Here is a 106,697-nt window from a genome sequence, read left to right on the forward strand (position 1 = left end):
GCGCGTGGAAGTCGCCGGCGAGCCACCGCATGCCGTCTATTGCGGGAATGTCGCGGCGGGGTGGCCGCTCGCCGACGGGAGGCTCCGCCACGACGGGCCGCTCGGGCGCCGTGGACGCCGTGACGATCTCCAGCGTGTAGTCGAGCCCCTGCGCCGGCACCCGGTGCAGCCGCAGCCACACGTGCCAGGTGCCCGCCTCCGGCTCGCCGGCCAGGTAGCCGGGCGTGGCCCAGTCGGCGGTGATCGTGTACTCGTCGCGCGCGCCGCCGGACCAGCCGCGGAAGCCCCGTGGCGAGCCGCATCCGAGGTCGAGGACGCCGAGCGACCTGTCGAAGCGCAGCCGCACGGTCACCGCGGCCGTGCCCGGGGGCACCTCGAAGGGCACCTCGCGCAGCATCCGCTCCAGCCGGTCGTCCAGGCTCCAACGCCCCTTGATCACCGTCACGCCGTCACCAGCTCGCCGTCGCGGTAGACCAGCGCGCGGTCCCGGCGCGGCAGCGCGTATCCGGTCTGGCCCGGCGACGGCTCGCTGCCCTCGGGCACGACCGCCTGCACGGGCACGTCGCCGACCTCCAGCGTCACCAGATGGGACGCTCCCAGGTTCTCCACGATGGCCACCTTCCCGCCCAGCGCCCCGTCGACGGGCTCGACGGAGTAGGACATGTACTCCGGGCGTACCCCGAACACGATCGGCTCGCCATCGGTCAGAGTCCCGTCGGCGGACGTGGGCACCCGCACCTTGCACCCGGCCACTTCCAGTGTGTCGCCGCGAACGACGCCGTCGAGCAGGTTCATCGGGGTCGAGCCGATGAACCCGGCGACGAAGGTGTTGGCGGGACGCTGGAACACCTCGGCCGGAGTGCCGATCTGCCGGATGTGCCCCGCCTCCATGACGGCCATCCTGTCGGCCATGGCCAGGGCCTCGGCCTGGTCATGGGTGACGAAGACGGTGGTGACGCCCAGCTCGCGCTGGAGCTTCTTCAGGAACGTCCTGGCCTCCAGGCGGAGCCGGGCGTCCAGGTTGGACAGCGGCTCGTCGAACAGGAACGCCTGGGCCTGCGTCGCCATCACGCGGGCCAGCGCGACGCGCTGCTGCTGCCCGCCGGACAGCTGCCCGGGGCGGCGGTCCATCAGGTGGTCCAGGCCCAGCCTGGCGCCCACCTCCTGCGCCTTGTCGCGCCGCGCCGCCTTGGCGACCTTCTTGATGCGCAAGGGGTAGGCGATGTTGTCGGCGACGTCCATGTGCGGGAAGAGCGCGTAGTCCTGGAAGACCATGGCCACGTCCCTGGCGCCCGGCTGGACGCCGGTCACGTCGCGGTCGCCGATGACGACGGCGCCGCCGGTGGCGGTCTCCAGCCCCGCGATGGTGCGCAGCAGCGTGGTCTTGCCGCAGCCGGAGGGGCCGAGCAGGGCGAAGAACTCGCCGTCGGGGACGACCAGGTCGAGCGAGTCGAGCGCCGTCACGCCACCGGGGTAGACCTTGGTGAGGCCTCGCAGTTCGATTGCGGCCATATCAGCGCTTGATCCCTCCGTGGAAGCGGAAGCCGTACTTCTTGCTGACGAACAGGTACATGAGCACCACGGGCACCGAGTAGAGCAGGCCGAACGTGGACAGGAGCTGGAGGTTGGCCTGGCCGCCCTCGGTGTAGAGGGTGTACATGATCACCGCGGCGGGCTGCTTCTCCACGTCGCTGAGCAGCAGGTACGGCATCAGGAAGTTGCCCCAGACGTTCGCGACGGCCCACACCGCGATGGTCGCCAGACCGGGACGCACCAGAGGGACGACCACGTGGCGGACGATCTGCAGCGGCGAGGCGCCGAAGACGCGGGCGGACTCCTCGTAGGACTTCGGGGTGGAGTCCATGAAGTCCTTGAGCATGAAGATCGCCGCCGGGAGCAGGCCACCGGTCAGGATGAGGATCAGCCCGAACTGGGAGTCGATCAGGTTGAGCTCCACCGCGAGCTGGAAGATCGGCACCATCGCGGCCGTGCCGGTGATGATCGAGGAGAGCAGCAGCAGCGCGTACAGGAGCGCGTCGCGTCCCGGCAGGCGGACCCGGCTGAGCGCGTACGCGGCCAGCGCGGCGAGCAGCACCACGAGCAGGGCGGTGCCGACCGCCAGGATGATCGAGTTGTACAGCGACGGCAGCGCGTACGGGTGCTCCAGGATCGCCTGGAAGTTCTCCCAGGTGAAGTCCGGCACCTTGACCTCGTACGTCGGGTCGGAGGTGAACGGCGCCGAGGCGAGCCAGAGCAGCGGGATCGTGAAGAAGGCGAGCAGGACCGCGATCAGCGTGTAGAAGCCGATCCTGCCCAGCACGAACCGCGTCATTTCTTACTCCTGAGCAGGCGCAGGTAGAACACCGCCACGACCAGGTTGATCAGCAGGATGACCGTGGAGACCGCGGCGCCGTAGCCCAGCTGGCCGCCCTTCAACGCCACGTTGTACACGTAGACGGCCAGGACCTCCGACTTTCCGTCGGGTCCGCCCGCGGTGAGCATGAACGGGGTGAAGTCGTTGAACGTCCACAGGCTGATCAGCAGCAGGTTGGTCAGGACGTGCCCTCTGATGTGGGGGAAGACGACGTCCCTGAGCTGCTGCCAGCCGGAGGCGCCGGCCAGGCGGGCGCTCTCCAGGTGCGAGGGGGGCACGTTTCCGAGGGCCGCGCCGTAGAGCATCATCGAGAACGCGGTGCCGCGCCAGGTGTTGAAGACGATGATCGACAGCATCGGGTGGTCGAGCAGCCAGGCGAAGCCGGGGATGCCGAGCAGCGTGTTCAGCGTCCCGCCGTCGCGGTCGAGCAGCGCCACCCACAGGAACGAGACGACCGCGCTGGGCAGGATCCAGGCCAGGATGACCAGGCCCTCGACGACCCGCTTCAGCGGCCCGGGCCTGTCGCGTAGCAGCCAGGCGATCGTGAAGCCGAGGACGACCTGGCCGATCACGGCGGAGCCGAGCACGAACTGGACGGTCAGCCAGGTGGAGTTCCAGAACGTGGGGTCCGACAGCGCCTTGACGAAGTTGTCGAGGCCGACGACCCGCGGTTCCGCGGCCTCGACGCCGGTGAGCCGGTAGTTGGTGAGGCCGAGGTAGATGACCCAGAGCGCGGGGAACACCAGGAACACCGCGATGAGCACCATCGCGGGCGCCACGAACGCGCCCGCTCTCAGCCTGCCCAGGCCCGCCGCGTCCGAGCTGTAGCGGCGGGCCGTGGCGTCCCTGGCGACCTCAGGAGGCGATGTTGCCTGCGCCACCGACGAGTCCTTCGAGCTTCGTCTGGTACTCGGCGGCCGCCTGGTCGGGCGTCTTGCCGCCGACCACGGCCGCCGTCGCCTCCTGCAGCGCCGCCGACACCTGCGGGTAGACGGCGACCGGGGGCCGGTAGGCCGTCAGCGGGAGCACCTTCTCGGAGATGAAGGTGAGCAGCGGCTCGCCCGCGAGGATCTCCTTGTTGACGTCGGTGCGCGGGGTGATGCGCACGTTGCCGTTCTTGGTCTCCTCCTTCAGCGCGTCGGGCGAGAGCGTGAAGGTCAGCAGCTCGAAGGCCTCCTTCGGGTGCTTGCTGTTGGGGTTGACCGTGCGCAGCGCGCCGCCGGACATGCTGACGAAGTCCTGGCCGCGCAGCCCCTTGCCGGGCTCGATGGCGGGGATCAGGGCGTAGCCGACGTTCTGGTCGCGGTCGGCCATCTTGGCGATGCCGTCCTTGGGATTGACCACGCCGCGCCAGAAGTAGTCGCCCTCCATCAGGATGCCGATCTTGCCCTCGGCGAACTGCTGGAACGACTTGTCGCGGCCCTTGGCCTCCTGCTGGAGCTTGGGGTCGCCGAGGCCGCTGCCGCCGTAGATCTTCTGGTAGAGGCCGAGGGCGTCCTTGAGCGGCTGGGACGCGCCGGCCCACTTGCCGTCCTTCTGGATCTCGCCGCCCGCGCCCGCGAGCAGCGGCAGCACGCCCTGCATCGAGGTGGCCTCGCCCATCGCGGTGCCCGCGTTGATCTGGATCGGCACCGGGACACCCGACGACTTCAACTTCGTGCCGGCGTCCAGGATCTCCTGCCAGCTCTTCGGCTGCCAGTCGGCGGGCAGCCCGGCCTTCTGCAGGAGGCTCTTGTTGAAGTAGAGGACCCGGCCGTCGGTGCCGATCGGCAGGGCGTACTTCTTGCCGTTGTACGTGGCCAGGCCCTGGACCGACTCGGGGATCTGCTGCCAGCCGTCCCACTTGTCGGCGTCGGCTCCGACGACGTCCGACAGCGGCTTGATATAGCCCGCCTCGGCGAACTCGCCGGCCCAGATGCCGTCGATGTCGATCACGTCCGCGCCCTTGCCCGACTTCAGGTCGAGGGAGAGTTTGGTCTTGTACTGCTCGTCGTCGACACCGCTGGGGACGAACTTGACCTTGACGTCCTTCCCCTTGGCCTTCTCCGCCGCCTCGAACTGGGGGATGACCCACTTGGCGATGAAGTCGGCCGCGGCCGCGTTCTTGCCGCCCGCGATGGCGTTCTGGGCGATCGTCAGCTCGATCGTGTCACCGCTGCCGGACGACTGGCCGCACGCGGCGAGCCCCAGCGAGGACACGGCGAGGACCGCGACCATCGATCTCTTCCGCAATCCCATGCAAACCCTCCGACACGTCCTAAAAGGGGGAGGAAGTCAAGGCCAATATGTCATGACATCCATATGACGTAAAGACCTGACCATATTTCAGGAGAGTCGCCCGCACGCTGCGTCTTTGTGACGCAAGGGTTCCACCGACCGTCCGACACTACGGGAGGGGCTCCCTGTCGGGCTACCGGCCTGGAACATAGCGGACATCCGAATGTCATGACAATATGGCATAGTGAAGGCTCGTCCCAGGAGGTGCGTTGTTCGACCTGATCACGATCGGCCGCTCCGGCGTCGACATCTATCCGCTGCAGACCGGCGTGGGGCTGGCCCACGTCGAGACCTTCGGCAAGTTCCTCGGCGGCAGCCCGACGAACGTGGCTGTGGCCGCGGCGCGCCACGGCCTGCGTGCCGCGGTGGTGACCGCCGTCGGCGACGACCCCTTCGGGGGGTTCGTCCGGCAGGCGATCCGCGGGTTCGGCGTGGACGACGCCTTCGTGGCCACGGTCGAGGGGCCGCCCACCCCTGTCACGTTCTGCGAGATCTTCCCGCCTGACGACTTCCCGATCTACTTCTACCGCGGCGAACACCCGCCCGACCTGCGGGTCACCCCCGAGTCCCTCGACCTGACCGCGATCCGCGAGGCGCGGGTGTTCTGGTTCACCGGCACCGGCCTGAGCCAGGAGCCCAGCCGGGCCGCGCACGCCGCCGCGCTGGCCGCCCGCACGTCCGGCTGGACCGTGTTCGACCTCGACTACCGCCCCACGCTCTGGGACTCCCCCGACTCGGCCCGCGAGCTCGTCCGTCAGACGCTGCCGCTGGCCAACGTGGCGATCGGGAACCTGGAGGAGGTGGAGGTCGCCACCGGCACGCGCGATCCGGAGGCCGCCGCGCAGGCGCTGCTCGACGCGGGCATGCGGGTGGCGATCGTCAAGATGGGCCCGCACGGCGTGCTGGCCCGCACCGGCGACGAGCGGGTCGTGGTCGAGCCGGTGGAGGTGAAGGTGGTCAACGGGCTGGGCGCCGGAGACGCGTTCGGCGGGGCGGTCTGCCTGGGGCTGGTCCGCGGCTGGCCGCTGGAGCGCACCGTGCGCTTCGCCAACGCCGCGGGCGCGCACGTCGCCGCCCGGCTGGCCTGCGCCGACGCGATGCCGTCCACCGATGAAGTGCTCACCCTGCTGGAAGGCGAGGTCAAGCGTTGAGCGACATCACGCTGCCGAGGACCGTCCGATACGACGACCTCACCCGTATCCGCGCCACCCGGCCGGGCGAGATCGCGCGGGCCGCGGCCAACCGGCAACGGCGCGGCCTGCCCGGCGACGGCGAGCGCCTGCTGATCATCGCCGCCGATCACCCGGCGCGCGGCTCGCTGGCCGTGCGTGACCGGCCGATGGCCATGGCCAGCCGCCCCGACCTGCTCGACCGGCTCCAGGTGGCGCTGGCACGGCCGGGTGTCGACGGCATCCTGGCCTCGCCGGACGTCCTGGAGGACCTGCTGCTCCTCGGCGCGCTGGAGGGCAAGCTGGCCTTCGGCTCGATGAACAGGGGCGGCATACAAGGCTCGGTGTTCGAGCTGGACGACCGCTTCACCGGCTTCGACGCGGCCTCGATCGACGCGATGCGCCTCGACGGCGGCAAGATGCTCTGCCGCATCGACCCGGCCGACCACGCGACGGTCGCCACGCTGGAGTCGTGCGCGCGGGCGGTCACGGACCTGGCCCGCAGGCAGCTCATGGCGATGGTCGAGCCGTTCTGGTCACTGCGCTCGGAGACCGGCTCGGTCCGCAACGACCTGTCGCCCGACGCGGTCATCCGGGCGATCAGCGTCGGCCAGGCGCTCGGCGTGACCTCGGCCTACACGTGGCTGAAGATCCCCGCGGTGGCCGAGATGGAACGGGTCATGGCCGCCACCACGCTGCCCGCGCTGCTGCTCGGCGGCGACCCGCCCGACATCGACGCCGCCTACGCCGACTGGGCCCGCGCGATGCGGCTGCCCGGTGTGCGGGGGCTCGTGGTCGGCCGGGCCTTGCTCTACCCTCCGGATGACGACGTCGCCACGGCCGTCGACGCCGCGGCCACGCTGGTGAGAGGAGCCGGCTCATGACCTACGTCCCGTACGGCAAGGCCGCCAACGGCCCGTGGTCGGTGGAGATCACGCCGTCCGTCGCCGGCTGGACCTACTCGGGCCTGCGTGTCGTCGATCTGGGCCCGGCGCCGGTGGCGTTCGACACGGGCGAGGAGGAGATGCTGGTCCTCCCGCTGTCGGGGTCCTGCGTCGTCTCGTTCGGTTCCACCAGGTGGGAGCTCGCCGGTCGCGGGTCGGTGTTCGACGGGCCCACCGATTTCGCCTATATCCCGATTTCTACGCATGTGACGCTGGAGGGCTCCGGCCGCATCGCGCTGCCGTCCGCCCGCGCCACCCGCGCGCTGGAGCCGCGCCACGTCCCCGCCTCGGACGTGCCCGTCGAGATGCGGGGCGCCGGGCAGGCCAGCCGCCAGGTCAACAACTTCTGCGCCCCGGACGTCTTCGCGTGCGACAAGCTCATGGCCGTCGAGGTGCTGACCCCCGGCGGCAACTGGTCGTCCTACCCCCCGCACAAGCACGACACCCCGAACCCGGGCGAGGCCGTGCTGGAGGAGGTCTACTACTTCGAGGTCGCCGACCAGGGGCTGGGCTACCAGCGCGTCTACAGCTCCGAGCGAGGGCAGATCGACACGCTCGCCGAGGTCTCCTCCGGCGACGTGGTGCTCGTGCCGTACGGCTACCACGGCCCGTCGATGGCCGCCCCCGGCTACGACCTGTACTACCTGAACGTCCTGGCCGGGCCGGCCGGGGAACGGTCGATGGCCTTCTGCGACGACCCCCGCCACGCCTGGATCCGCTCCTCCTGGGACGGCCAGGAGCTCGACCCTCGACTGCCCTTCGGGAGGACCTCATGACCCGCTTGACCGTGGCGCAGGCGGTGGTGCGCTTCCTGGCCGCGCAGTGGAGCGAGCGCGACGGCGTCGAGCGGCGGTTCTTCGGCGGCTGCTTCGGCATCTTCGGCCACGGCAACGTCGCGGGGCTCGGTCAGGCGCTGACGACCTCGTCCGAGCTGCCGTACTACCTGAGCCGCAACGAGCAGGCGATGGTGCACGCGGCGGCGGCGTACGCGCGGGCCGGCAACCGGCTGTCCACGCTCGCCTGCACCACCTCCATCGGGCCCGGCGCGACCAACATGGTGACGGGCGCGGCGGGCGCGACGATCAACCGGCTGCCCGTGCTGCTCCTGCCCGGTGACGTCTTCTCCACCCGCGTCGCCAACCCGGTGCTGCAGGAGCTGGAGGACCCCCGCTCGTACGACATCTCGGTCAACGACAGCTTCAAGCCGGTCTCGCGGTACTGGGACCGGATCAACCGGCCCGAGCAGCTGCCGTCCGCGCTGCTGGCGGCCGTGCGGGTGCTGACGGACCCGGCCGAGACGGGCGCGGTGACGCTCGCGCTGCCGCAGGACGTCCAGGCCGAGGCGTACGACTGGCCGGCGGAGCTGTTCGAGCGCCGCGTGTGGCACGTGCCCCGGCCCCGCCCGGAACGGGCCGCGCTGGCGCGGGCCGCCGACGTGATCAGGTCGGCGGCGCGCCCGCTGATCGTCGCGGGCGGCGGCGTGATCTACAGCGAGGCGGCCGACCAGCTGCGGGCCTTCGCCGAGAGGCACGGCGTCCCGGTGGCGGAGACCCAGGCGGGCAAGGGCGCGCTGCCGTACGGGCATCCGCTCGCGATGGGCGCGGTCGGCGCGACCGGCACGACGGCCGCCAACGCCCTCGCCCGCGACGCCGACCTGATCATCGGGATCGGCACCCGCTACAGCGACTTCACCACGGCCTCCCGCTCCCTCTTCGCCCCGGACGCCCGGTTCGTCAACCTGAACATCACCGGCTTCGACGCGGCCAAGCTGTCGGGCCTCCAGCTCGTGGCCGACGCCCGCGAGGGCCTGGCCGACCTGACGGAGGCGTGCGCGGGCTGGTCCACGCCCGCCTCCTACCAGGCCAGGGCCGCCGAGCTGAACAGGGCGTGGAACGCCGCGGTCGACGCGGCCTTCGCCGAGGAGGGCTCGCCCCTGCCGCAGTCGGCGGTGATCGGCGCGGTCAACGCCGCCGCCGGCGACGACGGCGTGGTGGTGTGCGCCGCCGGGTCCATGCCCGGCGACCTGCACAAGCTCTGGCGGCCCAGCGGCCCGGGCAGCTACCACGTGGAGTACGGCTACTCCTGCATGGGCTACGAGATCGCCGGCGGCCTGGGCGTGAAACTGGCCGCGCCGGAGCGCGAGGTCTTCGTCCTGGTGGGCGACGGCTCGTACCTGATGATGGCGCAGGAGCTGGTCACGGCGATCTCCGAGGGCGTCAAGCTGACGGTGGTGCTGGTCGACAACTCCGGCTTCGCCTCCATCGGGCGGCTCTCGGAGAGCGTCGGCGCGCAACGGCTGGGCACGTCCTACGGATTCCGGGGGTCCGGCAGGTACGACGGCGGGCCGCTCCCGGTGGACCTGGCGGCCAACGCGGCCAGCCTCGGCGCCACCGTGCTGCGCCCCGACAGCATCGCCGACCTGCGCAAGGCCCTGGACACGGCGCGCTCGGCCGAGGGGACGACGGTCGTCTACGTCCGGGCCGACCCGCTGCGCGACTCCCCCTCCTCCGAGGCCTGGTGGGACGTCCCGGTCGCCGAGGTCTCCGCCGACCCCGCGCTGCGGGCGTCCTACGACGACGCCAAACGCTCGCAGCACCCACACCTCGCGCCGCCCGCCTGAGCCACCTCTCCCCGCCCCGATGGTTGCCCGCGATCAACCGTGGGAACGCCTCTGGCCAGGCACGACTTGGGGGGCGTGGGATGAGGCCGTGGCGGCTGCTGGGGTGGATCGCGCTCGTCGCGGTGACCCTTTACTGCCTGTACGTCGTCCGCACCGTCGTCATGTCGGTGATCATCGGACTCTTCATCACCGCGCTGCTGATGCCGCCCGCCCGGTGGCTCAGGGCGCGGGGGCTGAACAGGGCGCTGGCCACCGCGGTGGTGTGGGTCGGCGGGCTGCTGGTGACCGGGGCCCTCGTGGCGCTGCTGGTGCCGCCCACCGTCAGCGGGGTGTCGGCCATGAGCCACAGCGTCGGCACCGTGCTCGACGACCTGCACCGGACGGCCGCCCGGTTCGGCATCAACGACCAGCGGCTCCTCGCCCAGGCCAAGGAGTACCTGTCCAAGCAGGGCAAGCAGATCGCCACCGGGGCGCTCGCCGGGGCGCGGACCGTCGGCGAGATCATCGTCGGCGCGGTCCTGGCCGTCATCCTGTCGGTGTACTTCGTGCACGGCGGCGACCGGCTCTTCGCCTGGCTGACCGACCTGCTGCCGCTGGCGACCAGGCTGCGGGTGCGCGATTCCGGAGAGCTCGTCTTCTCCGTCCTCGGCAGGTACATCCGCGGGGTGGCCATGGTCGGGCTGTTCGACGGGGTCTTCATCGGGCTGGCGCTGTGGATCCTGCAGGTGCCGATCGCGCTGCCGCTGGCGGTGCTGACCTTCGTGGGCGCCTTCCTGCCGGTGGTGGGGGCGTTCATGGCCGGGCTGCTGGCCGCGGTGGTGGCGCTGGTCGCCAAGGGGTGGCTGGTGGCGCTGATCGTCGTGGCGGTGGTGGTGCTGATCCAGCAGATCGAGGGGCATGTGCTGGCGCCGCAGATCTACGGCAGGGCGCTCGACCTCCCGGGGGCGGTGATCCTGCTGTCGATCGCGGCGGGCAGCGTCGTCGCGGGGATCACCGGCGCCTTCCTCGCCGCGCCGTTGGTCTCGGTGATCGTCGCGGTGGTCAGGAGCCGGGAGCGGCTGTCAACCTAGGTCCAGTTCCAGCTCCAGCTCGTGTCTGATGGGGATGCCGTCGGACTCGCCGGGAATGCCCGGCTTCAGCTTGCGCGCCTCGTCCACCGCGTTCCTGTGCAGGGCCACGAGGTCGAACCCGTAGCGCTGGTAGAAGCGCAGCGCGCGGGTGTTGTCGTTGGTGGTGCACAGCCACAGCCGGTCGGCACCCGACACGACGGCCGCCGCCCTGACCGCGTCGAGCAGTGCCCTGCCGACGCCCCTGCCCGGGATCAGCGCGTCAACCGTGATCAATTCGACGGCGCCGTCGCGGCTCGCGTAGGTCACCAGGCCCGCCGCCTGCTCGCCGTCGAAGGCCAGGTAGCCGGGCAGCGTGGCGGCGTCGACGAGTTCGCCCCTGCCGAGCGCGATCAGGGTGGAACCGCCCCAGCTGCCGGTGAGGATGCGGGTGACCTGGTCGAGGTCGGCGGGCTCGACCGGACGGACAGTGATCGCCATGGCTGCATTCTCTAGGATGGTTCGTATGCGATGGGCGACCTTCGACTGTTACGGCACGCTTGTCGACTGGCGGCACGGCATCTCCACGAGCGCCGACCTGATCGCCCCCGGGCGCGGGGCCGCGCTCCTCGAACGCTACAACCGGCACGAGCCTCAGGTGCAGGCCGAGTCCCCGGCACTGCGCTACCGCGGCGTCATGGCCGAGGCACTGCGCCGGGCGTGCGCCGACGAGGGGCTGTCGCCGTCCGCGGACGACCTGTCGGTGCTGGCCGCCACGCTCCCGTACTGGCCGGTCTTCCCCGAGGTCGGCGCGGCGCTGTCGGCCCTGCTGGCGGCCGGCTGGCGGCTGGCGCTGCTCACCAACTGCGACCGCGACCTCGTCGCCGGCACGCTGCGGCGGCTGCCGGTGCGCTTCGACGCGGTGGTGACCGCCGAGGACGTGGGCGCGTACAAGCCGTCCGACGCCCACTTCACCCGCTTCCGCGGCTCGTACGAGCCGGAGACCTGGGTGCATGTGGCGCAGAGCTACGTCCACGACCTGGTGCCCGCGCACCGGCTGGGCATCCGCCGGGTGTGGATCAACCGGCTGGGCGAGCGGCCCGAGGATCCGTCCGTCCCGCAGGACGTGCTGCCCGACCTGTGGGGGCTGTCGGGCATCCTCGCGTCCTAGGGCCGCCTAACGCTGCTCCAGCACGTCGGCGATGCCCGCCAGGAAGCTGTCGACGTCGGCGATCAGGTACCCGGCGCGCAGCAGCACCGTGGAGAACCTGGCGTCGCGCACCTGCTGGGCCGTCACGGGGTCGTCGGTGGTGCCGCGGAGCGTGGCGACGATCCGGTCGAGGAAGGCGTCGATCTCGTCCTCGTTGTAGCCGGTGCCCATCCGCCCCGGACGGAACGCCACCCGCTCCACCCGCGCCGCCTGCGCCTCGAACCACTCCTCGCGCAGCATCTCGCCGGTCGGTTCGTGCCTGGCCAGCCGCAGCGGGCCCTTGGACATGGTCTCCAGCGCCACCACGAACGCCTCCAGCGCGAAGTCGACCGCCGTCTCGTGGTACCCGCCCCGCCGGGCACGGAACGTCGCCCTGCGCACGTCGTCGGCCGTGACCGGCTCGACGTCGTGGGTGCCCCTGCCCAGGGTCGCCTCGATCCGCCCGACGAGGGTGTCGACCTCGACGGGGTCGTAGCCCGAACGCATACCCATGACGCGTGGAAAGCGGTTCAACCCCACTCCTCCTGAGTCGTGATCTCCTCCATTGTGTGCTGCCCCTTTATGCCGACAAGGCAGGACGCCCTATACCGTTACAGGATCATGCGACTGTCCAAGGTCTCGTTCCGCTACCGAAGACGTGAACCCTCCGTGATCCGCGAGGTCGACGCCCACCTGGAACCCGGGGACGTGGTCGAGGTAACCGGCGTGAACGGGGCGGGCAAGTCGACGCTGCTGCGCCTGCTGGCCGGGCTCACCAGGCCCACCGAGGGCACGATCACCGGCCGTCCGGCGGTGGTCGGCTTCGCCCCCGACCGCTTCCCCGTCGAGCAGCCCTTCACGGTGTCCGGCTACCTGCGGCACATGTCGCGCGTCCGCGGCGGCGCCCGCTGGGAGCCGTGGGCGGAGCGGCTGAACATGTCGCACCTGCTCGGCCTGCGGCTGGGAGAGCTGTCGAAGGGCAGCGCCCACAAGGTCGGCCTGGCCCAGGCCCTGATGGCGTCGCCGCGGCTGCTGATCCTCGACGAGCCCTTCGCCGGCCTGGACGCGGACACCCGCGACGCGCTCCCCTCGCTCGTCACGGACCTGTCGGCCGACGGCGTCGTCGTGGTGGCCAGCGACCACCAGGGAGGCTTGCGCCGGCTGGCCGGCCTGCGCCACTGGACGATCCAGCACGGCCACCTCCTGGAGCGCGCGCCGGAGCCCCTCCTGCCGTCGCCACAGGTGACGGTCGAGATCACGCTCCCGGCCGGCGAGCTTCCCGCGTTCCTGTCGCGGATGCGGGCCGACGGCTACCAGGCCCGCGCCCTCACCGCCCAGGAGGCCGAATGATCGCCCTGGCCGTCTTCCGGGTGGCCGCCTACGTCCGCTCCCACCGCGTCTACCAGGCCCTTCTGCTCATGCTGGCGCTGCTCGCGATCGTCGAAGGCAGCCGCGCGCCCGTCGGGCAGGAGACGTCCGCCCTCGCGGACACCGCCGTGCTGCTGATCCCGGTGCTGGCGTGGTCCACCAGGAGCCTGCTCGACACCGAGCCGGACCAGCAGCGCACCCTGTCGGCGATCACCGTCGGCGGCCGGGCCCGCGAGCTGGGCGCGGGCCTGCTGGCCGCGCTGGCGACCTCGGTCGCGTTCGCCGCGCTGGCGCTGGGCTGGGGCCTGCTGCTCGGCGTGAGCGTGACGCCGCCGCCGGACGAGTTCGCCGCCGTGCTGGCCGTCCACGGCATCGCCGTGCTGGCGGGCCTGGCGCTGGGCACCCTCACCAGCCGCTCGGTGCTGCCCTCACCGGCTGTCTCGATCATGGCGCTGCTCTTCGGGTTCATGGCGATGCTGCTGCTCAGCGCCTCACCCCTGTACTGGCTGACCGTGCCGGTCATCGGCTGGATGAAGGCCGCGAGCGCGGGAGACCTGGCCGCCCGGTTCCCCGAGCTGGCCGCGATCTCCCTGCTGTGGTGTCTGGCCGGGCTGGCCGCGTACGGCTGGCTCCGCCGCAACCGCCCCTAGCCGGGGGTCACTCGGCGGCGGCGAGCTGGCCGCAGGCGCCGTCGATCTCGCGGCCTCTGGTGTCGCGGACCGTCACCGGGACGCCGTGGAACTCCAGGCGGCGGACGAACGCCCGCTCGTCCTCCGGCCGGGACGCGGTCCACTTCGAGCCGGGCGTCGGGTTCAGCGGGATCAGGTTGACGTGCACCAGCTTGTTCTTGACCAGCTTGCCGAGCAGGTCGGCCCGCCACTCCTGGTCGTTGACGTCCTTGATCAGGGCGTACTCGATGGAGACGCGGCGCTTGGTCTTCGCCGCGTACGCCCACGCCGCGTCGAGCACCTCGGCCACCTTCCACCGGGTGTTGATCGGCACCAGCGTGTCGCGCAGCTCGTCGTCGGGGGCGTGCAGGGACAGCGCCAGCGTGACGGGCAGGCCCTCGTCGGCCAGCTTGCCGATGGCGGGCACCAGGCCGACCGTGGAGACGGTGACGCCCCGGGCGGAGATGCCCAGCCCGTGCGGGGCGGGCTCGACCAGGCGGCGCACCGCGCCGATGACCTGCTTGTAGTTGGCCAGCGGCTCGCCCATGCCCATGAACACCACGTTGCTGACCCGGCCGGGCCCCCCTGGCACCTCACCGGCGGCCAGCGCCCGCGCCCCCGAGACCACCTGCTCGACGATCTCGGCGGTGGACATGTTGCGGGTCAGCCCCGCCTGGCCGGTGGCGCAGAACGGGCAGTTCATCCCGCACCCCGCCTGGGACGACACGCACATCGTGACCCGGTCGGGGTAGCGCATCAGCACCGACTCCACCAGCGCGCCGTCGAACAGCCGCCACAGCGTCTTGCGGGTGGTGCCGCCGTCGGTGGTCTGCTCGCGGACCGAGGTCAGCAGCGACGGCAGCAGCACCGACAGCTTCTCGCGGGCGGCAGCGGACAGGTCGGTCATCGCGTTCACGTCGGTGGTGAGCCGCTCGAAGTAGTGACGCGACAGCTGGTCGGCCCGGAACGCCTTCTCCCCCAGCTCGGCCACCGCGGCCCGGCGATCGGCCATTGACAGGTCGGCCAGATGCCGCGCGGGCTTGGCCCTGCGCGGTGCGACGAAGGTGAGCTGACCTGGCTGCTGGGACACGTTGCTGCCCTTTTCTCGACGGTTTCCGACCAGGGTAGTGAACGCACGCCCGGGACGCGTCATTCCGCCAATGCTCGCGTGAGAGACGCCCGCCGATCTACAGTCGGAGGCGTATGACGACTTTCCGGTCCGCGTCTGGCGAGGGGCACACCGAGATCGTCCTCACCTCCGGCAATCCGTACGGGAGCCGGACGCTCGTGGTGGAGCGGGACGAGGACGCCTCGGTCGCCTACCTGTGCTCGCCCGGCGGCGCCGTGCACGGCGCCGTGTGGCTGGCCAACCACCGCGCCGCCCCCTCCGGCGTGGACCAGGCCAGGGTCGCCGCCGGGCTGCCGCCGCTGATGCCCGCGGCCGGAACCCGGCACCCGGCCGGCCGCCCCCTGCTCGGACGGCTGTCCACGCTCTGGTTCGAGGAGGGCGACGGCGTCGCCCTGTACGAGGACGACGACCTGCTCGCGGTCATCCCGGGCTGGGCCGACATGAGCAGGGGCATGCCCGGGTACGCGCGCGACGCCGTCGGCGAGTCGCCGTTCGCCTGGGCGCTGTCGGAGGCCCTGGAGGGGCTGGAGCCGCGTATCGCGAACGCCGGGTCCTACTGGCGGTGGCGCGACGGCGAGGGATCGTGGCGGTCGTTCCAGCAGTTCGTCATGGGCCACCTGGACCGGGTCCTCGGCCCCGCGGGCAGGTACTGGGACGCCAGCGGGGAGCGGCTGCCCACCGTGGGGATCACCGAGCGGCCGCCCGTGCCGGGCCGCGACTTCACCGTCCTGTCGACGGTCGGGATGAGCTGCCAGCGCATGCCCACCGTCGAGCAGTGGCTGGACCGGCCCGGCGCGTACGCCAGGATCGAACTGGCCGTCACCACCCACGACGACCCGCGCGAGGCGGCGCTGCTGCTGGTCTGGCTGGCGCAGTACCCGTGGCACTCGGTGACCTGGCTCGGCCACGGGCACACCGCGAAGTGGTACCACGAGCCCGCCACGTTCCCGCTGGGCTCGCAGTACTCGGGGGTCCTCATGCTCGCCGACCCGCCCGGCATGCCCGGCATGTCGGGCTTCACGTTCGGCGGCGAGGCCGTGCGCTGGCTCTGGCTGACGCCCGTCACCAGCGAGACGCTAGAAGAACAGCGACATTAGCAACCAGATCGGCACCAGCGTGGTCACCAGCGAGTCGAGCCGGTCCATCAGCCCGCCGTGGCCGGGCAGGATCGTGCCGAGGTCCTTGATGCCGAGATCTCTTTTGATCATGGACTCGATCAGGTCGCCCACGGTGGCCAGCAGCGCGGCCACTGCGCCGATCAGCGCGCCCTGCCAGAGCTGCCCGCCCATGAGCCAGGACACCAGCCAGGCCCCGACCCCCACACAGACGACGACGGACCCGGCGAAACCCTCCCAGGTCTTCTTCGGGCTGATGGCGGTCATCGGATGCCGGCCCACCAGCACGCCCGCCGCGTACCCGCCGATGTCGCTGGCCACGGTCACCGCGATGAAGATCAGCACGCGGTTGTCACCGTCGACCGGCCTGAGCAGCAGCGCCGCGAAGCCCGCCAGCAGCGGCGGGTAGACCAGCAGGAACGTGGACGCCGTCGCGTCGCGGACGAACCCGTCGGTGCCCGAGCTGAACATCCGCCAGATCAGCAGCGCGAACACGGAGACCACGAACGTGCCGAGCAGCCACACAGGCCCGCCCCAGTAGGCTCCGGCCTGCATCGCCGCCATCGCGGCCACCACGGGGACGGCGGGCACCTTGATGCCGCGGCTGCCGAACGCCTGGACCAGCTCCATCACGCCCACGCCGACCGCGGCCACGAGCACGAGGAGGAACAGCTCCTTGATCGTGTAGAGCGAGCCGATGACAGCCGCGCCCAGCCCCACCCCGACCGCTATCGCGGCAGGCAGGTTCCTTCCGCTACGGCCGCCGCCGCTCGGGCTGGTGCCAGCCGTAGATTGTTCCACAGAGTCTCTCCATGAGCCACGGCCCCCGCCACCGGGCGAGGGCCGTGTGGCGTGCTGCTCAGACCTCGAGCAGCTCGGCTTCCTTGTGCTTGAGCAGCTCGTCGATCTTGGCGACGTGCTTCTGGGTGAGGTCGTCGAGCTCCTTCTCGGCCCGGCGCACCTCGTCCTCGCCCGCCTCGCCGTCCTTGATCATCTTGTCGAGGAGGTCCTTGGCCGTGCGGCGGATGTTCCGCACGGAGATCTTGGCGTGCTCGCCCTTGTTCCTGGCGACCTTGATGTACTCCTTGCGGCGCTCCTCCGACAGCTCGGGGAACGTCACGCGGATCACCTGGCCGTCGTTGCCGGGGTTGACACCGAGGTCCGAGTCGCGGATCGCCTTCTCGATCGCGGCCATCGAACCCTTGTCGTAGGGCTGGATGATGACCATGCGGGCCTCTGGCACGTGGAACGAGGCCAGCTGCTGGATCGGGGTCGGCGAGCCGTAGTACTCGGCATTGATCTTGTTGAACATCGAAGGGGTGACCCGGCCCGTACGGATGCTCGCGAAGTCCTCCTTCGCGACCGAGACGGCCTTGTCCATCTTGTCCTCGGCTTCGAGGAGGGTTTCGTCGATCACAGCGGCTCCCTGTCTTCTGGCTGGCGGTGTCGGGCTCGCTCGCTCATTTGCCTGCGGGACTCACCAGCGTGCCGATCTTCTCACCGCGGACCGCCCGCAGGATGTTGCCCTCGCCCATCAGGTCGAAGACCACGATCGGCAGGTCGTTGTCCTTGCACAGGCTGATCGCGGTGGCGTCCATGACCTGCAGGTCGCGGATCAGCACCTCGCCGTAGTCGAGGTGGTCGAAACGGACCGCGTCGGGGTTCTTCCGCGGGTCGGAGTCGTAGACCCCATCGACCTGGGTGCCCTTGAGCAGCGCCTCGGCCCCGATCTCCAGGGCGCGCTGCGACGCCGCCGTGTCGGTGGAGAAGAACGGCGAGCCGAGCCCGGCGCCGAAGATGACCACGCGCCCCTTCTCCAGGTGCCTGATCGCGCGGCGCGGCAGGAACGGCTCCGCCACCTGCTGCATGGTGATGGCGGTCTGGACGCGGGTCTCGACACCGCGTCTCTCCAGGAAGTCCTGGAGCGCCAGGCAGTTGATGACCGTGCCGAGCATGCCCATGTAGTCGGCTCTGGCCCGGTCGATGCCCTGCTCGGACAGGGCGGCGCCGCGGAACATGTTCCCGCCGCCGACCACGACCGAGACCTGCACCCCCTCGCGCACCGCCTCGGCGATCGAGTCGGCCAGGTGGTCGACCACCAGCGGGTCGATGCCGAGCGGCTCGCCGCCGGCGAACGCCTCACCCGACAGCTTCAGCATGACCCGCTTCCACCTGAGCGGGCTCTGGGACGAGGAAGCCGCCGTCCGTGTGGATTCGTGGGTTGGCTCCCGGTGGTCCTGCACGGCGGCGGCCTCCTTCGTTAGGCGGTTCTTAGGGCTGGTGGACGTTCGCTCAAGCCTAAGCCTGGCCGACCTTGTAACGGACAAAGGCGAGCACCTCGACGCCGTTCTCCTCGGCGTACTTGCCCACGCTCTTCTTGTTGTCCTTCACGAACGCCTGCTGGAGCAGGGTGAAGTCCTTGTACCAGCCGTTCACCCGGCCGTCGACGATCTTGCCGATCGCGGCCTCGGGCTTGCCCTCCTCGCGGGTCATCTCCTCGAAGAGCTTGCGCTCCTTCTCGATGACCTCGGCCGGGACGGCGGCGGCGTTCAGGTACTGCGGGGCCATCGCGGCGGCGTGCTGGGCGATGTCCTTGGCGACCTCGGCGTTCGGCTTGTCGAGCTGCACGAGCACGCCGACGGCCGGCGGCAGCGCCGGGTCGGTGCGGTGCATGTAGGCGCCGATGTAGCCGCCCTCCAGCACCGCGAAGCGGCGGATCTCGATCTTCTCGCCCAGCGCGGCGTTCGCCACGTCGAGGTGCTCCTTGACGGTCTTGCCGTCGAAGGACGAGTCGAGCAGGGTCTGCACGTCGGCCGGCTTGGTCTCCAGCACGTGCGCGACGACCTGGTTGGCCAGCTCCTGGAAGCGCTCGCCCTTGGCCACGAAGTCGGTCTCGCAGTTGATCTCGAGCAGCGCGGCGGTGGAGTCGCCGTCCTGCTTGAGCGCGACCAGGCCCTGGGACGCGGTACGCGCCTCGCGCTTGCCGACGTCCTTGGCACCCTTGAGGCGCAGCAGCTCGACGGCGCGGTCGAAGTCGCCCTCGGACTCCTCGAGCGCCTTCTTGCAGTCCATCATGCCGGCAGCGGTGATCTCGCGAAGCCGCTTGACGTCGGCCATGTTCACGGAAGCCATTGCTTTTTCCTTGTGGGATGTCGTCGTGGATCGGGTGGGCGCCGGACACCGGCGCCCACCCTGGGTTGGTACGGCAACCGCGTGCCGTACAGGAGCCTTACTCGGCTGCTGCTCCTGCTGCCCGAGGAGCGGGCGGTCAGGCCTGCTGCTCGGTCTCGCCCTCGGCGGCGGCCTGCTCCTCGGCGGGAGCGGCGGCCTCAGTCTCGGCGGCCTGCTCCTCGGCGGGAGCGGCGGCCTCAGTCTCGGCGGCCTGCTCCTCGGCAGGAGCGGCGGCCTCAGCCTCGGCAGGAGCGGCGGCCTCAGCCTCGGCGGCGGTGTCGGAGCTCTCGGCGGGGCGCTCGCCGCCGCCCTGCTCGATCAGCTCGCGCTCCCACTCGGCCAGCGGCTCGGCGGCGGCCGGCTTCTCGTCACCGCGGGCGGCGCCCGAGCGGGCCATCAGGCCGGCGGCGACACCGTCGGCGACGACCCTGGTCAGCAGGCCGACGGCGCGGATGGCGTCGTCGTTGCCCGGGATCGGGTAGTCGACCTCGTCGGGGTCGCAGTTGGTGTCGAGGATCGCGACGACAGGGATGCCGAGCTTCTTGGCCTCGCTGATCGCGATGTGCTCCTTCTTGGTGTCGACGACCCACACCGCGGAGGGCACGCGGCCCATGTCGCGGATGCCGCCGAGCGTGCGCTCCAGCTTGTCCTTCTCACGCCGGCGCATGAGGAGCTCCTTCTTGGTGAGCCCCGAGCCCGCGACGTTGTCGAAGTCGAGCTCCTCGAGCTCCTTCAGACGCTGCAGCCTCTTGTGCACCGTGGAGAAGTTGGTGAGCATGCCGCCCAGCCAGCGCTGGTTCACGTACGGCATGCCGACCCGGGCGGCCTGCTCGGAGATGGCCTCCTGGGCCTGCTTCTTGGTGCCGATGAACAGGATCGTGCCGCCGTGGGCGACGGTCTCCTTGACGAAGTCGTAGGCACGGTCGATGTACGACAGCGACTTCTGCAGGTCGATGATGTAGATGCCGTTGCGCTCGGTGAAGATGAAGCGCTTCATCTTCGGGTTCCAGCGGCGGGTCTGGTGACCGAAGTGAACGCCGCTCTCGAGCAGCTGTCGCATGGTGACGACGGGGGCCATGTGATGGTCCTCCAGGTCTGGGCGCCCTGCGCGCGGGCGCGGTTCTCGGTTGTGCCGCGGCAGCACGGCGGCTGCCGCCCTGATGCCCCGAAACCGCTCCAGCCGGGCCAGAGCCCGGACCGAAGGAGCGGTGCGCAGTGGGACATGCGAAGTCGGCCTGTGGTGTCAGGCCACCGAGAAGTCTACCTCCCACGCCGTCCCCGCCTGACCGTTCCAGGTCAATGGCGGCCTTCCGCCCGTCGTCAGACCGCACCGCGGGCGCGGCGACACGGCGGCTCACCCCTCCTTGCCCGCAGGCGAGAGGCTACCGTCCTTCTTGCTCTCCTGGATTTCGTTGACGATGCGGCGCAGCGCGGGCACCTGCAGCCGGAAGGAGAGCAGCACGGCCGCGAACAAGACGATGCCCGGGAGCTGCGACAGCAGGAACGACTCCGCGATCTCGGCGGCGGTGAACCGGTACACCACGATCACCCGCAGCACCGACTCCACCAGCAGGAACAGCGCGAAGGTGGCGGTCATCAGCCGCTGACGGAAGCGGAAGGGGGCCGAGGTCCGCCACGCCTTCTCGTAGGCGGCCTCGCGCTCGGGGTCGCCGCGCGTGGCCAGGGGCCGCGCGGTCAGGTAGATCACCGGCCTGCCGACGAAGCAGGTGGCGCCGAGGAACACGCCGGCGAGCGCCGTGTAGAACGACGGCTTGATCGCGACGATCCGGGGGTCGTCGGTGACGAACAGCAGCACGATCGACAGCACGATCTCCAGGACGACCAGCACGCCGATCAGGTCCATCTTCCGGCGGCGGACGGTGTTGACGGTGACGGCCACGCCGGTAGCCAGGCCCGCCACGGTGAGCGCCCAGAAGTCGTCCAGCCCGACCTGCTTGAGCAGCAGGTAGAGCACGACGGGCACCGCCACGTCGATGATCAGCGGCAGCAGCGGGCGGATCCTCGAACCTGGTCCGTTGGTCATGCGCTGACCCCTTCCGTGTTCTGGGTGCGGGCGCCGAACATGGTCTCCGCGCCCCGCAGGGAGCGGCTGATGGCTCGTCGGGCACCGGGAACCCGGCCCCAGCACGGCGGCCGTGCGGCCCAGCCCGATCTCGGACGACGCCACTCCGTAGTTCACGTCCAGCTCTCCTGTCGGCAAACGCCGGTCACAGCACCTCAACAGGTCGCACTCGAGCGTCACTCGAGAAGCGCTTGAGGCATCTACAGTTCGCTCCGGGAGGCGGTCGTGTGCTCGGCCGCCGACGACGATCACCGTCGCCTGGTCATCGGCGACCACGCCACAGTGGAGGTGGCATGAGAATCCTGGTAACCGGCGGAGCCGGCTTCATCGGCTCCCACTACGTCCGCACGCTGCTGTCCGGCGGCTATCCCGGTTTCGCCGACGCCGACGTCACCGTCGTCGACGCGCTCACCTACGCCGGCGACCGCGGCAGCCTGCCCGCGCAGCACCCGCGGCTGACGTTCGTCGAGGGCGACATCTGCGACCAGCAGCTGATGCTGGACGTGCTGCCCGGTCACGACGCGGTCGTGCACTTCGCCGCCGAGTCGCACGTGGACCGCTCGGTGGACGGCGCCGCCGAGTTCGTCCGCACCAACGTGGGCGGCACCCACAGCGTGCTGGAGGCCGCGCGGCTGTCCGGCGTGCCGAAGGTGGTGTGCGTCTCCACCGACGAGGTGTACGGGTCGATCGCCACCGGCTCGTGGACCGAGGACTTCCCGCTGCTGCCGAACTCGCCGTACGCCGCCAGCAAGGCCGGCGCGGACCTGATCGCCCGCTCGTTCTTCCGCACCTACGGCCTGGATGTGCGCATCACCCGCTGCTGCAACAACTACGGCCCCTACCAGCATGTGGAGAAGCTGATCCCGCGCTTCCTGACGAACCTGCTGTCGGGCGAGCAGGTGCCGCTGTACGGCCACGGGAGGAACGTCCGCGAGTGGCTGCACGTGGACGACCACTGCCGGGCCGTCCAGCTCGTGCTGACCGACGGCCGGGCGGGCGAGATCTACAACATCGGCGGCGGGCACGAGCTGACCAACCTGGAGCTGACCTCGTCCCTGCTGGAGCTGTGCGGCGCCGACTGGGACATGGTCCAGCACGTGGCCGACCGGCCGGGGCACGACCTGCGCTACAGCCTGGACGACGGCAAGATCCGGGCGCAGCTCGGCTGGGAGCCGCGGATCGGGTTCGAGCAGGGGCTGGCCGAGACCGCCGCCTGGTACCGCGACAACCGGGCCTGGTGGGAGAGGCTGCGCGAGCGCTCTCTGGCGACCTCCGGATGACCCCGTCCGGCCGCGGCCCGGCACCCCGGGAACCGCGACCTGCGCGCGGCCTTGCACCCCGGGAACCGCGACCTGCGCACGGCTCGGCGTGCCGGAACCGCGACCTGCGCGCGGCTCGGCGTGCCGGGGACCGCGGGCGTTCGTCGCGCGGCCCGGGATCGCAACCTGGGATCGCGGCCCGGGATCACAGCCAGCCGTTGCGCGCGGCCAGGATGCCCGCCTCGAAGCGGCTGCGCGCGTTCAGCCGCCTCATCAGCTCCGACACCAGCCGCCTGATGGTGCGCAGCGACAACCCCAGCTTGCGGCTGATCGACTCGTCGGTGTGACCGTCGGCGAGCAGCAGCAGGATCTCCCTGTCCCTGCTGGACAGCCCCCTGCTGTCGGCCGCCGGCCTCTCGTCCCACGGGGTGGCGACGCTCCAGAACTGCTGGAACAGCACCCGCATCGCCGCGACGGCGCCCTGGCTGCGCAGTTCGAGCGCGCCACGGCGGCCGTTGTCGGGGTCGAGCGGGACCAGCGCCACCTCCGCGTCCACGATGATCATCAGCATGGGCAGCGAGGGCACGGTCCGCGTCTCCGCGCCCATGGACGTGAGCCACCGCACGTACTGCAGGGTTCCCGGGTCGTTGCGGAAGCTCTCCTGGTAGATGGTGCGCAGGATGACACCGCGCTCCAGCGCCTGGTGGTTCAGCGGTTTGCCCGCCTCGATGCTGTCGGGCAGCTGCGCCCCTCCCGGCAGGAACGACAGGCACTCGTGCCGGGCGCACGCCGCCAGCTCCTCCAGCCGGTTGCGCACCGCGTCAAGCCCGACGAGCTGGTGGACGAGCTCGGGCGCGTACGCGCCCTTGCCGCTGTAGCGCGAGGCCAGGGCGGCGACCGCGGTGCGGGTCGCCTCGATCTGCCGCTGCCTCGCGGCCAGCTCCAGCTCGCTGCGCGCCAGCAGCGCCGACAGGCCCACCTCCGGGCTGACGGGACGCAGCCGCCCCTGCTCCAGCCGGTCGGGACGGAGCAGGTGCCTGTCGGCGAGATCGTCCAGTGCGGCGCGAATGTCGGCCTCGGACAGGCCCAGATGCGCGGCGAGCTGCTCCGGCCCCCACTCCGGGTGGTCCAGCATGAGCAGGTAGACGGTCTGTGTCTGCGACCTCAAGCCCAGCGCTTCCAGCATGTACGAGCTCCCTCACCCCGTGTGGCGCAGCCGTGCCAAGCCCCCGCAACAATAATCGGGCCAAAGCGACCGGGCAACGACAATCCTTTGTCGGCAACAGAACGCTCTGCCGTCAACTTCCCGCGCGGTCACCTCGCGTCGCAGTGAGCCAGCCGTGCGTATTCAGGACGGAAATCCTTCCAGCCCGGAAAGCGCTCGGAGATCGCTTTCCCAGATGGCCGGAAGGTGCCAGGACAGATGGTGACACGAGCAAATCTCCCCTGGCCAGCGGCGTCATATCCGTTTTCGGCGCATCACCATCGTGCCCGGCCGGTTGGTGCAACGCCAAAACAATGGCCACCCCTCGGACCAGGCTCCGATAATCAGCTCACCAAGGCGTCCGGTCCGGCGCCACAGGAAACCGCCAATTAGCCGGGAGCGGCACGATGAACACCTTCAGCCGCATCACCTTCAAGAGCATCAGCGCCCTCCTCGCGGCCGGCGTCCGCGCAGGGGGTCATCGCCGGCGCCCAGGCGCTGCGCGCCGCGGCCGACAGCGCCGCCCCCGACGGCGTCCCCGCGACGCTCGTGACGGACGGGCCCGACTGCGGCTTCAACTGGGGCCACCCGGCCTCGCACGAGATCCGCTGGACACCTCATGTACATGATCGCAGCCACGCTGGTCCCCTCGGGCCACTGCGAAGTGCCAGATCAGTCGGTTCTCACCGACATCTTCTGGACGCTGACCACCCCCGAGGACGGGCTCCAGCACGTACGCATCGTCGCCGACACGAGCGTCGAGCTGGTCGTCTTCCTCAAGGTGGCCAGCGGTGACGCCGCACTCGCCGCCGCCCGGCTGCTGTGCCACCGCGTCCTCGCCACCTCGTCCTACCTCGACGGCTGGCACGTCCACTCGGTGGGCCTCCTCGACTACGAGACCTGGCCGTGCCCGCCGGACGTCCCGCGCCTTCCCTGACACCCGCGCACTCGTTTCCTCCCAGACAGCAAGGAAAGCCAGCATGCGCATCGAAATCCTCGGCCCCCTGGAGGCATGGGACTCAGGTGTCTCCGTACTGCCGTCCGCCGGCAAGCCGCGGCAGCTCCTCGCCCTGCTCGCGCTCAACCACGGCCGGCTCGTGACCTCGGCGACCCTGGCCGAGGAGCTGTGGCATGACAAGGTCCCGCGCAGCGTCAACACCACCCTCCAGACGTACATCCTGCAGCTGCGCAGGAAGCTCGACACCGCGCGCGGCCGCACCGGCAAGCGCACCGGCAAGGACCTGCTCGTCACCCGGCACAGCGGCTACCAGCTCCAGCTCCGCGACGACGAACTCGACACGAGCGAGCACGAGCGGCTGATCAGGGCAGGCGCCCAGGCCGTCGAGGCACACGACGACGCCCGCGCCTCCACGCTGCTCGCCCAGGCGCTCAGCCTGTGGCGCGGCACACCCCTGGTCGACGTGCCCATCGGCCCCCAGCTCGAACTGGAGGTGATGCGGCTCGAACAGCTCCACCTGTCGGCCGTCGAGAGGTGGATCGAAGCCGAGCTGCGCCTCGGACGCCACCACGGCCTCCTCAGCGAGCTGGCCGTCCTGTGCGCGCGGCATCCGCTGAACGAGACCCTCCAGACCGGATACATGCTCGCCCTCTACCGCGCCGGACGGCAGTGGCAGGCGCTCGACGCCTACCGGCGGCTGCACACCGTCCTGCGGCGGGAGCTGCGGGTGGAACCGTCCGGCAGGACCCAGCAGCTGATGCGGGCCATCGCCGCCTCCGACCCGGCCCTCGACCACGCGCCCCACCAGATGATCGGAGTCGCCGGCTCCGGCGGCCCGGGCATCCCGACAAGCTCGCCGACCAGATCAGGGACGCCATCCTCGACGCGTTCCTCGCCAGCCGGTTTCGACGGTTCCACCTGCGGCGTCTCGACGTCCATCGACGCCCAGCCGGCCGACATCGCCCAGCGCGTGGCCGCCGCCGGCTCCTGACTTGCGCCGGGGGCCGTCAGCTCGCGTCGTGGTCCTCGGTGGGCAGGCCGGGCGCCGGGCGCTGCGCGTACAGGAACAGGCTCACCTGCGCCTCGGCGACCCTGGCGCCCTCGGGCGCGTCCTCCGGGCTCCGGTGACGGGCGACGTACGGCTGGAGCAGCTTGTCGATCTCCTCGCCGAGCCGCTTCATCTCGGCGGCGTCGAGCCTGAGCAGGGTGCGGCTGAGGCGGGTGGCGTCCTTCCACTCGTCGGGCTCCCGGTCACCGCCGGCGAGGGCGCGTTCCACCGCCTCGTTGGCGTCCCGGCGGAACGCCCGGATCAGCAGGTCCTTGGCCTCGCGCACGTCCTGCTGATCACCCGAGCGGGACGCGATCGACAGCGACTTGGCCACCGATCTCCACACCCGTTCCCGGCCGTCCCCGCGTGGCGGCGCGTCCTCCACGAATCCGTACTTGGCCAGCATCCGCAGGTGGTAGCTGGCCGCGCTGGGCGTGATGCCGGCGATCTCGGCGACCTCGGTGGCGGTGGCGCTGCCCACGACGCCGAGCTGGTTCAGGATCGTCAAACGCGCCGGATGGGCCAGAGCTCGCATCGCCTTGGGATCACTGAGCGACTCGATGTCCCGCGTCATGCGGTCAAAGGTACCCGGATCAGTCGTGAAGCATTGCCTTCACAACTCTGAAGGGATACTTTCACAGTCGTGAAGCAAATCCTTCACGATTTGGAGTGCCTTACATGACCGACCCGACGCCCGTCCGGACGTCCTCCCAAGACGGGACAGAGCCGCCGCCCCGTCGAACGTCCTCCCGTGACGAGACGGAGCCGCCGCCCCTCCGCAAGCAACGCGACTACCGGTTGCTGTGGACCGCCCGGACGATCTCGGTCACCGGCTCCGAGGTGTCGAAGCTGGCCGTCCCCCTGACGGCGGTCACCCTCCTGAGCGCCTCCCCGGCGCAGATGGGCCTGCTCACGGCGGCGACCTCGGTGCCCGCCCTGCTGTTCGGCCTGCAGTCGGGCGCGCTCGCCGACCGGCTGACCCGCCACCGCCCCCTGATGATCGCCTGCGAACTGGTCTCCTGCGCCGCCGCCGCGACGGTCCCCCTGGCGTTGCTCGCCGGGCTGCTCAGCGTCCCCTGGCTGATCGTCGTCGCGCTGGTGATCGGCTCGGCCGGAGTCCTGTTCCGGGCGGCGAACTTCCCGCACATCGCCGCGATCATCCCCGAGGAGCAGCGCACGCAGGCCATCGCCAGCTTCAACGCCTCCTACTCGGTGGCCTCGGTCAGCGGCCCCAGCCTGGCGGGACTCCTGGTGCAACTCCTGACAGCCCCCTTCGCCGTACTGGCGGAAGCCGTGTCGTTCCTGGGCTCGGCCCTGCTGCTGCGCGCCATCCGCGCCCCGGAGCGACACCAGCCGGCCCCGTCCCGAGGCATGTGGCGGGACGTCGTGGAGGGCCTGCGCGTCAGCGTCACCACCCCCGTCCTCCGCGCGCTGCTCGGAGCAGGCGTCACCATCAACTTCTTCGCCATGGCCTACACAGCCGTCTACATGCTCTACATGGTGAACACCCTCGGCATCCCCAAGGGCCTGATCGGCCTGCTCATCACGCTCAGCGGCGTCGGCGGCCTGCTCGGCGCCTGGATCACCGCCCGCCTGTCACGCCGTTACGGCGAGAGCCGCATCCTGCTCTGGTCGGTCCTGTGCTTCCCGCTGGAGATCCTGGCGGTCGGCCTGCTGGACGGCCCCCTCTGGTGGAAGCTCGGCCTCCTCGCCGTCACCGGCACGATCACGGGCGGCATCGTGGTCGCGTTCGCCACCTGCATGAGCGCGATCATCCTGCGCGACACCACCCCCGAACTCCGCGGCCGGGTCAACGCCACGACGACCTTCGCGGTGCAGGGCGTCCTGGCGCTGGGCGGCCTGACGGGCGGCGTGATGGCCGAGTTCCTCGGACTGCGTCCGGTCATCCTGATCTGCGCGGCAGGCATCGCGCTGAGCAGCATCTGGATCTGGACCTCCCCCCTGCGTTCCCACGACGGGCCGACCACCACCACATGACGGCCTTCTCCTGCGAGGATCGTTCTCCATGAAACGTCCTGGAGGAGGGCTTGGCGTGGTGGAGACAGCCGACGAGTTACCGCTGCTACGGAGGCGGCGCGTCGCCGCGTACGGGATGTGCGTGCGGGACGGTCAGGTGCTGCTGGCGCGGGTGACTTCACCCGACGGCGGTGAACGTCTGTGGACCATGCCCGGCGGCGGGCTGGAGCACGGCGAGGACCCCCTTGACGCGATGGCCCGGGAAGTGGAGGAGGAAACCGGCTACCAGGTCGAGGCCGAACGCCTGCTGGGCATCGACTCCCGACGACGCTCCCTCCGCGAACCGGGAGCCAGGATCGACTTCCACGCGCTGCGGGTGGTCTATGCCGTCCGGATAGTGGGCGGCGACCTCCGGCACGAGGTCGGCGGGACGACGGATCAGGCCGCCTGGTTCGACCTGGACGAGGTGACGAGCCTGAACCGGGTCGACCTGGTCGACGCCGCCCTCGAGCTACACCGCACCACACCCCCGACAGGGCGCATAGCCAGGGATTAGACCTCCGTCGCCGCTCAGCTTCCGATCCCTGTGCGAGGCCTTGGTCACCACCACGCCGGGCGACCGCGACAGTCGCAGTCGGCGTCGGCGTCGGCGTCGGCGCGTCTACAGGCGCTCCCGGTCAGGAGCTTGAGGGTGGGCCGTGGCCGCCTCGGCTGCGACCAGTGACTCCCAGTTCTCGTCTGGCACCCGGATGAAATCAGCTGTCGGTGCCGGCGGGCAGGCCAAGTTGCCGCAGCGACTGGTCGAGCGCCGCCTGGCACAGGGGCGCAGGCGCCGGCGATCAGACAGGTGAGGCGTCGCGGCGCGTGGACGGCCATCGCGGTATCGCAGTGGCCGGACGCGCCTACGACCACCCGTCACTGACGCCTTCCGGGAGAACCGGGACCGGCGCCTGGTCGCAGATCGACGACAGGTACGCGGTTCAGCCAGCGGCTTGGGCGTCTTGGACCTTGCTGTCACGGCCATGGTGATACTTCGACTTCGATGCCTTCCACCGTGGTCTGCCCGCCCGTAAGACGGAAAGCCCGTGAGACAGAACGCCCGGAAGACAGAACGCCCACAAGACGGAATGCTCCAAGACAGAACGCCCCGAAAACTGCTTGCCCGGATGACGGAACGCCCGTGGCAGCCCATAAATCAACCGCCCGATTGTGGATAGCCCGCCGTTGTCCACAGAATGACGTTCGCACGACACACCGCCCTCGCGGCGCTCACAAACTGTCCGCATGAATCACCACTGCCAACGCCACCCAGCGGTCCACGTCACTCCCCCACCTCTGGCGCGAAGGCCCGCACAGGCGCGCGGCACCCGCACACCTCAGCACGCCGTCCTGTCATCCTCCGACCCACCCAACTCACGCCATCCACCACGAGACTCCGTCCCGACCTCGCCGACACGTCCCCCACTCCCCCTGTCGCCGACGAAGCGCCATCCCGCTGTGCCGGCCACACTGCTGACCACCACCTACGGAGCCTTGGCCTCCCTCACCCTCGTCATCGTCCTGCTGGTCATCGCCGCCACCCCGGCCGCAGCGCGCCCGGCCTGGCGCTGGCCGCTCGACGGGCGTCCACGGATCCTGCGCCACTTCACGCCGCCACCCGAGCCGTGGCTCTCCGGGCACCGCGGCCTGGACCTCGCGGCCGCACCCGCCACCCCGGTCCTCTCGGCCGGGCCCGGCGTGGTCCGCTACGCGGGTCCCGTGGGAGGCCGGGGCGTGGTGACGGTCGATCACGCGGGCGGTCTGCGCACCACGTACCTGCCCGTCAACCCCTCGGTACGGCGTGGCCAACCGATCACACTAGGAGGCGTGCTGGGGGTCGTCGAGAACACGCCCGGCCACTGTCGGGAATCCTGCCTGCACTGGGGTCTCCTTCGCGGCCCGCGCTACCTCGACCCTCTGCTCCTGCTCGGCCAAGCCCACATCCGTCTGCTGCCGTACTGGGGCATGACGAGCGCTCCACCCCGTCCCGCGCAGCCGTCGCCATCCAGCATGCGGACCCTCACCACACAACCGTCCGCCCCCTCCTTCCCCGAGCCCCCATCAACCCGCGCCAACCAGCTGACCTCCGCCGCCCGGCCCCCGGCCCGAGCCACGCCCTCAGGCACACCGCCAACGGAACCATCACTTCAGTTCCTGATGCGCTCCGCATCGACATCCCTGGTGCCGGCCGCCAGCGTGGCCACCCTCCTGGGCGTCCTCTTCCTGATCGCTCTCCTGTCACGCAGGCGTACCCCGACGCGCAGGCACACCCGCACCCGCGGCCGCACCCCAACCATCCCAGCCCCTCGAACGAGTCCGGATGCCGAAGCTCGCACAAGCCCCAAGCAACCACCCGCGAACAGCGCCGCCTCAGAAACTCACCCCTACCGCGACACGGGAACCGCCTGGAAGACAGGACCCCCGAGGAACCCGAAACCCGCATCGAACAAGAGACTCAGCAACCTGCCAGCAGCCGAGGCGAACCTCCAGGCCACTCAGATCACCCGAGCCAACGAAGCCCCAGAAACCGGCGCAAACCCCCTGGCGGATGTGACCGCCACGCCACCCCACAGGCACCACCACCAACCTGACCCGCGCAACCGGGCAACACAAGACGGCACCCCGCCCCAGGACGACTCACCCCACACACGCACGAAAGCCAGGGGACGCCATCGCAGGGAACGGCGCTGACGCAAACCGTGCCGTGATCGCCGCCCGGCGTCACCCGGAGACATGACCACGCAGAGCACAACTCCGGTCGGCCAAGTGATCGGCGACAGGGGCGATGGACGCCACGTACCTGCGAGCCCAGCAGGGAGGACACAAGAACCCTCAATCCACACGCTCGGTTCGGCTTCCCACGTCGCCAAGTGACGGCAGCCTCCGATGGCATCCCCGTCACCCAGCGATCCTCCGCGCCGAGGTCCCGTAAAAGATGACAGCCCTTGTCGGGTATCGCTGTTAGCTTCGGCGCATGGATAACACATTGAAGGGCAAGATTGCGCTGGTCGCCGGGGGTACGCGAGGTGCCGGACGAGGTATCGCGGTGGAACTGGGCGCGGCGGGGGCCACGGTCTATGTCACGGGACGCAGCACAGGAGAACAGCGCTCGGAGATCGACCGGGCCGAAACCATCGAGCAGACCGCCGAACTCGTCACAGCGGCCGGCGGTCACGGCATCGCAGTCCAGGTGGACCATCTGGAGCCCGACCAGGTGCGCGCGCTCGTCGAGCGCATCGAACGGGAACAGGGACGCCTGGATGTCCTGGTCAACAACATCTGGGGCGGCGAACTGCTGTTCAGCTGGGATCAACCCCTGTGGGAGCACTCGCTGGACAAGGGCCTGCGGATCCTCCGCTTGGCCATCGACACCCACATCATCACCAGCCACCACGCCCTGCCGCTGCTGCTGAAGAACCCAGGCGGCCTGGTCGTCGAAATGACCGATGGCACCGCCGAGTACAACGCCGACAACTACCGCAACTCCTTCTTCTACGACTTGGCCAAGGCATCGGTTATTCGGATGGCTTTCGCCCAGGCCAAGGAACTCGGCCCGCGCGGGGCGACAGCCGTGTCGCTGACACCTGGCTGGATGCGTTCGGAAATCATGCTGGACGTGTTCGGCGTCACCGAGGCCAACTGGCGTGATGCGCTGGAGGAGCAGCCGCACTTCGCCATCTCCGAGACCCCTCACTTCGTCGGCCGTGCGGTCGCAGGGCTCGCGGGCGACCCCGAGGTCGCACGCTGGAACGGCCAGTCGCTGTCCAGCGGACAACTCGCCCAGGTCTACGGCTTCACCGACCTGGACGGCAGCCAACCCGACGCCTGGCGCTACATGATCGAGGTCCAAGACGCCGGCAGACCCGCCGACACGACTGGCTACCGCTAAGGCTCGGCCGGCTCATCGGCCCTGGAGCTTCTCCTGATCAGCTGCCGCAGCTACTTCCCACCGAATTTCCTGCCCGTGTGTCCATGGCCGCATTTCCTGTCCCCTTGACCACGGCCGTATTTCCTGTCCCCCTTGACCATGGCCGAATTTCCTGTCCGCACAAGCCATGGGCACATTTCCTGCCCGCACAGGCCATGGGTGCTGTCAAAACCGCCATTGAGGACACTACGCACCAGGAGTTGATCAGCGGGAAGGGGCGCTATGCGACCGTGTGACGGCCCCTGCCGAGCCGCGTCCGTGCGCCGGCAGCGCCATCGACACCGCCCGTCGTTGCGCGTAGATCATGTCGGCCAGGCAGATCGGAGCGCGATTGGACGTGCGGCAGAGTGAGACACCAATGACGCTCTCCGGTTGCGTCGGGTCGCGACCTGCCGCCGTCCAGCATCCCGGTGTCCGAGAGCTTCTCGTAAGGGAGCTTCAGGGGACCGTACGGCGCCATGAAATTGAGAGCGCCTTCTTACCGAGAGCTCCTTCTCCCGCGGCGAAAAGTGCCGGCGGACGCGCAGTTCGGCGCCTGGGAGAACATCCTTCCCGGCGAACTGGCCGTCCGTCAGCAGACAACTCCCAGTCACCGCCGAACGGCGCGGATGGTTGCCCTCCGATCAATGCCGAGGCCCGGTCAAGCCCTGGGGTGGGCTTGGCGGTATGCGGATCTCAGGCGCTCGATCGAGACGTGGGTGTAGATCTGTGTGGTGTTGAGGGAGGCGTGGCCGAGGAGTTCCTGGACGCTTCGCAGATCGGCTCCGCCCTCCAGGAGGTGGGTCGCCGCGGTGTGACGCAGCCCGTGTGGGCCCATGTCCGGGACGCCCTCCACCTGCGCCAACCGGGCGTGCACGACTCGGCGGACCGTACCCGCGTCGATTCGTCCGCCTCGTACGCCTAGAAAGAGAGCTGGGCCTGAGCCGTCGCGGATCCACAGGGGGCGGCCGTGGACACACCACCTGTCCAGCGCCTGCAACGCGGGGAGGCCGAACGGCACCGATCGTTCCTTGCGGCCCTTGCCCAGGACTCTGATGACGTGTCGATCCCGGTCAACGTCGTCGACGTCCAGCGCGCACAGCTCACTGACTCGGACGCCCGTCGCGTAGAGGAGCTCCAGGAGCGCTTGGTCCCGAAGATCCTTGGGCTCTGCCGTCAATGGCGCGTCGAGGACAGCCTGGGCCTGCCCCTGGTCCAGGACGGAAGGCAGCGGGCGCTGGGACTTGGCGCTGCTGAGAAGCAGGCCCGGATCGTCCGGCAGCCAGCCGCGGCGGTGGCAGTAGGCCGTGAACGTGCGCACGCAGGCAGTCCTGCGTGCCAACGTGGCCCTCGCCTTACCTTCCGCGTGCTGTTCTGCCAGCCACTCCCGCAGTGCCGCGATATCGATCGCCTCGAGTCGTGAATCCAGATGCTCCAGGAGGGCCGAGATGTCGGACAGATAGGCCCGCTGGGTGTGCGGAGAAAGGTCCCGCTCGAATTGCAGGTACTTCGCGAATTCCACTAACACTTCGGTGGCCGGGATACCGTCTCCGGGCGAATCAGAAAGCACACCATGGTCAGTGAATTCATCCGCTGAAAGTTCATCATCCGCCAGAGTTTTGCCTGCCCCGGGCGCCTGGCGTGGCATAGTTCCATCAGCCGCGAGCGCCAGGTCGTCGCCTACAGGCTTCTCCAAGAGCGTGCCATTGGTCGCGCCCAGTGCAAGGTTCGCTGGGATCGCAGATTGGTTGACTGAAGGTACCAGCGGTGGGTGCTCGCTTGCTGCTGTTGTCATCGCCGCCGATTCGGGCATCGACCGCTCGGCCCTCGCTCGTTCCCCTGTCGTCATCCCGTCCGACACCGCCCGTTCCGTCGTCGCCCGATGCGCTGTGACCTTGGCTCACTTGTTGACCATGACCTATCCGATGTCTTCGATCCAACACCACCAGCCCTGCCGTGCCTCGATCCGACGCCGATGAGATTGGGACTGTTGGACGCGACTGCGATCCTCTGGGGTGAGCCGGTGGCATCAGTGAGGCAGCATCCGCATGCCGAAGCAGCTGAGAGGCGGTCGGCAGATAGCAAGGGACCTGATGGTGGCCGCATCGTGCCCGGCGAACGTGGGAGCCATAGCTGACACAGCATCGGACAGTCGGTCATCTGCTGAGTATGCGTACACACGTGGCTCACTCACATGAGGACCCCGACCGCCGGCTCAGTGCGCCTGCGCGTGTGGCTCACATGAGCATCCCAACCGCTGGATGGCCGCGCATGCACGCCTGACTCGCATGAGGACCCGGACCGGTGGCTGAGCGTGCGTGCGTCTCGGTGGACGCGGTGTGGTCGAGAGGCTTCATCGGTAGATGGGGGGCTCGTCGGGGAGGTGGATCGGGTTGCTCGTGGGTGGATTCGCGTCGTTCGGGAGTGGGGCGTTCTGCAGGTGTGGGGCATGGAGGGGAAGTGCGTCTTCCGGTGGGGGTGGGTCGTCGGGTGGCGGGGATATGGGGTCCGGGAGTCCTTCGGCTTTTTGGTAGGTGGCCGTGACTGGTCTGCAGATGCGCCAGCCCTTGGGGGCTCGCTCGATGTAGCCGGCCGCCGCAAGGCCTCCCAGTGCGCTGAGGGCGCTGTCGAGGTCTACTCCGGCCGCCACCGCGATCGAGGCCGGGCCCGCGCCGCCTCTGCTGGGGACGGCGTCCAGTACCTTTCTGGTCGTCTCGTTGAGCCTGTCGCGGGGCACTGCGGGGGCTCGGGGGTGGGGGGCGAGATCGTCGCCCATCACGCCCACCAGCTCGATCATTTCCTCGGGCGAGGTGACGCAGATGGCCTTGCGTTCGCGCAGGAGACGGTGGCAGCCGGCCGACATGCTCGACGTGACAGGGCCCGGAACCGCGGCCAGGTGACGTTCGAGCGACAGGGCGTGCCCGGCCGTGTTGAGTGCGCCGCTGCGCAGCGCCGCCTCGACGACGACCGTGCCCCTGGACAGGGCGGCGATCAGGCGGTTTCTGATGAGGAAGCGAGCCCGGGTGGGGTGGACACCAGGCGGGCATTCGCTGATCACCACGCCCTGGTCATGGACTTCACCGAACAGTTTGTGGTGTCCGATCGGGTAGGAGATGTCGACGCCGCAGGCCAGGACGACAACCGTCGGGGAGTCTCCTACCAGGGCTCCCCTGTGGGCTGCGCCGTCGATGCCGTAGGCGCCGCCCGAGGGCGGTGTCTCAAATTGTGACATGACGATGTGGAGTCGTTATGAAGGTACGAACACCACCGTGTAGTGGTGTATGTACCAGAAGTTGGTTAGCGGTCATTAACAGAATCGGCGAGCACAAGGCGCAACTATCAGCGCACTCTACGTAAGCGCGTTCAGTCGCGTGGCGCGACATAGGTCCCTTTGCCTGGAATCGCCCTCAAAAGCCCATCTTCCTTCAACTTGCCCAAAACCTTGCGAACCGTTCCCCTTGCAACACCAAACTCCTGTTCAAGGTGAGTGATGCTCGGAATTGGCATGCGCGGCCTGTAGATGCCCGTTTCAATCCGCTCGCGAAGAATCGCATACATCTGCTCCCACACGGTCTCATCCGGCGCCCAATCGATCATGAAGCAGACCGTATGAGGGCATGCCCTCGCCTACTCAGGCGAGACAGGGCGTGACCGGGCATGCCCTGGCATGCCCTTGTGAGACTTCACGACCCCCAGACATGACTCAGCCCCGCTACCTGGTCGGCGGGAAGCACCTCTCCCCCGCGCTCAGGCGTCCGGCCAGTCCTTGGGGTTCGACACGTAGGTGCCGCGCATCGGCACGGTGAACACCCACCCCTGCTCGCGAAGGAGCGCGACGGCCTGGCGCACAGTTCCCTTCGCGACCTCGTACTGCTGCATCAGCGTCGTCTCGCTCGGGATCGGCAGATCCGGGCGCAGTTCTCCCCCGCGGATCCGCTCGACGATCTCGCCTGCGATGCGGTGATAGAGGGTGGACGCCTGCGAAGCGCGCGGCGCCCCCTCCGGGCCGACGAACGTACCCTGACCGCGGACGGTGTAGACGAGGCCCTCGTCGCGCAGGACCCTTATCGCCTTCGTCGCGGTGATGCGCGACACCGCGAACTCGGCCACCAGCTGGTGCTCGCTCGGGATGGCGTGGCCAGGCGGGATCGCGCCGCTGGCGATGCGTCGCCTGATTTCAGCGGCGACCTGCTGATAAATCGGCACAGGCCCCTCACGGTTGATCACGCTCGCACGCTAGGTGAGCTAAGTCGTGCTCTATTGAACCACTACGTTCTTTCTGTTGATCTCTATCGACTCTTGCCTGAGATATATCAACCACTAGACCAGACAAGGCAAGCGCGAGTACCTTCGAAGCATGTCCCTCCCTCAGATCCCCGAATGCGACGTGGAGCTCACCGCTGACGGCCGGCTGCGCATCACGCACCGGCCGACGGGTGACGCCGAGCTGGCCGAGACCGAAGAGCAGGCCGTCATCAAGGGCGTGATCCTCAGGGTCGCCGCCGCATTCCGGACGGGAGACCTGAGGTGAGCCAGGAAGGCCGCTTCAAGCTGGAGCGGCAGGACGACGGCGGCTACCACGTGGTCGAAGGAAGCCTGCGCCGCACCGCGTCGGCCTTCAAGCCGGACACCGATTGGGACTGGGCCTGCCTCGGGATGGCGCTCGCCATGTGGAACGGCACGGTGGACCACTACACGCTGCCGGGACCGCTCAAGGCGGAAGCGGTCAGGCTGGAGATCGACGACGCCCTCCTGCGCACGAAGCTGCGGATCCATGGGTTCAGCCTCTGGCTCCGCATGCTGCGAGGCGAAGGCACGTTCTCCCGCTGGCCAGCCCGCCCTGGCGTGACCGAGACGACGTCCCATGGGCCTCAATGATCGAGAGCGAGCGATCTTGATGAGCGAAACGTACGCCCTGCTCGGCAAGATCCTCGACGACCATCCCGACCTGCGGGCGGCACGCATCGAGTGGACGATCCAACCGGGATGCCTCACCTGCCACGTCGCCCCGCACCTGCGTGCCTGGGCGGAGATCGAGCGGACATTCGCGGACGTGGTTGACCAGCTCGCCCTGGAGCGCTTCGACGATGTCCTGCTCGGCCCCGGAAAGAAGTTGCTGCACGCCCGCGCGTTCCTGCTGGACGACGTCGAAGTCCTCGCGACCACGACGCTCCGCAAGGACCCCACCATGTAAGACCCACAGGCAGCCCGGCTTCCGCTTCCGAATCTGCTGAGGAGCTAATCGCGGTCGCGGAGGTCGGGCCCGCAAGACCCCCGGTGCTGTCAGCGCGGACATCGGGGACTGGTGGCCTCCGCTCTCCTCGCACTGGAGGGGACGGAGAGAGCTGGGCCACCAACGACGCAGGCCCCCGCCCATATCGGGCGGGGGCCTCATTCGCGTGTTCGGGCTATGACTCGGGAAGCCCCAAGGCGCGCGCCCGCTCTTGGAGCAACCGCGCCATCTCTCGCTGCGCTTCCGCCTTCTCCCTCAGCGACTCACGCCTCTTCGCGGACGCTTCCGCGTCAGCTGCCTTCTCGGTCTCGACCGCAGCGGCGTGCAATCCAGAGATCAGCACGGCCGGCGGCACGCGTTCGGGGAGTTGCGCGCCGGGCACCCACAGAAGGTAGTCGAGGACCTTGATGAGTTCTTTGGTGCGGTCGCCCGCGCTTTCGGCGCTGTGAATGCCGAAGCCCTCCCATCGGGGAGCGTCCATCCGCACGTGGCGGCCCGGGTACTTGGGCTGATTCGGCACGGGATCACGGTAACCGTACGTGTCGGTAGCTAGCAACGTGCACTCCTCCTCCTTGCGGGTGTAGACATACCGAGCCTAAGGTGTAGACATACCTCACGCAACGAGAGGAACCCCGATATGGAGACCACCGACACGGCTCCCCCGGCCGTGCCGAAGCGGCGGATCAACGAGTGGTACACGCGCATGAACGAGCGCCGCCGACGCCGGTCCGTCCCGCCTCCTACCGCACCGCGCACGACCGGTACGAGCACGCGCGGGGACCGGTTCATCCGCGGCTTCGCGGTGCTCGTTCTGCTCGGCGTTGCCGGAGCTGCGGCGTACGTGTCGTACCACCACTTCTTCAACCTCGCGCTGGAGTTAGGCGAGCGGCACGACATGGCCGTGCTCTACCCGGCCATGTCCGACGGCGTGATCGTCATGGCCTCGCTCGTGATGGTGTACTGCTCGCGCCGAAAGCTCCGCGTACCGGTCCTCGCGTGGGTCGCTCTGGCGCTCGGCGGGGTGGTCACGCTGGCCGCTAACGTCGCCCAGGGCTGGGACGGCGGGACGGGATCGCGCCTGCTCAGCGCCCTTGCGCCGGTCGCGTTCGTGGGCGCGTACGAGTTGCTCATGTGGCTGATCCGCTCGACCCAGGAGACGGCCGAAGCGGAGCCGGTGGAGCGGGTCGTGTACCGCGAGATCGAGGTGCCCGTCGAGGTGGTACGCGTCGAGCGGATGCTGCCGAAGGACCGGTACGAGGCAGCGGCGTGGGAGTACGAGGACAGCCTCCAAGACGGCAGGCGTCGGGCCGGTCGCCGGTCGCTGGCGTCCCACTGGGGAATCAGCGAGCGGGAAGCCGAAACGATCCAGAACGAGATCGACGATGTCCGCTCCCCCGCCGGGGAGAAAGATCCCCTTCCGAAGGAGACCCGGGAGCCGGATCCGTACCGCGACGGCGACGCCGACGACGTGATCGCGAGCCTGCGGGACGCGGAGGCGATCAAGCCCGTCAATGGGACTCCCCCGCCCGGCTCGACTCTGGTCCGCACCGACCTGGGCGGCGGCGTATGACTGCGCCGGCGGGCAAGCCTGCGGAACCCGAGCAGCTGCCGGAGGAGCCGGTCTCGGAGCTTCAGGAGGAGCCGGAGCGGGACGAGCCTGCGACTGAACCCGCCGAGCCGGACCCGGTCGCACCGTCCGCGCCGCTCGACCTCGGTACGCCTGTTGGGCAGTTGGCCGCGGGCGCCGTCCTGGTGGCCGCTCTCGGCGGCTGGCTGCTGTATCGGGCGGGCGGGTGGCTGTGGGTCGCGGTCGCGGTGGGCGCGCTCGTCGTACTGGCCGTGCTGGGCGCCGTGCTGCGGTTCGCGCGGCCGTGGAGCGGGCGAGCGGGGCGGGCGTTGAGATCGTCTGGGCACCGGCTCGGTTCGCTGCTCGGCCGTACCCGCTCCGCGGGCGGCCGTCCGGCGGGCGCAGCCTCGCGCAGCCTCGGCCAGTCGCGGCCTGCTCGCGCGCTGTCGCGGCTGGCCAGGGCGGTCGGGGGCGGTGTTGCCCGGCTGGCTGGCCGCGCCCCGGCCACGGGCAGGAAAACAGCCCCGGCAGGCCAGAGCACGGTCAAGAAGGCGGCCAAGAGCGGCGGCGACAGCGTCCTCAGCCGATCGCTGGCCGCCCTGCGCAGCAGGCATCGGCGGTTGCGTGACCACGACCAGTGGCTGACTGGTGCGCTCGCCTCGACCTTGCACGGCTGGTGGCAGCGCAAGGGAGACAACTCGCCCCAGGCGGAGACCGAGGCGAGCGAAGAACGCCCGAACCCCGCAGACGCTTCGCACCTCAACACGACGACACACGCGGGCCGTGCGGCCCGATCGGGAGGAACTGTCATGACCGACTTCGCGCTGGTCACTCACGCGACCGAGCTGCCCACCATCGCCTCGACCTACGAGAGCGAGGACATGATGGACGTCAAAGGCCACCTGGAGCTGCTGCGCGAGCTGCCGCTTGCCGCAGGCACGGCGGTCCGCATCCTGGCCGAACGGCTCGCCGCCGACTACCCGATGAACGGCGACGCCATCGAGGCGCTGCAACGCATCTACGAGGCGTTCGGCAGCGCCGTGGAGGCATGCGACGAGGCGTCGGCGGTGTTCGCCGGCAGCCACGAAGGCGACATCCTCCGGCACTTGCAGCCGCGGACCGGTGAGGACAAGTGGAACGTGCGCCGATAGGTGACCAGCCAAGGGGAGGGAGCAGACAGGTGGGGATGACGGCACCTCGGGCGGACTGGTCGCTGCGGCCTCGCGGCCCGTTCAGCGCCGCGATCCTGAGCGGGCTGGCCCTGGCGGTGGCGGCCGGTGTCGGGCACGAGTTCGGCGCCGATCCGCTGTGGGCGGTCGGCGCGGGCGCGATCAGCACGCTGGGCACCCTGGCGACGCACCTGCACGCCGGTCCGGCGCCGCTGTGGTACCGGCTGGCGTGCTGCATCGGCGGGGCGGGCTGGCTGACGTGGGGGCTTTCGCATGGGGTGACGGACGCGGCCACGATGGGGTCGCTCGGGCTGGGCGCGCTGGCCGCCGCGGTGCTCGCGCCGGTCGCCAACCGGCCGCCAAAGCCGCGCCCGAGCGTCACCGGCGCCCTGGACCACGATCGGCCGGTCGGCCGCAGCGTGGTCGTACGCAGGCACGTCGTCCAGGCCGAGGAGTGGGTGGCCCGCATCCGCCGCGTGGCGAAGATCCGCGTCCAGGTGCTCGAGTTCAAGGAGTGGCCCAACCGGTACGGCTTCTCCCTGCTGCTTCAGCAGCCGCTGGGGACGTCGACCACGACCCGGCTGGCGCAGGCCGCTGTCGGCCTGGCTGAGGACAAGGGCCTCGATCACGGGTGCGGCGTCGAGTTCACCCCAGGCCCGCGCCGCGGCACGCTGTGGATGCACGTCTCCACGGTCAACGGCCTGGCCGAGACAATCCCGCACCCCGGCATCCGCCTCGGCGGCAGCATCAACGACCCCGACGCGATCCGGCTGGGCGGCCACCGGGACGGGAAGACGGCCAGCGTGGCGCTGCGCGAGTCCACGATGGTGCTCGCCGGTCAGAAGCGGTCCGGCAAGACCGGGACGTTGCACGACATCACCGCCGACGCCGGCGCCCTCGACGACACCCTGGTCTTCCAGATGGACCTCAACGGAGGCGGCGTCTCCAGGGCGTGGCTTCGGCCGTGGCTGCAAGGCCGCACCGAGCGGCCCGCGGTCGACTGGGCGGCCTCCTGTCCCGAAGAGGCGCTGCTGATGGCGTACGCCCTGGTGGCCATCGCTAAGGACCGCAAAAGCGCGCACGCCGACCTCAAGGCCGAGCATGACGTGCAGTTGCTGCCCGTCTCCCGCGACGTGCCGGCGGTCCTGCTGATCCTGGACGAGGGCAAGGAGGTGCTCGGGCAGAAGGTGACCGATCCGATCGTCCGGCAGATCCGCAAGCTGCTGGAAACGCTGGTCGACATCGGCGGCAACGAGGCGTGCAACGCCGTGCTGAGCGTCTTGCGCTCCACGTCGAATACCTTGTCCACAGAGATTCTCAAGCAGTGCTCCACGCGGGCCACCATGCGCGTCTTCGACCAGTCAGAACTGGACTACCTGTTCGGCTACCACAAGGGCATCACCCCGCAGGACGCACCCGAGCAGGGCTCTGGGTTCTTGGCGTCCGGGGCAGGGAACCCGCGCGCCTTCAAGGCGTACTACATGAAGCCGTCCGACATCGACGCCGCGGCGGTGGCGATCGCCGAGCACCGCCCCGACCTCGACGAGGCGGCGGTCCGCGCAGCAGGGCAGGCGTACGCCACCAGGCTGGAGAGGATGCGCTACCTGTTCGCCACGCCCGCCCAGCAGGCCACGATGACGCCGCCTGAGCCGATCGACCTGCCGGGCCTGGACCGCGAGCCGTGGTACCCGGCGGGCAACGTCCCCGACGACGACGTCGACCAGGACGACGAGCGGCTGCCGATCCGCCGCCGCCCGGGGACGGTCGAGCGCCGCTCGCATCTGCGACTGCTGCCCACCGATGGCGTCACCTCCGGATGGGGCGACCTCGACACCCGCCCGGCCCGCCGCCCGTCAGCACCGCAAGCGGGCACCGTGCGCGCCGAGCAGGTGCACGAACTCGACGAGGGCGGCCACCCGGTCCCCGAGTTGCTGGAGCGTGCCCTGGAGTTGCGCTGGGATCAGGGGCGGATGCACAGCGAACGGCTCGCCAACCAGCTCAGCATGACCGAACACGAACTCGCCGGCCTGCTGAGCGCGATCGGGATAAACCCGCTGCCGAACGCCTTCGAGCGGGGCGGAGTGCGCCGCCGCGGCTACGAGCGCCAGGACCTCGTCGATACGGCCGCCGCGATCCGGCGCGGGGAGATAGAGGTGCCGCCCGAGGTGGCGGCGTGGAGCGCCGCGTAGGCCCCCACACGGCCGCCCGTGGGGGTCCCACACTCCCACGTGTGGGGGTGTGGGGTCCCACGGGGGGTCTACCTGCGAGAAGACGTCAGCTGTGGGGGTGTGGGGGTACTCCTGGGCGCCCCCTGCGAGCCGTCTCTGTGGGGGTTCGGCCTCCCGCAGGGATCCCGCGTGATCCCTCTCCGCAAGTAGCTACGCCGCATCCTGAGGCCCGCGCCGAGCAGGAGCGCAGGCAGGAGCTTCGGTGACCAGCACGTCGATCTGCCGCTTGCCGCCTGTCACAGGGCGATCGCTTCCGGCCCGAGCAGCGCCTTGACATCAGCGGCGAAGCTGGGCTCGGCGTTGACGGGGAAATCCGGCAGCGCCATCACTATGACCTTGCCCGTTGGCCGCCGCAGGTTGATGTGCAGCGGCACCTTGCCCTGGTGCATCTTTAGCACCTGACGCAGCTCGTCCAGCAGGATGGGCGTGATGCGTTCCTCCCGTAGGAGCAGCGTGATCGGGGCGCCGGACTCACTGGTGATGCCGGACACGTCGATCACGGCCAGGTCCGTCGCGAAGATGGAGATGGCGCCGTCACGGTTGTTGATCTGCCCACGCACCGCCACCACCACGTCTTCCCGCAGCTCTGGCCCGTAGAGCTCGTAGCTCTTGGGGAAGAACAGGCATTCGACGGCGGCGTCCATGTCCTCGACGGTGGCGATCGCCCAGAGCTTGCCGGCCTTGTTGACCCGCTTGTCCACCTTCGTGATCATGCCGCACACGCTGATGTCGCCGCGGTCCTCGCGGCCGGATTCGAGCAGGTCCGCGATCGTGGTGTCCCGGTTGCGGGCCAGCAGCCGCTCGGCGCCGGCCAGCGGGTGGTCCGACACGTACAGGCCGAGCATCTCCCGCTCGAAGTCGAGCCGCGTCTTCTTGTCCCACTCCATGTCGGGGACGGCGACGGAGAACGCCGCACCGTCGTCGTCGCCGTCGATACCGCCGAACAGCGAGTCCTGGCCGTGGGCCTCGTTCTTCTTGATGTCGATGACAGACTCCACGGCCTGCTCGTGCACCATGAGCAGCGCCTTGCGCGGGTGGTTCAGCGAGTCGAACGCCCCGGCTTTGATCAACGACTCGATGACTCGCTTGTTGCAGGCCGTCAGCGGCACCTTGGACAGGAAGTCGTTGAAGTCCTTGTACTGGCTCTTCTCCCTGCGGGCCTTGATGATGCCCTCGACGACGTTCTCTCCGACGTTGCGGACCGCGCCCAGACCGAAGCGGACCTTGTCGTCGCCGACCGCGACGAAGTCGAGCTGGGAGTCGTTCACGTCCGGCGGCAGGACCTCGATGCCCATCTTGCGGCACTCGGCGAGGTAGACGGCGGCCTTGTCCTTGTCGTCGCCCACGGAGGTGAGCAGCGCGGCCATGTACTCGGCGGGGTAGTTGGCCTTCAGGTAGGCGGTCCAGTAGGCGACCAGGCCGTACCCGGCGGTGTGGGACTTGTTGAAGGCGTACCCGGAGAACGGCAGCATGACGTCCCACAGCGCCTGGATCGCCTCGTCCGAGTAGTTGTTGCCGCGCATGCCCGCCTGGAAGTTAGCGAACTCGGCGTCCAGGATCTCCTTCTTCTTCTTGCCCATGGCGCGGCGCAGCAGGTCGGCGCCGCCGAGGGTGTAGCCCGCCAGTTCGCGGGCTACGGCCATGATCTGCTCTTGGTAGACGAGCAGATGGAACGTCGGCCCGAGGATCGGCTCCAGGGCATCCTTCAGTTCGGGATGGATGGGTTCGATGTCCTGGCGGCCGTTCTTGCGGTGCGCGTAGTTGGTGTGCGCGTTGGCCGCCATCGGGCCCGGCCGGTACAGGGCGAGCACGGCGGCGATGTCCTCGAACCGGGTCGGTTCCATCAGCTTCAGCAGCGACCTCATGGGGCCGCCGTCGAGCTGGAAGACGCCCAGGGTGTCGCCGCGGGCCAGCAGCTTGTACGTGGGCTCGTCATCGAGGGGAAGGACCAGGGTGTCCAGTGCGACGCCCCGGTTCTGCTCGATGATCTTGATGGCGTGGTCGATGATGCCCAGGTTCCGAAGCCCCAGGAAGTCCATCTTGACCAGGCCCATGTCCTCACACGACGGGTAGTCGAACCCAGTGATGACCACGCCGTCCTTGGCCCGCATGTGCATCGGGATCAAGTCCAGCAACGGCGTCGAGGACAGGATGACGGCGGCGGCGTGGACGCCGGTGCCGCGGATCAGGCCCTCGACGCCGCGGCCGGTGTCGATGACCTTCTTGACGTCGGGATCGTTCTCGTACAGGGCGCGCAGCTCGGAGCCCTCGTTGTAGCGGGGGTGGTCCGGATTGAAGATGTCGGCCAGGGGGACGCCCTTGCCCATGACGTCCGGCGGCATCGCCTTAGTGATCTTGTCGCCCATGGCGAACGGGTAGCCGAGAATGCGCGAGGCGTCCTTGACGGCGGCCTTGGCCTTGATAGTGCCGAACGTGTTGACCTGTGCGGTGTACCCGCTGCCGTACTTTTCGGTGACGTAGGCCACCATGCGGTCGCGCTGGCGGTCGTCGAAGTCGAGGTCAACGTCTGGCGGGTTGATCCGCTCAGGGTTGAGGAACCGCTCGAACAGCAGGCCATGCTCCAGCGGATCCAACTCGGTGATGCGGGTCGCGTAGGCGACGATCGAACCGGTCGCGCTACCACGGCCAGGCCCGACCGCGATGCCGTTGTCACGTGCGTACTTGCAGATGTCGGCCACGACGAGGAAGTAGGAGGAGAACCCCATCGGACCGATGACCTTCATCTCGGTCTCGTACCGCTCCATCACCTCGTCCGGGACGGGGTCGCCGTACCGCATCACCAGGCCGCGCTCGCACTCCTTGCGCAGCCAGGACTCCTGCGTCTCGCCCTCGGGCACATCCGGGTAGTCCGGCATCCGGTCCACGTGGGCGAACACGTCGCCGTAGTCGCCGACCATCTCAGCCACGAGCAGGGTGTTGTCGCACGCCTGCGGCAGTTCGGCGAACAGCTCCCGCATCTCGGCGGCGGTCTTGACGTAGTAGCCCGATCCGCTGAACCGCCACCGGGTGGGGTCGTCCTTGTTGTTGGCGGTGCCGATACACAGGAGGCTGTCATGCGCGTCGGCCTGGTCCTCGGTCACGTAGTGGGAGTCGTTGGTCGCCAGCAACGGCATGTCGAGCTGCTTGGCAAGGCGCAGCAGGTCCTGCCGCACTTCACGCTCGATGTCGATGCCGTGGTCCATCAACTCCAGGAAGTAGTTCTCCTTCCCGAGGATGTCCTGGTAGGCGGCGGCGGCCTTGACCGCCTCGTCGTACTGCCCGAGGCGCAGCCGCGTCTGCACCTCCCCTGACGGGCAGCCGGTCGTGGCGATGATGCCCTTCCCGTGCTCGGCGATCAGCTCGCGGTCCATGCGCGGCCACTTGGAGATGATGCCCTCGTAGTAGGCCAGGCTCGATAGCCGGAACAGGTTGCGCAGCCCATCGGCGTCCTTCGCCCACATGGTCATGTGCGTGTACCGGCCGCCGCCGGACACGTCCTTGCCGCCGCTGTCGTCATCTCCGCCGGCGGGTCGTTTGCCGCCTGGCGCCCAGAACACGGGCTTCTTGTGGAAGCGGGATTCGGGCGCCACGTACGCCTCAATGCCGATGATCGGCTTGACCGGGAAGCCAGCCGCGACCTTCTGGAACTCGTACGCCCCGAACACGTTTCCGTGATCCGACATCGCGATCGCCGGCATGCCCAGCCGCTCGGCCTCGGCGAACAGCGGCTTCATTTTGGCCGCCCCGTCCAGCATGCTGTACTCGGTGTGGACGTGCAGATGCACGAAATTCGCGTCGGGCACAGGCGTCTCCCTCGTCTCCGGTGGCTCACCCTAGCGGCGGCCACACCGGGTTCGGGGGTCAATCGCCACGGCGTGCCGCGACCCGCAGCAACTCGGCCATCTCCTCGACGTCCGCCGTCATCAGCGACCCGATCAGGTACTCGCGCGCCTCCTGCACGGCCGCCCTCGGGTCGCCGACAACCGCGGCGGGCGGGAGCGTGGCCCGCATCTGCTCGTCCTGTAGCGCCAGTGCCAGGACTTCGGTGATGAGCTGCTGCGCCGCCCAGTGTGGAGTGCGTTCTTTGAACGCGATCGTGATGTGCAGGCTGGGCTGATCGCCGACCGTGTACGGGGAGTGCAGCCAGCCGCGCGGCAGCCAGAACACGTCCCCCGGCTCCAAGGTGTAGATGCGCTCCGGAGGGGTGTGCTCCAGGAAATGCCGCTGCTCCGGAGTGAACCCCGTGAGGTGGAAGGACCCGTACTCGCGAACGGGATTGACGACGAACGGCTCGTGCACCGGCCACGCCTTCCGCCCATGAAGTTGGACGATCAACGTCAGATACGGGTCGAAGTGGTACTTGATGCCCTGGGCGCCCGCCGGCGTCAGATAGGCATTGGCGTGGACGCGGTAGCCGGTCTCATCCGTCAGGCCGGCGTGCAGCTTCGCGATCGCCGGTTTGAGCCGCTCCAGGCCACGCAGGGAGATCGTCCCGCCGTCGTTGAGGTGCGCGCGGATCGCTCCTCGCTGCGGCATGCCCGGCAGGTCCTCGTCGCCGTAGCGGCACGGGTCGCTGATGACGGAGTCCTTGAGCAGGACGACGTTGCGCAGGGCGAGGCATTCGGCGTCCACGAGCTGCTCCACCTCCTCCAGCGTCAGCAGGTGGCGGAAGGACGCCGGGTCGCGGCGGTACAGCCGCGGCTCCTGCGGCCACGCCTTGATGGCCTCGTCGGGGTCGTCGATCAGGGACTTCAGGGATTCCAGCATCGTGGTCTCCGGTCTGCGGTGCGGAGGTGGGCGGGGGTGGGCGCTCAGAGCGGAAAGCCAGTTCTGAGCGCCCACAGGTTCCGAGATCGGGGAAGGCTAGGCCAGGTCGTTCAGGATCGCCCTGGCGGCGTTGACCAGCTCCGACCTGGACATGCGCAGCTCTCGGCCGGCGCCGGCCGCCTTGGTGTCGCCCAGCGCGTAGCCGCCGCCGCTCAGCGGAGCGATGGACAGGCAGTCCTCCATCGTGCCGTCCGAGTTGTCGCCGCCGCCGCACAGCGCCTTGAACGGGCCTTCGACGGGCCGCTCGTACAGGTTGTTGGTGGTCGCGGTCATGGAGACCTCCTCTGGGTTGGGCTCGCCTGTTGGCGGGCTCGTGGCCGCCAGTCCACCTCGGCGTGTTCCTCCGGATGGACCGGCTTGCGCCCAGAGTGAGCGGCGGATCGGCGCAGGTGAAGAGGTGTGGCGTTGCCTTAGGTTGCTGACCGGTTGCCTATGGTTGCCTTTTCGCTGGAAGCCCTTCACAGGCAGGCCAGGACAGGAACACACTGAAGGGCGACCCTCAACCAAGGGGACGCCTGTGGACATCGCCGTAGAACGTCACCCGCTCACGGTGCTGCTCGCCCGCCGCTGCTGGACTGCAGAAGCGTTCTTAGGCAAGGTCGCCGTCCGGCAACGCGCCCGCGGCTTCGGGGGAATGGCCGCCCGCAAGGAGAAAGTATCCCGGTGGGTCGCTGGCACCGCCCCGAGGATCCACACACAACTGGCCATGGCAGACGTGCTCGGCGTACAGGAGTGCGACGTATACGCCCGCGGCTGGCCCGACTGGCTGCTTGCGGCATTTGACGACGATCGCACCGTTTTGGAGTCGCCCTGGACTCCCGCGGGTAGCGTCAAGGTACTGGACGACGTTGGAGGGCCAGTGGACCGTCGCGCCTTCTTGATTGCATCGACCAGCGCGCTCGCTGGCATCGTCGCGCAATGGGCAACCGCCCAGAGCGCTCAGGCCAGCCTCGCGGGCCGTCGCCGCATCGGACACGAGGTCGCCGACCAGCTCGACTTACGCCTGGACGCCCTGCGGCACCTCGACGACCAGATCGGCTCCGCGCAGGTGTACGACGCCGCCACCGCCGAACTCCGGCTGATCGCCAGCCTGCTCAAGGACACGACCCACACTGAGCAAGTCGGCCGCCGCCTGTACGCCGGCGCGGCCGAGGCGTCCCGCCTGGCGGGCTGGTGCGCCTACGACACCGGGCACAATGCTGACGCGGAACGCCACTACGTCGCCGCGCTGCGCGCCGCCGCGAGCGCTGGCAACGACACCGTGGGCGCCAGCACGCTCGCGTTCTGGGCCAACCTCCGCTACGCGGGCGGCGACCCTAGAGGAGCCCTGGACCTGATTGACGGAGCGCTCAAGTCCTCGCGCCGCATCAACTCGCCCAGAGTCAAGGCGCTACTGCACGCGCGCCGGGCTCGCGCCCACTCGCTCGCGGGCGAGGCGCAAGCGGCCTACCAGGCGGTAGACGCCGCGTTCGCGGCGTACGACCATGCCGGCGCGGCCAGCGGCGACCTGCCGTCGATGTACTGGGTCACCGCAGGTGAGCTGCACATGTTCGCCGCGAGCACTTCACTCAGCCTCGGGGAGCCCCGCCGAGCCCTGGAGTTCTTCGACCTCGCCCTCAACGGGCATGACCCGTACGACAGCCAGCAAGAGGCGCGCGGCACCGCGATCTACCTGGCGCGCCATGCTGAGGCGCACCTGGCCCTCGGCGACCTCGACGCGGCCGTAGAGGTGGCCGAACAGGTCCTCCGGTTGATGGGCGGCGTTGAGTCGGCGCGGGGTAGCAGCGCCTTGGACGAGCTGCGCGGCGGCCTGGCCGATCACAAGGACGTGCCGATCGTGCGGGGCTTCCTCGACCTGACCGCGTAATCGCCCCTGCCCGCGCCCGCCCTCCCATCCGGGAGAGCGGGCGCCATGCGTTACAGGACCGGGCTGTCCGCATCCGGTCATAGTCGATCGACAACCAGATCGGCTCATCCACCGTCTCACCGTTGTCACGTTCCACTCCTTCGACCTCTGGAGCCCTCGTTGCTCAGACGTCTCCTCGTCTCCGCCGCGCTGGTCGGATCGGCTCTGGCCATCCCTGTGGCGGTCTCCCTGCCTGCGTCCGCGTCAGTCCAGGGGCACGCCAGCACGGCGGCGTCCTGCTACAAGCAGCAGGGCACCCACTGGGTTTGCATCACTCCTGGCGCGTTCTGCCCGAAAGCGGCGCACCAGCGGTACGGCTACGCGAAGGTGACCAACCGCAAGTACAAGTGCATTTACAAGTCCAGTGACCCCTATTGGCGCTGGCGACGCGCCTGACCCCAGACAGCACGAAGCAGCCCCCGCTCTCCGAAGAGAGCGGGGGCTTTCGCATCACCCGGGGAGGGTGGCATTCGCCCACCGAAGCAGGCGAAGGGATCAGTGGGGTAGGGCCTGCGCGGCCCAGTACTGCTCTTCGGTGACGGGTCCGTCAAGGTGACAGGAGAACGAGCACGAGACTGAGCCGCCCGTCAGGCACTCGCCATGGCAGGCGTGGAGACAGTGGCCGTCGTCCGGCTCGGCTGTTGGCAGGAGCCCCTCAGGGCGTAGCTCGCGGGCGAACTCGCGCTTCTCCCTGGCCCGCTCAACCTTCACCGTCCTAGGGCCGTTGCAGCACGCACAGAAGACGCCGTACCAGACCTTGCGGCCAAGCATGCGGACCATCGCCGCCGCCTCCTACCCGATGTCGGTCTGCCAGTCGAGGATGTCGCCGCGCCCGTCAAAGGAGGCAGGCTTGCCGCGCCAGTCCCAGTGGGCGACGCCGCAGGTTGTGTTTCTCGGACTGACCACCCGCTCGAAGCTTGGAACGTGCCGTCCTCGTAGAAGGTCAGGCTGCCAGGTCAAGGCTGCTCTTCGGCGTGCTCGTCTGCCGGATGAACACCGCGACCAGCAGGCCGACGAACGTCATCACGCCCGCGGTCTGTTCCGGGCTGACCTGCCAGCCGAACGTCACCGCCAGCGACATGCCCGCCTGGACGAAACCGAGGATGGCCGCCTTGATACTGCCGCCACGGTCGACGCTCTTGGTAGCGAACGCCACCCACACGCCCGCAGCGGCCATCACCACAGCGTTAACCACGGCGACTTGAGCGTCCGACCACGGCAACCAGAACGCCGCCGCCAGCTGCACCGCAGACGCGACCAGCGACGCGTACAGCGCAGGCTCGCCCGTGAGTTCGTTGTTCACATGCCCCTCCTCAGGGACGCCCGCCACCACGGCGGGAGGGAGTAGTGGGAGCCCGTGCCGTCGCATCAGGTACAGCCGGGCCAAGTCGTCGATCACGTAATCGGGGCGGTCCAAGCGGCTTCCCACGTCGGGCGGTCCACGTTGCCGGTCGCCGGCAGGCCCTTCTCCCGCTGGAACGCCTTGCAGATGTCCTCGTCGGCCTGGGAGTACCAACCGTCAACGTCGAGCTTCCAGCCGCGCTTGCGCATCTGCCGCTGCCACACCTTGACGTCGTCGCCCTTGGTCGTGGGAGGCCACGTCAGCGGACGCTTCCACTCCGGGATGGCAACCTCGTCGTCGCCGTCGTCCTCGCCCGCCATGGCCTCGCGAACGAGGTCGAGGAACACGTCCCAGGGGAAGCCGGCGCCGGGGTCGTGATGGTCGCTGCGCTTGTAGACGTCGCTGACGTCAGCGTGAGTCGTGAAACCCTTCAGGCCGGCACGCAGCTGCGCCTGGGACAGCTTCCGGACGGGGATCTTGTACAGCCTCGCCCACCCGGCAGCAACAGCGGCGGCCTGCTTGAGCATCGCCTTGGAATAGGCGTCCAGCCAGTCGCCACGCGTCTGGCGGGCGAACCCCGCCAACTCCATCTGCAACCCGTCAGCGTTGGCTCCAGGAGCCGCCCAGGCCGTGTCCTTGTCCGCGACGCACCGCACCACGGAGTCGTTGTCCACGCACACATGAGCCGACGCCTGCCTGCCCATGGTCGCGAACATGCGGGCGCAGTCCTCCGCCGTGGTCGGCTTCTCCGCCCACTCCATGCTGTGGATGACCACGAGACGGATCGGTGACAGGCGTCCCGAGTGGAACCATCGCGCCTTCACTGTCTTCATCGCCCCTCCTGGCGTTCATCAGTGCGCAGCTCTGCCAGCCGCGTAGTCAGCTGTTCGCATCGCTCTTGCAGGCGGGCCAGGCGGGCGAGGGTCCTCGTCAGCTCCTGCTCCAATTCAGCGATCTTCCGGTCGCGTTCCTGCAACTTCTCGTCACGGTCGGACAGCGACTTCTCCAAACGGCCGATTGTCGTCTCGGCCCGGTCTAATGCCACCTGGAGTGCTGCAACGGCCTTCTCGGCGCCCCCGATGAAGACGTTCTCCATCTCGATCGGCTGACGCTCCTCGTCCAGCCGGGCCTTGCGCAGGTCTACGCGGACCTTGACCAGCACCCCGAGAGCCGACATAAACCCCCCGGCCAGCAAGGTGATAACCGCTGGCGTCAGCCACTCAGTCGCCAACCGAACCCCCTCGGGTGTGTTTCAAAACGGTCTTCTCAATTCCGGCAACGGCCCGCGCTCGCGCGATGCAGGCGACAGCAACCGCGACGAGCACACTGACCGGGTAAAGAACACGGAGTCCGGCGTAGCCGAGTGCCACCACGCTGTACACGGCAGCAGCCGCCGACAGCGGCCACAGGCCAGCTCGTTCCAGCCGCAGTCCGATCATCAAGAATGCGGGTCGGACGTAGCGCAGCACGATCCCGGCCACGATGAACGCCCCCGCGAACACCTGGATCGCACCCCACGCCCACACCACCACCCCGGGGAGGGTGGCGTTCAGGCTGGCGGGTCGGCTGCCACCGAGGGTCAGCGCCAGGCCGTTCAGGAAGGCGAGCAGGGCGAACAGGATCTCGAAGGGATGCTCGGCTAGCGGAACGAATCGGCGCATGCTGGGATCCCTTGGTTGACGGTGTCGATTGGTGGCCGCCCGCGCATCCCTCAGGGGCACAGCACAAGCCCGCACGGGCGGCCAAGTTCAGGGCAGCATCAGGCCGGCGGATTTCAGGACGGAGATGATCTCGTTGATCTTTGCTGCGAGGTCTCGGAAGTTGTTGTCGAGCTCGCCCGCGTTGTAGGTGCTGCCGACGCTGGAGATGGTGTCGTCCACGGTGCCGATGGTCCGGATCAGCGAGGTTACGGAGCTGGCCTGCGGCGGATCGACGAGGGCGGTCGAGCCGAAGCTGGAGCGGGCCCACAACCTGCCGCCGTTGGCGTAGATGTAGACGTCTCCGGATGGCGGGGCGGCCGGGCCGGGCATCGACCTGAGTAGCCAACCTTGGGATGCGACGGTGCGCCCGGACTGGTTTTGGATGGAGGTGAACAGGTCGTTGACCTTGCGCTCCAACGCGCGGAACCGATCCTCGAATCCCTCACTTTGTGGCAGCGGCATCAGGGATCCACCTCCTCCTGGAACGTGAACGTGGCAACCTCCGCAGAGTTGCGGGAGGTGGCGCGCACCTGAACGCCGATGACGCGCCAGCGGTGATCGAAGGACGCGCCGCCGCCTGTGATGGGCCACCAGTCGTTGGCGAGCATGATGCGGACGGTGTCGCCCAGGTTGGCGGGCGTCCATTCGGTGTCGTCCAGACGCACGCTGATCTGGTGGACGCGGACCGCTCCCGGCCGTTCGGTGGCGTACCGCTGGGCGTAGGCGTTGAGGGTGTCGACCTCTTTGACGGTGGAGTAGTCGAGCGTCCGGTCGATGCGCGGCCAGCCTGCGCTCAGGTGCTGGTCGGCGTTGGCCTCGGCAGACATGAGTGGCGTGCTCGCGGTGGAGGCGTCACTGCTGACCGACTCTCCGCGCGCCCGGTAGGAGGTGGCGCCGCGCAAGGCGTCGATCTCCTGTGAGAAGGACAGGACGTTGCCGGGCTGCTGGAACACGTGGTCGGCGGCGACGCCAAGGCGCGGGTAGCCGAACCGGACTTCTCGCACGCGGGCCCCGGTACCGGGGTCCGAGGTGTGGATCATCCACTCGAAGCCGTTCTCGACGTCGCCGAGTTCCTTCAGCCGTTGGCCGAATGTGCCGCCCTCGCCTGCGGCGTACGTCCTGTCGCGGAGGACGCCGGAGGCCCCTGCCTGCACGGTGAGCCCGATGTTGGCGTGGGTGAGTTCCTGCATGGAGGCGATCAGGTCGCGGGCGATGTCCAGCTGGTCGGTGTCTGAGTAGGTGAGGGTGGAGCGGATCTCGACCGCGTTCAGGTACGACTCCAGTGACGCCCCGGTCAGTGTGACCTTGAGCGCGCCGCGCCCGTCGCCTTGGACGACGGCCTTCCAGATGGCGTAGGTGCCCCAGACGACGCCGTTGCGGTAGACATGCACCACGCTTCTGCCCGGCCCCGTCGAGAGGCTGTCGGGTTCGGAGGGGTGCTCTACCCAGCGGGGGACGACGCGGGCCACCGCGTCAGCGATCTCGGGACTGGTCACGTCCACGGTCGCAGTGAAACTGCCCGGCTCGCCGATCAGACGGGTGTAGGAGACGTTGTCCAGGTCCAGGTTCGTGATGAAGTCGTCGGTCTTCAAGTCGCAGAAGTTGTACTTGTAGTGGACGTCCGGCGACGGCGGGATCGGATCAGGATCCGGGACGGGCGGGCTGCCCGTTCCGCCCACGTCCACGGTGAACGCGATCACGTACGGCTCGAACAGGTCGCCCACGACGGTGAACGCGGCTGACCCGGTCGATCCTGCGATGGTGCGCGCCCTGGTGGCCAGCGCCGCCGCGATGCCGTTGCCGTCGCGGTCCATCTGCTCGGTGTGCCCCGGAGGCGGCGACCAGGAGGTCGCGCCGGAGCGGACAGCAGCCGCCCAGCGGATCGTCACCCCAGTCGTGGTCGAAGGCGACACCGTGGGGCAGACGATCCGGTCGCCGCCATCCTCTTGCACGGACGCGATCAGCGGTGCGGTGCCGTCACTGTCGGACACGCACACGATCGCGACGATGCTGCCCGCCCGCTCCCCGCGGAAGCTGTAGCTCGCTGGCTCGGACTGGCCGGCGACCTTCCACCACACCCTGCCGCCCGCCCACTCGTTCGCGGACCGCTGCCCGAGCGGCAGCCACGCCGAACCGCCGGTGGGGGTGGCCATGCCTCCAGGCTCGTCGTCACCAACAGCTTGGAACGCGACCAGCACGTCGCCTTGGACGGCTCCGGCCGGGCGGGGGCAGGTGAAAACCGGGGTCGCGCCGACAATGGACGACACCGAACGCAGCGTGGCCATGCCCCACCTCCGTTCAGGTCAGATGCCGGTCACAGGTGGGCGGAACGCCACAGGGCTTCGAGGCCGCCGGCGCCGCCGCCATCGGTCTCGTAGGAGAGTTGGGAGGGGCCGACGTCGAGGAAGAATTCCTTGATCGGGACCGACAGGGTGTCGGTGATGTCGGCGGTGTGGTCGGCGTCGCCGATCTTCACGGTGCCGCGCTGAGTGTCGACGACCAGGAGTTCGCCCGCGCCGATGGTGAGGTCGAAGGCGAGGATCCGATCCAAGGTCTCGTTGACGACGAGCGGGTTCATCGCCGGTCCGGGGAAGCGGAGCAGCGGGTTGGTGTAGACGTCGCCGTCGTTGACCAGCGCTGTGGGGGCGGAGTCGTTGGCCGCGATGACGACGGACTGCTGTTCCAGGCTGTAGCGGCGCGGGTCCGGGCACATGATCGTGATGACGGGTTCGGGGGCGCCCACCGAGTAGGAGCCGTCCATCACCCCGGTCCGGTCAATGACCTTCCCGAACGCCAGCAGAGTCTCGGTGTAGCCGCGGACGACGAGCGGCCACAGGCTGTTGTCGCGCAGGATGCGCGTGTCGTGGCGTAACTGCCTCAGCAGCGCCGACACCTGCGTCGGGTCGGAGATCGAGTCCACCTGGAGCCGGATCTGCACGATCCTCCGCTGCGCCAAACTCCTACCGGCGAACGCGCCATGCCTGGCGGGCTCCTCCACCGACAGGTCGTCGATCTGCGGCAGCGACTCCCACCCGGAGATCTCCCGCACCCGGAACAACGTCCCGTCGCCCCACAGCCGACCGTTCCATTCCACCTGCCCGTCGCCGGTGATGCTGTCACCAGGCAGGACCGGCACCGACACCCCAGGCGTCGGGATGACTGCGACCGCGTCCACCGTCGTGGCGTTGATGGTGGTGTTGAACGTGGCCGTGACCGCCGGTGTTGGAATGTCCGCGACCGCGTCGACGGTCGCGGCGCTGACGGTGGCGTTCCGGATCGCCATGATCGCCGGGGTGGGGATGTCCGCCGTCGCGGTGACGGTGGCTGCCTCGACCACCTCGGCTGCTCCCGCTGTCACCGAGGGCGTCGGAATGACCGCCACAGCGGTCACAGTGTTCGGGCGGATGGTCTGCCCGGCCGACACCCCAGGTGTCGGTATGTCGGCGACCGCGTCGACCGTGGCCGGGCGGACGGACTGGCCCGCGGACACCGAAGGCGCGGGGATGTCGGTGACCGCGTCCACGGTTGACGGGTTGATCGTCGCGCCGACTGACCCGGTGGTGATGGCGACCGTGACACCGGCCCGCATATCGGGAGTCACCGAAGAGGTGAAGTCAGCCGTCCCCGTCGCCCCGCCACCGGTCAGGATCCGAGTCGCCGCCGACGCGCCCAGGTTCTTGCCCGGCACGTTGCGGTCTTGCTGCTCGGTGAGCCCGCCTGGAGGCGTGAACGTTGCCGCGCTGGCCGCCGCAACAGCCGCGCACCGGATCTCCAGATCGGCGCTACCCGCAGGCGTCACCGAAGGGGTGGTCACGGCGGTGCCGGTTCCCGCGAAGGAGCCTGCGACGACCGGCGTCGAGGTGGCGCCGCCTGATGCCGCGACGATGATCGCCACGCACTGGTTGTCGTGGGCGAAGCTGTACGTTGCGGGTTCGGACGCTCCGGCGGCCTTCCACCACGTCTTGACGCTGAGCCCTTCGCCGCCGACCACCGTCGAGCCGAGCTGCGCCCACGCCGCCCCACCGGTCGGGGTCGTCATGCTGGTGTCGTCGTTGACGTACCCGGCCTGGAACGCAATCAGCACATCGCCCGCGACGACGCCGGTCGGCTTAGGGCAGGTGAACGACCCGGCAGAAGATCCGCTGGCAGAACTGGAGGACCGGTAGGCGACCGCCACGTCCACCCCCTAGGAAGCAGGAAAGCCGCCACGAGGGCGGCGAATGGACGAAGCGGAGAACCGTGCAGCTGTTACGGGATGTAGTCGAACCGGCCGATGCCGTTGGCATGCCACGACACCAACAGGGTGCCGTCAGCGGTGGCGTAGGCAGTGCCCCAGTCGATGCCGATGATCAGCCGCCTCGCCGCCGGCGACAGGTAGTCGGCGAGGATGATGCCGCCACGCACGCCGGTCAGCGTGCTGGACGTCCACTGGACGTTGTCGCCGCTCCAGATGATGTACCCGCCCGAGGCCAACAGGACGGTCCCGGTGACCAGCTTGCCGGCCGCCGTGTACCCGGTGCCGACGATCTCGCCCGTGGTGGAGTACGCCGGGTTGCCCGCGTTGAAGTCCGGCGTGATCGTGTTGTCGTACAACGCCAGCTTGGCCGTGTCGAGTTCGAGATCGATGCCGAGCTGGGTCGTGCCGAGCGCGTCGGAGATCGTGTCCCCGTACCAGCCTGAACCGCCCCACGCCATGTCAGCCCCCCATCCGGATCACAGCATCACGGCCCGGCCTGCCCTCGGGCGGGCTGCCCATCGTCTTGGCCCACGCGCGGAACTCGTGCACTTCACGCCCGACTTCCTTCATGCGCTGGTACGCCTGCGCCGCCGCCTCGTCGTCGCCGGACTCCCGCGCCGCCCGCACCGCGTCCTTCGCTTCCGCCAGACGGTCCTGATACTCGGCGCACACGTCCAGGAACTCCGCCTCACGCCGCGCCTGCATGGCGGCGAGCCTCGCGCTCGTCACAGCGCCCCCACGTTGACGAAGCGGCCGTTCTCGTAGCGGCCGACCACCAGCGGCGCGTTCAGGATCTTCACGTCCTGCCCGTTGTGCCGCATCCGGACCCGGTTACGAAGCTGGTCTTCGATCACCTTTACCCACCTGCCGTCACCGTCCCGGTACTCGCGCACCTGGTCTTGGGTGGCGGCCGTGCGACCGCCACGAATGTGCTGGACCGACCGCAGCCGGGCCAGGTCCGCCGCCTGAGCGGCGATGATCTCGGGCATGCCGAAACCGCCTCCCTACCGATGTGAGGAAGGCCCCAGGCATACCGCCCGGAGCCCCCGGCTAGAACCCCTTGGAATCGATCCGGGCGCTCAGGTACGACGCCACCAGATCGGCGTCAGCACGCTCCCGGACCACCAGGTCACCCTGGATCGTCACCAGACCGCCGCCCGACCGGCCAGCCGAACCGCTTCCAGGCACCGACCCGCCGCCCGACGCCGAAGGCGCAGAGGTCACCATGCGAGGCGCGGACACCTGCTGAGGAGCAGACACCCGGCTGGAGTTGACCGGACCGGACGTCATCATCGGCGACGACGTCTTGCCGCCCAGTTGCAGGCCGAAGTCGTCCGCGACCTGCGACATGATGCCGATCGCCCTACCCCGGTACTGGGACGCGTACGGGATGTACGCCTCGCGACCGGCCTCCGCGTACACCGTGTTGCTGCCCGCGATCAGCGTCGCCTTGTCGGTGATGTTCGGCGGAGGCGACATCGAAGACGAGCCGCGCACCCCGCCGGCCGCCATCAGGTCCACGCCTGACGTCGTCTGGATGCCGCCCGCGGCCTTCGGCTTCGGCGACTTCGTAGGAGCCTTGATCCCGACCGGGATCTCCACCGGCTTGATGTTGAGCCACTCCTGAACGAGATCGTGGAACTGCTTGCGCGCTTCCTCGGTCTTCAGCTTGATCTCGACTTCCTTGGACTTCAGCTTGTCCAAGACCTCCTTGAAGTCCTTGGCCCCGTTCATGGCCTTGATCGCGTCCTCGCGGCTGATGCCGTACGCCTGCGCCAGCAGGATGATCTGCTCGCGGGCTTCCTTGTTCTTCCCGGCCAGCGCGCCAAGCTGAGGCAGCTGCTCGAGGACTGCCCGCGTCCCTGCGAGCGTGTTGTCTCCCAGCGTCTTCGCCCCATCGGCAGCACTCCGTACGCTCTCGATGTAGGCACCAAACTTTTCGCGCGCCTGAATGACGGCATCGCGCTGCTTGTCGGTCATGCGGGCGTTGACGTCCAACTTCCCGCTCGCCGCCTCGATCGCCTTCTCAGCCTCGTTGTAGGCGGACTTCATGCTCTGGAGCGCCTGCAAGGCGTCGGTCCGGCCGGCGAACGTGGACAGCGACTGGTTGAAGCCGTCCATCTGCTGCTTGGCCTGATCGACTCCGGCCGCCGCCTCGGCCGAGGCGGTGCCGGCCACCCGGACGGCCTGACTGTAGGTCGGCAGAAGCTCCTTGAGCTTCTCGACAGGGATGCCCTGCTTGGCTGCCTGCTGCGCGAGCTGGTCGAACGCCTTCGCGGCCATGTCCGCGTTGCCGGACTGCACCATCCCAGCCAGCGCGGTGTCCAGGTCGGTGAACTTCTGCTCCAGCCGGTCCACTTCGGAGTCGATGCCGGGCAGGATCGCGAGTATCTCCGACAAGGGGTGGAGCCAGTACATTTCACCGAACGACGGGTCTTGCAGTTCCCTCAAGCCGTCACCGAACAGGCGTGCCGCCTTTGAGGCATCATCGAACGCGCCACCCCACTGGTTGCCGAGGTCTCCAGCCCACTTGCCGGACTGACCCAGCTCGGTCAGCGCGAGCGTGAGCTTGTCGACGCCCTCAGACTGGCCGCCGAGTTCGGACAGGATGGAGCCGGTCGCCTCGAAACCGACGACCGCAGCTGACACGCCGATGGCGGCCTTGCCGAGGGCAGCCATCTTGCCACTGGCCTTGCCCGCCGACGCTCCCGCAAGCTCGATCCCGCCCGCGAAGTTCTGCCACGACTTGACCGCTCCCATGCCGAGGGTGGCGAGCTTGATAGCGCCGATGGCCAGAGCGATGCCCCGAATGTGTTCCGGGTCCATCCCTGAGACGATCTGGGCGAGCAGGTTGAGCCCGGAGAACGCGCCGACGCCGAGCGGAGCTGCGGCCTTGGCGATGTTGCCGAGCGCGCTCGCGACGTTCTTGATCAGATCCCAAACTTGGGGGGCATTCTCCTTCACGTAGGCGATGAACTCGTGGAACTCCGGCGAGTTCTTCAGGTTCTGGCCCCACTCGGAGAACGCCTTCGACGCCTTCTCCACGCCACCGACGATGGTCGGCGTGAACGGCAGGAAGGCGTCCAAGATCCCGGCGACCCCTGTGGCGATGTTGCCGAAGGAGCGCCCCAGGCCGACGATCGCGCCGGGAATTTGGGTGTTGACGTTGTAGAGGAAGGTGTTCCAGAACGGCCCCGCGAGAGCCTTCTCAGCATCACGCAATAGCACCTGGAATGCCGCCGACGACGACTGCACCAGCGGAGTCAGCTTCGGCAGGCTGGACTGCATCAGCCCAAGCCCTTGGGAGATGACGCCGAACACCTGAGGCTCCAGGGACCGCTGCCAAGCAACGTACGCGTCCTGGAACGACTTCAGATCCTTCGCCAGCTCCCGTTCCTGCTTCGACAGGCCGGCGAAGGCGTCCTTGACCTTGTTCGCCACACCGCCGCCGCCAGACATGGCCTGCGCCTGCTGCTGGTGTAGCTGCTTAAGCTGCTGCTCGGCCTGCGAGACCTTGTCCTGTGCCTGCTTCAACCGGTCGAGGGCCTGCTGGTACTCCTTGGTGCCCTTCACGCCTTCGCGGTTGGCCTCGGCCGTGTCCTTGCGGGCCCGCTGGGTCTTGACCTCCTGCTCGCGGCTCCTCTGCTGAGCCTGCTCCAGGCTCAGCTGAGCCCGCTCGATCTCCAAAGCGGTCGCCTTCGGGTCTCTCTGAAGATCGGCCAGCCGCGCCTCAGCCTCACGCGCCGCGAGAGCGGCATCCTTCTGACTGAGGATGCTGCGCTCCATCGAGAAGTTCATGTCCTCCAGAGCCCGACGCCCGGCCTCGCGGGCGCGCGTCAGATCCTCCTGGGCCTGCTTCTCCTCCAGGTGAGCGTCTTTCAGCCGCTTCTCAGCCTGCTCAAGCGCCGCCGCCTGCTGCGCCGCATCTGCGGCGGACCGGCCAGCGCCACCCGTCGCACTTCCCGCGGACTGGGCCGCGCTCTCCTGGGCCTTGAGCGCCTCGCTGACCCGCTTGAAACCCGGCACAGCAACCGCCGAGAATGCTGCGGCACCGACGCCAGCCGCGGCGAACGCCGACCCGAGTGCGGTCACGCCGACCGCGATCGTGGTCACGGCCGGCAGAGAGGCCAGGGCTGCGCCTACGAGGGCAATGCTGGTTAGAGCGCCGCGCACGTCCGCGTTGACCTGCACATTGGCGTCCTTGCCATTAACCCTGGACACCTCAGCATCGACCGCGCGCAGCTCTGCCAGCGCGGCGCCGATGTCGGCCTTGACGTTGATGTCCGCTTCGTTGCGCTGAAGCTGCTCCAGCTCGCGCTCGATCTCACGGATCTGCGCCATCGCGTCCGCTGCGGACACGTCAATGCCGATCTTCTTGTCGGCAAGGGAGTCCATCTGCGAGCGAAGCTGCGCGAACTTCACCTCAGCCGCGGTGCTATCCGCGTCAATCTGGATCTTCGGCAGCGCGCGGGTAGCCGCCTCCAAGCGCTGCCGCATCCTGTCCGCGGACGCGCCCGTCTCCGTCATTTGACGAGACAGGTTCTGCGTCTCCCCCTTGGCCTCCCGCATGCCGGCGACGAACCCGGAAACTCTTGCCCGAAGGTTGATCGAGACACTGCGGTCGGCCACGACTCACCGCCCATCTGGTCACAAATTGAGCCGTTCGAGGCAGATGGGGCGTTGGAACGTGTCATCATCGCGACGGATCGGGGGATCTCAGCCGAATGGAGAAGCGACCATGTTCCGACGTGTCGAAGACATGGAAGGCGGCGCCGACGACCCCCGCGACGTCAGCGAGTGGTGGAAGGCCGGCGGCAAGAACACCATCGTGCCGCTACTGATCTTTATCGGCTTCATCTTGCTCATTGCCGCGATCTTCAGCTGACCTGCTCGACGTACCGCAGCAGCGCCCCGGGACGGACGGTCGGCATCTTGGCGCGCTGCTCATCATCCTTGAGTTTCGCGTCGCATCCGTAGCAGCGTGCCGGGTCTGGCACGTGGTAGGCGTGGACGGGTTCGCCATCCTTCATGGCGGTGGTCTCCTCCAACTGGAGGCCGCACCCGGGGCATTTGCCCGCCACCCACCGCCGCCACGCCTGCGCCCACGACACGTCCTCAGGGAGCCAGCGAGGCTCCCATGTCGTGACAGTGCGGACAAGGCGATCGTCCTCGTACACGAACTCGGTGGTCGCCTGTGCTTGGCGTCCCAGCAGTTCACTGCGTGGGACGCCCCACATCGCGGCTACTTCGAGTTCTTCCTGGAGCTCTGGAGAATCGCGGAGGCGGCGAAGGAGAAAGGGACATCCACATCCCGCTTGTTCACCGAGAAGGCCGCGGTGACGAGACTGTCCCATTGCGCCTGCGTGAGCACGTCGGCGAGCTGCTCCGCCTCTTCCACGCTCATCTTGGGCTCGACAGCGCAGGCAGACACCAAAGCGACCGAGAAGGTTTCCCAGTCGACCTCCGCACCCTTCTCCCTGTCCTCCTCATTCGGCGGACATGAGGCCACCAGATCGGAGTACTCCTTGCGAGGCTTGCCGCGGAACCTGAACACGCGGGTGTGCTCACGCATCCGCTCCCGCAGCTCCATGATCTGCTGAGCTATCTGCGTCGCCATTGGGTTGGCGCCGCCCGCCAGCGTCCCCTCGGCGGGCTGGTCGCGGGCAATCGCCAGGTCCCGCTCCAGGTCCTCAAACTCGGCCTGAAGGTCACCGGCGAGGCAGATCGGCACTGTCTTCTCGGGCCGCTTAACCTGGCTGATGATGTCCGCGACGCTCGCGGCCTGGGCTGCGGCCATCAGGCCACCGTCGCCTCAGTCGTGTACGTGCCGGACGCGTACAGCTTGAGCTGCACCTTCTCATACGACTCGCGCTCGGGCGCCATCGGCCGGCGCTCGCCGCACGTCACGGTGTACACCTCGACCTTCTGCGCGCTGGCGTACGGGGTCGCGGCGGCGACACCGCGGCGCACCACCAGGCATCCGGCGGTGCCGCGCGTCATGACCGACCACATGCGGTCCGCGGCGGCGGAGGAGTCGCGGTAGTAGGTGAGCTCGATCTGGGCCTTGGTGCGGCCGGGGCTCTCGAAGTCCTGTGTGCTCGCGAGGACGTTGCCCTCGACGGTGCCCTCGTCGAACGAGATGTCGAGGCCGTCGTCGGTGACGGTGTTCTCCAGCGCGACGATCGCGGCGTCCGTCAGCTCGGCCACGGTCGGCGCGGAGATGCTGCCGATCACCGGGACGAACGTCGCCTTCGTGTTGCCGTCAGTGAGGCGCTTGGACACGGCCTACTCCTTGTCTTCCGAGGCAGGCCGAGACGCCGCCTTCTTGCCGGTCTGGGTGGGCTCGGCGGGCGCTTCGGGCTCGTCGCCGGGCAGGATCGTGTAGCCGTCGCGGTGCTCCCAGAAGGAGCGCGCGGAGGCGTCGATCTCGAAGGTGTTGCCGTACGGGTCGCGGATCGTCAGCGTGGCCATCGGCTACACCCGCTCGTAGGTGAAGGTCACCGAGGTCGTAGCCGACCAGGTGAGAGCGATCAGTCCATCGGCCGGGTCAGCCCACCTCCGGTTGACGCGGATCGCCTTCGTGGCACCCGTGGCGATGCTGCGCTTGGGGTCCGGGTTGGGCTCACCGTCCTCGTTGTTGCCAGGCACGGCGAAGGTCACGTCCACCGGCGAGGCGCCGCCGTTGGTGACCCGGATGAAGGCGTTGTCGTCAGGCGTGAGCTTGTCTCCGGCAGCTGCGGTGCGGGAGGTCGGGACCGTCCCCGCGAACGTGATCGCCTCTGCTGTGTAGGTAGCCATACGGGCTCTCCTCAGGGCATGAAAAAGGCCCGCACGATAGCGGGCTGGGGAAACGTGGGAAGTTAGGCGGGATCGCTCCGAGTCAGCCACTGCGACGTGGCAATGAACACGGTCAGAGACTCGTCGTCGCGCCGAACGGGCTGCGCGGATTCCTGCACAGCAGGCCACACTCGCTGCCCGGCAACGGTCGGAACCCCGGCGAACAGCGCGGCCGTGACCTTGTCGGCCACCCACGCCGCCTGATCAGGCGTCTTACCAACCGCGGTCACCTGGTAGCGAACCTCGGTGGGAGCGTCGTTCGTAAGGCTACGGTGGAAGGCCGACTTGAGCCCCTGCGTCGGGTAGAGCACCGCATACGGCCCCTCCGCGCCCGCAGCGGCCCCAGCCCAGTAGAACGAGCACGTCGGCACCGCTGCCCGAAGCATCGCCAGCAGACCGTTCATCAACGCCAGCGACGGGACCGCGGTCACAGCAGGCCCTTTGCGATCTCGTCCAAGCTCTTGAGGAACTTGGGCTCCTGCCCGATGACCGCCTGCCAGCCGTCCAGGTGCGGCGGTTGGTTACGCGACCCGTACTCAAACCCGCGGCCCATCGAACCTTGCGGGAGACGGGTTTCCGGCCCGACCTCCCACTCGGCCGCGTCCGCAGCGGGAACCTGCTCGGCGGTGATGCTCTTCGGGTAGTGCTTGCCGTGACGTCCAGCGCTCTGTTTGGCATTGTCCCGCCACTGATCGCGGAGCGCTTCAGCGTGCTCTTTCACCACCGGGTACGCGCGACGAGCAGCCTCCTGCTCGGCGCCATCGAACACCTGGATAAGGGCTTCAAGGTCGCTGGAGTCCAGATCGGCCATCAGCCCTCCTTGTCCTCAACGAGGATCCGCCGCGCGGTCGACGTGCCTGCGAGGGAGATGCCGATGACTTCGAGCTGCCGGCCGATCAGCCACGCGTCATCAGAGGTTGTGACAGTCAGCCGGTCCTCGCGCTGGATCTGCCCGTCGGCGTCCCACGGCAGCACGGCCACGTACTGGCCCAAGGTGACCTCGTGCTCACCCCACTCCGTCTCCGAGCTGGAGCGGGGCTTGATCCGGCACTTCCCGCTGTACACGGTGAGGTACGGCTGCACGAGCTCGCCGGTCTCCTCGTTGAGCACCGGATCGCCGTCCTTGCGGTCTACCGTGCAGGTGTCCCGCATCAGGCGGAGCGCCGCGGCGCGGCCGGCGGCCAGAACGGATTCGACGCTCATGACAGCGTCACGCTGAACGCGCCCTTGCGGTAGCCGCGGAGTTCGTCCTTCTGGTCCTTGTTCAGCCGGGCATCGCCGACTGTCTCGGTGGCGTAGGTCACTGAGTAGTCGTCGATCGACTCCGACCGGAGGCCGAGGAGGTTGCTCACGTTGGTGGTGGCCAGCGCGAGCACGACGTCCATGACGTCGTCAGGTGTCTCTTGGTAGCCGTGGCTGCAGATGAGCCGCACTCGTGGCGCCCAGACTCCCCGGATCCGGTTGTAGGGCCAGCCCATCAGCCGGTTGGTCCAGTAGTACGGGTAACCGCGGGTGAGTTCGTCGCCGAGCCGGGTGTAGTCGGTCCCCTCGGTGAGGGTCAGGTCCAAGCCGCCGAAGTCGCCGAGTTCGACGACGGTGAGCGGGTTGGAGCCGTCCACCACGAGAGGCCGTTGCGGCACCCTCAGGACACGGTCTCCGCCGTCCACGTCGATGGTGTCGCCTGCGGTGAAGGTGATCTGCTGGCGGGTGTAGGACCGCACCCGGGCCGACGCTCGTTTGAGGGCGAGTTCGGCCTGGGGAGTTGGGAGTGTGGTTTGCAGGTGGGTGTTGAGGTCGGCCACCGTGGCAAGCGGAGGCAGAGACACGGTGGCCTCCCGTCAGCGTCCGAGGATTTCGTCGAGCTGGCTGATCAGCGTGGAGCGAGGCTTATCCCTTGCGGACTCGGCCTCGCGCGCCTGCGCCGCCCGCTCCTGGTCGTCGCCGACCCAGATGAGGATGGCGCTTATCGTGCCGTCGATGTTCAGAACGTCTTCATCAGCGGGTGGCGACTCCTGCACCGGTTCCGGTTCGAACGGGCCGACTACCGATCGCGCCTCATCGTCGGCGGGCTCGACGGCCGCGCGGATGCGCAGCAGATAGGCGGCAATGTCGCTGGAGATTTCCTCGCCCTTCGCAACCCGCACCGGCACCAGGTTGTAGAAGAACGTGAAGTCCTCTGTTGCCGTTACCAGCATCGTCACGCTCCTGTCAGACGATCGTCGCTGGGTCGACGCCCTGGACGAGTTTGCGCAACGCCGTCTCCGGTTCGGCTGCCGTTGAATACGGCCCCGCGTTCAGGATGACGTTGTCGCCCTTCACTGCGATGGAGTACTGGGATCCGGTAAGCCGGACCTCCAGCACGCCTATCAACTGGCTGTTGATGTAGCCAGCGTTGCATTTCCACCACATCAGGCGGCACCGTGCTCGACCACGACCGCACGCTTGAACAGCGCCGCGTCGCCGGTGGTGGAGTCGGACGGGACGCCGAAGTCGCCCACCCAGCTCCAGGCTGAGCCGATGATCTGCTGGAGACGGTCCTGCGGCGGGCGGGTGATCATCGCGACCTGGACGCCGTTGGCCGGGCCGATCATCTGAATCGCCGGGAAGTCGGACACGTCAGTCTCCGCCAGCAGCGAACCCATGCGCTCGAACGGAGCGGCAATGAACGCGTCTCCACCGAACACGATTGGCCGGTGCACGGTAACGGTTCCGCCCGAACCGCCAGCCACGGTCGGCGTTTCGTTGTCGCGCACCCAGTCGATGCCGCCGAACCGGCCGATGGACAGGTCGCGGTAGATCGGGCTATCGACGCGGCCGGTCAGGGCCTGCTTGAAGTCGGCGTCGTCGAAAAGCTGCGTTTCGGTGTCGGGGTCGATGTGGGCGGTGTAGTAGCCGCCGTTGGTCGGCACATTCATCTTGCGCAGCCGCGCGACGGCCGCGCGGAACAGCTTGAACGTGGCGAAGTCGGAGGAGTTGTTGGAGAGGTTGAACGCAGTCGCAGCAGTGCCGGGACGGACGCTGAACGGCGCGTTCGCAGCCACAACGGAGTCGCCCACCACATCCGCGCGAGCAGTGCCCAGCGTCAGCGTGCTGGTGCCAGCGTTGACGCCGGTCACCGTGTTGGCGACCCCCGCGATCGTGACATTCAACGGATTGGCACCCGACACGGGGGTGGGCTTGCCGTTGACCAGGACCGTCTCGAAACCCTTCACCGACTGAACGATGATCGAGGTGTCAGAGGCACCTGCCGTGGTCGCCCAGGTGCGACCGCCCATGTAGGCGTTGTACAGCTTGTCGCGGGCGATCCGGTTGAGCGACTGCCCAGCCGAGATGGCGAGCTTCTGCACGTCCTCCAGGTACTTGGACGCCAGGGACATGCTCGACTGGAGCAGATTGGTGTCCATGGCGATGCCGTACTGGTCCATGGTCACGCTGTACTGCTCGATACCGTAGGACTGGGTCGCCGGATCGTTACCGGTGATAGGCGTGGTGACCGGGTTGAGCAGGCCGGTCCGGGTGAACGTTCCGGTGTCGCCCAGGTTGGCGTTCCACGGCCGCTGATTGGCGATCATCGGGTAGAGGAACTCCGGAAGGAGCGCCTCCTCGAAGGTCCGGTAGAGCAGACCGTTCTGCATGATCTCGCGGATCTGCGGGATCAGTGTGGACCGCACGTCGTGGCGGTCGAGCTGGAACGCCCAACGGGCGGTCTTGTTCATGAATCACTCCTCAGTGATCTGAATGGACACGAGGTCCGGGTGCTGCCGGGCAATCTCCTGCAGCCCGAGCAGCGCGGTCTGTGCGATGGCCGACACCGCGGCGCACACGCGGCCTTGTTCGGCGTGGCCCTCGTGCCCGTCCACCTCAATCGAGGTGTGTCCCGGCCCCAGGTGGGCGCGGATACGGATCATCGTGTTGGGCGTACGCCGAGTTTCTGCAGCTCGGCCACGAACGCTGCCTTGTCCGCGGTGCGATAGTCGGTCGGTTCGGGCTCCTTGCGCGGACCCTGCGACGGGTCCGGCTTGGGCGTCTTCTTCAGCGGCACCGCAGCCTGCTTGCGCAGGTGAGGCTTGCGCTCCAGCAGGTCGTCCAGGTCGGCGCGGATTGACTCGACGTCGATCTCGCCGCCATCGCCCGCGTACGTCGCCAGGTCGAGGAACGCGTGCGCGTCCTCAGGGTCAGCGAACACATCGGCCGCGAGCGCCTTCACCTCCGCGCGCACCGCACGCTCCGTGGCCTGCCGGGCTCGCGCCTCAGCCTGCTCGGTGCGCTTGGCGAGCTTCTCGGTCTCGCTCTTGTCGCGGTCCTCGAACTCGGCAACCTTCGCCGCCAGCTCGTCGGCCCGCCTCTTCGCCTCGGCGGCTTCCTTGCGAGCCTTGGCGCGATCGGCCTTCATCCGGTCGAGCGCCTGCTTGCCCTTGTCGCCGAGCTCGGGCGTGTCGTCCGTCTCGGGTTCGGGGTCCGGCTCTGGATCCAGGTTGCCCGGGTCGTCGTCCGGCGGCTGCGGGTCCTCATCGAAACGGGCGAGGTCGAACAGCCAGGGTCGGTCATGGAACATTGATCGGTCTCCCGTTGCGGGATCAGCCCCACACCCTTGCGGCGCGGGAACGTCTAGATGAGGTAGCGGTAGCGGCGCAGCAGGCTGATGGCCTGCTCACGGTCGCCCGCGGCATCTCGGTAGATCTGCTCAGAGGTCGGGCGGGCATCGCGGCCGGCGCCGTAATGGCCCCGGCGGCTCGTGCCCTCCCGCGTGTACTGGCGCCCGCCTGCAACGTATGTGGCGCCCTTGCGGCGGGCGTTCACCACCTGGCCGATGTCGGCGCCGTCGCGGATCGCCTCCGCGGCGGCCTTACCGAAGGACCGGTCCTGCTGCTCGCGTGACATCGCGTCGAACGCCTCGCGCGGCGACTGGACCAGCAGCCGTTCTGGGCTGTCTGCGGTGATCGGCAGGTGGTAGCAGTCGCAACCCGGATGGCGGGCAAACCCTTTGCTCCAGGCGTACTGCCGGCCTGCCAAGACGATGCAGCGCCCGCAAGAGGGAGGGGTCAGCATGCGGACGTAAGAGACGTAGCGGCGGTTGGCGACCACGCCGACCCCGACAGCGGTACGGCCCGCGTCGACGGTCTCCGTGTCAAGGATCCGCACCAGCGACGCCAGCCCAGAATTGAGCGCCAACGTGTCGTCGGCGCCGGCAGCAAGCAGTCCCAGGACGCGCAGGATGGGCTGCATCAGCAGCGAGCGGAGATCCCGGCCATCCGCGGCCACGCCGGCGAACGCTGCGGGATTCACGACGCCAGCCGCGAGTGGGGAGATGCCCTGTTCGCGAGCGAGAGCCGACAGGTACGGCTGGGCGAGCGCCGCCGAGGTCCTCTGCCCGAGGGTGAGCACCTGGACTATCGCCTCCAGGACGGCCAGCCAGGACTCCAGCACGGACCCCGCCTGGACGCTCCCCCACAGGGCCTGCCCTTCCTCGACCGTGGCCCGCACGACCGTCTGCTGAGCTTGGTAGTGGGCTTGCGCGACCTGCTCGACAGCCATCACGCCACCGGTTCAGGTTCGGGCTCCTGCTGCTCCTGGGGCGGCTTCGGACCGGTCAATGCGGCAAGGTCGCCAGCCATGACCCGCTGGAATGCGTTCTCGGCGGCCTTCTCGTCCTCTTCCTCCATGCGTTCGATCTGGACCTGCGTGTAACCGAGATCCTCGCGCGTCTGACGGAGCGGCACGATCTTCGCCGTGTACAGCTTCACCGCGGCGTCGGCCTTCTGCGCGATCGTCGGAGTGGATGCGTCCCGCCACAGCGTCTCCAGGCTCTTGGCATCATCGTCCGACTCGTCGCCGCGCACCGCCAGGACAAGGCGCTGCACCCTCTCCCACGAGCCGCCGAAGCCTCTGTGCTTGCGCTCAGCCCGCTTGATCAGACGCGATTCATCCGACCGGATCGCATCCGCGGAGGCCGGGTTGTCGGTGGCGTGGCCGAGGAAGCGCGACGGCAGCCCTCCGAGGGAGGCGACCATCATCGCCAGCAGCTTCAAGGTCTCGTGGAAGTTGGAGAGGTTGGCTTCGGGGAACTGACCGACCTCGACACCGTCATCGGTCTTGTGCTTCGGGATGGCCCAGATTCGGCCGATGATCCGCTTCAGGGCGGAGATCTTGCGGCCCTGCTCGTCCTCGAAGTCCTCCTCGCCCACGCCGATCGCGTAACGGCGAGGGACGGCGTGGAATTCGCCGGACACCATCATGTCGGTGGCCATCTTGCAGGCCGCATCCGAGATGGGGACGATCGGCTTCAGCTCGGACACGCCGAGGGGGCACTTGGTGCGGGCCCGGTTCACGATCGGCACGACTGGGACTTCGCCGAGATCGTGTGTGTCCCGCTCGTGCTCGGAGTCCTCGGCCCAGTCGTTGTCCCGCTTCACCCACCACACGGTGACGTCGGGCAGGTAGAGGGTGGCGTGCTCAACCTTCCCGTCTTCGTCTTCCTCGGTCCACCGCTTGACCGCCGCCGTCACCTGCCGCGTGCGCGGGTCGTGCTCGGCGAACACCTCCAGCGGCGACTCCACCGTGACGATCGGGGTCGCCTTGTCGTCCTCGTTCGTGCCCACGATCACGTAGGACCGGCCCATCACCAGGGCATCCACGTGCGCCTGCTGGGACTGCTCGTCGAGGTCGTTGGCCTGCCAGATCCGCCACAGCTCAACGTCGGCCTCGGCCTGCCGGCCGAACCTGAACCCCTCTACGTCGAGCCTCTCTTCGAGGCTGTCCACGACGAGCCGCGGCCACTCGACCACGACCTGCCGAACTCGCTCGTCCAGCTCTTGGATCAGCTCCGGAGCCATGTAGCTGAGCGGCTGCCGCCCTTCATAGTAGGCGTCCCACTTCTTCAGCTCGGGCAGTTCCCTGTCGTGGCACTTGATCAGGTGCATGAGCCACTGCTTCTCGGTGCGAGCCATGTCACCTCATCACGATCACCTTAGAGGGGCGTCTCTTCCGGAACAGGCCAGCGGCCTGGGCGTCGCCTGCGGCCTCGTGCGCGAGCACGGAGCAGACGGCGAGGTCGATCTTCTGCGTCTGGTTGGGCTTCTCAAGGACGTAGCGTTGGCCCGGCCTGGGCGCCTTGCGGGCGTTCTTGACGTGGATGGCCGTCTGCTGGCACCCGTCGTGAGCAAAGCTCGATTCGGCCTTCACAACGTCCGTCAGCAGCCTCTCCGTGGCTGCGTGCATCTGAGCCGGCCGATAGGTGGCCCACCGCACCACAACCTTGTCGCCGTACCGCTCCACCCAGGCGTCGATCTCCGACGCCCAGCCGGGCGGGTCAGCGTACATCCGCACCACCTTGTACCGCGTCATGAGCTCGTCGACGGCCGCGGCCACTTCGAGCCGCGGCACCTGGCCGCCGAACTCCGCCGGGTTCCAGATGGTCGGACGCTGATCGGGTCCGTAGGTGGGCGTGAACTGGAAGCCCTCTGCGGTCTCCGCCCGCAGGCCCGTCCAGTCGTCACTGTCCGAGCCGTCGAAACCGAGCACGACCGGCACGCCGTCAGGCACCGTCCGGACATCGGCCCGCTCGTCCCAGCGCTCGCCGTCCAGCCAAGCACCGGAACCGTACACGATCCTGTTGCCGAAGAACCGCTCCGCCTGGGCGGGATCAGTCTCAGCCAACTCGGCACACTCAGCCTCGATCATGTCGACGCTGGCGTGAGGCGAGTGCGCGTAGTTCAACCGCAGGATCTTCCGCCGCTCGGCCTTGTTGCCGAACGACAGGTTCGCCGGCGGCGGCTTGTAGAACTTGAAGACGTCCTTCGCCTGGCCCTCGAACGTGCGCTGCGCCGTCGACTGCTCAGCCGGGTTGAAGCAGTTCGTCGTCTCCATCGACCGGCCGCCCATGCCCGCGGCGCCGCGCCGCATCGTCTCAGCGACCTTCACCAGCTTGTTAGTCACGTTGTATAGCTGCGACTCGTCCTGAAGGCAAAAGATCAGCGGGTTGCCCAGCCGAGACATGGCGCTGGACGTGACGACCTCGATGATTCCGTCGTTCGGCAGCCGGATGAAGCCCTCGCGGACCTTCATCTGCTCCGACAGTCGCGGCCCTCTCGCCATCGCCTGCAAGGGCCGATACACGTTGTCGACCTGGTCCTCGGACGTGGCCAGCAGCTGGATCAGCGGAGTCGGCCACGGCATGCCCATCGGCTCGCCTGGCTGATACCGGTAGGTCCACCCGCACCCGCACCCGTGATCAGCGCACCGGTAGACCTCTCCACCTTGCGCCCACCCGGCGAACACGACCGGGCCAACCGCCTCAGCAGAGACGATCGTCGCCGACCATGGACCCTTGCCGGTCTTCTGCGGGGCGATGATCTGCGAACGGCGGTAGAAGAACGCCGCACCGCGGGTGGGCACGCCGTTCTTGCCGTACGCCCTCGCGTTCGGCTTGATCCGGTAGTGGTTGAGCGTGCACCAGAGCTGCCAGTCGTACATGCGGAACGCGCGGCCCTTGCTGAACCCGTCCGGGACGATGCAGTGCCGCTGAATCCACGCCGGAACGATGAACAGGGTCGGGAAGTCGACGACGTACTCGTCAGCCGCCGCCATTGGTCACGACCGCGAACCGGGACCGCACATCCTCGGCGTCATCGTCGAGGTCGTCGTCCTTCTCTCGACGCTTGGCCGCTAGGTCATCTTCGGCGATCTTCCAGCCGTTCTCCTTCAGCCCGGCTGGCGTCAGCCCGATCTGGTCGGCGTACCGGATGACGACGTTCCCGAGCGCCGCTGAGGCGTCCTCGGCTTCCATCCGGACCGACCAGCGCACCCACATGGCGACTGCTCGCCACCGCCAGGCCTGAACCGACCACGCCGCGGCCTGAGGCGTCGACCAGGCTTCCGCCCATACCTCGAGCTCGCGTCCGGTCGCCAGCGGCAGCGGGAACTCTGGCGGCTCGCCGTCGTAGCCTTCGGCCGGCAGGGCAGTGAACACCACCCCGCGCTGCTCCGAACGCCCCGACGACTCGTCAGGCTGCGGACCAGACCTGTTCCGGGCACCTCCACGCGCCATGATCGATCACTACTCCCTCACCGCGTTGCGCGGCATCAGGCCAGCCAGTCACCTTGCGTGACAGGCCGTAACGTTTGAACCCTCCGCACATGGCAGAGACCTCCCCCGCGGTCCTCAAATGTGGATCTTGAGGGGGTTTCCCCCCACCCCTTCACGCACCGTTGCCGGCAGCCCATCCTCCTGGCTGGTCTCGTGCCGTGCGCTTGGAGTGGTGGGCATGCGTTAAAGCTCTGAGGTTCGATGGGTCGTGACCACGTGGGCCCTTGGGTCCGAGCCCGTCTATGTGGTCTACGTCTGTGGCCATGGGCCTGTGCTCTACAGGTAGGGCCATGCAGGTGTCGCACTCACAGCGTGGGTGTGTGCGTAGGTACGCCTTGCGTGTGCGTGCCCATGCCCTGTCGTAGCCACGGGATGAGGCGCTGCCTCGCTTCTGCTCGGCCTCGCGCTTGCAGTCATCGCACCTGCCACGTGCGCACAGGGCTGGACAGCCAGGCGTGCTGCATACCTTCAACGCTGGCATGGGCTAGGTGTGGATGATGCCGGCGTCGTTGAGGACGGCGAGGAACAGGCCGGCGCTCAGCAGCGCTATGGGCCATGCCTTCTGGGTGGCGGCGAGGATGAGGCTGGCGAGGAGTGCTGCGAGGGCGAGGATGAGCAGGACGTTCATAGTGGTTCTCCGTTCCTGCGTTGATTACGTTCGGTAGGTATAGCGCCCGGTGATCGGAAGCCTTTCGGCCTAGATTCTCACTCTGCGTTATCGGCTCGGGTGCGTGGTACCTGGCTGTAGTCCTCGCCCTCAACGGGCTCAACCTCGTGGGCGCGGAACCACGCAGGGCGGGGTTCTTGCAAACCGCCCGAGTAGCCGGGGGCGATCTCAACGATCTCGACGAGCGCTTCCCACTGGCCGTTCCGGAGTCGCCGCCACTCCAGGAGACCACCAGCCCTGGAGGGGTGGCCGGGAAGGCGTACGACAGGCGGGCGGTCCATGTAGGCGAGGATACCCAGGGGTCGAACGGGTATTCGAGAGTGGTCCGGGCGGACGGCCAAGCATGCGGCGTGCGGCTAGGAACCGTCCAGCCCGGAGGTCTACGAGGTCCGATCGCTAGCCGGGGCAAGCCTCAACGTGATGGACGAGACGCCATCGACATCGCGGCCGTAGGCGTCCCAGCCGACGATCTGGTAGCGCTTGTCGAACATGGTGACGATCGACTCCATCTCGGGGCGCGCAGGTAGCACGACCGCGACGGGATCAGCATCGACAGCGGGCGGAGTCCAGCCGAGAGCGACCAGGGCGTCTCTGGTGGCGTCCGAGATGTACAGGTGAGGCGTCTCAAACTCCATCTGCTCCACTTCGACGATGCCCATCTCCAACTCGATACGTGGAGCGTCGCCGGGGTCGAGAGACATCTGGAGGGAGCGGACGCCTCGTGAGAGGTCTTGGCCGTCCACATGGAGCTGGTGGGCGCCGAAGCCGTTAGCGTTCGGGGTGATCGTCACCTTGTGCCGCTGCATGCGGGAACTCCTTGAGGGTGTTTCGGGAGGGCGTCGGCCTGGCCTGCGCCCGTGGACCCCTCAGTCCCACAAGCCAGGCCGACACCAGGGGGCTCCAGCAGCAATCGGGGAAGAAGCTGCCGGGGCCGGGGCGCTGCTCCCCCGCGAGTGGGAGTAGCGCGTCTATGGGGATCTCTAGCGGCGTATAGGGCCGGACATGTGAGAAGCCCCTCTCCGTTCGGGGTGACGGAAAGGGGCTTCTCGACGGCTCTCGCCGAAGCTATCAGGATGGATCATGTCACCTAGTCGTTGCTCACGCAACTACTGGCACGCGTTCGCCCCTCTTCGTGTCGCTGACCGGCGTCATCAGGTCGATCACGTCGCCGACACGGAACAGCATCCGGTCCAGGTCGTCGAGGCCCGAGGGCTGGAGTTTGCGCCTGGCCACCCACGTGTGCAGCAGGGCGGGCTTGATCGGCCGGATCAGTGAGGTGAGGGCGCGAGCGATGGCTGGGGCGGGCAGCTCGCGTTCCTCCAACGCCTGGAGCATCCAGTCCCGGCGGCCCTGCACCTCGTACACGAGCCGGTCGCCGTCCTCGTCCCGGCACCAGCGGCACGTGACTCGGGCGGCGTCGGGGCGGGCGTACAGGTCGGCGTCGCACACGTCGCAGGCTCCGGCGTAGATGAGGTCCCGTGGGGGCGTGTCGGTGGCGTAGCGGGCGTTGCGTGCGGCGGTCAGGATCTCCTCGACCGCGTCTGGTCCGGCCGGGTGGGCGATGAGGGCGCCGGCGTGCCGGTGCAGCCAGGCGGCTACGTGTGCGGGGTGGTGGTGGGGTTCGCGGCCGAGATCCACGTACATGCAGGACGGGTGGGAGCACGTGCCGCAGGTAGGCCCGTGCAGCACGTGGACGGAGGCGACCAGGACGCGCGCCCAGCCGAGCAGGATCGCGGCCAGATGGTCGGCGGCCTCGGAGGCGCGTTCGTTCCACGGGAGAGGCTTCTCGGGGCTGCGTCCGCCGACGCTTCCGCTGGTGAGGCGGGTCTGTCGGCTGATTGCCAGGTCCAGGTCTTCGGCAAGTCCTGGAACGGCTTCGAGTTCTCGGTGAAGTTCAGCGGTGCATGCGCCGCAGATGCGGGCCGAACCGGGCATGATGCGGTCGCAAATCGCGACAGGGCAGTCCAGAGCCACGATGTCCCCCTGAGAGCTGAAGTACGCTTTTGGGAGACCTGGGGCGGTTTGGGTCGGTGAGGGTTGTGGGGTTGAGGCGGCTTCCCGTGGGCGCGGGGAGCCGCTTCCGTTTTGATCAGCTTAGTGCCACGTTTCCGCAGGTGGCATCCGAGCGACCTGCGCTTACTCGGGCACCTCTTTCAGGAGACCGGTCCAGAAGCGCATCAGGTCCTCGCCGCTGATGCGCGCGTAGTGGACGCGCTCGCGACCTCGGTAGACGGCCACCTCGGTGATCGGCTTACCGTCCGGGGTGAACGAGGTGTGCAGGCTGGTCCAGTCGTCCGGGCCTGGCTGCCAGTCGGGGAAGGCCAGCGCGGCGGCGTGCTGTTGGAGGGATTTAATCCACCGGTCCTGGGCGTGCGGATGGTGCATTAACTCACTTTGTCATCCCATATCCATGATCGGGCGAATATGGCTCCAGGTTATGGATCGTCCTCAAACAGATCGGTTTGCCCGTCGCAGTCCCACCAGCGCAGGCCGGTGATGCGGAGTGGCCGGCGCGGGGTGAGGCCGAGTTTGGACGCGCAGTCAGGGCCGAGCCCGAGAGCGCGGGACTCGGGTGTCTTGAGCGCGTGCTTGCACGCCCTGCACTGGGTGACGTGCTCTCGGGTGGCCTGGTCGTCGAGGTCGAGGAGGTTCACCGCCGTCTGCTCTCAGCGAGCCCCTTCCACCCCTCGGCGGTGGCCTGCCACTTCTGGGAGGTCGTCTGCCACTTTGCCGAGGTCGCCTGCCACTTGCTCGCGGTGTCCTGCCACGTCCGGGCTGTCTCCTGCCACTTGCGGGCGGTCCCCTGACTAATCACCAGCATGGCAACCAGGAGACCCATCATGAGTACGACAGCGGCCAACATCACGATCTCAACCACGGTCACGGCGTCTCCTCCTTGGTGTCGTCGAGAGCGGCGAGGACGTCGCGCCCACAGTCGGCGATCGCCAGGTCCACCCGCTCCGCGCACGCGTCTCCACGCTCGGCGAGTTCCACCCACTCCATGGCTTGCGCGCGGACGCGGGCGATGGCGGCTTCGGCATGCTCGGCGCGCTGCATCCACTCGTCGCGTTGCAGCAGGGCCTGGGCGCCGAACTGCTTCTCCGCTTCGGTGGCCCGCTGACGCCACTGAGCGCGCTCCTTCTCGGCCTTCTCGGCGCGTTCCCGCAACGCCTGGAGTTCCTCGTCTCGTACGGCCTTCACAGCGTCTACGAGCTTGGATGGCACGAACAGCGTCTCACAGTCGTCGGCGAGGACAGCGGCAAGCATCTGGCGTGCGATGTCGCCCTTCACGCACAGGTCATGCTCCGGGTTGACCGGCTCGCAGCAGATCCACTCGCCCACGATGGAGAAGTCAGCAGCCGTACGGATCGCTTCGGCGTAGCGGTGGCGGAGGTCGTCAGCCATGAGAGCCCTCCTGGTAGCTGAGAGGGTTGTCCATGATCTGAAGCGCTTGGTTCACCGCAGCCCAGAAGCCTTCAGCGTCTCCCTCATCGCGGGCTCCGAGCGCGTCCTGAGCCACCTGAGCAAGCAGCCTCTCGGCCTCTTCGGTTCGATCAGGCACGGGCTTCTCCGATCTGGCGGGCGGGCGGCTCGCTGTCGAGTCGCGCTTCCTCTTCGGCGGTCCACATCCACAACGGAATCAGACCGAGCATGACCATCGGGTCCTCAACCAGTCGGGCAGCCGTCTCGAAGGTGGCGGCCTCCGTGACCAGCGCTTCGTGCATGGGGGTAGACGGCTCCCCTTTGTCGTACTCGCGGCGGCCCTGAGCCGCACGCTGGAGTTCGGCGGCTACCTCTCGCCGTACCTGGGCGGCGAGGATGGGAGCAGCAGCCTCCACAGCAGCGCGGCCGGCTTCCTCGTCGTGAACGGTCCACGACTCGGCAACGGCTCCCCGGTAGACGCCGACCATCGCAGCGGTAGCGGCTTGTACGGCTTCCTCGGGGATCTCAGGCATGGGCCACCTGTCGGAAGATCTCAGGGCGGGCGGTCTCCAAATCATGGACACTGCGCAGGTCGAACATCAGCGGGCAGTCATGCCCGTCGTGAGCGCCGCAGGCGAAGCAGTATGAGTCTCCCGCCGCGACCTCCTCGACGTGGTACTGGCAGACGGGGACATCGGCGTGAACATGCTCGTGGACGCAGCCAGCCGTGGCAGTGATGACCGCGTGCTTGCCGCACGTCCCGTCGTAGCGCATGCCGCTGAACCTGCACTGGGCGGCTTCCGCTGGGATGGGATCAGGCATCGGGAAGTCTCCTCAGGCGTCGCATGAACGGGATCACGTCGCGTGTGCCATCGGGCCGCTGGACGAGGACGTTGCGGGGTCCGCCACCACGCCCCCACCCGACCAGGACAGTCACAAGCTCGGGCGGGGTGCGGCGGCCGGAAAGGCGGTCTCCAGGGTCGAGGTAGGTTCGACCGACCATCTTGCTTGCCACGGGTCAGCCCTCCTCGGGGGAGTCGGCGACGCGGGTGGCGTACAGCGTCCACGTCCAGTCGTCGCCCGGTTCGAGGCCGGGCTCACGTAGGTCCCACTCGCCGACCTTGTACCGGTTGCCGTTGATCGTGACGATCGTCTTGGCCTGCTCGCGAGCGTAGGTGAGTGCTTCCCGGATCGCCGCCTCGGCGCACTTCACCTGTGGGACGCCGCTCGGGTGAGCGGCCATGAGCAGTGACCAACCAGCGAGCACCTGGTCGAGCAGATCGGCGGGAACCTCGGGTGTGGTGTTGGTCATTGGACGGTTCTCCTTGATCGCTTGGGTGTCTGGTCTGAGCGCCCTCCCCCGGTCGTGAGCACGGGAGAGGGCGCGGGAAAGCGGTTGCTGCGCGGCCTACTTGAGCAGCGCATAGCCGATCGCGATGAGGCCGACAACGGCGAGCGTGTAGGCCAGCGCGAACACGAGCATGTTGAAGGCTGTAGGGCGGCGCATCTCGGTTCTCCTCAGGGGGTCGGGGTGGCCCGGTAGGAGCTGGGCCTTGTTCGCGCTCGGGGTCAGCCGTTCTTCCACTCGCTGGCCACGCCCTCCCAGGCGTTGGTGTCCAAAGCGCGCGGGTCCTTGCGCTGTCCCAGCGCCGTGGCGGCGGCCAGGGCCAAGGTCGCGTGCATCTGGGCCTGGGCCATGGTGAACATCGCCCATTCCAGTTCCTGACCTTCAGCCTGCTTGGTCAGAGCCTCCGCCTTGGCGTAGTGCTCGGGTCCGGTCATCGTGTCCTCCGCGAGGGGTTGTGGATCTTGGATGGTGGCCCGGTAGGGAGTACCGGGCCAGAGGGGTCAGGCGCAGTCACGCTTGCGAAGGTCGACCTCGCTGGCGGTGGTGGAGCCCCACGGTCCGACCGCCATGTGCCCGCCACAGGTCTGGCAGGTGGCCTCGACCGTGATGCGGTTGGTCTTCTCCCAGATGGGGCTGTGCCCCCTGGCCTTGACTTTGGGATCCCATGCGGCCTTGTAGCGTCCGAGCCCCTCGCTCAGGACGTCGGCGGTGGCGTTGCTGTCTTCGGTGGAGCTTCTGCGTGCCATCTCGTCTCCTACGTGGGCGGGTCAGGGAGTGGAGCGGGGCCCGGCGGGAGAGCCGGGCCAAGGGAGGTCAGTCAGCGGGCCGACACGTGCGCGACCCGCACCCAGCGCCTGTCCGCATCCGCTACGAGCGCCGTCGGGTCATCTCCTGGGGCCAGCTCGTAGAAGTCACCCGCGACCGCGACGTGACTGCGGATGATCACGTACGGCGCGTTGTTGTACATGACCCTGTCGCCAATCCAGTAGGGCCAGGAGCGCGGGGGCGTGCTCGCGCACCCGGCACAGTCCGCCGCCCCAGACGGGTAGTGGTAGGCGCAAATTCCACCACTCGGCGCGATCTCGTCGGTGGGCTTCTCGGTGGTCATGAGCGTCATCTCGTCTCCCTTGCGGATTAACTTTGTGGGTTCACAGTATCACCGAACTATGGGGGTTCAAGGTTTTCTGTGAGAAACTTTGTGGGACCACGAAGGGACTCGCATGGCCGACGACAGCGACCACACTCACCAGCAGCGGTTTCGGCTGCCCCTCGTCTGGTGGCAGACGTACGCCCGCGTCACGGAACGACTCGGAACGAACCGGACCGCCCGACTCCTCGCCCTCATCCGCGCCGACATCGAGCAGCACGGCGACGAGGAAGACCTGCGCGCGTTGGCCCAAGGCGACGCCGAGCTTGCCGAGCGCCGCTCCCGCAAGGGAGGCCGACCCCGCAAGACGCCACCGGCCAAGGAGTAGCCGTTCACCCGGACTCCCCCGACGCCGCACGCGTGCACGGACCACAGAAGTCCTCGCCATCGCGAGCGCTCCAGCCGTACTGCTCGGCGGCGACCCGGACGGCAGCCTCAACGTCGTGGCCGCTGATCTGGCAGTACGCCCCACAGTCCGGGGTGTCGCACGCGAGCGAAACCTTGCGGACCATCACCGGGACGCCTCCCCGGACTCCAGCTCGCGGAGCACTCTCACAGCACGCCGAAGGTCATGCAGGTCGTCCGGGTCGTATTCGTTGGGCAGTCCAGCCACATAGCTGGACTCGACACACTTGGCGGCGAGGACCACAGCCCGGCGGGCTCGCCACAGCCTCAGTAGCTTCACCGGGACGCCTCCCCGGACTGGTCGGCCGCGAGACGGCGGCGGATCGCCATCCGCCACTGACGGGCGACCGCCTCCACCTGAAGCAGCTCGGCGAGCAGGGCGTCAGGGTCGGCCTCGGCGAACGCCTCGTAGACCTCCTCCAGGAGGATGTCTGACCAGGTGAGATTGCCGTTGACGGCAGCCTCCTGGCAGTACTTGCGGGCCTCTATGGCGTCTTCGCGCCACCCCGAAGGGGAAGTGCCGTCGGGGTGGTTCTGCTCGCCGAACTTGGCGTTCTGGCGGGCGAGTTCGTCGCGGACTTCCCGCTCTTCCTCGGTGAGGTTGGCGGTGAAGTAGGTCATGACTGCCTCTCTTGTCGATCTTGAGTTCGTATGTGGATCTTGATCTCAAACTGGTGTGCGTCTCAGAAGGCCACAGGAGCCCCCTGAGACCCACGGGTGTCTTACGGGACCAGAACCCGCCTACGGGAGGCTCAGCGGCGAAGCTGGGGGCCGGACGGGGCATCTCCGGACGGAGCGGGCACGGCAGTCCCGTTCAGGACCCGAGCCACAGCCAGCGCGTGCTCGACCTGTCCCGCTGCCGCTGTCCGAAGACCACGCTTGGCAGCGAACTCGGCGATGTCCGCCATGTGCTCCAGCAGGGCGGCGAGAGGCTCAGCCAGGTCGGGGTTCATCAGCGCGATCCACCGCGCGTTGCACGGGTTCCGTAGGCCGCCCTTGCGGTAACGCTTCTGGCCAGATGCGACCACCTCAGACTCGACGGTCCCAGTCGGGTAGGCGTGGGAATAGACGGCGCTGGTCGAGGCGGAGTCGGGCGACCAGACGGGGGCGGCCTTCCACGGCCCGGCAGCGGTTCCTCGCGCGTTCTCGCGGATGTGGCGGGCCGCTTCGCGCAGCTCTTCGGCGACGGTCTTCTCGGTCTTGATGTCAGCCACAGTGGACTCCCTTGACGAGTTCGGCCAGGACTTCAGCAACGACGAAGTCGGGGCGCCACGAGCAGGCGTTGCACGCCCCTCCCGGCGCATCACAGGGACGCTGGTTCTGCTGCCGTTCGACCTCTTCCAGCAGGTCGGCGACCATGCCCGCCACCTCTGGCGAGAACAGGGCCGCGAGTTCACCCGCCGCACCACCCACGGCGTTGTCGATGCCCTGATAGAAGCCGCCGTCGTAGTAGGCGCTCTCGGCCATGTCCCGCTCGGCGGCAGCGACCTTGCCGCGCAGGAACGCCACCGCAGACTCCAGCGGAGTGGCGAGGATCTTGGTGTCAGCCATGACTGGGGGTCTCCTTCGGGGTCATGCCTGGCGAGAGGACCCCGTCCAGGCCGCAGGTGCACGGCTGCTGCCAGTAGCGGCGGCAGCCCTTCTCGTGCCGGACGTACCGGCGCAGCGCGAACAGCTTGCGGGTCGCCCGATCCAGGCGCCGCTCACGGTCCTCGGCGAGCCGCTGCCAGTCGGTGGACGCCTTCCGGACGGCCCGCTCCTCGACCTCGGCCAGCTCGGCGCGGATCTCCGAGCGGTGGCGCTTGGCAGCTGCCTCGGCCTGGCTCTGCCTCTTCGACTCGGCCACGCCGTGCGAGCCGTTCCCGCAGTGCGGGTTGATGCAGTCCGCCACCCACACGCGGTCGGGCTCGCGCTGCACCACGTACACGCCCATGTCGGAGGCCATCACCGCGCCGCCTTCGTGTCGGGTGGTCCAGGGGGCAGGGCGGTCACTTCGGAATCGGCCGGCGGCGGATCCGACAGCAGCTCGTCCAGTAGGCGGATCAGCTCGTTCAGGTCGCCCCAATCCGAGCCGCAGCGGCACACGCGCGAGGGCGGGCCCTCGTACGGCATGCAGCCGCCGCAGCTCGGGCATGGGTGGGCGTGGTCAGCGCGGCGGAGCATCGGGGGTGCCTCCACTGGCGGACATGGTCAGGTGTCCTTTCCGGCGACGGGCTCCCAGCCGGGAGCAGGGGTGAAGCGGGTGACGGCCTTCCAAGGCCATTCGCCTTCGCCGCCCCACGTCAGGCGGGTGGGCCAGTCGCGCTGGTCACGGGCACCTCGCCACGGCTTGACGTCGACGGTCTTGCAGGGCTCGCCAGGCTCAGGCTCGTAGGCGGGAGCGATGCCGAACCCGAACTCGGGCCAACGGAGCAGGAGGCTGGAGCCGACCGGGCGGACGGAGCGGTTCTTGCCCTGCTCACCGTGGCCTGCGTGGGCTTCGATGACCATGGCGCAGTTGGCCGCGGTCCGCGCCTGGTCCAGGACGCTCACCGTCAGCCGGGCGGCTCCTTCCTCGTTGATGTTCCCGGCGTGCAGCCGGTAGAAGGGGCCGATGAACAGCAGGTCGGGCTTGTGCGCGGTGACGCGTTCGAGGAGCCAGGCCGCATCGCTGGGCCGGGACACGTCGATGCCTTCCGGCTTGTGGATCAGACGCAGCGCGCCATCCGGGACACGGTGGCCGAACTTGATGGACGAGGCGGCGAGCGGCCGGAACTTGCGGCGGGACTGCTGCTCCGAGTTCTCACAGTCGATGAGCAGCACTCGCATGGCCGGGATGTCCTTCCACGTGAACGGGTGCATGCCCGCGGCCACCATGACGGCCATCTGCCGGATGGCCATCGACTTGCCGAGCCCCTCGAATCCGGTCCAGACGAGCCGGTCGCCGCGCTCGATCAGGTCGGGGATCACCCAGTCGTAGGGCGGGTCCTCAGTGGAGATGAACTCCCACAGGTCCGGCGCCAGGTCTGGCTTGGCCTCCTGCTCGCTGGTCCAGATCTCGACCAGGTCGGGCAGCTTCTTGCCTGCGTTGAAGTGGTCGGTGGCGTCCTTGCCGGCCGCGGGTTCGACGATGCGGATGGACCGGGCGATGCCTGTGAGCATGTCGCGGACCTGGCGGGCGTGGGCGTGGCCGGGGTCGTCGCGGTCGCACACGATCGTCACGTCGGCCTCGCGCAGGAACTCGCAGTACTCCGGCCGCCACTTGCCAGCGCCGCCGGGGTTGCAGGTGGCGATGAGGCCCTGCGCTTCGAGGGTGTGGACGTCCTTCTCCCCTTCGACGGTGAAGATCACGTGCCCGTCGCGGACACCTTCGATGACGCGGGGCAGCCGGTACAGGACGCGGCGGGTGTCGCCGAGCCGCCAGTTCCAGCCCTTGGGCCTGCTCGGGTCAGGGACGCGGCAGGGGAACTGCTTGTCGGGGGTGCGCATCACCTGGAACAGCAGGTCGCCCTGCTCGTCGACGTAGTCGTAGACGGCGGTCGCTACGCCGCGGGGCGTCCACTCGCCGCGCTCTTGCCGCTGGTCCCGTGGCTTGCACAGGGCGTCCCAGGTGAGGCCGATCGCGGCGAGGATGTCATCTCGTTCGCAGCCTGCGTGGCAGTGGAAGACGACCGGATGCTCTTTACCGCGGCTGATCGACAGGCTTGCCTTGCCGTCGTCGTGGGCCGGGCAGCGGGCCATGAAGCTGCCGTACTGGGAGCGGACTCCGTCCAGCTTGGGGAGTACGAGGTCGGTGAGGACGTCCATCAGTTGTTCCACCACCCTCCGCCGTTGTTGTTGCCTGCTGGTGCCGCTTCGTCGTCCCACCGGCCGTGGTTGAGCCAGGTGGACGGGTGGGCGGTGTACTGGATGTCGTTGGCCATGCGGTGCGGGTCGCGGGCGTAGCTGCGTGCGCCTTCGATGACGCGATCCGGGTCAGCGCCCTTCTTGACCGCCTTGTCCCACGACTTGCGGGCTTCGGTCTTGCCGACCTTGCGCGGGTAGATCTTCCAGAAGGCGTCGAACATTCGCTCGCTCTCGGCGCGGCTCAAGCCGCGTCCTCCCCTTGGGGGGTCGGGGGGGAAAGAGTTATGTGGAGTGGAGTGGAGTGAATCGCCCGCGCGCGCCTCTACGCGCGCGCCCGCGCGAGGCTGGAATCCATCCGGACTCCCGGCGGAATGGTCCACGGATTCCGCCACGCCTTCCGACTGGATTCCGTCCGGATTCCGCTCGGAATGGTCACTGGATTCCGTCACGCCTTCCGCAGGCTGCTCCGAACCCGCTTCCTCCAGGACCGGCGGGGCCTTCTTCGCGGCCTTGCGCTCCCGGTCCTTACGCCGAGCCCGCCCCAGCTCCTCTGCGGACGCGTTCCACTTCAACCACGCCCGGACGAAGTACCCGCCCTCCTCTTCCTCCCACAGGCCGACCTCGACCAGCCGGTCCGCGCGGTCCATCACGTCGTCCATCCCGGCGCCCACGAACCGCTTGAGCTGGGCGCGGGTGATGAACCCGTCCGACTCCGACGCGGCGCAGAACGCCAGGCCGCGCACGTACAGCAGCTCGGCATTCTCGCCCGCCTCGATGACGGCGTCGTCGGTGGCGTACGTGGCAGACAGGGGCGCGTACGGCCCCAGACGGCGCGTCATCGGGCACCCGCCATACGACCAGGCCGCGGAGCTTTGGCGAAGGGCAGCCGACCGTAGCCGTGCTGCGCAAACATCTCTCCGACGTAGTCGACATCGGGATCGGCGCCCGGGCGGGACGCGATGCGCTGCTGGAGACCGTGAGCCGAGACCGCCGAGATGTACTGGTGCTCCGGCATCAGCCCTTCCGGAGCGTCGCAGTGGCGGCAGTACAGCCGGTCCACGTTGGTCTGCGTGAAGCACCACTGTGCGCAGAAACGGCACTGGTTGATGGTGATCCGGTAGTCGCCCGTGGCGCAGTGCCAGTTAGCCGATCGCGCGGGCTCGCCGGCCGCCCGCAGGACCACCACCAACTCACCGCCAGGCTGGTCCGGGTCCGCGATAGCCCGGTGGAGTCGGCGCGTCTTGTTCAGCCGCTCGTCGTGAGCGCCTTTCACTTCGCACCACACGTTCTGGCCCGAGAGCCGGAAGTCGGTGAGGTGCTTCTCGCCGTCGCCGAGGTCGACCGCTTCAGGCTCGTACTCGTAGTACCAGCCGAGACTGTCGAACGTGGCCGCCCAGTCCGCTTCGAGCGTTGAGCGGTAGGTGGTCCCGTTGTAGGTCAACGGGACAGCGCGGATGTTCAAGTGCGGGAGGACCTTCCGTACTGGTGGGGCTGGTGGGACTCGCGGGGGCCTTCAATCCCCCGCCTTACTGTGGTTCCGCCTCTCATTCTATGCCACTACCCATGGCATTGACTAATGGCCAATAGGCTTGGCTATACTGAGACCATGGGTCATAGCCATGCCTTGATGCCTCGCCCCATGTGCGAGCATGTGCCTGTGGAAAAGGACCGCCAGCAGCGACTTCGCCGCCTCGCAGCCGCCTACAAACGCCGCACCGAGGCCGCCGAAGCAGCTCACGATGAGCTGGTGGCCGAGGTCCTTGCCGCCCTCGACGACGGCGAGCAGCAGGTCGACATCGTCCGAGAGATCGGCTTCACCCGCGAGTGGGTGCGTCGCAAGGTCGTCGACGCGCGCAAGCGCTCTTCCGACTCCTGAGGTCATGACGCCTCCCCCAGCTCGGCCAGGTCACGCCGCGCACCCTTCGGCTTCTCCTTCGGGTCGTCGATGTCGTCCCACGCCATCGCCGAAACCCACCCCTGAGAGGCGGCATACCGTCGCGTCCGGGTCACCATGGCTCGCTCGTAGCGGGTGGTGTTCGGAGGTGTCCGGATCGACAGTTCGGCGTAGATCTCCCGTACGGCGCTGGCTGTGGAGACCCGGACCCGCGGCCTTGACATCACCTTGCGGATGGACTGGCGCTCCAACCCCATCCGCTCCGCCAGGCAGGTGGCCGACCAGCCGAGGACGATCAGCGCCTGGAGGCGCCGGCGGGTACCGGTAGCGTCCACGCGCGCCCAAGGCGGAAGTTCGCCGAGGTCGACGCGGACCGCCAGCAGCTTGGCCGCGAAGTTCGCCCGCACCCTGGTCCGGTCGGACGACAGGAGAAGCTGGATGTTGCCGTAGGCGACCCCGGCCAGCTCACCGATCGATTCGATGCTCAGCCCGGCCGCCCGCAGGCGAGCCACATGGTCGCGAACTGGTTGTGCGTCCGCCCACGGCCGCCATTCGCCGCGTTCGATCAACGTCAGGCGCCGCTTGTTGTAGCGGAGCATCGCCGCGTGGCACAGCTCGCACCGGCAACCACCGGTCGTGTACCGCGTGTAGGAGCCGTGAACGGCTTTCGTCTCGGCCATCACGCGGCCCTCGCCCGGCGGCGCCGCTGCGCCCCGTTGCTGCACGTCTTGCACGCCGAGTGCAGGCCATCTCGGTGCGACTTGTCATTGCGGAAGGCCGACAGCGGTTTGACCATGTAGCAGCGGGTGCACCGCTTCTCGGTCACCGGCTGCTCCGGCTCGGGCTTGGCCCGGTGGTAGGAGGCTCGCCGGCTGATGCGGCGCCGGTCTGTCTCTCGTTCGTCGGGGTTGCGACCGCCCCACGTGCCGTACTTCTCCGGGCGGTCCAGGGCGTAGTTGAGGCATTCGTTGCGGACGGGGCACTGGGCGCAGAGGGCCTTCGCCTTCCGCTCGCGCACGTCACGCTCGGGCTGCCGCTCTGCGTCAGGGCCGAAGAAGAGGATCAGGTCCTCGCCGCGGCATTGCGCGTCGTCCTGCCACTTCCAATCAGGCTTCGCCATGGTTCGCCTCCGTTCGGGGATGTTCGGGGTCGTCCGGTGTCATCCGGGCCTGTTCGGCGAGGTCCCGCGCCATCCGCCAGGCGGCCAGCTCGACCGCTACAGCGGCACGCTGGGCAGGCGTAGCGGACTCGTCAGCGGCGGCACGCTCCAGGCACGGGATGTGGCGGGAGATCCGCTCAAGGTCAGCGGTCAGGTCAAGAGCCATCGACGGGCACCTCCCGCAGGTAGCCGACGACCATGTGGGTTCGGCCGTCCTCGTGGAGGCCGCGCTTGTCCCAGTGCAGGACGTCGAACGCGGCCCCGTCGATCTCGACTCGGCTGGTGTTCGATGGCGCCCGCATGCAGGCTTCGAACCTGTAGCCGACCCCCGCGATCGCCTTCACGTAGCGGAACGGTGAGGAGTCGCCGAGCGCGCGGCGCAGACCTAGCATGGTCGTGATGATCGGCTTACGACTGGGCATGAACGTGACCTGCCAGACGTGCTGTCTCAGCTCGTCGTACGCCTGGCGGGCGGCGGCGTCTACACGGACAAGGTCAGACATCGGCGGCCTCCACGGGCTCCTGTACGGCTGACGCCGGGGCTCGGCGGGCACGTCGCCGGGCAGCTTCGTAGTCGGCCCGCGCACGGCAGCAGGCGGCGCACGGAACGGTGCCGTGGACGCGGTGATAGGAGTAACCCGCGTAGGTGCCGTGCTGGACCTGATCGGGGCGCAGGCGTGGTCTACCTCTCGTCATGTCATGCACCACCCGTTGTCGCAGGAGGCGTCCTGCTCGTCGTTCAGGAAGGGGAGGAGTTCGCGGCCCGCGGGGATGACCTGGCGCAGCGACTGGCCGTGTGTGGCGCCATATCGGGTCAGGTAGATGCGGTCCTTGCCGAGCTTGGCGCGGCGCTCGTTCAGGGTGTCCTCAAGGCCGGCGGCGGCCTCGAACAGGTCGGGCTCGTCACGCCTCAGGTCGGCCCAGTTCTCCGGCGTGTGGAGAGGGCAGAACCAGCAGGACGACTTCGGCGGGATCGGCAGGCCAGCGTCACGGATGGTGCGGATGCAGTCCGACACCCGTAACCGCATGTCAACGAGTGGGTAGACGAGCTTCTCGTAGGGTGCGGCCTTTCGGGAGTTGATACGTTCGATCTCGTCGAGGCTGATCCCGACGCCGACCGTGGCAGGGTTGTCTGCGGTGGCGCCATTCTGCTTCAGCCACTTGGCGATCTCGTCGATCTTGAACGTGCCTGTGCAGGAACGGTTGCCTGGGGCGGCGCTGCCCTCCATGCGCACTGGGATCTCGATCGAACGCGACCCCTCACGAGTGAGCTGCCCATACAGGGTTTTCACCTCGCCATCCCGGCCGACCTTGCGGATCATCCGCACGTCCAGGTGGTGCTTGTCGGCGAACGGCAGCACCACATTGTGGAAGTACGCGATCGTCCCCGGGTGCTCGGAGTCGTCTCCGACGTTGGAGAACACCCAGTGGTCGAAGTGCACGGGCAGCTTGCCCTGAGCGGCGAGCACCAGGGCGGCCACCGACTGGCGGCCACCGCCGAAGCTGAAAACGGACAGGCTCACTGTCCCCTCCTGCGCATCTCGTCGTCCCAGTCGAGGACCAGCCCGTCGAGGTCGTCGGTCGGGCAGTCGCCGGCGCGCAGCGTCTGCTGGGTGGCCTCCTCGGCGAGGGCGTCGCGGACGATCCGCTCGACCCGGTCCGGCTCCCAGTCGTCCAGGCGGAGCGCCTGGCGCCCAATGGAGGCCAGATGCTCCTGCTCGGCCCGCCAGGCGACGTTCGCGGCGCGGCGGGCACGGGAGGCTCGGTGCCGCTCGTGAGAGACCATGGCCGTGCCGATGCAGACGACGGTGGCGACCACGATCAGCAGACCGAGCAGCGTCCCCTGCGAGGCGGTGTTCCAGGCGACCAGCAGGTCCCAGAGGGTCACGGCTGGTCACCTCCGCCCAGGTCGCACAGCAGCTGATTGCGCTCGCGCAGGGAGGCGACCTCGTTCTCGACGGTCGCTTGCGCCGACTCTGCGGTGACCGCTCGCGTGCGCCACTGGTCCACCTGAGCTGTGAGGTGGACCGTGCGGGCGTAGAAGAAGCGGAGCTTCGCTCCCTGTACGCGACCCACGTACCACCACCAGGCGGCGTTCGCGGCGGCGATGGCGACCAGGGCGTAGACGATGAGAGCGCCCATCACGGGGTCTCACCGCCCTCAGGCTCGTCGTCCGGGCAGAACGCTCCGTCGCTGTGCTCGGGGTCGTCGAGGAGCAGCAGCCCCATCGGCTCGGCGAACTCGGTCCCGAGGTCGATGTCCACACGTCCGGCGGCGGTGTCCACGTTGAGGACGACCTGCCCGGTCGCCTTCGTCGTGGTCGCGCCGATCCCGGTGGCCGTGTAGCGGACGGGCGTCTTGACTTCCTTGGCCGTGGCCTCGACGGCGACCTTGTTCACCGCCTCCGGGTCGATGCCGTACTCCTTCAGCCAGGCCCACAGGTCGTAGCCGATGCCCGCGCCGGAGTCCCACTCCTGCCACAGCAGCCGGGCCACCTCGTCGGCCTGCTTCGTTCCGGCGCGCTCCTCCAGCTCGCGCAGCAGGTACAGCACGCCGTACCCCTGGGTGACCTGGTTGAGGGACAACCGGTACTTCTCCGGCTGCTCCTTGTGGTGGAGCAGGTTCATGGCGCGGTGGTAGTGCATTTGGACGAACGCGGCGTAGTGCTTGGCCATCGCCTCAGCGGTGGCCTCTTCCTCGCTCTTGGGGTACGGGGCGATCTGGTCGAGGGGGCTCACTGCTGGCCGCCCTTCTGCTCGGGCTCGGGCAGCGGGAATCCCGCCGCAGGACTGAACGGGACAGCACCGACCACAGGCCAGTCGGCCACCTTCTCGTCGGTTTCGTAGCCGCACGAGCCCCACGCGTCGGTCGTCATCCACCGGTTCGGGGAAGGAGGGGACGGCCACAGAACGGCGAGCACGCAGCCGTTGGGCTTGCGGCGGACGGTGCCGATTAGGTTCTCCGAGGGGTTCACGAGGCACCGCCGTTCCGCTGCGCCTGAGCGGCCTCGTAGGCGTCGGCCATCGCGGCGAGGTGAGCGGCGAGTTCCCGAGCGTTGTCCGGGCTCATCGACCACTCGTCCGCGCCGTGCGGGAAGATGGTGATGCCGTCGCGGGTGAGGGCCAGGAGGTCGCCGCCGTCGTGCCACTGGATGCCGAGCTCGGCGGGCGGCTCCAGCACGATCGGGGCCTCCGTGCCCTCGACGACGACCGCACGGAAGTGGCGAACCGTCTCGGCGTCACCTTCGCCGTCCCATCTGGTGAGCGTCAGGCTCAGGACGTGGCCCTCTGCGGTCAGGGACAGCGCACTCTCCAGACTTTCCCGCCACCCGTCTCTGCGTTCGCAGACGGCGGCGGCGACCTTCTCGGGAGTGATCTCGCTCATCGGGCGGGGGTCCTCTCGTACGGGTGGATCAGGGCGGGACGGGTGCGGCAGACCGTGAAGTCGTCGGCGGGCGCGGAGCGGATCAGCGAGGCGTGCGCCGCCCATCCGGTGTAGGAGCCGTGACGGCAGTGACGGCCCTCGTGGCGGGCGAACAGGCGGCTCACGACTCGCCCCCGATCTCGACCGGCGGCATCACCGACGTGTGGTCCTGAGGTGTCTGGGTGGGCTGCTCCACGGGCTCTTCCGCGCGCACCGGCGGCTGCTGCGCTTCGGGCGCCGGAACGGGCGGGCTGTCGAGCATCCGCTGGTACCGGTCGCGGGTGTCGGCCAGCTGGTCGAGCAGGACATGGCACGACGCCAACTCCTGCTCGTAGATCGCTGCCGCGTCCTTTACGCGGGCGATCTCCACGTCCACCTGCGGCAGAACGGTGCCGCGCAGGAACTTGGCTGAGCTTTCCGTCAAGCGCTGCACCGGGAAGTCGAGGATGTGCGTGTGCTGCTGAGTCACGGTGGTTCTCCTGAGTCAGAAGTGGTCTGGGAAGGCCGCGCCCGCCCCCGAGCAGGCGCGGAAGATCGGTGGGTCAGGGGATGTGCAGGTCTTCCGGGGAGCCGTGCTTGACGAGGTCGGCCCTCTGGGCGGCGATGCACGCCTCGCATGTGCCGCACGGCCACAGCCCGGTCTTGCGCAGGCAGGGCGTCGTGTCGGTGCAGCACTCGCTGTCCACGGGATGCGTCATCCGGCAGTAGGCGCAGCGCTCCACAGCCACCACGCCAGCCAGCGCGTCAGGCTCGACCTCGCGGACGCTGCCGCACGCCTGGCAGGTCGCCTCCGACCCCTCGATGGTGTGCAAGCCGGTCGTGTCGCAGTCAGGGCAGTAGAGGGGGTGCTGCATCACGCCACCTCCCACGAGTGCCGGAGGAAGCCCAGCTCGTACGCCCAGACGGGCTCAGTGCCGATCTCGTCGTGGTGCGGCCGGCAGACGGCCCGGATGTTGTCCGGGTCGGTGATCGACCCTCCGCGAGCCCTCGTGAGCACCTCGTGGGCGTCGTCGGCGAGGCTCGTACAGCCGGGCACCTCGCACCGGACCAGGCCGGTGCCGTACTTGGCGTCCACCACGCGGCGGCGTTCGCGGTTCTCCTGCTGCCGCTTCTTCGACTGCTTGCGCAACGGAGTGGCGCGCTCGAGGTTGCCGGCCGACCGGAGCGGCGTCTTACGCTCGAGCGGCTTGCCCGGCTTCAACTCCGTCCTGCGGCGGAGCGGGTTGCCTCGCTTCACAGCTGACCACCCGCCAACTGCATCTCCGCGCGGGCCGTCGACTGGATCGTCCGGCCGACGTCGATACGGGCGTGCAGCGCCTTCACGTGCTCCTTCTGAAGGCGCACGAGCGCGGCGGCCTTGCCCCACACCCGCCACAGCTCGACCGTCTCCTCGGTGGCGATCTGCTTACGGTCCTCCACCGAGCCGGGCGCGCTGCGGAACACCTTCGAGAAGGCGACCTTGAACTCGGCCTCGGCGTCCACGGCGACCTCTTCGACCCTGCCGAGTTCCTTGACCGCGTCGTCCAGGTCGCGGGAGAGCTGCCCGAGCTGCTTGACGATCGTGAGCATCTCCGTCACTTGGACTCACCGCCGTTCATCCACAACTCGTCGGTCGCGTCCACTCCGTTGGAGCGGTCGGCGGCCTTCGGGTTGGCGATGGTGTCCTTGACCATCTTGTTGTGCGCCTTCTTCTCCGGACCGGTCATGGTGCCCACGGCGGCGAGCTGCTCGTCCGTCACCTTCGACCTCGAGATGGTGCCGTCCTTGTTGCGGGGCAGGCCGTCCGCAGGGAGCTCGAGGACCTTGCGGCGCTGCCCCACGGCCTCGAGGAGCCTGTTCGCCGTCTCGGCGTTGATCCGGTCGGCCCGCTTGGCGTCGATGACGTCCTGCCGGAACCCGTTGACGTGATCCAGGTCGGTCTCAGCCAGGCGCTTCTCGAACACCTCGACCCAGTCGGCGTCCACGACCACCTGGGCGTCCGCAGCACGCTGCCGGGCAGGCACCGCCCGCTGGCCGGCGTCGGCCACCGCGTTCTCCGCAGCCGGGTTGGCGCGGTCGCCCTTCATCCACTGCTCGAGCGCAACCCCGAACCGCTGGGCCGCGTTACGCAGCGCGTCGCCGATCAGGACCTTGACCGCGTCCGACTGCTTCGACGGGCACGACCCGTAGCCGGGGCGGGTGACACCGCAGATCGTCAGCTTGATCCACAGGCCGACCGGGTTGCCGAAGTCGTCGACGTCCATCAGCGGCAGGCCGTTATCGTCCAGCGCGAACGGCTCCCACGTGTACTCCGGGTCCACCTGGAGAAGCCGCTCGGTGACATGGGCATGGCCGACGTAGTCGATGTGAATGTGCCTGGTCGACACATACGCCTGACACTCGGCGCAGCGCTCCTCCTTGTGCTGCTTGCAGTTGACCCGCCGGTCAGAGCAGTCCTTGCAGGTGACGCGGGGCAGCTTGCCGATCTGCGAGGGCTTGAACGGCGCCATCAGCTCGAGCAGCTTGCTCCGCTCCGCCTCCGTGATGCTCACGTGTCGCGCTCCCTGTCGTACTCGAGGTTGTCGGCGTCGGTCATCTCTGCCTCTGCCGGGTTGGCAGGGTCGCGAGGGATCAGCGGCCTGAAGGGCGTCGACAGGCACAGGACGATCCGGTCGCCCCGACACGGCTCGGCGTCCACCGCGTGGCCGTGGGCGTTCACGTCCTGCCAGCGGATGTGCCACATCGCGCCCACCAGTCGCGCCTCGACGATCCGAACCGGCTGGCCCCCGTTCCATGCCGGACAGCGGGCGACCATGCCTCTGCTGAGAAGGCGCACGTTGATCGCCTGACGGGCGAACGTCTCAGCGTCAGCGCGGGCGAACCGGGGACGGCCGGCGACTCGCTTGCAGGGAATCCACCCGTAGCCGACCCATCGGGAGATGGTGCGGTAGTCGACCTTCCACTTGCGGGACAGGTAGGCGACACCGCACACCTCAGGCGCATCCGCCGGGAGCGGAGGGAGCAGGCCCATCACCACGGCACCTCCTCATCCACGGAGGGCTGCCACACCCGGACGAGCGGTCCACGCTCGCGGTTCACGCGCTCAATGTCGTAAGAGGTTCCGTCACCTGCGATGAACCGCAGGCGGCCCACGCCCTCGTCCACAACGTGGAGGAGACGTCCGTTGCGGTCCTGCCAGACCTCGTTGACCTTGGGGCGCCCGTCAGCGGGCGTGATCCGCTCGATCTGCACGTCGCGCCAGCAGAGCGGGATGTGCAGGGTCACACCGCCGCAGTCGTCCTCGACGTCCACGTGGACCTCGGGCCAGGAATCCTGATCGTCGACGACCTTGGCGACCTTGCCCAGCAAGGTGACGCGGATGGTCTCTCCAGGCAGGTAGCTCATGCCGTCACCGCCGCTGCCTGCTCGGCGGGCTCCCACCGGTAGCCGTTCGCGGTCCAGCGCGGCTTCCCGTAGTAGTCGCGCTGCACGTACTGCACGTAGGCGACACCGCCCCGCTTGAGGGCGCTCGCCGCCGCGTGCCAGGCGTCCCGGTCCAGCCGGTGGTGACCGTTACGAACCCCCGTCAGGGAGCCGTACCAGCCCTCCGACCAGCCCCAGCCGATCACCTTCCGGTCGGCGGGGATGACGGCCACGTAAGCGCCGTCCACGGCAGGCCGGTACAGACGCTGCCCCTCCGGGCGGTACACCACGACCGCCTCGCCGGGCTGGATGGGGACGATGACGACCTCGTTGGGCTGCGGCCTCGCGTCGATCAGGGCGCTCACGCGGACACCTCCGCCGTTTTGCGCGGGGTGCCGTCCAGGTCCACGGCGAGCGCGTACTGGACGTCCTCGACCATGCCGACGACGACCTTGCTGCACACCCGGTCGGCTCCGGCGTACACGTTCACGTACAGCGGGCCGAAGTGGATCTTCACTCCGCCGTGCTTGCCGTCGGCCCACTCCTCGACCGGCGCACCGTGCTCACGCCCGCGCCGTGCCGCGTCCACGATGAACGCAACCGCGTCCCTGTCCGTGGGCACCGCCACGAGCGTGTACCGGGCGATGTGGACGTTGGCGTGCTTGGCGAGATCCGGGTTCGCCGCCAGAAACGCGGCCACCTGCTCGTAGGCGCGGGCGTACTCCAGCGCCTCCGTGACGGACTCGGGCTGCTCAACGTCCGGCGTCACGCCGGTCTCCAGGGCGCTCATCGGGCCTCACCCACCCGGTTCTCGATGTTGATGACGGCCTGCACGTACGCCTTGGGCGACAGCCTCTTCAGGTCCTCCCAGACCTGCGTCTGTCCGGCCACGTCGTGCGGCTCAGGGATTACGCTGTTCATGACTTGCCTGCTCTCTACTCGTGTTGCTCTCGTGAGCGGGTGGGTCTGGGCTCTGGCCGGTGGCTCGGTCAGGGCCCGCAGCAGTTCAGGGGGTGGCGACGCGCTGCCGAGGGACGAACGCGTTCCACTCGTCGTCGGCGCGGTCCAGCTCGGCCAGCAGCGAGACGCGCTGCGACAGGCCCACCGTCATGTAGGCGGCGCCGAGACGCTCAGCGGCGGTCATGCGATCTCTCCGATCGCGAACAGGCCGTCCTGCCTGTTGAACTGCTTGTTCAGCCGCTTTCGCAGCCAGTCCAGGCCCTCAGGTGTGACTCGGGTCGTCGGCCACGCCTTGCTGCCGCCCTTCACCGGGTTGACCTTGAAGAACCGCTCCATGCCCTTGAACTGGTAGGGCGTGTTGTTCGACTTCAGGATCTTCAGGTCGTCGCCGCGCAGCAGGTCGAGGAAGTTGTTACGGCCCAGCCCGCCCGTGATCCGGCTGAAGATCTGCGCCACGGCAGCCCAGTCGAAGGTGCCGTCCGCGTCCATCAGGTCGCGATACGCCTCCGCCAGTGGCTTCTCGTGGGCGAGTTCTTCCCTCGTCTCGTTGTGCGCCTCGACTTCTGTGGCGAGGGCTCGGAGAGCGGACGGGTAGTCCTGCGGGATCGCGACCTGCTGCCGTTCGGCGTTCAGGAGGTAGGTGCGGACGTTCCGCGCCACCTCCGAGTCGCGCAACAGCATGCCGACGTTGAGGACGGTGCGCCGCGTGAAGAGCGCCAGGTGGCGGGCGGGCGGGAGCGTAAGGTCCCCGAGGGACCTTACGAACTCGGCTCGCTCGCGACCGGTCAGGACGCGGTACTCGTTGCCTTCCAGCTCGGCTCGGTTGTCCTTCACCAGGCTCTTGATCGCCTCCACGCCGACCTCGAAGTAGCTCGCGACCAACTCGGTGGTCACGTGGAAGTCGTCGGGAAGCGTCCGGAGGGCCTTGACCTTGTCGAGAGCGTCGGTCTGGTTCACGTACTCCTGGCGGAGGACGCTCGACTCGGTGAGAGCGAGCTCGTTCACGCCGACCGCCTCACCGGAGCGGGCTTGCCGAGCAGGCCCTTCTCCTTGAAGTAGGGCAGGACCAGCGCTGCGATGGTGGCTAACGCGACGGGGTCCTCAACCACGGGAGGCAGGCCCTGCTCGGTACGGGTGCGAGCCACCCAGGCATCGATGCGGTCGCGGTCGACCTGGCAGGCGGCCATCAGAGCGTCCCTCCGGCGTCGGACCGCGCTATTGCAGCGGTGTCCACGTGCAGGGCGCGGGCGATCAGGTTGAGCTTCAGGTGGGAGATGGGGCGCCGCTCCAGTTCGATGTTCCGCAGGGACTGCGGGTGCATGTCGATGCGGGCGGCGAGCTCCTCGATGCTGAGGCCGTCCTTCTCGCGGAGGGCTCGGATAGCCGGGCCGTGCTGCGGCGTGTTCTTGGTTGGTGGCACATGGACACACTATGACTCAGTTACGCACAGCGCAAGAGGCATCTATGACTCAGTCGGACTTCAACAGCCTCCGAATGTGACTCAGATGGACTCATGATGCTGGTGTTACATCCACGTGTTGACCTGCGGTAACCCTCGATTACATGAGAGGGTTGACTAGTCCTATTGAGTCGGCCACGCTCTACGTAGCGACAAATGACGAGAGGTGTCAGACGTGAGCACGCCTGAACCACAGAGGTGGAAGAGCCTCGGGAAGTCGCTTCTAGCGCGACGCGTCGAACTCGACCTCCGCTACCGCAACCGCCGAACCTTCGCATCCGCAGTAGGGCTGGACTACCGAGTCCTCTACGACATCGAAAGCGGCAGGCGAACCAACTACTCCAGTTCCACGCTTCGCGCTGTTGAACGCGCCTACAGGCTCCAGGCCGGCAGCATCGATGACCTGCTCAGTGGAGGCCACCTGCTCCCACTTGACGGGGAAACAGTCGAGCCCTCGACCCCTCCGCAGCCCGTCGAGCCCTCCAAGCACCAGTACGAAGACGCAGCCGAGCAGCACCTCTGGGAGACGCCTGACTTGAGCGAGGCTCAACGCCAACAGTTGATCTTTGTTGTGCAGGCGATGCGTCGGGCAGAGGAATCCCCCGGGCGCGAGCGCCCCCAGGCGGAGGTTCGAGAGTTCCGCCGGCGCGGCCAGTAGTCCATCCCCCTGCACGACGCAGGCCCACAGCGCCAGAGCATGCCCCGGTGGCGTCACTGGATGTGCCCTGGTGACGTCACGTCACGATCAGGTTACGACACCTTGCGCCCTGTGGACTTATTTGCGCTCTTAAGCGTCGAATGTCGAATGAAACATTCGGGGCGAGGGGGATCTCCGGCGCCTATTGGGGACGCCGCGCACCAAGAGGAACGAACGTGACATCACCGATGAACAATGGGGCATCAGAACAGAAACTCATTCAACACGTCCTCGCCGTGATCGAGGAGCGGCTAGCCGCCGCGAAAATTCTCAGCGAAGCCTCGTTCCATGACCCCACCTTCATGCAGCTGCGCTTCAACGAAGTGATAGGTGATCTCGAACTGGCCCACGACACCATCGCAGAGCTGACCGACCTGCTCTACGGCAGCGAGGAAAACCCTGTCCCCACCGAGCTTCGGCACGCGATGAGGAGCCGCGGCGGCAAGGCGCAGCCGGTGTGCCTACAGCTCGGCGGAATCCAGCGGACGGTTCTCGTCCCCCCGCACGGTGAGGACGATCCCATCGCCGAAGCCCGCCTCTGGCGGCGACTCCAAGAGCGGTATGGGGAAGGTCGCCGATGAGATTCCCCAAAATCATCTCCGTGAAGGACGCGCTCCTTCCCGTCGTCGTCTACGAGGAGGACGGCGAGATAGTTGTCGAAGTAGACGAAAAACTCACAGGCAGGAAGCGGGCATCGGCGATTATGGACGCCATACGCGCCCACGAGCGTGGCCTGGGATCTGTCGTGGTCCTGCCCCTCATGGTGTACGCGTGGGAACCAGTCAAGGCCGCGGCCCGTAACCATCCGGCAGCTGCAACAGCAGCGACAGCTGCGGGAGTGGTCGTGATCGGTGCGGCGATCGCCTTGCCCACCCTTCACGATGACGGCAGCGCCGCACCCGTTGTCGCCGCCCCAACCCACACCGTGGTCGCCACCGTGACCGCGGTGCCCACCACTACCCCATCGGGCAGAAAGCCCACCCCCAAGGCGACGGTCACGAGCCCGCGCGTCAACACCACACCCGCCCCCGATGACGTCAAACCGGCATCCACGCCGCAGCCGACGCCGATGCCGACTCCGACCGGGAGCATTCCGCCAACGAACAGGCCCCCGATCAAGACCAGTCCTTCAACGGAGATCGTAGAGATCTTCGCGTCTGTTGCGCCTCTGAATCCCACCCAGGCGGCCACCGCCCTACCAACCGAGATCGTCTCTCCGCCGGCGATAACGCCGGCGCCCGAGTCGGTTTCGGTGGCAGCGCCCGATCGCGATTGTCTCCTGCGGCTCGATCTTGAACCGCTGCTCGACGCGTGCGTCGGCTAGAACCGCCACACCGGGTCGAGGCGGTCCGGATCGAACGTCTTCCTCCCGCGGACGGCCACAGGGCGTGCCCATACACGCTCCAACACCACCGCGATGACAGACCGCCGCCGGGACGCCTCGACCTCGCCGTCAAGGAGGAAGCGTTCAAGGCCGTCGCGATCAGCGGGCAGTCCGGCCAGCACCCGGTCCACGTCCGCTCGTCCCAGCGCTGACTTCGCCGCCTCCAGACGCGCCTGGAGCGGCTTGCGCGCCGCCATCCACTCGATTCTTGAGATCACGCCCGAACCGTGGTCGGCCGCCAGCTGCTCCAGCTCGTGCTCGCAGGCGGCGATCTCGGCCAACACGTCACCCTCGTCAGGCCCGCTCTCCGCATCCTTCAGGGCGGCAGCGAACCCTTCCGACGTGAGGATCTTCGCCGCGCCGGCCGCTATGACGTCGTCGGTGTAGTCGGTTCGGACGCTGATGCGCCCGCACCCTGGGCGGCCCGGCTGTCCGTCGCACACGTAGCTGCGGACGCCCTTCTGTCGCGTACGGCCGACCATGCGGTGTTTGCACACGTCGCAGTAGATGAGCCCGGTCAGCAAGTACCGGCCTGTCGCCCCAGGGGATACCCGCCTGGAGGGGTCCGTGAGCAGGGTGCGGAGTCTCGCAGAGTCGGCGGGCGAGATGATCGCGGGCCACTCCCCTTGCCCCATGATCTCGCCAGTTCGGACACGTCGCGTCTCATGCCTCGACCGCGGGATGTGCTCCCTCAAGCCCGCGATCCGGCCGGACACCAGAATGCGCGCAAGCGTCGGCGTCGACCACAGCCCTTGAGCTGGGCTGGGGACGCCTTGCTCCTGGAGAGACCGGGCGACGGCTGCCGGGGACTCGTCGGCTTCAAGCCGTGCCCGGACGGAGTCGGCGAAGTCCCCGATCTGGTTCTCGGCGATGGAGCGCACCTGCCGAGCCGTCCAGATGCCGGTGGACGTGGTCGGGATTCCGCGCTTGTTCAGGTCACGGCAGAGGCCGGCGAGCGCCTCCCCGGCGAGCACGCGACGGGCGCACTCGCGGATGACGTCGGCCTCTTCCGGCACGATCTCGATGCGGACGATCCGCCGCGGCGGGTCCGGCTGGTCGTATATACGGCGGTACCCGTACGGCCGGTATCCGCCGCCCGTGGGCTTGCCGCTCTTGGCCAGTTCCAGATGCTTGGCCTTGATGCGTTCGGCCTTGTGCTCCGACTCGTACACCGCGACGGCTCCGAGCTGGCGGGCCACCATCTTGCCGCTTGGCGTGGACAGATCCACGAGCCCGGCTTTCACCGTGTGCGTGACCACCTCGTGTGGGGCGCAGGCGGCGATGTACTCCTCCAGCTCGGTCATGCTGCGATGGAGGCGGTCAGTGTGCCAGGCGACGACGACGTCAGCGCGGCCCTGCTTGAGGTCGTCCAGCATGCGCAGGTAGTCGGGCCGGGGCTTGCCGGTGTAGGCGGAGATGTCGTTGTCGACGTACAGCTCCAGCACTTCCCAGCCCATGCGCTGGGCCAGATCCCTGCAGTCGGCTTCTTGGCGTTTGACGCCGAGGCCGGCGCCTTCTTTGTCTCGCGAGATACGGACGTAGATCACGCATCGGGATCGAGGGGTGGGGGTCATGTATCAAATTGAAACACCACTAGACACGACCGTCCAGCCTGCTTCGCTGAGGCCCACACCGAACTCGGCCGCGATGTGCATGCCGTACGCCGTGGCGGCTCGAGCGCCGACTACGGCGACGGAGCGCAGGCAGGAGAAGCGCAGGTCGGCGGTGCCGTGGAGCCACAGGCCGAGGGGTCGCCCTGCGCCCAGTTGGTCGAGCTGGGTGGGCCACTCCGAGGCGCCGGGGATGACGAGCCTGGCTCCGGCTTGCGCTCCTGCGGCAAGGTCGGCTGCGGGGTCTGCCGTTGCCAGGCGGGCCTGCCAGGTTCTAAGGCGTTTGTCTAGTTCTGACTCGCGTTGGTGCTGTGACTCCTGGCTGAGGAAGGAGGGTGGGAGCCTGTTCGCGAGGACTGCCTCGACTGCTCCAGCCGCGCCGCAGTGGGCCACGAGGCGGCCCATGGAGGTGTCGCCCACGTCGGCGGCACGCATGAGGGCGGCCCTTGCCTCGTGCTCCGGGGTGTTCATCTGACTCCTGAGATTTGGTGATGGCTGGATTGTTGGGACGTGCCCTCTTCAGGCAAGGCGGGGCGTCGCGAGGCGGTTGGCGCACGCGTCTCGCGTCGTGGGGCGTTCTGGTGCCTTGGCATCGAGGGGAATGAGCAGGACCGCTAGAGGCTGGCTCCTAGCCACAGAGTGAGGGCTGTGGTGGTTTCCTCGTGATCGGGGCGGTCCTTTTCGGCAAGGTCCGCGAGAGTCCAGGCGACTCTGATGACGCGGTCGAGACCTCGGGCGCTGAGGGAGCCGGAGTCGAGGCAGGCTGTCATCGGTTTCATGGCGGATTCCGGCGGGCGAAGCTCGGCGTGGAGGGTGGACGAGGGGATCTCGGCGTTCGTACGCCAGGGAGTGCTTGCCAGGCGATTCGCGGCTCGCTGGCGGGCTGCCAGGACTCGTTCCGCCACGGTCTTGCTGGGCTCCACGAACTGGCGGTCGGCCATGAGTTCACGCCTGGAAGAGCGGGCGACGGTGACCTTCATGTCGATGCGGTCGAGGAGAGGGCCTGAGAGCTTGCCGATGTAGCGTCGCTTGGCTGTGGGCGTGCACTGGCACGGTTCGCCCTTGCCCTGGGGTTGCGCGCAGGGGCATGGGTTGGCTGCGAGAACCAGCATGAACTTCGCCGGAAAGGTGACCGAACCGACCGATCTGGCGACCGTGACCCGGCCGGACTCCAGGGGCTGGCGGAGGGAGTCGAGGACGTGGCGCGGAAACTCGGGAGCCTCGTCCATGAAGAGCACGCCCCTGTGGGCCAGGGAGACGGCACCCGGGCGTACGACCGTGCTGCCACCGCCGATGATCGAGGCCGCTGTTGCGGTGTGGTGGGGGCTGACGAACGGGGGCCTGCTCATCATGGGGCAGTCGGGCGGCAGGACGCCTGCCACTGAATGGATGGCCGTCACTTCGAGAGCGTGGTCCAACTCGAGGTCGGGCAGGAGCGTGGGGAGCCGCTCGGCCAGCAGGGTCTTTCCCGTGCCGGGTGGGCCCAGCATCCAGAGATTGTGGCCGCCGGCGGCGCAGACCTCCAGTGCTCGGCGGGCCATGGGCTGGCCGACCACGTCCGCCAGATCGACGGCCGGGCGGGCGGACGGCTGGGGCGGATCCGGGAGGGCGCCGACACTCAGCTGAGGTGGGCTGTCTCCCCTGCGCAGCCACTCCACCAGCTGGCGTAGATCGGTGACGGGGACGACTCTGACATCCGGCACCAGGGCCGCTTCCGCCGAGTTCGCGGCCGGGACCACCACCGTGACGTCGCCGTGCTTCGCGGCGCCCAGCACCGAGGGAAGGATGCCGCGTACGGGTCGAAGCCGGCCGTCGAGGCCCAGCTCGCCCAGGAAGAACGGCTCGGCGATGCGCTCGGCGGGCACCACACCGGCGGCGCCGAGGACCGCCACGGCTATGGCCAGGTCGAACTGGCTGCCGCGCTTGGGGAGGCTGGCAGGGAAGAGGCTCACGGTGATGCGAGCGTCGGGCCAGGCGTAGCGGCTGTTGACCATGGCTGATCTGACGCGTTCGCGGGCCTCGCTCAGGGCCGTGTCGGGGAGGCCGATGAGATGAATGCCGGCCAGGCCGTTGCCGACATCCGCCTCCACCTCGACGCTGCGGCCTGTGACGCCGACCAGCGCCACGCTGCGGGTTCTGGCCACCGTCATCTAGATCGCCCCCCTGACGTGACGCAGGGCGAAGTCGCCGGCGAAGCGCTCCAAGGCGATCACGTCGACCCTGACGGTGGCGAAGGTGCGGGGCTGGCCGGCGAGCCACGTGGCGGCCAGCATGCGGAGCCTGGCCAGCTTGGCCGGACGTACCGACTCCAGGGCGGTGCCGTGGGATCTGCCGGACCGGGTCTTGACCTCCACGACGACCAGGTTGGGGCCGTCTTCGGCGATGATGTCGATCTCGCCGTGGCGACAGCGCCAGTTGCGCTCGATGATGTGCAAGCCCTCGGCTTCGAGATAGTCGACGGCCAGTTGCTCGCCGTGCTTGCCGAGTTCGTTCTTCGCGGACATGTGCCACCTCCCGCCGATGACGTTCGCCTATGCGGGGTGGACGTCTTGGGCCCGAACGGGATTCTGTGGATGACGGGTGCGCGGACGCAAAGATCTGTGGACGAGCGGGCACACGATCTGCGGGGTGACCTCGGGAGGAGCCGGCGGTGACAGCCCTCGGCGGGGTCCTACTTCGCCGCTCCGCCGCCGACCTGGCGCGCGTGCTGCGCTGGGGGATCAGCCGCACCCTGACCGCCCTGTGCCGCTCCACCCAGCGGACCCGGCAGACCCGGCCCGGCGGCGGTGATCAGCCGGGCCGACCCGGGCCAAGGCGAAGATCGCGGACGCGCGGATCCCGTACCTCACTCCCCGGCGCTCCAGCGCGCTGGCTTGCGGGAGCAAGCTGGGCCGGAACTCCAGACTCGTGCCGAATCCGCAGCCTGCTATCGGATCACCCGGTACGTCAGGTGGGTGACGAGGCTGGTGCCCGAGGGGACGCCGAGGGGTTGCAGGTTGATGTCCCCGACGTTGTCGAGCAGCCGCTCTCCGTTGCCGAGGATCACGGGCGCGACGTGCAGGCGCAGCTCGTCGATGAGCCCTGCCGCCAGGTACTGGTTCACCGTCTCGGCTCCGCCGGCGATGGCGACGTCGCGGTCGCCCGCGGCCTCGCGGGCCTGAGCCATGGCCGCCCCGATCCCGTCGGTGACGAAGGTGAACGTCGTGCCACCCTTCATCGTCACCTGCTCGCGCGGGTGGTGGGTGAGGACGAAGACCGGCGCGTGGTACGGCGGCTCGTCGCCCCACCAGCCGCTCCAGTCCAGGTCCCAGGTGCCGCGGCCGGGGCCGAACATGTTGCGGCCCATGATGAAGGCGCCGGCCGCGGTGATGCTCTCGATCACCGCGGCGTGCTGCTCGGGCTCATCGAACATCCACCGGTGCAGGCGCCCGCTCACGCCCTCGCCGAACGGGTTCTCGAGGCTCTGGTGCGGCCCTGCCACGAAGCCGTCGAGGGACATCGCCATGTCACAAGTGACCTTGCTCATCTCACTGCCTCCTGCGTTCCCGGCGCCCGTCTGACGCCGCCTTCACGAGGAGGTCGGAACCGTCCACCCGTTCTCTACATGCCGACCGGAATCCTCCCGATCACCAGAGCGGCTGCCAACCCCGCCGCAGCCCCGAAGAGCCCCCGTTCTCCTCGTTCGTGAGGGGCCGGGGACCCTCTGCTCTGCCCGGCGTGAGAGGGACAGTCACTGAACGGTGGCGGACGATGACACTCCAGGGACCGCGTCCGCCCCTGCAACGCTCCGGTGGCGGCAACGTGCATGCTCTCAAGACGCCGCGAACGGGCGGGATCCCGACGGCGTTCAAGCGTGAGGCGGCGTCCCGGCTGCGGAACGCGCCTCCTTCACGAGCGAGCCCCAGCGGCTACCCGGAGAAGCCCTCCTTCGGCATCTCCAGGTCGGCCTTGGCCAGTTCCTCCACGTTGACGTCCTTGAACGTGACCACGCGGACGTTCTTGACGAACCGCGCCGGCCGGTACATGTCCCACACCCAGGCGTCCTGCATCTTCACGTCGAAGAACACGTCGCCGTTCTCGGCGGTGCGGACGTCGAGGTCGACCGAGTTGGTCAGGTAGAACCGCCGCTCCGTCTCCACGACGTACGTGAACAGACCCACGACATCGCGGTATTCGCGGTAAAGCTGCAGCTCCATCTCGGTTTCATACTTTTCGAGATCTTCTGCGCTCATCGCGGTCCTCCTGTCGTACCGGTCCCCCGGTTAGCCTGCTCAGGCAACCCCGGCCCCCATTTCATTTTCACCCATCTCCCTGGCCACCGTGACGAAGGAGTACCGGTGGTGCGGGCACGGGCCGTGGGTCTCCAGTGCCAATCTGTGTCCTGGCGTCACATACCCCTTGTGATCGGCGAAGCCGTACGAGGGGTATTCCGCGTCGAGCGAAACCATCATCCGGTCCCTCGTCACCTTGGCCACGATCGACGCGGCGGCCACGCACGCCGCCACCTGGTCACCCTTCCACACGGCCAGCGACGGCGCCGGAAGGCCCGGCACCGGGAAGCCGTCCGTGAGGATGTACGCCGGGTGGCAGGACAGCCGCGCCACCGCCCGCCTCATTCCTGAGACGTTGCACCGGTGCAGGCCCCTGGCGTCGATCTCCTCCGGGGGGATCGTGACCACGCTCACGTACGCCGTGTCGACGATCCGGGCGTAGAGACGCTCGCGCACCGCTGGTGAGAGCAGCTTCGAGTCGCCCAGGCCGTCGATCTGCTTGCGCAGCACGACCGCCGCGACCACCAGGGGTCCGGCGCACGCGCCGCGGCCTGCCTCGTCCACGCCTGCGATCGGGGTGAGGCCGCGGCGGGCCAGCGCCCTCTCGTAGGCGTAGAGACCGGAATCGCGCCTGACGACGCTCGGTCGAGGGCGGAACGCAACTGTCATGACACAGGAAGGGTACGCCTCAATCGCCGCAAACCGCGACCGAAAGCCTGCCCTACTTGACCTTGTCGAAGGTCTCGGGCTTCTGGAAGATCAGCGCCCGCGACAGCGGCCAGTAGCGCACGACGGCCGTGCCGATCACCGCGTCTTCGGAGATGAAGCCGCCTCCCGGCTCCTGGACGTGGGAGCGCGAGTCGGCGGAGGCGCTGCGATGGTCGCCCATCAGCCAGAGCTTGCCCTGAGGGACCGTGTACGAGAAACGCTCCTTGGACGGGAAGTCGTCGGGGTACAGGTAGGACGACTCGTCGAGCGGCGTGCCGTTGACCGTGACCCGCTTCTTGGAGTCGCAGCAGGCCACCTTGTCGCCGCCGACGCCGATGACCCGCTTGATCGTGTCCTCGCCGTTCCAGCCCTTGAACACGATGATGTCGCCGCGCTCGGGCTTGCCCGCGAGCTTGTTGACGAACACCCGGTCGTTGATCAGCAGGGTGTTCTCCATCGATTCGGAAGGGATGTAGAACGATCCGACCACGAACGCCTGGAGCAGCAGCGCGATGCCGACGCCCAGCACGAGCAGTAAGACCGTCTCGCGGAAGCCGCCCTTTTTCTTCTTCTCCACCGCCTCCGCCTTCTTGGTGACGGCCATCAACGCTTCTTCCTGACCAGCCGCCGACGCAGCAGAACCAAGGGTACGGCTCCGGCGAATCCGGCGAGCATCGGGGTGGCGCCACCGAGCGCCAGCGCGGGCTGCGCGAACGTGTCGGGGATGGACAGCGTCGTCGCTCTGGAGAACGGCCACACGATGACGAACGCCCGGCCGACGACCTGGCCTTCGGGGATCGAGCCGCCACCTGGATCGCCCTGGTGCGAGCGCGAGTCGAGCGAGACGAGGCGGTGGTCGCCCATCACCCAGAGCCGCCCCTCCGGCACCTTGATGTCGAAGAACTTGTCGGACGGCACGTTGCCCGGATAAAGATAGCTTTGCTCGTCGATGGCCACACCGTTGACCGTGATGCGCCCTTGGGGATCGCAGCACTTCACGTGGTCGCCGCCCACGCCGATGACCCGCTTGATGTAGTCCTTCTCGCCGGGCACCACGCCGAACGCGGTGCCGACCCAGCGGAAGAACGCGGCGACCGGGTTGGACGGCTCCTCCATCTGGAACTCGCCATCCCACGAGTCGACTCCGGAGAACACCACCACGTCACCGCGCTCGATGTCGCGCGTGTGGTAGACGAGCTTGTTCACCAGAACCCGGTCGTTCTTCAGGAGAGTGTTCTCCATCGACTCGGACGGGATGTAGAAGGCCTGGATCACGAAGGTCTTGATGATCAGGGCCAGCACCAGCGCCACGACGACGAGGACGGGCAGTTCCTTCCAGAACGACCCTTTCTTGTCCTTCTTTTCGTCCTTCGCTGGCTTTTGAGTCTCTTCGGCGACCACGTCCACCTCGTCCTCGACAGGGCGGCGCGGCGCGCCGGGCTCCTGGCTTTCGTTAGTCATCGCTGACGAGCCTAGATGATGCTTCGGCTCGACAAGCCTCGACCGACGTTACACCCGCGCACGAGTCGCTCCACATAAAGGAAACTCACCGCAAAGCCGAATGGCCCGCGAACCACGCGGGCCATTCGGAAAGGTCTGGGCTACTTGGCGGGCGTGGCTTCGCGCTTCTCGCGGATGCGAGCGGCCTTGCCGCGCAGGTCGCGCATGTAGTAGAGCTTGGCGCGGCGCACGTCGCCGCGGGTCACGAGCACGATCTTCTCGATGACCGGGCTGTGCACGGGGAAGGTCCGCTCGACGCCGACGCTGTAGCTGACCTTGCGGACCGTGAAGGTCTCGCGGGCGCCGCTGCCCTGCCGGCGCAGCACAAAGCCCTTGAAGACCTGGACGCGGGAGCGGTTACCTTCGACGACTCGGACGTGAACCTCGAGCGTGTCACCCGGACGGAAGTCGGGGACGTCGCTGCGCAGGGTCGACTTCTCGAGCTCCTGGATCTTCGTGTGCATGAGAGCTGTTCCTCAAGTCCTCGCGAGCACGCGGAGGTCCACCCGGCGAGAGCTCGCGGCGGACGCGCCTGCTGATTGATGAACCCGGGATCATTCCCGGGCATGACGGACCAACCGCATGGCAGTTGGCAGCGCTTCAGTTTGCCATATCTTCCGGCCCGACGCGAAACGACAGCTCTTCGAGCAGCCTGCGATCGTGCTTGTCGAGCGTCGCCGGATCGATCGCCGCCGCCAGCTCGGGACGGTTCGCGACAGTGCGGCGCAGCGCCTGGTCACGCCGCCACCTGGCCACGTTCCCGTGATGCCCGGACAGCAGCACCGGGGGCACCTCACGCCCCCGCCAGACGGGCGGTTTGGTGTAGACGGGGCCTTCGAGCAGGTTCCGCATGGCTCCGGGCGCGAAGGAGTCGTCGACGACCGAGTGGACGTTGCCGAGCACCCCCGGCAGCAGCCTGCCGACGGCCTCGACCATCACCAGCACCGCCACCTCTCCCCCGGCCAGGACGTAGTCGCCGATGCTGACCTCGTCGACGCGCAGGCGGGCGCCGTACTCGGCCATGACGCGCGAGTCGATGCCCTCGTACCGGCCGCACGCGAACAGCAGCCACGGCTCGGCCGCCAGTTCCTGGGCGAGCTCCTGCGTGAACGGCCTGCCGCTCGGCGTCGGGACGATCATCCGCGGCGAGCCGCCCTCGATGACCGTGTCGATGGCCTCACCCCACACCTCGGGCTTCATGACCATGCCGGGGCCGCCGCCGTACGGGGTGTCGTCGACGGTCTTGTGCACGTCGTGCGCCCAGTCGCGGAGCTGGTGCACCCGCACGTCGAGGATGCCGCGCTCGCGCGCCTTGCCGATCAGCGAGACGTCGAGCGGGGTGAAGTACTCGGGGAAGATCGAGATGATGTCGAGCCGCATCGTGCCCTCCGGCCCACCCGTCACAGCAGGCCCTCTGGCGGATCGACCACCAGGCGCCCCGCCTCCAGGTCGACCTCGGGCACCAGGGCCCTGACGAACGGGATGAGCGCCTCGTCGCGCCCGCTCCGCCGTACCACCAGCAGATCCTGACCGTGGTGCAGGACGTCGGTGACCTCGCCGACCTGCTCGCCGGACGTGGTCACGACCGCGAGCCCGATGAGCTGGTGGTCGTGGAACTCGTCGGGATCGTCGGACGGCCGCACGTCCGCGGAGTCGATGACCAGCATCGTGCCGCGCAGTTCCTCCGCCACGTTGCGGTCGGCGACCCCCTGGAAGGTGACCAGGAGCGTGCCCTTGTG

Annotated in this window: 142 protein-coding genes and 1 pseudogene (2 of these 143 only partly in view); 30 read left to right on the forward strand and 113 right to left on the reverse strand. The window is 68.5% G+C overall.

Annotated features, from left to right (window positions below):
* The 5 genes in view from ABT294_RS00255 to ABT294_RS00275 are tightly spaced (at most 1 nt apart) and all read right to left on the reverse strand, a layout consistent with a single transcriptional unit that may run on beyond the window.
* A protein-coding gene (locus ABT294_RS00255) for a CehA/McbA family metallohydrolase (RefSeq protein ID WP_350802432.1) crosses the window boundary here: on the reverse strand, positions 1-445 show its start. The gene continues 743 nt to the left of window position 1, outside the view; 445 of the gene's 1,188 nt are visible here — the first part of the coding sequence; its start codon is at positions 443-445; its stop codon lies beyond the left edge, outside the window.
* Positions 442-1,512 (reverse strand): ABC transporter ATP-binding protein, encoded by a 1,071-nt coding sequence (locus ABT294_RS00260; protein WP_350802433.1) that lies wholly within the window; start codon positions 1,510-1,512, stop codon positions 442-444. Before ABT294_RS00260 ends, ABT294_RS00255 begins: the two co-directional genes overlap by 4 nt.
* A gap of 1 nt (position 1,513) precedes the next feature.
* Entirely contained in the window at positions 1,514-2,332 is an 819-nt protein-coding gene (locus tag ABT294_RS00265; protein WP_350802435.1) for a carbohydrate ABC transporter permease, read from the reverse strand.
* A complete protein-coding gene (locus tag ABT294_RS00270; protein ID WP_350802438.1) occupies positions 2,329-3,255 on the reverse strand; it encodes a carbohydrate ABC transporter permease in 927 nt (308 codons plus the stop codon). Before ABT294_RS00270 ends, ABT294_RS00265 begins: the two co-directional genes overlap by 4 nt.
* The gene (locus ABT294_RS00275; protein WP_350802439.1) at positions 3,230-4,612 is read right to left on the reverse strand and encodes an extracellular solute-binding protein; all 1,383 of its coding nucleotides are present in this window, start codon (positions 4,610-4,612) and stop codon (positions 3,230-3,232) included. Before ABT294_RS00275 ends, ABT294_RS00270 begins: the two co-directional genes overlap by 26 nt.
* A 248-nt stretch (positions 4,613-4,860) precedes the next feature.
* Between ABT294_RS00275 and iolC the strand changes: the two genes are divergently transcribed.
* From iolC to ABT294_RS00300, 5 genes are all read left to right on the forward strand, one after another.
* On the forward strand, positions 4,861-5,802 hold the full coding sequence (gene iolC / locus ABT294_RS00280; protein ID WP_350802441.1) for a 5-dehydro-2-deoxygluconokinase: 942 nt from the start codon (positions 4,861-4,863) through the stop codon (positions 5,800-5,802).
* Positions 5,799-6,704 (forward strand): Cgl0159 family (beta/alpha)8-fold protein, encoded by a 906-nt coding sequence (locus ABT294_RS00285; protein WP_502911933.1) that lies wholly within the window; start codon positions 5,799-5,801, stop codon positions 6,702-6,704. Before iolC ends, ABT294_RS00285 begins: the two co-directional genes overlap by 4 nt.
* The gene (gene iolB, locus ABT294_RS00290) at positions 6,701-7,540 is read left to right on the forward strand and encodes a 5-deoxy-glucuronate isomerase (protein WP_350802443.1); all 840 of its coding nucleotides are present in this window, start codon (positions 6,701-6,703) and stop codon (positions 7,538-7,540) included. Before ABT294_RS00285 ends, iolB begins: the two co-directional genes overlap by 4 nt.
* The gene (iolD, locus tag ABT294_RS00295; RefSeq protein WP_350802445.1) at positions 7,537-9,384 is read left to right on the forward strand and encodes a 3D-(3,5/4)-trihydroxycyclohexane-1,2-dione acylhydrolase (decyclizing); all 1,848 of its coding nucleotides are present in this window, start codon (positions 7,537-7,539) and stop codon (positions 9,382-9,384) included. The genes iolB and iolD overlap by 4 nt, the downstream gene beginning before the upstream one ends.
* Before the next feature lie 80 nt (positions 9,385-9,464).
* Positions 9,465-10,454: an AI-2E family transporter gene (locus ABT294_RS00300; protein WP_350802447.1), complete on the forward strand. Its 990-nt coding sequence runs from the start codon at positions 9,465-9,467 to the stop codon at positions 10,452-10,454.
* Here ABT294_RS00300 and ABT294_RS00305 read toward each other — a convergent pair.
* Positions 10,446-10,931 (reverse strand): GNAT family N-acetyltransferase, encoded by a 486-nt coding sequence (locus ABT294_RS00305; RefSeq protein WP_350802449.1) that lies wholly within the window; start codon positions 10,929-10,931, stop codon positions 10,446-10,448. The two genes, ABT294_RS00300 and ABT294_RS00305, sit on opposite strands and share 9 nt — an antisense overlap.
* Positions 10,932-10,956: 25 nt before the next feature.
* Between ABT294_RS00305 and ABT294_RS00310 the strand changes: the two genes are divergently transcribed.
* Entirely contained in the window at positions 10,957-11,601 is a 645-nt protein-coding gene (locus ABT294_RS00310; RefSeq protein WP_350802451.1) for an HAD family hydrolase, read from the forward strand.
* A 6-nt stretch (positions 11,602-11,607) separates the two neighbouring features.
* Here the strand turns inward: ABT294_RS00310 and ABT294_RS00315 are convergent, their stop codons facing one another.
* Positions 11,608-12,132, reverse strand: a complete 525-nt coding sequence (locus ABT294_RS00315) for a DivIVA domain-containing protein (RefSeq protein ID WP_350802453.1) — start codon at positions 12,130-12,132, stop codon at positions 11,608-11,610.
* A 108-nt stretch (positions 12,133-12,240) separates the two neighbouring features.
* Here ABT294_RS00315 and ABT294_RS00320 point away from each other — a divergent pair, with 108 nt between their 5' ends.
* Together ABT294_RS00320 and ABT294_RS00325 are read left to right on the forward strand one after the other, a co-directional pair.
* Positions 12,241-12,969 carry an ATP-binding cassette domain-containing protein gene (locus tag ABT294_RS00320; RefSeq protein ID WP_350802454.1) on the forward strand — a complete coding sequence of 243 codons (729 nt, stop codon included), beginning with the start codon at positions 12,241-12,243 and terminating at the stop codon, positions 12,967-12,969.
* Positions 12,966-13,637 carry a hypothetical protein gene (locus ABT294_RS00325; protein ID WP_350802455.1) on the forward strand — a complete coding sequence of 224 codons (672 nt, stop codon included), beginning with the start codon at positions 12,966-12,968 and terminating at the stop codon, positions 13,635-13,637. The genes ABT294_RS00320 and ABT294_RS00325 overlap by 4 nt, the downstream gene beginning before the upstream one ends.
* 7 nt (positions 13,638-13,644) lie before the next feature.
* Here ABT294_RS00325 and rlmN read toward each other — a convergent pair whose 3' ends face one another.
* The gene (gene rlmN / locus ABT294_RS00330; RefSeq protein WP_350802456.1) at positions 13,645-14,745 is read right to left on the reverse strand and encodes a dual-specificity RNA methyltransferase RlmN; all 1,101 of its coding nucleotides are present in this window, start codon (positions 14,743-14,745) and stop codon (positions 13,645-13,647) included.
* 113 nt (positions 14,746-14,858) lie between these two features.
* Here rlmN and ABT294_RS00335 point away from each other — a divergent pair, with 113 nt between their 5' ends.
* Positions 14,859-15,881, forward strand: a complete 1,023-nt coding sequence (locus ABT294_RS00335; protein ID WP_350802459.1) for a suppressor of fused domain protein — start codon at positions 14,859-14,861, stop codon at positions 15,879-15,881.
* Here ABT294_RS00335 and ABT294_RS00340 read toward each other — a convergent pair.
* The 6 genes from ABT294_RS00340 to ABT294_RS00365 all read right to left on the reverse strand — a co-directional run bounded on the left by ABT294_RS00340 (position 15,861) and on the right by ABT294_RS00365 (position 21,114).
* The gene (locus tag ABT294_RS00340) at positions 15,861-16,700 is read right to left on the reverse strand and encodes a phosphatidate cytidylyltransferase (protein WP_350802461.1); all 840 of its coding nucleotides are present in this window, start codon (positions 16,698-16,700) and stop codon (positions 15,861-15,863) included. The two genes, ABT294_RS00335 and ABT294_RS00340, sit on opposite strands and share 21 nt — an antisense overlap.
* Positions 16,701-16,758: 58 nt before the next feature.
* Positions 16,759-17,316, reverse strand: coding sequence for a ribosome recycling factor (gene frr, locus ABT294_RS00345; RefSeq protein WP_350802463.1), 558 nt, complete (start codon positions 17,314-17,316; stop codon positions 16,759-16,761).
* Between the two features lie 43 nt (positions 17,317-17,359).
* Entirely contained in the window at positions 17,360-18,058 is a 699-nt protein-coding gene (gene pyrH / locus ABT294_RS00350; RefSeq protein WP_350802464.1) for a UMP kinase, read from the reverse strand.
* A gap of 139 nt (positions 18,059-18,197) precedes the next feature.
* Positions 18,198-19,031, reverse strand: a complete 834-nt coding sequence (gene tsf, locus ABT294_RS00355) for a translation elongation factor Ts (protein ID WP_350802465.1) — start codon at positions 19,029-19,031, stop codon at positions 18,198-18,200.
* Positions 19,032-19,167: 136 nt separating this feature from the next.
* Positions 19,168-20,148 (reverse strand): 30S ribosomal protein S2, encoded by a 981-nt coding sequence (gene rpsB, locus ABT294_RS00360; protein ID WP_350802466.1) that lies wholly within the window; start codon positions 20,146-20,148, stop codon positions 19,168-19,170.
* Positions 20,149-20,424: 276 nt separating this feature from the next.
* Positions 20,425-21,114, reverse strand: a complete 690-nt coding sequence (locus ABT294_RS00365; RefSeq protein WP_350802468.1) for a VC0807 family protein — start codon at positions 21,112-21,114, stop codon at positions 20,425-20,427.
* 332 nt (positions 21,115-21,446) lie between these two features.
* Between ABT294_RS00365 and rfbB the strand changes: the two genes are divergently transcribed.
* Positions 21,447-22,433 (forward strand): dTDP-glucose 4,6-dehydratase, encoded by a 987-nt coding sequence (rfbB, locus tag ABT294_RS00370; protein WP_350802470.1) that lies wholly within the window; start codon positions 21,447-21,449, stop codon positions 22,431-22,433.
* 184 nt (positions 22,434-22,617) lie between these two features.
* Here rfbB and ABT294_RS00375 read toward each other — a convergent pair whose 3' ends face one another.
* Positions 22,618-23,598, reverse strand: a complete 981-nt coding sequence (locus ABT294_RS00375; protein ID WP_350802471.1) for a LuxR C-terminal-related transcriptional regulator — start codon at positions 23,596-23,598, stop codon at positions 22,618-22,620.
* Positions 23,599-24,235: 637 nt separating this feature from the next.
* Here ABT294_RS00375 and ABT294_RS00380 point away from each other — a divergent pair.
* Positions 24,236-24,553, forward strand: a complete 318-nt coding sequence (locus tag ABT294_RS00380) for a hypothetical protein (protein WP_350802473.1) — start codon at positions 24,236-24,238, stop codon at positions 24,551-24,553.
* 43 nt (positions 24,554-24,596) lie between these two features.
* Positions 24,597-25,565 carry an AfsR/SARP family transcriptional regulator gene (locus ABT294_RS00385; protein WP_350802474.1) on the forward strand — a complete coding sequence of 323 codons (969 nt, stop codon included), beginning with the start codon at positions 24,597-24,599 and terminating at the stop codon, positions 25,563-25,565.
* Positions 25,566-25,581: 16 nt separating this feature from the next.
* Here the strand turns inward: ABT294_RS00385 and ABT294_RS00390 are convergent, their stop codons facing one another.
* The gene (locus ABT294_RS00390; protein ID WP_350802476.1) at positions 25,582-26,196 is read right to left on the reverse strand and encodes an ArsR/SmtB family transcription factor; all 615 of its coding nucleotides are present in this window, start codon (positions 26,194-26,196) and stop codon (positions 25,582-25,584) included.
* 104 nt (positions 26,197-26,300) lie between these two features.
* On the opposite strand from ABT294_RS00390, the gene ABT294_RS00395 reads away from it, so the two are divergent.
* The 3 genes and pseudogenes from ABT294_RS00395 to ABT294_RS00405 form a co-directional block, all read left to right on the forward strand.
* A complete protein-coding gene (locus ABT294_RS00395) occupies positions 26,301-27,620 on the forward strand; it encodes an MFS transporter (RefSeq protein WP_350802478.1) in 1,320 nt (439 codons plus the stop codon).
* 55 nt (positions 27,621-27,675) lie between these two features.
* Positions 27,676-28,155 carry an NUDIX hydrolase gene (locus ABT294_RS00400; protein ID WP_350802479.1) on the forward strand — a complete coding sequence of 160 codons (480 nt, stop codon included), beginning with the start codon at positions 27,676-27,678 and terminating at the stop codon, positions 28,153-28,155.
* 728 nt (positions 28,156-28,883) lie between these two features.
* Positions 28,884-29,543 (forward strand): annotated as a pseudogene (locus ABT294_RS00405) (murein hydrolase activator EnvC family protein); the annotation flags it as partial.
* Between the two features lie 242 nt (positions 29,544-29,785).
* Here the strand turns inward: ABT294_RS00405 and ABT294_RS00410 are convergent.
* Positions 29,786-29,935: a hypothetical protein gene (locus ABT294_RS00410; RefSeq protein ID WP_350803342.1), complete on the reverse strand. Its 150-nt coding sequence runs from the start codon at positions 29,933-29,935 to the stop codon at positions 29,786-29,788.
* Positions 29,936-30,612: 677 nt separating this feature from the next.
* Here ABT294_RS00410 and ABT294_RS00415 point away from each other — a divergent pair.
* Positions 30,613-31,527, forward strand: coding sequence for an SDR family oxidoreductase (locus ABT294_RS00415; protein WP_350802480.1), 915 nt, complete (start codon positions 30,613-30,615; stop codon positions 31,525-31,527).
* 679 nt (positions 31,528-32,206) lie between these two features.
* Here ABT294_RS00415 and ABT294_RS00420 read toward each other — a convergent pair.
* The 4 genes from ABT294_RS00420 to ABT294_RS00435 form a co-directional block, all read right to left on the reverse strand.
* Positions 32,207-33,340, reverse strand: coding sequence for a tyrosine recombinase XerC (locus ABT294_RS00420; RefSeq protein WP_350802481.1), 1,134 nt, complete (start codon positions 33,338-33,340; stop codon positions 32,207-32,209).
* A 558-nt stretch (positions 33,341-33,898) separates the two neighbouring features.
* A complete protein-coding gene (locus tag ABT294_RS00425) occupies positions 33,899-34,777 on the reverse strand; it encodes a DNA-processing protein DprA (RefSeq protein WP_350802482.1) in 879 nt (292 codons plus the stop codon).
* A 131-nt stretch (positions 34,778-34,908) separates the two neighbouring features.
* On the reverse strand, positions 34,909-35,142 hold the full coding sequence (locus tag ABT294_RS00430; RefSeq protein ID WP_350802483.1) for a GntR family transcriptional regulator: 234 nt from the start codon (positions 35,140-35,142) through the stop codon (positions 34,909-34,911).
* A 150-nt stretch (positions 35,143-35,292) separates the two neighbouring features.
* On the reverse strand, positions 35,293-35,772 hold the full coding sequence (locus tag ABT294_RS00435; RefSeq protein WP_350802484.1) for a GntR family transcriptional regulator: 480 nt from the start codon (positions 35,770-35,772) through the stop codon (positions 35,293-35,295).
* Between the two features lie 130 nt (positions 35,773-35,902).
* Here ABT294_RS00435 and ABT294_RS00440 point away from each other — a divergent pair, with 130 nt between their 5' ends.
* From ABT294_RS00440 to ABT294_RS00450, 3 genes are read left to right on the forward strand one after another with little or no spacing between them, the layout of a single operon-like run.
* Positions 35,903-36,076, forward strand: a complete 174-nt coding sequence (locus ABT294_RS00440; RefSeq protein WP_350802485.1) for a hypothetical protein — start codon at positions 35,903-35,905, stop codon at positions 36,074-36,076.
* Positions 36,073-36,423, forward strand: a complete 351-nt coding sequence (locus ABT294_RS00445; RefSeq protein WP_350802486.1) for a hypothetical protein — start codon at positions 36,073-36,075, stop codon at positions 36,421-36,423. The genes ABT294_RS00440 and ABT294_RS00445 overlap by 4 nt, the downstream gene beginning before the upstream one ends.
* Before the next feature lie 19 nt (positions 36,424-36,442).
* Positions 36,443-36,739, forward strand: a complete 297-nt coding sequence (locus tag ABT294_RS00450; RefSeq protein ID WP_350802487.1) for a hypothetical protein — start codon at positions 36,443-36,445, stop codon at positions 36,737-36,739.
* Positions 36,740-36,953: 214 nt separating this feature from the next.
* Here the strand turns inward: ABT294_RS00450 and ABT294_RS00455 are convergent, their stop codons facing one another.
* A complete protein-coding gene (locus ABT294_RS00455) occupies positions 36,954-37,298 on the reverse strand; it encodes a hypothetical protein (protein WP_350802488.1) in 345 nt (114 codons plus the stop codon).
* A 117-nt stretch (positions 37,299-37,415) separates the two neighbouring features.
* Here ABT294_RS00455 and ABT294_RS00460 point away from each other — a divergent pair, with 117 nt between their 5' ends.
* Genes ABT294_RS00460 through ABT294_RS00470 form a run of 3 tightly spaced genes read left to right on the forward strand, consistent with a single transcriptional unit; the run spans position 37,416 to position 41,703 of the window.
* Positions 37,416-38,348, forward strand: a complete 933-nt coding sequence (locus tag ABT294_RS00460) for a DUF2637 domain-containing protein (RefSeq protein ID WP_350802489.1) — start codon at positions 37,416-37,418, stop codon at positions 38,346-38,348.
* Positions 38,345-39,496, forward strand: a complete 1,152-nt coding sequence (locus ABT294_RS00465) for a hypothetical protein (RefSeq protein WP_350802490.1) — start codon at positions 38,345-38,347, stop codon at positions 39,494-39,496. Before ABT294_RS00460 ends, ABT294_RS00465 begins: the two co-directional genes overlap by 4 nt.
* A gap of 35 nt (positions 39,497-39,531) precedes the next feature.
* Positions 39,532-41,703 carry a hypothetical protein gene (locus ABT294_RS00470; protein ID WP_350802491.1) on the forward strand — a complete coding sequence of 724 codons (2,172 nt, stop codon included), beginning with the start codon at positions 39,532-39,534 and terminating at the stop codon, positions 41,701-41,703.
* 275 nt (positions 41,704-41,978) lie between these two features.
* Here the strand turns inward: ABT294_RS00470 and dnaE are convergent, their stop codons facing one another.
* The 3 genes from dnaE to ABT294_RS00485 form a co-directional block, all read right to left on the reverse strand.
* Positions 41,979-45,545, reverse strand: coding sequence for a DNA polymerase III subunit alpha (dnaE, locus tag ABT294_RS00475; protein ID WP_350802492.1), 3,567 nt, complete (start codon positions 45,543-45,545; stop codon positions 41,979-41,981).
* A 58-nt stretch (positions 45,546-45,603) separates the two neighbouring features.
* Positions 45,604-46,509 (reverse strand): JmjC domain-containing protein, encoded by a 906-nt coding sequence (locus ABT294_RS00480; RefSeq protein WP_350802493.1) that lies wholly within the window; start codon positions 46,507-46,509, stop codon positions 45,604-45,606.
* 96 nt (positions 46,510-46,605) lie between these two features.
* The gene (locus ABT294_RS00485; RefSeq protein ID WP_350802494.1) at positions 46,606-46,842 is read right to left on the reverse strand and encodes a hypothetical protein; all 237 of its coding nucleotides are present in this window, start codon (positions 46,840-46,842) and stop codon (positions 46,606-46,608) included.
* Between the two features lie 244 nt (positions 46,843-47,086).
* Between ABT294_RS00485 and ABT294_RS00490 the strand changes: the two genes are divergently transcribed.
* Together ABT294_RS00490 and ABT294_RS00495 are read left to right on the forward strand one after the other, a co-directional pair.
* On the forward strand, positions 47,087-48,436 hold the full coding sequence (locus tag ABT294_RS00490) for an NsdA family TPR-like regulatory protein (RefSeq protein WP_350802495.1): 1,350 nt from the start codon (positions 47,087-47,089) through the stop codon (positions 48,434-48,436).
* A gap of 159 nt (positions 48,437-48,595) precedes the next feature.
* The gene (locus ABT294_RS00495; RefSeq protein WP_350802496.1) at positions 48,596-48,871 is read left to right on the forward strand and encodes a hypothetical protein; all 276 of its coding nucleotides are present in this window, start codon (positions 48,596-48,598) and stop codon (positions 48,869-48,871) included.
* A gap of 99 nt (positions 48,872-48,970) precedes the next feature.
* Here ABT294_RS00495 and ABT294_RS00500 read toward each other — a convergent pair whose 3' ends face one another.
* The 12 genes from ABT294_RS00500 to ABT294_RS00555 form a co-directional block, all read right to left on the reverse strand.
* Positions 48,971-49,255 (reverse strand): hypothetical protein, encoded by a 285-nt coding sequence (locus ABT294_RS00500; RefSeq protein ID WP_350802497.1) that lies wholly within the window; start codon positions 49,253-49,255, stop codon positions 48,971-48,973.
* Between the two features lie 163 nt (positions 49,256-49,418).
* Positions 49,419-49,778: a hypothetical protein gene (locus ABT294_RS00505; protein ID WP_350802498.1), complete on the reverse strand. Its 360-nt coding sequence runs from the start codon at positions 49,776-49,778 to the stop codon at positions 49,419-49,421.
* A gap of 92 nt (positions 49,779-49,870) precedes the next feature.
* Positions 49,871-50,650, reverse strand: a complete 780-nt coding sequence (locus ABT294_RS00510) for a peptidoglycan recognition protein family protein (RefSeq protein ID WP_350802499.1) — start codon at positions 50,648-50,650, stop codon at positions 49,871-49,873.
* Complete coding sequence (locus tag ABT294_RS00515) at positions 50,647-51,048, reverse strand: hypothetical protein (RefSeq protein ID WP_350802501.1); 402 nt, start codon at positions 51,046-51,048, stop codon at positions 50,647-50,649. Before ABT294_RS00515 ends, ABT294_RS00510 begins: the two co-directional genes overlap by 4 nt.
* A complete protein-coding gene (locus ABT294_RS00520) occupies positions 51,038-51,478 on the reverse strand; it encodes a hypothetical protein (protein ID WP_350802502.1) in 441 nt (146 codons plus the stop codon). Before ABT294_RS00520 ends, ABT294_RS00515 begins: the two co-directional genes overlap by 11 nt.
* A gap of 87 nt (positions 51,479-51,565) precedes the next feature.
* Positions 51,566-51,979 carry a hypothetical protein gene (locus ABT294_RS00525; RefSeq protein ID WP_350802503.1) on the reverse strand — a complete coding sequence of 138 codons (414 nt, stop codon included), beginning with the start codon at positions 51,977-51,979 and terminating at the stop codon, positions 51,566-51,568.
* Positions 51,979-53,802 carry a hypothetical protein gene (locus ABT294_RS00530; protein WP_350802505.1) on the reverse strand — a complete coding sequence of 608 codons (1,824 nt, stop codon included), beginning with the start codon at positions 53,800-53,802 and terminating at the stop codon, positions 51,979-51,981. Before ABT294_RS00530 ends, ABT294_RS00525 begins: the two co-directional genes overlap by 1 nt.
* A gap of 29 nt (positions 53,803-53,831) precedes the next feature.
* A complete protein-coding gene (locus tag ABT294_RS00535; protein WP_350802507.1) occupies positions 53,832-55,694 on the reverse strand; it encodes a hypothetical protein in 1,863 nt (620 codons plus the stop codon).
* A gap of 71 nt (positions 55,695-55,765) precedes the next feature.
* A complete protein-coding gene (locus tag ABT294_RS00540) occupies positions 55,766-56,212 on the reverse strand; it encodes a hypothetical protein (protein WP_350802508.1) in 447 nt (148 codons plus the stop codon).
* A gap of 1 nt (position 56,213) precedes the next feature.
* Entirely contained in the window at positions 56,214-56,483 is a 270-nt protein-coding gene (locus ABT294_RS00545) for a hypothetical protein (protein ID WP_350802509.1), read from the reverse strand.
* Complete coding sequence (locus ABT294_RS00550) at positions 56,480-56,743, reverse strand: hypothetical protein (RefSeq protein ID WP_350802510.1); 264 nt, start codon at positions 56,741-56,743, stop codon at positions 56,480-56,482. Before ABT294_RS00550 ends, ABT294_RS00545 begins: the two co-directional genes overlap by 4 nt.
* A gap of 61 nt (positions 56,744-56,804) precedes the next feature.
* A complete protein-coding gene (locus ABT294_RS00555) occupies positions 56,805-60,383 on the reverse strand; it encodes a coiled-coil domain-containing protein (protein WP_350802511.1) in 3,579 nt (1,192 codons plus the stop codon).
* Positions 60,384-60,492: 109 nt separating this feature from the next.
* Between ABT294_RS00555 and ABT294_RS00560 the strand changes: the two genes are divergently transcribed.
* Entirely contained in the window at positions 60,493-60,639 is a 147-nt protein-coding gene (locus tag ABT294_RS00560) for a hypothetical protein (RefSeq protein WP_350802512.1), read from the forward strand.
* Here ABT294_RS00560 and ABT294_RS00565 read toward each other — a convergent pair.
* The 31 genes from ABT294_RS00565 to ABT294_RS00715 all read right to left on the reverse strand — a co-directional run bounded on the left by ABT294_RS00565 (position 60,632) and on the right by ABT294_RS00715 (position 78,231).
* Positions 60,632-60,991: a hypothetical protein gene (locus ABT294_RS00565; protein WP_350802513.1), complete on the reverse strand. Its 360-nt coding sequence runs from the start codon at positions 60,989-60,991 to the stop codon at positions 60,632-60,634. The two genes, ABT294_RS00560 and ABT294_RS00565, sit on opposite strands and share 8 nt — an antisense overlap.
* 5 nt (positions 60,992-60,996) lie before the next feature.
* Positions 60,997-61,551, reverse strand: coding sequence for a hypothetical protein (locus ABT294_RS00570; RefSeq protein ID WP_350802514.1), 555 nt, complete (start codon positions 61,549-61,551; stop codon positions 60,997-60,999).
* On the reverse strand, positions 61,551-62,036 hold the full coding sequence (locus tag ABT294_RS00575; RefSeq protein WP_350802515.1) for a phage tail tube protein: 486 nt from the start codon (positions 62,034-62,036) through the stop codon (positions 61,551-61,553). The genes ABT294_RS00570 and ABT294_RS00575 overlap by 1 nt, the downstream gene beginning before the upstream one ends.
* A 3-nt stretch (positions 62,037-62,039) precedes the next feature.
* Entirely contained in the window at positions 62,040-62,225 is a 186-nt protein-coding gene (locus tag ABT294_RS00580) for a hypothetical protein (RefSeq protein WP_350802516.1), read from the reverse strand.
* A gap of 3 nt (positions 62,226-62,228) precedes the next feature.
* A complete protein-coding gene (locus ABT294_RS00585) occupies positions 62,229-62,552 on the reverse strand; it encodes a hypothetical protein (RefSeq protein WP_350802517.1) in 324 nt (107 codons plus the stop codon).
* A gap of 62 nt (positions 62,553-62,614) precedes the next feature.
* Entirely contained in the window at positions 62,615-63,022 is a 408-nt protein-coding gene (locus tag ABT294_RS00590) for a hypothetical protein (RefSeq protein ID WP_350802518.1), read from the reverse strand.
* Entirely contained in the window at positions 63,019-63,402 is a 384-nt protein-coding gene (locus tag ABT294_RS00595; protein WP_350802520.1) for a hypothetical protein, read from the reverse strand. The genes ABT294_RS00590 and ABT294_RS00595 overlap by 4 nt, the downstream gene beginning before the upstream one ends.
* Entirely contained in the window at positions 63,402-63,794 is a 393-nt protein-coding gene (locus ABT294_RS00600) for a DUF6093 family protein (RefSeq protein ID WP_350802521.1), read from the reverse strand. Before ABT294_RS00600 ends, ABT294_RS00595 begins: the two co-directional genes overlap by 1 nt.
* Entirely contained in the window at positions 63,791-64,417 is a 627-nt protein-coding gene (locus tag ABT294_RS00605; protein WP_350802523.1) for a head-tail connector protein, read from the reverse strand. Before ABT294_RS00605 ends, ABT294_RS00600 begins: the two co-directional genes overlap by 4 nt.
* Positions 64,418-64,429: 12 nt before the next feature.
* On the reverse strand, positions 64,430-64,792 hold the full coding sequence (locus ABT294_RS00610) for a hypothetical protein (protein ID WP_350802524.1): 363 nt from the start codon (positions 64,790-64,792) through the stop codon (positions 64,430-64,432).
* Positions 64,793-64,799: 7 nt separating this feature from the next.
* Entirely contained in the window at positions 64,800-65,000 is a 201-nt protein-coding gene (locus tag ABT294_RS00615) for a hypothetical protein (protein WP_350802525.1), read from the reverse strand.
* The gene (locus ABT294_RS00620) at positions 65,000-66,307 is read right to left on the reverse strand and encodes a major capsid protein (protein WP_350802526.1); all 1,308 of its coding nucleotides are present in this window, start codon (positions 66,305-66,307) and stop codon (positions 65,000-65,002) included. The genes ABT294_RS00615 and ABT294_RS00620 overlap by 1 nt, the downstream gene beginning before the upstream one ends.
* Positions 66,308-66,310: 3 nt before the next feature.
* A complete protein-coding gene (locus tag ABT294_RS00625) occupies positions 66,311-66,499 on the reverse strand; it encodes a ribosomal-processing cysteine protease Prp (protein WP_350802527.1) in 189 nt (62 codons plus the stop codon).
* On the reverse strand, positions 66,496-67,146 hold the full coding sequence (locus ABT294_RS00630; RefSeq protein WP_350802528.1) for a hypothetical protein: 651 nt from the start codon (positions 67,144-67,146) through the stop codon (positions 66,496-66,498). Before ABT294_RS00630 ends, ABT294_RS00625 begins: the two co-directional genes overlap by 4 nt.
* Before the next feature lie 53 nt (positions 67,147-67,199).
* On the reverse strand, positions 67,200-68,126 hold the full coding sequence (locus tag ABT294_RS00635; RefSeq protein WP_350802530.1) for a VG15 protein: 927 nt from the start codon (positions 68,124-68,126) through the stop codon (positions 67,200-67,202).
* Positions 68,126-69,538 (reverse strand): phage portal protein, encoded by a 1,413-nt coding sequence (locus ABT294_RS00640; protein WP_350802531.1) that lies wholly within the window; start codon positions 69,536-69,538, stop codon positions 68,126-68,128. Before ABT294_RS00640 ends, ABT294_RS00635 begins: the two co-directional genes overlap by 1 nt.
* Position 69,539: 1 nt before the next feature.
* The gene (locus ABT294_RS00645) at positions 69,540-71,177 is read right to left on the reverse strand and encodes a terminase large subunit domain-containing protein (protein ID WP_350802532.1); all 1,638 of its coding nucleotides are present in this window, start codon (positions 71,175-71,177) and stop codon (positions 69,540-69,542) included.
* A complete protein-coding gene (locus ABT294_RS00650; RefSeq protein WP_350802533.1) occupies positions 71,164-71,559 on the reverse strand; it encodes a hypothetical protein in 396 nt (131 codons plus the stop codon). The genes ABT294_RS00645 and ABT294_RS00650 overlap by 14 nt, the downstream gene beginning before the upstream one ends.
* 601 nt (positions 71,560-72,160) lie before the next feature.
* Positions 72,161-72,304, reverse strand: a complete 144-nt coding sequence (locus ABT294_RS00655; RefSeq protein WP_350802535.1) for a hypothetical protein — start codon at positions 72,302-72,304, stop codon at positions 72,161-72,163.
* Positions 72,305-72,723: 419 nt separating this feature from the next.
* Entirely contained in the window at positions 72,724-73,149 is a 426-nt protein-coding gene (locus tag ABT294_RS00660; RefSeq protein ID WP_350802537.1) for a hypothetical protein, read from the reverse strand.
* Between the two features lie 292 nt (positions 73,150-73,441).
* Complete coding sequence (locus ABT294_RS00665) at positions 73,442-74,317, reverse strand: hypothetical protein (protein WP_350802539.1); 876 nt, start codon at positions 74,315-74,317, stop codon at positions 73,442-73,444.
* 162 nt (positions 74,318-74,479) lie between these two features.
* A complete protein-coding gene (locus ABT294_RS00670; RefSeq protein ID WP_350802541.1) occupies positions 74,480-74,728 on the reverse strand; it encodes a hypothetical protein in 249 nt (82 codons plus the stop codon).
* 50 nt (positions 74,729-74,778) lie between these two features.
* A complete protein-coding gene (locus ABT294_RS00675) occupies positions 74,779-74,997 on the reverse strand; it encodes a DUF6011 domain-containing protein (protein WP_350802542.1) in 219 nt (72 codons plus the stop codon).
* The gene (locus tag ABT294_RS00680) at positions 74,994-75,227 is read right to left on the reverse strand and encodes a hypothetical protein (protein WP_350802543.1); all 234 of its coding nucleotides are present in this window, start codon (positions 75,225-75,227) and stop codon (positions 74,994-74,996) included. Before ABT294_RS00680 ends, ABT294_RS00675 begins: the two co-directional genes overlap by 4 nt.
* A complete protein-coding gene (locus ABT294_RS00685) occupies positions 75,224-75,748 on the reverse strand; it encodes a hypothetical protein (RefSeq protein ID WP_350802544.1) in 525 nt (174 codons plus the stop codon). Before ABT294_RS00685 ends, ABT294_RS00680 begins: the two co-directional genes overlap by 4 nt.
* Positions 75,749-75,897: 149 nt before the next feature.
* The gene (locus ABT294_RS00690) at positions 75,898-76,299 is read right to left on the reverse strand and encodes a hypothetical protein (RefSeq protein ID WP_350802545.1); all 402 of its coding nucleotides are present in this window, start codon (positions 76,297-76,299) and stop codon (positions 75,898-75,900) included.
* Complete coding sequence (locus tag ABT294_RS00695; RefSeq protein ID WP_350802546.1) at positions 76,292-76,588, reverse strand: hypothetical protein; 297 nt, start codon at positions 76,586-76,588, stop codon at positions 76,292-76,294. The genes ABT294_RS00690 and ABT294_RS00695 overlap by 8 nt, the downstream gene beginning before the upstream one ends.
* Positions 76,589-76,784: 196 nt before the next feature.
* A complete protein-coding gene (locus ABT294_RS00700; protein ID WP_350802547.1) occupies positions 76,785-77,078 on the reverse strand; it encodes a hypothetical protein in 294 nt (97 codons plus the stop codon).
* 257 nt (positions 77,079-77,335) lie between these two features.
* Complete coding sequence (locus ABT294_RS00705; protein ID WP_350802548.1) at positions 77,336-77,548, reverse strand: hypothetical protein; 213 nt, start codon at positions 77,546-77,548, stop codon at positions 77,336-77,338.
* 66 nt (positions 77,549-77,614) lie between these two features.
* Positions 77,615-77,860, reverse strand: coding sequence for a hypothetical protein (locus ABT294_RS00710; protein WP_350802549.1), 246 nt, complete (start codon positions 77,858-77,860; stop codon positions 77,615-77,617).
* Between the two features lie 71 nt (positions 77,861-77,931).
* Positions 77,932-78,231 carry a hypothetical protein gene (locus tag ABT294_RS00715; protein WP_350802550.1) on the reverse strand — a complete coding sequence of 100 codons (300 nt, stop codon included), beginning with the start codon at positions 78,229-78,231 and terminating at the stop codon, positions 77,932-77,934.
* Positions 78,232-78,334: 103 nt separating this feature from the next.
* On the opposite strand from ABT294_RS00715, the gene ABT294_RS00720 reads away from it, so the two are divergent.
* Complete coding sequence (locus ABT294_RS00720) at positions 78,335-78,589, forward strand: hypothetical protein (RefSeq protein ID WP_350802551.1); 255 nt, start codon at positions 78,335-78,337, stop codon at positions 78,587-78,589.
* Positions 78,590-78,772: 183 nt separating this feature from the next.
* Here ABT294_RS00720 and ABT294_RS00725 read toward each other — a convergent pair whose 3' ends face one another.
* From ABT294_RS00725 to ABT294_RS00760, 8 genes are all read right to left on the reverse strand, one after another.
* Positions 78,773-78,946 carry a hypothetical protein gene (locus ABT294_RS00725; protein WP_350802552.1) on the reverse strand — a complete coding sequence of 58 codons (174 nt, stop codon included), beginning with the start codon at positions 78,944-78,946 and terminating at the stop codon, positions 78,773-78,775.
* Entirely contained in the window at positions 78,943-79,287 is a 345-nt protein-coding gene (locus tag ABT294_RS00730; protein WP_350802553.1) for a hypothetical protein, read from the reverse strand. The genes ABT294_RS00725 and ABT294_RS00730 overlap by 4 nt, the downstream gene beginning before the upstream one ends.
* Positions 79,288-79,418: 131 nt before the next feature.
* Positions 79,419-79,880, reverse strand: a complete 462-nt coding sequence (locus ABT294_RS00735) for a hypothetical protein (RefSeq protein WP_350802555.1) — start codon at positions 79,878-79,880, stop codon at positions 79,419-79,421.
* Complete coding sequence (locus ABT294_RS00740) at positions 79,873-80,217, reverse strand: hypothetical protein (RefSeq protein ID WP_350802556.1); 345 nt, start codon at positions 80,215-80,217, stop codon at positions 79,873-79,875. The genes ABT294_RS00735 and ABT294_RS00740 overlap by 8 nt, the downstream gene beginning before the upstream one ends.
* A complete protein-coding gene (locus ABT294_RS00745) occupies positions 80,210-80,611 on the reverse strand; it encodes a hypothetical protein (RefSeq protein WP_350802558.1) in 402 nt (133 codons plus the stop codon). The genes ABT294_RS00740 and ABT294_RS00745 overlap by 8 nt, the downstream gene beginning before the upstream one ends.
* Before the next feature lie 245 nt (positions 80,612-80,856).
* Positions 80,857-82,464, reverse strand: a complete 1,608-nt coding sequence (locus ABT294_RS00750; protein WP_350802559.1) for an AAA family ATPase — start codon at positions 82,462-82,464, stop codon at positions 80,857-80,859.
* Entirely contained in the window at positions 82,452-83,330 is an 879-nt protein-coding gene (locus ABT294_RS00755; RefSeq protein ID WP_350802560.1) for an LvrA C-terminal domain-related protein, read from the reverse strand. Before ABT294_RS00755 ends, ABT294_RS00750 begins: the two co-directional genes overlap by 13 nt.
* Positions 83,327-83,953 carry a PDDEXK family nuclease gene (locus ABT294_RS00760; RefSeq protein ID WP_350802561.1) on the reverse strand — a complete coding sequence of 209 codons (627 nt, stop codon included), beginning with the start codon at positions 83,951-83,953 and terminating at the stop codon, positions 83,327-83,329. Before ABT294_RS00760 ends, ABT294_RS00755 begins: the two co-directional genes overlap by 4 nt.
* Before the next feature lie 195 nt (positions 83,954-84,148).
* Between ABT294_RS00760 and ABT294_RS00765 the strand changes: the two genes are divergently transcribed.
* Positions 84,149-84,367, forward strand: a complete 219-nt coding sequence (locus ABT294_RS00765) for a hypothetical protein (RefSeq protein WP_350802562.1) — start codon at positions 84,149-84,151, stop codon at positions 84,365-84,367.
* A 2-nt stretch (positions 84,368-84,369) separates the two neighbouring features.
* Here the strand turns inward: ABT294_RS00765 and ABT294_RS00770 are convergent, their stop codons facing one another.
* The 25 genes from ABT294_RS00770 to ABT294_RS00890 all read right to left on the reverse strand — a co-directional run bounded on the left by ABT294_RS00770 (position 84,370) and on the right by ABT294_RS00890 (position 94,749).
* On the reverse strand, positions 84,370-85,065 hold the full coding sequence (locus ABT294_RS00770; RefSeq protein WP_350802563.1) for a hypothetical protein: 696 nt from the start codon (positions 85,063-85,065) through the stop codon (positions 84,370-84,372).
* On the reverse strand, positions 85,065-85,505 hold the full coding sequence (locus tag ABT294_RS00775; protein WP_350802564.1) for a WhiB family transcriptional regulator: 441 nt from the start codon (positions 85,503-85,505) through the stop codon (positions 85,065-85,067). Before ABT294_RS00775 ends, ABT294_RS00770 begins: the two co-directional genes overlap by 1 nt.
* Entirely contained in the window at positions 85,492-85,710 is a 219-nt protein-coding gene (locus tag ABT294_RS00780; protein WP_350802565.1) for a hypothetical protein, read from the reverse strand. The genes ABT294_RS00775 and ABT294_RS00780 overlap by 14 nt, the downstream gene beginning before the upstream one ends.
* Positions 85,700-86,047: a helix-turn-helix domain-containing protein gene (locus ABT294_RS00785; protein WP_350802566.1), complete on the reverse strand. Its 348-nt coding sequence runs from the start codon at positions 86,045-86,047 to the stop codon at positions 85,700-85,702. The genes ABT294_RS00780 and ABT294_RS00785 overlap by 11 nt, the downstream gene beginning before the upstream one ends.
* 189 nt (positions 86,048-86,236) lie before the next feature.
* Complete coding sequence (locus ABT294_RS00790) at positions 86,237-87,067, reverse strand: phosphoadenosine phosphosulfate reductase (protein ID WP_350802567.1); 831 nt, start codon at positions 87,065-87,067, stop codon at positions 86,237-86,239.
* Positions 87,064-87,432, reverse strand: coding sequence for a hypothetical protein (locus ABT294_RS00795; RefSeq protein ID WP_350802569.1), 369 nt, complete (start codon positions 87,430-87,432; stop codon positions 87,064-87,066). Before ABT294_RS00795 ends, ABT294_RS00790 begins: the two co-directional genes overlap by 4 nt.
* Positions 87,429-87,689, reverse strand: a complete 261-nt coding sequence (locus ABT294_RS00800) for a hypothetical protein (RefSeq protein WP_350802570.1) — start codon at positions 87,687-87,689, stop codon at positions 87,429-87,431. The genes ABT294_RS00795 and ABT294_RS00800 overlap by 4 nt, the downstream gene beginning before the upstream one ends.
* Positions 87,686-88,282 carry a hypothetical protein gene (locus tag ABT294_RS00805; RefSeq protein WP_350802571.1) on the reverse strand — a complete coding sequence of 199 codons (597 nt, stop codon included), beginning with the start codon at positions 88,280-88,282 and terminating at the stop codon, positions 87,686-87,688. Before ABT294_RS00805 ends, ABT294_RS00800 begins: the two co-directional genes overlap by 4 nt.
* The gene (locus ABT294_RS00810) at positions 88,279-88,518 is read right to left on the reverse strand and encodes a hypothetical protein (RefSeq protein WP_350802572.1); all 240 of its coding nucleotides are present in this window, start codon (positions 88,516-88,518) and stop codon (positions 88,279-88,281) included. Before ABT294_RS00810 ends, ABT294_RS00805 begins: the two co-directional genes overlap by 4 nt.
* A complete protein-coding gene (locus ABT294_RS00815; protein WP_350802573.1) occupies positions 88,515-88,928 on the reverse strand; it encodes a hypothetical protein in 414 nt (137 codons plus the stop codon). The genes ABT294_RS00810 and ABT294_RS00815 overlap by 4 nt, the downstream gene beginning before the upstream one ends.
* Positions 88,925-89,092: a hypothetical protein gene (locus tag ABT294_RS00820; RefSeq protein WP_350802575.1), complete on the reverse strand. Its 168-nt coding sequence runs from the start codon at positions 89,090-89,092 to the stop codon at positions 88,925-88,927. Before ABT294_RS00820 ends, ABT294_RS00815 begins: the two co-directional genes overlap by 4 nt.
* Positions 89,089-89,436 carry a hypothetical protein gene (locus ABT294_RS00825; protein ID WP_350802577.1) on the reverse strand — a complete coding sequence of 116 codons (348 nt, stop codon included), beginning with the start codon at positions 89,434-89,436 and terminating at the stop codon, positions 89,089-89,091. Before ABT294_RS00825 ends, ABT294_RS00820 begins: the two co-directional genes overlap by 4 nt.
* A gap of 73 nt (positions 89,437-89,509) precedes the next feature.
* Complete coding sequence (locus tag ABT294_RS00830) at positions 89,510-89,821, reverse strand: hypothetical protein (RefSeq protein WP_350802578.1); 312 nt, start codon at positions 89,819-89,821, stop codon at positions 89,510-89,512.
* Positions 89,821-90,204: an HNH endonuclease signature motif containing protein gene (locus ABT294_RS00835; RefSeq protein ID WP_350802579.1), complete on the reverse strand. Its 384-nt coding sequence runs from the start codon at positions 90,202-90,204 to the stop codon at positions 89,821-89,823. The genes ABT294_RS00830 and ABT294_RS00835 overlap by 1 nt, the downstream gene beginning before the upstream one ends.
* Entirely contained in the window at positions 90,201-90,545 is a 345-nt protein-coding gene (locus tag ABT294_RS00840; RefSeq protein WP_350802580.1) for a hypothetical protein, read from the reverse strand. The genes ABT294_RS00835 and ABT294_RS00840 overlap by 4 nt, the downstream gene beginning before the upstream one ends.
* Positions 90,542-91,498: a hypothetical protein gene (locus tag ABT294_RS00845; protein ID WP_350802581.1), complete on the reverse strand. Its 957-nt coding sequence runs from the start codon at positions 91,496-91,498 to the stop codon at positions 90,542-90,544. The genes ABT294_RS00840 and ABT294_RS00845 overlap by 4 nt, the downstream gene beginning before the upstream one ends.
* Positions 91,495-91,983 carry a MerR family transcriptional regulator gene (locus ABT294_RS00850; protein WP_350802582.1) on the reverse strand — a complete coding sequence of 163 codons (489 nt, stop codon included), beginning with the start codon at positions 91,981-91,983 and terminating at the stop codon, positions 91,495-91,497. Before ABT294_RS00850 ends, ABT294_RS00845 begins: the two co-directional genes overlap by 4 nt.
* Positions 91,977-92,351, reverse strand: coding sequence for a hypothetical protein (locus ABT294_RS00855; RefSeq protein WP_350802583.1), 375 nt, complete (start codon positions 92,349-92,351; stop codon positions 91,977-91,979). Before ABT294_RS00855 ends, ABT294_RS00850 begins: the two co-directional genes overlap by 7 nt.
* Positions 92,348-92,734, reverse strand: coding sequence for a hypothetical protein (locus ABT294_RS00860; protein ID WP_350802584.1), 387 nt, complete (start codon positions 92,732-92,734; stop codon positions 92,348-92,350). The genes ABT294_RS00855 and ABT294_RS00860 overlap by 4 nt, the downstream gene beginning before the upstream one ends.
* A complete protein-coding gene (locus ABT294_RS00865) occupies positions 92,731-93,159 on the reverse strand; it encodes a hypothetical protein (RefSeq protein WP_350802585.1) in 429 nt (142 codons plus the stop codon). Before ABT294_RS00865 ends, ABT294_RS00860 begins: the two co-directional genes overlap by 4 nt.
* The gene (locus ABT294_RS00870) at positions 93,156-93,290 is read right to left on the reverse strand and encodes a hypothetical protein (RefSeq protein WP_350802588.1); all 135 of its coding nucleotides are present in this window, start codon (positions 93,288-93,290) and stop codon (positions 93,156-93,158) included. Before ABT294_RS00870 ends, ABT294_RS00865 begins: the two co-directional genes overlap by 4 nt.
* 85 nt (positions 93,291-93,375) lie before the next feature.
* Positions 93,376-93,513 (reverse strand): hypothetical protein, encoded by a 138-nt coding sequence (locus tag ABT294_RS00875; protein WP_350802589.1) that lies wholly within the window; start codon positions 93,511-93,513, stop codon positions 93,376-93,378.
* The gene (locus ABT294_RS00880; RefSeq protein WP_350802590.1) at positions 93,510-94,334 is read right to left on the reverse strand and encodes a phage antirepressor KilAC domain-containing protein; all 825 of its coding nucleotides are present in this window, start codon (positions 94,332-94,334) and stop codon (positions 93,510-93,512) included. Before ABT294_RS00880 ends, ABT294_RS00875 begins: the two co-directional genes overlap by 4 nt.
* Positions 94,331-94,516 (reverse strand): hypothetical protein, encoded by a 186-nt coding sequence (locus ABT294_RS00885; protein ID WP_350802591.1) that lies wholly within the window; start codon positions 94,514-94,516, stop codon positions 94,331-94,333. The genes ABT294_RS00880 and ABT294_RS00885 overlap by 4 nt, the downstream gene beginning before the upstream one ends.
* The gene (locus ABT294_RS00890; RefSeq protein WP_350802592.1) at positions 94,516-94,749 is read right to left on the reverse strand and encodes a helix-turn-helix domain-containing protein; all 234 of its coding nucleotides are present in this window, start codon (positions 94,747-94,749) and stop codon (positions 94,516-94,518) included. The genes ABT294_RS00885 and ABT294_RS00890 overlap by 1 nt, the downstream gene beginning before the upstream one ends.
* Before the next feature lie 214 nt (positions 94,750-94,963).
* Here ABT294_RS00890 and ABT294_RS00895 point away from each other — a divergent pair, with 214 nt between their 5' ends.
* From ABT294_RS00895 to ABT294_RS00905, 3 genes are all read left to right on the forward strand, one after another.
* On the forward strand, positions 94,964-95,446 hold the full coding sequence (locus ABT294_RS00895; protein ID WP_350802594.1) for a hypothetical protein: 483 nt from the start codon (positions 94,964-94,966) through the stop codon (positions 95,444-95,446).
* A 215-nt stretch (positions 95,447-95,661) separates the two neighbouring features.
* On the forward strand, positions 95,662-96,066 hold the full coding sequence (locus ABT294_RS00900) for a hypothetical protein (RefSeq protein WP_350802595.1): 405 nt from the start codon (positions 95,662-95,664) through the stop codon (positions 96,064-96,066).
* 20 nt (positions 96,067-96,086) lie between these two features.
* On the forward strand, positions 96,087-96,809 hold the full coding sequence (locus tag ABT294_RS00905; protein ID WP_350802596.1) for a hypothetical protein: 723 nt from the start codon (positions 96,087-96,089) through the stop codon (positions 96,807-96,809).
* Here the strand turns inward: ABT294_RS00905 and ABT294_RS00910 are convergent.
* The 12 genes from ABT294_RS00910 to rimM all read right to left on the reverse strand — a co-directional run.
* On the reverse strand, positions 96,806-98,443 hold the full coding sequence (locus tag ABT294_RS00910; protein WP_350802597.1) for a recombinase family protein: 1,638 nt from the start codon (positions 98,441-98,443) through the stop codon (positions 96,806-96,808). The two genes, ABT294_RS00905 and ABT294_RS00910, sit on opposite strands and share 4 nt — an antisense overlap.
* Positions 98,444-98,446: 3 nt before the next feature.
* The gene (locus ABT294_RS00915) at positions 98,447-98,950 is read right to left on the reverse strand and encodes a DNA-processing protein DprA (protein WP_350802598.1); all 504 of its coding nucleotides are present in this window, start codon (positions 98,948-98,950) and stop codon (positions 98,447-98,449) included.
* Positions 98,951-99,093: 143 nt separating this feature from the next.
* The gene (locus ABT294_RS00920) at positions 99,094-100,629 is read right to left on the reverse strand and encodes a YifB family Mg chelatase-like AAA ATPase (RefSeq protein WP_350802600.1); all 1,536 of its coding nucleotides are present in this window, start codon (positions 100,627-100,629) and stop codon (positions 99,094-99,096) included.
* Complete coding sequence (locus tag ABT294_RS00925) at positions 100,630-100,983, reverse strand: YraN family protein (RefSeq protein ID WP_350802601.1); 354 nt, start codon at positions 100,981-100,983, stop codon at positions 100,630-100,632.
* Between the two features lie 422 nt (positions 100,984-101,405).
* Entirely contained in the window at positions 101,406-102,005 is a 600-nt protein-coding gene (locus ABT294_RS00930; protein WP_350802602.1) for a dihydrofolate reductase family protein, read from the reverse strand.
* A 382-nt stretch (positions 102,006-102,387) separates the two neighbouring features.
* Entirely contained in the window at positions 102,388-102,711 is a 324-nt protein-coding gene (locus ABT294_RS00935) for a DUF2469 domain-containing protein (protein WP_026215037.1), read from the reverse strand.
* A gap of 39 nt (positions 102,712-102,750) precedes the next feature.
* Complete coding sequence (locus ABT294_RS00940; protein ID WP_350802604.1) at positions 102,751-103,419, reverse strand: ribonuclease HII; 669 nt, start codon at positions 103,417-103,419, stop codon at positions 102,751-102,753.
* A 52-nt stretch (positions 103,420-103,471) separates the two neighbouring features.
* The gene (gene lepB / locus ABT294_RS00945) at positions 103,472-104,062 is read right to left on the reverse strand and encodes a signal peptidase I (RefSeq protein WP_350802605.1); all 591 of its coding nucleotides are present in this window, start codon (positions 104,060-104,062) and stop codon (positions 103,472-103,474) included.
* The gene (gene lepB, locus ABT294_RS00950) at positions 104,062-104,919 is read right to left on the reverse strand and encodes a signal peptidase I (protein ID WP_350802606.1); all 858 of its coding nucleotides are present in this window, start codon (positions 104,917-104,919) and stop codon (positions 104,062-104,064) included. Before lepB (ABT294_RS00950) ends, lepB (ABT294_RS00945) begins: the two co-directional genes overlap by 1 nt.
* Before the next feature lie 140 nt (positions 104,920-105,059).
* On the reverse strand, positions 105,060-105,422 hold the full coding sequence (gene rplS, locus ABT294_RS00955; RefSeq protein WP_350802607.1) for a 50S ribosomal protein L19: 363 nt from the start codon (positions 105,420-105,422) through the stop codon (positions 105,060-105,062).
* A gap of 136 nt (positions 105,423-105,558) precedes the next feature.
* Positions 105,559-106,338: a tRNA (guanosine(37)-N1)-methyltransferase TrmD gene (trmD, locus tag ABT294_RS00960; RefSeq protein ID WP_350802608.1), complete on the reverse strand. Its 780-nt coding sequence runs from the start codon at positions 106,336-106,338 to the stop codon at positions 105,559-105,561.
* Positions 106,339-106,358: 20 nt separating this feature from the next.
* Positions 106,359-106,697 carry the 3' portion of a ribosome maturation factor RimM gene (gene rimM, locus ABT294_RS00965; protein WP_350802610.1) on the reverse strand. The gene runs 162 nt beyond the window's last position, so the window shows 339 of its 501 coding nt (coding positions 163-501); its start codon lies off the right edge, out of view — the gene reads right to left on this strand; it ends in the stop codon at positions 106,359-106,361.

This window comes from Nonomuraea sp. NPDC000554 (assembly GCF_040300065.1).
In the GTDB taxonomy this organism is placed as follows: domain Bacteria; phylum Actinomycetota; class Actinomycetes; order Streptosporangiales; family Streptosporangiaceae; genus Nonomuraea.

Coding starts and splice junctions, on each gene's coding strand:
- ABT294_RS00310 (WP_350802451.1), top strand. CDS start 10,957: ATGCGATGGGCGACCTTCGACTGTTACGGCACGCTTGTCGACTGGCGG.
- ABT294_RS00500 (WP_350802497.1), bottom strand. CDS start 49,255: ATGGTCCGCATGCTTGGCCGCAAGGTCTGGTACGGCGTCTTCTGTGCG.
- ABT294_RS00410 (WP_350803342.1), bottom strand. CDS start 29,935: ATGGTTGGGGTGCGGCCGCGGGTGCGGGTGTGCCTGCGCGTCGGGGTA.
- rfbB (WP_350802470.1), top strand. CDS start 21,447: ATGAGAATCCTGGTAACCGGCGGAGCCGGCTTCATCGGCTCCCACTAC.
- ABT294_RS00635 (WP_350802530.1), bottom strand. CDS start 68,126: ATGGCTGTCGAGCAGGTCGCGCAAGCCCACTACCAAGCTCAGCAGACG.
- ABT294_RS00865 (WP_350802585.1), bottom strand. CDS start 93,159: ATGAGCGCCCTGGAGACCGGCGTGACGCCGGACGTTGAGCAGCCCGAG.
- ABT294_RS00920 (WP_350802600.1), bottom strand. CDS start 100,629: ATGACGGTGGCCAGAACCCGCAGCGTGGCGCTGGTCGGCGTCACAGGC.
- ABT294_RS00855 (WP_350802583.1), bottom strand. CDS start 92,351: ATGAGCTACCTGCCTGGAGAGACCATCCGCGTCACCTTGCTGGGCAAG.
- ABT294_RS00335 (WP_350802459.1), top strand. CDS start 14,859: ATGACGACTTTCCGGTCCGCGTCTGGCGAGGGGCACACCGAGATCGTC.
- ABT294_RS00925 (WP_350802601.1), bottom strand. CDS start 100,983: ATGTCCGCGAAGAACGAACTCGGCAAGCACGGCGAGCAACTGGCCGTC.
- ABT294_RS00440 (WP_350802485.1), top strand. CDS start 35,903: ATGTCCCTCCCTCAGATCCCCGAATGCGACGTGGAGCTCACCGCTGAC.
- ABT294_RS00620 (WP_350802526.1), bottom strand. CDS start 66,307: ATGAACAAGACCGCCCGTTGGGCGTTCCAGCTCGACCGCCACGACGTG.
- ABT294_RS00565 (WP_350802513.1), bottom strand. CDS start 60,991: ATGTGGGGCGTCCCACGCAGTGAACTGCTGGGACGCCAAGCACAGGCG.
- ABT294_RS00910 (WP_350802597.1), bottom strand. CDS start 98,443: ATGACCCCCACCCCTCGATCCCGATGCGTGATCTACGTCCGTATCTCG.
- ABT294_RS00740 (WP_350802556.1), bottom strand. CDS start 80,217: ATGGCTGACACCAAGATCCTCGCCACTCCGCTGGAGTCTGCGGTGGCG.
- ABT294_RS00530 (WP_350802505.1), bottom strand. CDS start 53,802: ATGGCCACGCTGCGTTCGGTGTCGTCCATTGTCGGCGCGACCCCGGTT.
- ABT294_RS00690 (WP_350802545.1), bottom strand. CDS start 76,299: ATGCCTGAGATCCCCGAGGAAGCCGTACAAGCCGCTACCGCTGCGATG.
- ABT294_RS00315 (WP_350802453.1), bottom strand. CDS start 12,132: ATGGGTATGCGTTCGGGCTACGACCCCGTCGAGGTCGACACCCTCGTC.
- ABT294_RS00525 (WP_350802503.1), bottom strand. CDS start 51,979: ATGCCGCTGCCACAAAGTGAGGGATTCGAGGATCGGTTCCGCGCGTTG.
- ABT294_RS00395 (WP_350802478.1), top strand. CDS start 26,301: ATGACCGACCCGACGCCCGTCCGGACGTCCTCCCAAGACGGGACAGAG.
- ABT294_RS00940 (WP_350802604.1), bottom strand. CDS start 103,419: ATGACAGTTGCGTTCCGCCCTCGACCGAGCGTCGTCAGGCGCGATTCC.
- ABT294_RS00300 (WP_350802447.1), top strand. CDS start 9,465: ATGAGGCCGTGGCGGCTGCTGGGGTGGATCGCGCTCGTCGCGGTGACC.
- ABT294_RS00705 (WP_350802548.1), bottom strand. CDS start 77,548: ATGACCGGACCCGAGCACTACGCCAAGGCGGAGGCTCTGACCAAGCAG.
- ABT294_RS00720 (WP_350802551.1), top strand. CDS start 78,335: ATGGCCGACGACAGCGACCACACTCACCAGCAGCGGTTTCGGCTGCCC.
- ABT294_RS00755 (WP_350802560.1), bottom strand. CDS start 83,330: ATGACGCGCCGTCTGGGGCCGTACGCGCCCCTGTCTGCCACGTACGCC.
- ABT294_RS00875 (WP_350802589.1), bottom strand. CDS start 93,513: ATGACCGCCGCTGAGCGTCTCGGCGCCGCCTACATGACGGTGGGCCTG.
- ABT294_RS00520 (WP_350802502.1), bottom strand. CDS start 51,478: ATGCGCCGATTCGTTCCGCTAGCCGAGCATCCCTTCGAGATCCTGTTC.
- ABT294_RS00595 (WP_350802520.1), bottom strand. CDS start 63,402: ATGGCCGATCTGGACTCCAGCGACCTTGAAGCCCTTATCCAGGTGTTC.
- ABT294_RS00325 (WP_350802455.1), top strand. CDS start 12,966: ATGATCGCCCTGGCCGTCTTCCGGGTGGCCGCCTACGTCCGCTCCCAC.
- ABT294_RS00375 (WP_350802471.1), bottom strand. CDS start 23,598: ATGCTGGAAGCGCTGGGCTTGAGGTCGCAGACACAGACCGTCTACCTG.
- ABT294_RS00630 (WP_350802528.1), bottom strand. CDS start 67,146: ATGTTCCATGACCGACCCTGGCTGTTCGACCTCGCCCGTTTCGATGAG.
- ABT294_RS00695 (WP_350802546.1), bottom strand. CDS start 76,588: ATGCCTGATCCCATCCCAGCGGAAGCCGCCCAGTGCAGGTTCAGCGGC.
- ABT294_RS00585 (WP_350802517.1), bottom strand. CDS start 62,552: ATGGCTACCTACACAGCAGAGGCGATCACGTTCGCGGGGACGGTCCCG.
- ABT294_RS00480 (WP_350802493.1), bottom strand. CDS start 46,509: ATGCTGGAATCCCTGAAGTCCCTGATCGACGACCCCGACGAGGCCATC.
- pyrH (WP_350802464.1), bottom strand. CDS start 18,058: ATGCTGAAGCTGTCGGGTGAGGCGTTCGCCGGCGGCGAGCCGCTCGGC.
- ABT294_RS00785 (WP_350802566.1), bottom strand. CDS start 86,047: ATGTCTGACCTTGTCCGTGTAGACGCCGCCGCCCGCCAGGCGTACGAC.
- ABT294_RS00320 (WP_350802454.1), top strand. CDS start 12,241: ATGCGACTGTCCAAGGTCTCGTTCCGCTACCGAAGACGTGAACCCTCC.
- ABT294_RS00640 (WP_350802531.1), bottom strand. CDS start 69,538: ATGGCTCGCACCGAGAAGCAGTGGCTCATGCACCTGATCAAGTGCCAC.
- ABT294_RS00700 (WP_350802547.1), bottom strand. CDS start 77,078: ATGACCAACACCACACCCGAGGTTCCCGCCGATCTGCTCGACCAGGTG.
- ABT294_RS00935 (WP_026215037.1), bottom strand. CDS start 102,711: ATGAGCGCAGAAGATCTCGAAAAGTATGAAACCGAGATGGAGCTGCAG.
- ABT294_RS00430 (WP_350802483.1), bottom strand. CDS start 35,142: ATGATCGATTGGGCGCCGGATGAGACCGTGTGGGAGCAGATGTATGCG.
- rplS (WP_350802607.1), bottom strand. CDS start 105,422: ATGCACACGAAGATCCAGGAGCTCGAGAAGTCGACCCTGCGCAGCGAC.
- ABT294_RS00385 (WP_350802474.1), top strand. CDS start 24,597: ATGCGCATCGAAATCCTCGGCCCCCTGGAGGCATGGGACTCAGGTGTC.
- ABT294_RS00830 (WP_350802578.1), bottom strand. CDS start 89,821: ATGCAGCACCCCCTCTACTGCCCTGACTGCGACACGACCGGCTTGCAC.
- ABT294_RS00655 (WP_350802535.1), bottom strand. CDS start 72,304: ATGAACGTCCTGCTCATCCTCGCCCTCGCAGCACTCCTCGCCAGCCTC.
- ABT294_RS00460 (WP_350802489.1), top strand. CDS start 37,416: ATGGAGACCACCGACACGGCTCCCCCGGCCGTGCCGAAGCGGCGGATC.
- ABT294_RS00550 (WP_350802510.1), bottom strand. CDS start 56,743: ATGCCCGAGATCATCGCCGCTCAGGCGGCGGACCTGGCCCGGCTGCGG.
- ABT294_RS00425 (WP_350802482.1), bottom strand. CDS start 34,777: ATGTCACAATTTGAGACACCGCCCTCGGGCGGCGCCTACGGCATCGAC.
- ABT294_RS00660 (WP_350802537.1), bottom strand. CDS start 73,149: ATGCAGCGGCACAAGGTGACGATCACCCCGAACGCTAACGGCTTCGGC.
- ABT294_RS00450 (WP_350802487.1), top strand. CDS start 36,443: ATGAGCGAAACGTACGCCCTGCTCGGCAAGATCCTCGACGACCATCCC.
- iolD (WP_350802445.1), top strand. CDS start 7,537: ATGACCCGCTTGACCGTGGCGCAGGCGGTGGTGCGCTTCCTGGCCGCG.
- ABT294_RS00380 (WP_350802473.1), top strand. CDS start 24,236: ATGTACATGATCGCAGCCACGCTGGTCCCCTCGGGCCACTGCGAAGTG.
- ABT294_RS00600 (WP_350802521.1), bottom strand. CDS start 63,794: ATGAGCGTCGAATCCGTTCTGGCCGCCGGCCGCGCCGCGGCGCTCCGC.
- tsf (WP_350802465.1), bottom strand. CDS start 19,031: ATGGCTTCCGTGAACATGGCCGACGTCAAGCGGCTTCGCGAGATCACC.
- ABT294_RS00465 (WP_350802490.1), top strand. CDS start 38,345: ATGACTGCGCCGGCGGGCAAGCCTGCGGAACCCGAGCAGCTGCCGGAG.
- ABT294_RS00715 (WP_350802550.1), bottom strand. CDS start 78,231: ATGACGCTCATGACCACCGAGAAGCCCACCGACGAGATCGCGCCGAGT.
- ABT294_RS00745 (WP_350802558.1), bottom strand. CDS start 80,611: ATGGCCTCCGACATGGGCGTGTACGTGGTGCAGCGCGAGCCCGACCGC.
- ABT294_RS00615 (WP_350802525.1), bottom strand. CDS start 65,000: ATGTGGTGGAAATGCAACGCTGGCTACATCAACAGCCAGTTGATAGGC.
- ABT294_RS00265 (WP_350802435.1), bottom strand. CDS start 2,332: ATGACGCGGTTCGTGCTGGGCAGGATCGGCTTCTACACGCTGATCGCG.
- ABT294_RS00485 (WP_350802494.1), bottom strand. CDS start 46,842: ATGACCGCGACCACCAACAACCTGTACGAGCGGCCCGTCGAAGGCCCG.
- ABT294_RS00560 (WP_350802512.1), top strand. CDS start 60,493: ATGTTCCGACGTGTCGAAGACATGGAAGGCGGCGCCGACGACCCCCGC.
- ABT294_RS00580 (WP_350802516.1), bottom strand. CDS start 62,225: ATGGCCACGCTGACGATCCGCGACCCGTACGGCAACACCTTCGAGATC.
- ABT294_RS00415 (WP_350802480.1), top strand. CDS start 30,613: ATGGATAACACATTGAAGGGCAAGATTGCGCTGGTCGCCGGGGGTACG.
- ABT294_RS00470 (WP_350802491.1), top strand. CDS start 39,532: ATGACGGCACCTCGGGCGGACTGGTCGCTGCGGCCTCGCGGCCCGTTC.
- ABT294_RS00390 (WP_350802476.1), bottom strand. CDS start 26,196: ATGACGCGGGACATCGAGTCGCTCAGTGATCCCAAGGCGATGCGAGCT.
- lepB (WP_350802605.1), bottom strand. CDS start 104,062: ATGGCCGTCACCAAGAAGGCGGAGGCGGTGGAGAAGAAGAAAAAGGGC.
- ABT294_RS00645 (WP_350802532.1), bottom strand. CDS start 71,177: ATGGCGGCGGCTGACGAGTACGTCGTCGACTTCCCGACCCTGTTCATC.
- ABT294_RS00770 (WP_350802563.1), bottom strand. CDS start 85,065: ATGGCCGAGACGAAAGCCGTTCACGGCTCCTACACGCGGTACACGACC.
- ABT294_RS00420 (WP_350802481.1), bottom strand. CDS start 33,340: ATGACAACAGCAGCAAGCGAGCACCCACCGCTGGTACCTTCAGTCAAC.
- ABT294_RS00510 (WP_350802499.1), bottom strand. CDS start 50,650: ATGAAGACAGTGAAGGCGCGATGGTTCCACTCGGGACGCCTGTCACCG.
- ABT294_RS00710 (WP_350802549.1), bottom strand. CDS start 77,860: ATGGCACGCAGAAGCTCCACCGAAGACAGCAACGCCACCGCCGACGTC.
- ABT294_RS00260 (WP_350802433.1), bottom strand. CDS start 1,512: ATGGCCGCAATCGAACTGCGAGGCCTCACCAAGGTCTACCCCGGTGGC.
- ABT294_RS00305 (WP_350802449.1), bottom strand. CDS start 10,931: ATGGCGATCACTGTCCGTCCGGTCGAGCCCGCCGACCTCGACCAGGTC.
- trmD (WP_350802608.1), bottom strand. CDS start 106,338: ATGCGGCTCGACATCATCTCGATCTTCCCCGAGTACTTCACCCCGCTC.
- ABT294_RS00930 (WP_350802602.1), bottom strand. CDS start 102,005: ATGAGCAAGGTCACTTGTGACATGGCGATGTCCCTCGACGGCTTCGTG.
- ABT294_RS00915 (WP_350802598.1), bottom strand. CDS start 98,950: ATGAACACCCCGGAGCACGAGGCAAGGGCCGCCCTCATGCGTGCCGCC.
- ABT294_RS00570 (WP_350802514.1), bottom strand. CDS start 61,551: ATGGCCGCAGCCCAGGCCGCGAGCGTCGCGGACATCATCAGCCAGGTT.
- ABT294_RS00540 (WP_350802508.1), bottom strand. CDS start 56,212: ATGGCGTGGGGCGGTTCAGGCTGGTACGGGGACACGATCTCCGACGCG.
- ABT294_RS00670 (WP_350802541.1), bottom strand. CDS start 74,728: ATGCACCATCCGCACGCCCAGGACCGGTGGATTAAATCCCTCCAACAG.
- ABT294_RS00815 (WP_350802573.1), bottom strand. CDS start 88,928: ATGAGCGAGATCACTCCCGAGAAGGTCGCCGCCGCCGTCTGCGAACGC.
- ABT294_RS00780 (WP_350802565.1), bottom strand. CDS start 85,710: ATGGCTCTTGACCTGACCGCTGACCTTGAGCGGATCTCCCGCCACATC.
- ABT294_RS00730 (WP_350802553.1), bottom strand. CDS start 79,287: ATGACCTACTTCACCGCCAACCTCACCGAGGAAGAGCGGGAAGTCCGC.
- ABT294_RS00885 (WP_350802591.1), bottom strand. CDS start 94,516: ATGGCCGCCTGCCAGGTCGACCGCGACCGCATCGATGCCTGGGTGGCT.
- ABT294_RS00870 (WP_350802588.1), bottom strand. CDS start 93,290: ATGAACAGCGTAATCCCTGAGCCGCACGACGTGGCCGGACAGACGCAG.
- rpsB (WP_350802466.1), bottom strand. CDS start 20,148: ATGGCCCCCGTCGTCACCATGCGACAGCTGCTCGAGAGCGGCGTTCAC.
- ABT294_RS00275 (WP_350802439.1), bottom strand. CDS start 4,612: ATGGGATTGCGGAAGAGATCGATGGTCGCGGTCCTCGCCGTGTCCTCG.
- ABT294_RS00365 (WP_350802468.1), bottom strand. CDS start 21,114: ATGACCAACGGACCAGGTTCGAGGATCCGCCCGCTGCTGCCGCTGATC.
- ABT294_RS00685 (WP_350802544.1), bottom strand. CDS start 75,748: ATGGCTGACGACCTCCGCCACCGCTACGCCGAAGCGATCCGTACGGCT.
- iolB (WP_350802443.1), top strand. CDS start 6,701: ATGACCTACGTCCCGTACGGCAAGGCCGCCAACGGCCCGTGGTCGGTG.
- lepB (WP_350802606.1), bottom strand. CDS start 104,919: ATGACTAACGAAAGCCAGGAGCCCGGCGCGCCGCGCCGCCCTGTCGAG.
- ABT294_RS00775 (WP_350802564.1), bottom strand. CDS start 85,505: ATGGCGAAGCCTGATTGGAAGTGGCAGGACGACGCGCAATGCCGCGGC.
- ABT294_RS00625 (WP_350802527.1), bottom strand. CDS start 66,499: ATGATCCGTATCCGCGCCCACCTGGGGCCGGGACACACCTCGATTGAG.